The organism is Carnobacteriaceae bacterium zg-84, from assembly GCA_013874835.1.
Classification (GTDB): Bacteria; Bacillota; Bacilli; order Lactobacillales; family Aerococcaceae; genus WM01.
This window is the reverse complement of record CP059430.1, coordinates 1153428-1268770: the sequence shown is the minus strand read 5'-3', so window position 1 is coordinate 1268770 and position 115343 is coordinate 1153428. Positions and strand designations below refer to the sequence as shown.

100 protein-coding genes and 2 other annotated features (2 of these 102 cut by a window edge) are annotated in these 115343 nt (G+C 32.9%); of the genes, 83 read left to right on the top strand and 17 right to left on the bottom strand.

All coding sequences use genetic code 11. The features are described from left to right. The 10 genes from msrB to H1220_05905 all read left to right on the top strand — a co-directional run. A protein-coding gene (gene msrB, locus H1220_05950) for a peptide-methionine (R)-S-oxide reductase MsrB (GenBank protein QMI85267.1) crosses the window boundary here: on the top strand, positions 1-909 show its 3' portion. 207 nt of this gene lie to the left of the window's left edge; 909 of the gene's 1116 nt are visible here — the last part of the coding sequence; the start codon falls outside the window, past its left edge; it ends in the stop codon at positions 907-909. A 171-nt stretch (positions 910-1080) separates the two neighbouring features. After that, a complete protein-coding gene (locus H1220_05945) occupies positions 1081-1827 on the top strand; it encodes a response regulator (GenBank protein QMI85266.1) in 747 nt (248 codons plus the stop codon). Next, the gene (locus tag H1220_05940) at positions 1827-3527 is read left to right on the top strand and encodes a sensor histidine kinase (GenBank protein ID QMI85265.1); all 1701 of its coding nucleotides are present in this window, start codon (positions 1827-1829) and stop codon (positions 3525-3527) included. The genes H1220_05945 and H1220_05940 overlap by 1 nt, the downstream gene beginning before the upstream one ends. Before the next feature lie 479 nt (positions 3528-4006). Continuing rightward, a complete protein-coding gene (gene truB, locus H1220_05935) occupies positions 4007-4912 on the top strand; it encodes a tRNA pseudouridine(55) synthase TruB (GenBank protein ID QMI85264.1) in 906 nt (301 codons plus the stop codon). Then, positions 4912-5853, top strand: coding sequence for a riboflavin biosynthesis protein RibF (gene ribF / locus H1220_05930; GenBank protein QMI86672.1), 942 nt, complete (start codon positions 4912-4914; stop codon positions 5851-5853). The genes truB and ribF overlap by 1 nt, the downstream gene beginning before the upstream one ends. Continuing rightward, a complete protein-coding gene (locus H1220_05925; GenBank protein QMI85263.1) occupies positions 5850-6980 on the top strand; it encodes an oxygen-independent coproporphyrinogen III oxidase in 1131 nt (376 codons plus the stop codon). The genes ribF and H1220_05925 overlap by 4 nt, the downstream gene beginning before the upstream one ends. Positions 6981-6994: 14 nt before the next feature. Further along, positions 6995-7531, top strand: a complete 537-nt coding sequence (locus H1220_05920; GenBank protein QMI85262.1) for an NUDIX hydrolase — start codon at positions 6995-6997, stop codon at positions 7529-7531. Positions 7532-7541: 10 nt separating this feature from the next. Next, positions 7542-8234: a nicotinamide mononucleotide transporter gene (locus H1220_05915; protein ID QMI85261.1), complete on the top strand. Its 693-nt coding sequence runs from the start codon at positions 7542-7544 to the stop codon at positions 8232-8234. Positions 8235-8401: 167 nt separating this feature from the next. Beyond that, positions 8402-9079, top strand: coding sequence for an MgtC/SapB family protein (locus H1220_05910; GenBank protein ID QMI85260.1), 678 nt, complete (start codon positions 8402-8404; stop codon positions 9077-9079). Positions 9080-9153: 74 nt separating this feature from the next. Next, on the top strand, positions 9154-12228 hold the full coding sequence (locus H1220_05905) for an SNF2 helicase associated domain-containing protein (GenBank protein QMI85259.1): 3075 nt from the start codon (positions 9154-9156) through the stop codon (positions 12226-12228). Between the two features lie 219 nt (positions 12229-12447). Here the strand turns inward: H1220_05905 and H1220_05900 are convergent, their stop codons facing one another. Genes H1220_05900 through H1220_05885 form a run of 4 tightly spaced genes read right to left on the bottom strand, consistent with a single transcriptional unit; the run spans position 12448 to position 16279 of the window. Beyond that, complete coding sequence (locus tag H1220_05900) at positions 12448-13521, bottom strand: ABC transporter substrate-binding protein (protein QMI85258.1); 1074 nt, start codon at positions 13519-13521, stop codon at positions 12448-12450. Positions 13522-13545: 24 nt separating this feature from the next. Then, complete coding sequence (locus H1220_05895) at positions 13546-14337, bottom strand: ABC transporter permease (GenBank protein QMI85257.1); 792 nt, start codon at positions 14335-14337, stop codon at positions 13546-13548. Then, positions 14330-15145, bottom strand: coding sequence for an ABC transporter permease (locus H1220_05890; GenBank protein ID QMI85256.1), 816 nt, complete (start codon positions 15143-15145; stop codon positions 14330-14332). Before H1220_05890 ends, H1220_05895 begins: the two co-directional genes overlap by 8 nt. A 12-nt stretch (positions 15146-15157) precedes the next feature. After that, complete coding sequence (locus tag H1220_05885; protein QMI85255.1) at positions 15158-16279, bottom strand: ABC transporter ATP-binding protein; 1122 nt, start codon at positions 16277-16279, stop codon at positions 15158-15160. Between the two features lie 203 nt (positions 16280-16482). Here H1220_05885 and H1220_05880 point away from each other — a divergent pair, with 203 nt between their 5' ends. From H1220_05880 to H1220_05865, 4 genes are all read left to right on the top strand, one after another. Then, positions 16483-21168 (top strand): S8 family serine peptidase, encoded by a 4686-nt coding sequence (locus H1220_05880; protein QMI85254.1) that lies wholly within the window; start codon positions 16483-16485, stop codon positions 21166-21168. A 39-nt stretch (positions 21169-21207) separates the two neighbouring features. Then, positions 21208-21403: a binding site (T-box leader), on the top strand. A gap of 68 nt (positions 21404-21471) precedes the next feature. Beyond that, entirely contained in the window at positions 21472-22038 is a 567-nt protein-coding gene (locus tag H1220_05875) for a flavin reductase family protein (protein ID QMI85253.1), read from the top strand. Positions 22039-22047: 9 nt separating this feature from the next. Continuing rightward, the gene (locus tag H1220_05870; GenBank protein QMI85252.1) at positions 22048-22656 is read left to right on the top strand and encodes a GNAT family N-acetyltransferase; all 609 of its coding nucleotides are present in this window, start codon (positions 22048-22050) and stop codon (positions 22654-22656) included. 536 nt (positions 22657-23192) lie between these two features. Further along, positions 23193-25829 carry a valine--tRNA ligase gene (locus tag H1220_05865; protein ID QMI85251.1) on the top strand — a complete coding sequence of 879 codons (2637 nt, stop codon included), beginning with the start codon at positions 23193-23195 and terminating at the stop codon, positions 25827-25829. A gap of 151 nt (positions 25830-25980) precedes the next feature. On the opposite strand, the gene nrdG is transcribed toward H1220_05865, so the two are convergent. Beyond that, positions 25981-26499 carry an anaerobic ribonucleoside-triphosphate reductase activating protein gene (gene nrdG, locus H1220_05860; protein QMI85250.1) on the bottom strand — a complete coding sequence of 173 codons (519 nt, stop codon included), beginning with the start codon at positions 26497-26499 and terminating at the stop codon, positions 25981-25983. Then, positions 26480-28384 carry an anaerobic ribonucleoside-triphosphate reductase gene (gene nrdD, locus H1220_05855; GenBank protein ID QMI86671.1) on the bottom strand — a complete coding sequence of 635 codons (1905 nt, stop codon included), beginning with the start codon at positions 28382-28384 and terminating at the stop codon, positions 26480-26482. The genes nrdG and nrdD overlap by 20 nt, the downstream gene beginning before the upstream one ends. Before the next feature lie 226 nt (positions 28385-28610). On the opposite strand from nrdD, the gene H1220_05850 reads away from it, so the two are divergent. Together H1220_05850 and H1220_05845 are read left to right on the top strand one after the other, a co-directional pair. Beyond that, on the top strand, positions 28611-29705 hold the full coding sequence (locus H1220_05850) for a winged helix-turn-helix transcriptional regulator (GenBank protein ID QMI85249.1): 1095 nt from the start codon (positions 28611-28613) through the stop codon (positions 29703-29705). 1 nt (position 29706) lies between these two features. After that, on the top strand, positions 29707-30618 hold the full coding sequence (locus H1220_05845) for a pseudouridine-5'-phosphate glycosidase (protein QMI85248.1): 912 nt from the start codon (positions 29707-29709) through the stop codon (positions 30616-30618). Between the two features lie 138 nt (positions 30619-30756). Here H1220_05845 and H1220_05840 read toward each other — a convergent pair whose 3' ends face one another. Continuing rightward, positions 30757-31683 carry a peptidylprolyl isomerase gene (locus H1220_05840; GenBank protein ID QMI85247.1) on the bottom strand — a complete coding sequence of 309 codons (927 nt, stop codon included), beginning with the start codon at positions 31681-31683 and terminating at the stop codon, positions 30757-30759. Between the two features lie 63 nt (positions 31684-31746). Then, complete coding sequence (uvrC, locus tag H1220_05835) at positions 31747-33537, bottom strand: excinuclease ABC subunit UvrC (protein ID QMI85246.1); 1791 nt, start codon at positions 33535-33537, stop codon at positions 31747-31749. 76 nt (positions 33538-33613) lie between these two features. Here uvrC and H1220_05830 point away from each other — a divergent pair, with 76 nt between their 5' ends. The 9 genes from H1220_05830 (at position 33614) to H1220_05790 (ending at position 42532) form a co-directional block, all read left to right on the top strand. Then, entirely contained in the window at positions 33614-34252 is a 639-nt protein-coding gene (locus H1220_05830; protein ID QMI85245.1) for an NAD(P)H-dependent oxidoreductase, read from the top strand. Further along, positions 34252-34425 carry a hypothetical protein gene (locus H1220_05825; protein QMI85244.1) on the top strand — a complete coding sequence of 58 codons (174 nt, stop codon included), beginning with the start codon at positions 34252-34254 and terminating at the stop codon, positions 34423-34425. The genes H1220_05830 and H1220_05825 overlap by 1 nt, the downstream gene beginning before the upstream one ends. A 158-nt stretch (positions 34426-34583) precedes the next feature. Further along, entirely contained in the window at positions 34584-35621 is a 1038-nt protein-coding gene (locus tag H1220_05820) for a hypothetical protein (protein ID QMI85243.1), read from the top strand. Between the two features lie 31 nt (positions 35622-35652). Next, on the top strand, positions 35653-36660 hold the full coding sequence (gene gap, locus H1220_05815) for a type I glyceraldehyde-3-phosphate dehydrogenase (GenBank protein ID QMI85242.1): 1008 nt from the start codon (positions 35653-35655) through the stop codon (positions 36658-36660). 102 nt (positions 36661-36762) lie between these two features. Continuing rightward, positions 36763-37986, top strand: a complete 1224-nt coding sequence (locus tag H1220_05810; GenBank protein ID QMI85241.1) for a phosphoglycerate kinase — start codon at positions 36763-36765, stop codon at positions 37984-37986. Positions 37987-38003: 17 nt separating this feature from the next. After that, complete coding sequence (locus H1220_05805; GenBank protein QMI85240.1) at positions 38004-38759, top strand: triose-phosphate isomerase; 756 nt, start codon at positions 38004-38006, stop codon at positions 38757-38759. Continuing rightward, on the top strand, positions 38759-40294 hold the full coding sequence (locus H1220_05800; GenBank protein QMI85239.1) for a 2,3-bisphosphoglycerate-independent phosphoglycerate mutase: 1536 nt from the start codon (positions 38759-38761) through the stop codon (positions 40292-40294). Before H1220_05805 ends, H1220_05800 begins: the two co-directional genes overlap by 1 nt. Positions 40295-40390: 96 nt before the next feature. Then, positions 40391-41689: a phosphopyruvate hydratase gene (gene eno, locus H1220_05795; GenBank protein ID QMI85238.1), complete on the top strand. Its 1299-nt coding sequence runs from the start codon at positions 40391-40393 to the stop codon at positions 41687-41689. Between the two features lie 99 nt (positions 41690-41788). Further along, entirely contained in the window at positions 41789-42532 is a 744-nt protein-coding gene (locus H1220_05790; protein ID QMI85237.1) for a GNAT family N-acetyltransferase, read from the top strand. A 55-nt stretch (positions 42533-42587) separates the two neighbouring features. On the opposite strand, the gene H1220_05785 is transcribed toward H1220_05790, so the two are convergent. From H1220_05785 to H1220_05770, 4 genes are all read right to left on the bottom strand, one after another. Next, the gene (locus H1220_05785) at positions 42588-44114 is read right to left on the bottom strand and encodes a hypothetical protein (protein ID QMI85236.1); all 1527 of its coding nucleotides are present in this window, start codon (positions 44112-44114) and stop codon (positions 42588-42590) included. A 175-nt stretch (positions 44115-44289) separates the two neighbouring features. Beyond that, complete coding sequence (locus H1220_05780; GenBank protein QMI85235.1) at positions 44290-44544, bottom strand: 30S ribosomal protein S20; 255 nt, start codon at positions 44542-44544, stop codon at positions 44290-44292. A gap of 93 nt (positions 44545-44637) precedes the next feature. After that, positions 44638-45111: a hypothetical protein gene (locus H1220_05775; protein QMI85234.1), complete on the bottom strand. Its 474-nt coding sequence runs from the start codon at positions 45109-45111 to the stop codon at positions 44638-44640. A 12-nt stretch (positions 45112-45123) separates the two neighbouring features. Further along, a complete protein-coding gene (locus H1220_05770; protein ID QMI85233.1) occupies positions 45124-45498 on the bottom strand; it encodes a helix-turn-helix domain-containing protein in 375 nt (124 codons plus the stop codon). 141 nt (positions 45499-45639) lie between these two features. Between H1220_05770 and folD the strand changes: the two genes are divergently transcribed. The 20 genes from folD (at position 45640) to H1220_05670 (ending at position 66148) form a co-directional block, all read left to right on the top strand. Further along, on the top strand, positions 45640-46506 hold the full coding sequence (folD, locus tag H1220_05765; protein ID QMI85232.1) for a bifunctional methylenetetrahydrofolate dehydrogenase/methenyltetrahydrofolate cyclohydrolase FolD: 867 nt from the start codon (positions 45640-45642) through the stop codon (positions 46504-46506). Next, entirely contained in the window at positions 46469-47863 is a 1395-nt protein-coding gene (locus H1220_05760) for an exodeoxyribonuclease VII large subunit (protein ID QMI85231.1), read from the top strand. The genes folD and H1220_05760 overlap by 38 nt, the downstream gene beginning before the upstream one ends. A gap of 2 nt (positions 47864-47865) precedes the next feature. Next, the gene (locus tag H1220_05755) at positions 47866-48087 is read left to right on the top strand and encodes an exodeoxyribonuclease VII small subunit (protein QMI85230.1); all 222 of its coding nucleotides are present in this window, start codon (positions 47866-47868) and stop codon (positions 48085-48087) included. 5 nt (positions 48088-48092) lie between these two features. Continuing rightward, on the top strand, positions 48093-48965 hold the full coding sequence (locus H1220_05750) for a polyprenyl synthetase family protein (protein ID QMI85229.1): 873 nt from the start codon (positions 48093-48095) through the stop codon (positions 48963-48965). Between the two features lie 10 nt (positions 48966-48975). After that, entirely contained in the window at positions 48976-49794 is an 819-nt protein-coding gene (locus tag H1220_05745) for a TlyA family RNA methyltransferase (GenBank protein ID QMI85228.1), read from the top strand. A 12-nt stretch (positions 49795-49806) separates the two neighbouring features. Next, complete coding sequence (gene recN / locus H1220_05740) at positions 49807-51477, top strand: DNA repair protein RecN (GenBank protein QMI85227.1); 1671 nt, start codon at positions 49807-49809, stop codon at positions 51475-51477. Positions 51478-51640: 163 nt separating this feature from the next. Next, positions 51641-52120 (top strand): transcription elongation factor GreA, encoded by a 480-nt coding sequence (gene greA, locus H1220_05735; GenBank protein QMI85226.1) that lies wholly within the window; start codon positions 51641-51643, stop codon positions 52118-52120. A 184-nt stretch (positions 52121-52304) separates the two neighbouring features. Continuing rightward, positions 52305-53156: a rod shape-determining protein MreC gene (gene mreC / locus H1220_05730; protein ID QMI85225.1), complete on the top strand. Its 852-nt coding sequence runs from the start codon at positions 52305-52307 to the stop codon at positions 53154-53156. Next, positions 53153-53683 carry a rod shape-determining protein MreD gene (gene mreD / locus H1220_05725; GenBank protein ID QMI85224.1) on the top strand — a complete coding sequence of 177 codons (531 nt, stop codon included), beginning with the start codon at positions 53153-53155 and terminating at the stop codon, positions 53681-53683. The genes mreC and mreD overlap by 4 nt, the downstream gene beginning before the upstream one ends. Before the next feature lie 154 nt (positions 53684-53837). Further along, positions 53838-55217, top strand: coding sequence for a tRNA uridine-5-carboxymethylaminomethyl(34) synthesis GTPase MnmE (gene mnmE / locus H1220_05720; protein QMI85223.1), 1380 nt, complete (start codon positions 53838-53840; stop codon positions 55215-55217). 132 nt (positions 55218-55349) lie between these two features. Then, a complete protein-coding gene (gene mnmG / locus H1220_05715; GenBank protein ID QMI85222.1) occupies positions 55350-57239 on the top strand; it encodes a tRNA uridine-5-carboxymethylaminomethyl(34) synthesis enzyme MnmG in 1890 nt (629 codons plus the stop codon). Between the two features lie 27 nt (positions 57240-57266). After that, positions 57267-58619 (top strand): aspartate kinase, encoded by a 1353-nt coding sequence (locus tag H1220_05710; GenBank protein QMI85221.1) that lies wholly within the window; start codon positions 57267-57269, stop codon positions 58617-58619. 84 nt (positions 58620-58703) lie between these two features. Continuing rightward, positions 58704-59405 (top strand): response regulator transcription factor, encoded by a 702-nt coding sequence (locus H1220_05705; GenBank protein QMI85220.1) that lies wholly within the window; start codon positions 58704-58706, stop codon positions 59403-59405. Continuing rightward, positions 59402-60931 (top strand): HAMP domain-containing histidine kinase, encoded by a 1530-nt coding sequence (locus H1220_05700; GenBank protein ID QMI85219.1) that lies wholly within the window; start codon positions 59402-59404, stop codon positions 60929-60931. The genes H1220_05705 and H1220_05700 overlap by 4 nt, the downstream gene beginning before the upstream one ends. Then, positions 60921-61361, top strand: a complete 441-nt coding sequence (locus H1220_05695) for a DUF948 domain-containing protein (protein QMI85218.1) — start codon at positions 60921-60923, stop codon at positions 61359-61361. The genes H1220_05700 and H1220_05695 overlap by 11 nt, the downstream gene beginning before the upstream one ends. 20 nt (positions 61362-61381) lie before the next feature. Beyond that, positions 61382-61732, top strand: coding sequence for a YtxH domain-containing protein (locus H1220_05690; protein ID QMI85217.1), 351 nt, complete (start codon positions 61382-61384; stop codon positions 61730-61732). Positions 61733-62017: 285 nt separating this feature from the next. After that, positions 62018-62890, top strand: coding sequence for a ribosome small subunit-dependent GTPase A (gene rsgA / locus H1220_05685; GenBank protein QMI86670.1), 873 nt, complete (start codon positions 62018-62020; stop codon positions 62888-62890). A 37-nt stretch (positions 62891-62927) separates the two neighbouring features. After that, complete coding sequence (locus tag H1220_05680; protein ID QMI85216.1) at positions 62928-63575, top strand: ribulose-phosphate 3-epimerase; 648 nt, start codon at positions 62928-62930, stop codon at positions 63573-63575. 1 nt (position 63576) lies between these two features. Beyond that, a complete protein-coding gene (locus H1220_05675) occupies positions 63577-64215 on the top strand; it encodes a thiamine diphosphokinase (GenBank protein QMI85215.1) in 639 nt (212 codons plus the stop codon). A 286-nt stretch (positions 64216-64501) separates the two neighbouring features. Beyond that, complete coding sequence (locus H1220_05670) at positions 64502-66148, top strand: ABC transporter ATP-binding protein (GenBank protein ID QMI86669.1); 1647 nt, start codon at positions 64502-64504, stop codon at positions 66146-66148. Positions 66149-66291: 143 nt separating this feature from the next. On the opposite strand, the gene H1220_05665 is transcribed toward H1220_05670, so the two are convergent. After that, complete coding sequence (locus H1220_05665) at positions 66292-67398, bottom strand: aminopeptidase P family protein (GenBank protein QMI85214.1); 1107 nt, start codon at positions 67396-67398, stop codon at positions 66292-66294. Between the two features lie 230 nt (positions 67399-67628). Between H1220_05665 and H1220_05660 the strand changes: the two genes are divergently transcribed. From H1220_05660 to H1220_05565, 20 genes are all read left to right on the top strand, one after another. Further along, positions 67629-68060: an Rrf2 family transcriptional regulator gene (locus H1220_05660; GenBank protein ID QMI85213.1), complete on the top strand. Its 432-nt coding sequence runs from the start codon at positions 67629-67631 to the stop codon at positions 68058-68060. An 83-nt stretch (positions 68061-68143) separates the two neighbouring features. Beyond that, positions 68144-69142, top strand: coding sequence for an NADP-dependent oxidoreductase (locus H1220_05655; GenBank protein QMI85212.1), 999 nt, complete (start codon positions 68144-68146; stop codon positions 69140-69142). Between the two features lie 25 nt (positions 69143-69167). Continuing rightward, positions 69168-70004 carry an alpha/beta hydrolase gene (locus tag H1220_05650; protein ID QMI85211.1) on the top strand — a complete coding sequence of 279 codons (837 nt, stop codon included), beginning with the start codon at positions 69168-69170 and terminating at the stop codon, positions 70002-70004. A 165-nt stretch (positions 70005-70169) separates the two neighbouring features. Beyond that, a complete protein-coding gene (locus H1220_05645) occupies positions 70170-71219 on the top strand; it encodes a C40 family peptidase (protein ID QMI85210.1) in 1050 nt (349 codons plus the stop codon). Between the two features lie 64 nt (positions 71220-71283). Next, positions 71284-71506: a binding site (T-box leader), on the top strand. A 36-nt stretch (positions 71507-71542) separates the two neighbouring features. Beyond that, positions 71543-72559, top strand: a complete 1017-nt coding sequence (locus tag H1220_05640; GenBank protein QMI85209.1) for an ATP-binding cassette domain-containing protein — start codon at positions 71543-71545, stop codon at positions 72557-72559. A gap of 58 nt (positions 72560-72617) precedes the next feature. Further along, on the top strand, positions 72618-73214 hold the full coding sequence (locus tag H1220_05635) for an ABC transporter permease (protein QMI86668.1): 597 nt from the start codon (positions 72618-72620) through the stop codon (positions 73212-73214). A 10-nt stretch (positions 73215-73224) separates the two neighbouring features. After that, positions 73225-74067 (top strand): hypothetical protein, encoded by an 843-nt coding sequence (locus tag H1220_05630; protein ID QMI85208.1) that lies wholly within the window; start codon positions 73225-73227, stop codon positions 74065-74067. Between the two features lie 236 nt (positions 74068-74303). Beyond that, the gene (locus H1220_05625; GenBank protein ID QMI85207.1) at positions 74304-75305 is read left to right on the top strand and encodes a putative sulfate exporter family transporter; all 1002 of its coding nucleotides are present in this window, start codon (positions 74304-74306) and stop codon (positions 75303-75305) included. Positions 75306-75423: 118 nt separating this feature from the next. Continuing rightward, positions 75424-76485: a zinc-dependent alcohol dehydrogenase family protein gene (locus H1220_05620; GenBank protein ID QMI85206.1), complete on the top strand. Its 1062-nt coding sequence runs from the start codon at positions 75424-75426 to the stop codon at positions 76483-76485. Between the two features lie 263 nt (positions 76486-76748). After that, positions 76749-77663: a glycine--tRNA ligase subunit alpha gene (glyQ, locus tag H1220_05615; GenBank protein QMI85205.1), complete on the top strand. Its 915-nt coding sequence runs from the start codon at positions 76749-76751 to the stop codon at positions 77661-77663. Next, on the top strand, positions 77664-79697 hold the full coding sequence (locus H1220_05610; protein QMI85204.1) for a glycine--tRNA ligase subunit beta: 2034 nt from the start codon (positions 77664-77666) through the stop codon (positions 79695-79697). Then, complete coding sequence (ruvA, locus tag H1220_05605; GenBank protein ID QMI85203.1) at positions 79697-80296, top strand: Holliday junction branch migration protein RuvA; 600 nt, start codon at positions 79697-79699, stop codon at positions 80294-80296. Before H1220_05610 ends, ruvA begins: the two co-directional genes overlap by 1 nt. Positions 80297-80358: 62 nt before the next feature. Then, the gene (locus H1220_05600) at positions 80359-81057 is read left to right on the top strand and encodes an rRNA pseudouridine synthase (protein QMI86667.1); all 699 of its coding nucleotides are present in this window, start codon (positions 80359-80361) and stop codon (positions 81055-81057) included. Between the two features lie 128 nt (positions 81058-81185). Continuing rightward, a complete protein-coding gene (gene rny / locus H1220_05595; protein ID QMI85202.1) occupies positions 81186-82796 on the top strand; it encodes a ribonuclease Y in 1611 nt (536 codons plus the stop codon). A 249-nt stretch (positions 82797-83045) separates the two neighbouring features. After that, positions 83046-83849, top strand: coding sequence for a transposase (locus tag H1220_05590; protein QMI85201.1), 804 nt, complete (start codon positions 83046-83048; stop codon positions 83847-83849). A gap of 72 nt (positions 83850-83921) precedes the next feature. Continuing rightward, positions 83922-84446 carry a transposase gene (locus tag H1220_05585; protein ID QMI85200.1) on the top strand — a complete coding sequence of 175 codons (525 nt, stop codon included), beginning with the start codon at positions 83922-83924 and terminating at the stop codon, positions 84444-84446. 237 nt (positions 84447-84683) lie between these two features. Beyond that, positions 84684-85121 (top strand): helix-turn-helix domain-containing protein, encoded by a 438-nt coding sequence (locus tag H1220_05580; GenBank protein QMI85199.1) that lies wholly within the window; start codon positions 84684-84686, stop codon positions 85119-85121. A 36-nt stretch (positions 85122-85157) separates the two neighbouring features. Next, positions 85158-85424, top strand: coding sequence for an IS30 family transposase (locus H1220_05575; GenBank protein QMI85198.1), 267 nt, complete (start codon positions 85158-85160; stop codon positions 85422-85424). Continuing rightward, positions 85414-85782, top strand: coding sequence for an IS30 family transposase (locus tag H1220_05570; protein QMI86666.1), 369 nt, complete (start codon positions 85414-85416; stop codon positions 85780-85782). The genes H1220_05575 and H1220_05570 overlap by 11 nt, the downstream gene beginning before the upstream one ends. Positions 85783-86803: 1021 nt before the next feature. Next, complete coding sequence (locus tag H1220_05565) at positions 86804-91540, top strand: MucBP domain-containing protein (protein ID QMI85197.1); 4737 nt, start codon at positions 86804-86806, stop codon at positions 91538-91540. Between the two features lie 223 nt (positions 91541-91763). On the opposite strand, the gene H1220_05560 is transcribed toward H1220_05565, so the two are convergent. Then, entirely contained in the window at positions 91764-93068 is a 1305-nt protein-coding gene (locus H1220_05560) for an ISL3 family transposase (GenBank protein ID QMI85196.1), read from the bottom strand. Positions 93069-93865: 797 nt separating this feature from the next. Here H1220_05560 and H1220_05555 point away from each other — a divergent pair. From H1220_05555 to H1220_05545, 3 genes are all read left to right on the top strand, one after another. Then, positions 93866-94072 carry a hypothetical protein gene (locus tag H1220_05555; GenBank protein ID QMI85195.1) on the top strand — a complete coding sequence of 69 codons (207 nt, stop codon included), beginning with the start codon at positions 93866-93868 and terminating at the stop codon, positions 94070-94072. A gap of 51 nt (positions 94073-94123) precedes the next feature. Next, complete coding sequence (locus tag H1220_05550) at positions 94124-94873, top strand: class I SAM-dependent methyltransferase (GenBank protein QMI85194.1); 750 nt, start codon at positions 94124-94126, stop codon at positions 94871-94873. A gap of 96 nt (positions 94874-94969) precedes the next feature. Next, a complete protein-coding gene (locus tag H1220_05545) occupies positions 94970-95563 on the top strand; it encodes a hypothetical protein (protein QMI85193.1) in 594 nt (197 codons plus the stop codon). 311 nt (positions 95564-95874) lie between these two features. Here the strand turns inward: H1220_05545 and H1220_05540 are convergent, their stop codons facing one another. After that, positions 95875-96915: an IS30 family transposase gene (locus tag H1220_05540; protein QMI85192.1), complete on the bottom strand. Its 1041-nt coding sequence runs from the start codon at positions 96913-96915 to the stop codon at positions 95875-95877. A gap of 392 nt (positions 96916-97307) precedes the next feature. Between H1220_05540 and H1220_05535 the strand changes: the two genes are divergently transcribed. The 4 genes from H1220_05535 (at position 97308) to H1220_05520 (ending at position 103456) form a co-directional block, all read left to right on the top strand. Continuing rightward, positions 97308-99056, top strand: coding sequence for an ABC transporter ATP-binding protein (locus H1220_05535; GenBank protein QMI85191.1), 1749 nt, complete (start codon positions 97308-97310; stop codon positions 99054-99056). Then, on the top strand, positions 99031-100761 hold the full coding sequence (locus H1220_05530; protein QMI85190.1) for an ABC transporter ATP-binding protein: 1731 nt from the start codon (positions 99031-99033) through the stop codon (positions 100759-100761). The genes H1220_05535 and H1220_05530 overlap by 26 nt, the downstream gene beginning before the upstream one ends. A 297-nt stretch (positions 100762-101058) precedes the next feature. Further along, a complete protein-coding gene (locus tag H1220_05525) occupies positions 101059-101811 on the top strand; it encodes a copper homeostasis protein CutC (GenBank protein ID QMI85189.1) in 753 nt (250 codons plus the stop codon). Positions 101812-102052: 241 nt separating this feature from the next. Further along, complete coding sequence (locus H1220_05520) at positions 102053-103456, top strand: IS1182 family transposase (protein QMI85188.1); 1404 nt, start codon at positions 102053-102055, stop codon at positions 103454-103456. A 30-nt stretch (positions 103457-103486) separates the two neighbouring features. On the opposite strand, the gene H1220_05515 is transcribed toward H1220_05520, so the two are convergent. Together H1220_05515 and H1220_05510 are read right to left on the bottom strand one after the other, a co-directional pair. Beyond that, the gene (locus tag H1220_05515; GenBank protein QMI85187.1) at positions 103487-104107 is read right to left on the bottom strand and encodes a DsbA family protein; all 621 of its coding nucleotides are present in this window, start codon (positions 104105-104107) and stop codon (positions 103487-103489) included. An 89-nt stretch (positions 104108-104196) separates the two neighbouring features. Beyond that, positions 104197-104763: a CYTH domain-containing protein gene (locus H1220_05510; protein QMI85186.1), complete on the bottom strand. Its 567-nt coding sequence runs from the start codon at positions 104761-104763 to the stop codon at positions 104197-104199. Between the two features lie 111 nt (positions 104764-104874). Here H1220_05510 and H1220_05505 point away from each other — a divergent pair, with 111 nt between their 5' ends. From H1220_05505 to cobT, 11 genes are all read left to right on the top strand, one after another. Continuing rightward, positions 104875-105672 carry an NAD kinase gene (locus H1220_05505; protein QMI85185.1) on the top strand — a complete coding sequence of 266 codons (798 nt, stop codon included), beginning with the start codon at positions 104875-104877 and terminating at the stop codon, positions 105670-105672. Between the two features lie 15 nt (positions 105673-105687). Beyond that, positions 105688-106617 (top strand): RluA family pseudouridine synthase, encoded by a 930-nt coding sequence (locus H1220_05500; protein ID QMI85184.1) that lies wholly within the window; start codon positions 105688-105690, stop codon positions 106615-106617. Between the two features lie 191 nt (positions 106618-106808). Further along, entirely contained in the window at positions 106809-108086 is a 1278-nt protein-coding gene (locus H1220_05495; protein QMI85183.1) for a homoserine dehydrogenase, read from the top strand. Between the two features lie 16 nt (positions 108087-108102). Then, positions 108103-108972 (top strand): homoserine kinase, encoded by an 870-nt coding sequence (locus H1220_05490; protein QMI86665.1) that lies wholly within the window; start codon positions 108103-108105, stop codon positions 108970-108972. Between the two features lie 136 nt (positions 108973-109108). Beyond that, positions 109109-110641 carry an ABC transporter permease subunit gene (locus H1220_05485; protein QMI85182.1) on the top strand — a complete coding sequence of 511 codons (1533 nt, stop codon included), beginning with the start codon at positions 109109-109111 and terminating at the stop codon, positions 110639-110641. A gap of 1 nt (position 110642) precedes the next feature. Then, positions 110643-111365, top strand: a complete 723-nt coding sequence (locus H1220_05480; GenBank protein QMI85181.1) for an ABC transporter ATP-binding protein — start codon at positions 110643-110645, stop codon at positions 111363-111365. A 204-nt stretch (positions 111366-111569) separates the two neighbouring features. Beyond that, positions 111570-112871: a haloacid dehalogenase-like hydrolase gene (locus tag H1220_05475; protein QMI85180.1), complete on the top strand. Its 1302-nt coding sequence runs from the start codon at positions 111570-111572 to the stop codon at positions 112869-112871. 47 nt (positions 112872-112918) lie between these two features. Next, positions 112919-113359, top strand: coding sequence for a EutP/PduV family microcompartment system protein (locus H1220_05470; protein QMI85179.1), 441 nt, complete (start codon positions 112919-112921; stop codon positions 113357-113359). A 26-nt stretch (positions 113360-113385) separates the two neighbouring features. Continuing rightward, entirely contained in the window at positions 113386-114483 is a 1098-nt protein-coding gene (locus tag H1220_05465; protein ID QMI85178.1) for a threonine-phosphate decarboxylase, read from the top strand. Next, on the top strand, positions 114470-115315 hold the full coding sequence (locus tag H1220_05460; GenBank protein QMI85177.1) for a kinase: 846 nt from the start codon (positions 114470-114472) through the stop codon (positions 115313-115315). The genes H1220_05465 and H1220_05460 overlap by 14 nt, the downstream gene beginning before the upstream one ends. Positions 115316-115331: 16 nt before the next feature. Continuing rightward, a protein-coding gene (cobT, locus tag H1220_05455) for a nicotinate-nucleotide--dimethylbenzimidazole phosphoribosyltransferase (protein QMI86664.1) crosses the window boundary here: on the top strand, positions 115332-115343 show its beginning. It continues 1053 nt past the right edge of the window; only the first 12 of its 1065 coding nucleotides appear in the window; its start codon is at positions 115332-115334; its stop codon lies beyond the right edge, outside the window.

The window sequence follows — 115343 nt, the reverse complement described above, 5'->3', positions numbered from 1 at the left end:
TGTTTTTGGGGATTAGAAGAATATTTTTCTAGAATCAATGGTGTAATTGATGTGACATCTGGATACGCTAATGGAAAAAGTGATGTTACAAATTATCATTTGATTTCTCAAACAGATCATGCAGAAACGGTACATATTCAATATGATGCCTCTAAAGTAAGTTTAAGAGAATTACTCTTGTATTATTTCCGTGTGATTGATCCAACAAGTGTTGATAAACAAGGTAATGATAGAGGTAGACAATACCGTACAGGTATTTACTATCAAAATGACGATGATAAAAAAGTGATTGATGAAGCTATTGCTGAAAAAGAAAAAGAACTTGGACAAAAAACTGCGATTGAAATCGAACCATTGAGACACTATATTTTAGCAGAAGAGTACCATCAAGATTACTTGAAAAAAAATCCGGGTGGATATTGTCATATAGATGTATCAGAAGCGAACGTGCCTCTTGTTGATGTGACAAAATACCCAAAACCATCTCAAGAAGAATTAAAACAAACATTAACAAAAGACCAATATCAAGTCACTCAAGAAAATAAAACAGAACAAGCATTTTCAAATCAATATTGGGACTTTTTTGAAGAAGGTATTTATGTTGATGTTGCAACTGGAGAACCGCTATTCTTCTCAAAAGATAAGTTTCAATCAGGTTGTGGATGGCCTAGTTTTACAAAACCAATTAACACAGAAGTGGTAACATATCATAAAGATACAAGTTATAATATGACACGTATTGAAGTGAGAAGTCGTGCAGGTAATTCGCATTTAGGACATGTATTTGATGACGGTCCAAAAGATAAAGGTGGTTTACGTTTTTGTATCAACAGTTTATCTATTAAATTTATTTCAAAAATGGAAATGGCAGAAAAAGGATATGACTATCTATTACCGTATATGGAATAAAAAAGTAGACTACACCCATTGATTATTGTGGTGTAGTCTATTTTTGATTTTATAGTAAATAATATTGGTGATAAAATTTTTTAATAGTACAGAATCATAGCAGTTATCTAATATTGATTGATAAAAGGATCATTCAATTTGTGATATAATAAGAACAAAGAAGGTGAACAGATGTACACGATTTTAATTGTAGAAGATGAATCATTTATTCGAAAAGGATTAACGCAACTCGTAGATTATCAGTCATTAGGTATTACAACGATTCTTGAAGCGAGTTCAGGAGAAAAAGCATTAAATATTTTAGAAGAAAACCATGTAGATATTTTATTAACAGATATCAATATGCCCAATATGGATGGCATTACATTGGCAACAAAAACAAAAGAATATTATCCAGAAATACATATTGTTTTTTTAACAGGATACGACTATTTTGATTATGCTTTGGCTGCTTTGAAATTAGGGGCTGATGATTATATTTTAAAACCAGTATCTAAAAAAGATGTTGAAACTATTTTAAAAAAGGTTATTTTAAATATTCAAAAAGAGCAAAAAGATAAAATTCTTTTAGAAGTTGTGGATACACAAATAAATGATTCTAAACAAAATCAAATGCAACAAATCATTAATGAGCATTTTACAGAACCTGACTTTTCATTAGTGAAATTAGCAAATTGGTTGGGGTTTGCATCGACGTATACAAGCACACTCATCAAAAAGCAATTCGGTATGTCTTTTCAAGATTATGTAACAGAAAAACGTATTGCGTATGCCAAAATTTTATTGTTATCAAGTGAATTAAAAATTTATGAAGTGGCTCAAAAAGTCGGGTATGATGATGTGAATTATTTTTCTATTCGATTTAAACAAATTGTTGGTATGTCACCTAAGAAATTTCAAAAAGGAGATAGTGAGTGATGAAACGAAAATCTTTAGCTTACAAAGTTTCTTTGTATGTCTTTACGATAATGGTTATATTTCTTGTTGGAATAGGTGGTTTTTATTATGCCATGGCATCTCAAATTATTGTGGATATGACAGAAAAAAATACGAAACAAGTATTGGATAGAGTCAATCATGATTTATCTTCTTATTTAGAGAGATTACGGCAAAGTACGTATGCTTTATCAAATAATGAATCCATTCGGTCTTATATGTTGCATGAAACAACAGAAAATAAAAACATATCACTAGAAATTATTCATACTTTTTTAAAAACAGATAGTCAATTTTTATCCATTGTACTCATTACAAAAGACGGACGCGTTTTATCAAATTTAGATAGTATGGATATGTCTTTATCTAAAAATATGATGGAAGAAGAATGGTATACAGAAGCCATTAAACAAAAAGGCGTTGCGGTATTAACGTCTATGAAAAGAAAGCAAGATAATAAAGAGATACAAGTGATTTCCATGACACAAGATATTCACGATGAAAAAGGAGAAAACATAGGTGTCTTACGAATGGATGTTTCATCAGATAGTATTGATGATTATTTGCAACAATTAAATTTACAAGATAATGGTGAATTATTTATTGTAGACCAAACCAATCGTATTTTGTATCAATCCGCTAATCAAACAGAAGAAGTCCGTCATAATTTATCTGAAATCATGCGTATTAAAGAAACAGAAATGGGGTATATGAATGGGCAGTATACTTATGTGCAATCAAATAAACTAGGTAAATCCACATGGGAATTGGTTGCTGTTGTACCACTTTCTGAATTAAAAGATGTTCAATTACATTTGCTTGTTGCCTTTAGTTTGTCGGGGATTTTTATTTTTGTTGTAACGGGTGGTGTTCTGCTTATTCTGATTAGAAAGTGGACAAGACCATTAAAAGAATTACAACAAACAATGCATCAAATTGAACATGGGGATTATTCAGCAAGAGCGGTCATTCAAGGAAGTGAAGAAGTACAAGATTTATCCTTATATTTTAACCGTATGCTTGATGAAATCAATCGTTTACTAGAAGGAATTAAAGAAAAAGAAAGAGATATTCGTTATTTTGAATTACAGGCACTAACAAGTCAAATTAACCCACATTTTCTTTATAATACATTGGATACGATTATTTGGATGGCAGAATTTAATGATAGTCAAAAAGTGGTGAGTATGACAAAAGCGCTGGCACAATTTTTTAGATTATCTTTAAATGCAGGAAATGAATTGATGACTTTAGAAAATGAGTTTGACCACATTCGTCAATATTTATTTATTCAAAAACAACGTTATGAAGAACAATTAGAATATGAGATTACACTTTTAGAAAAATGTAAAGACATCAAAGTACCACGTCTTATTTTACAACCAATCGTTGAAAATGCGATTTATCATGGTATTAAAGGTTTAGATAGAAAAGGGATGATTCGTGTTTTTATGACAGAAACAGATACACATTATGGTATTAATATTGAGGATAATGGGCGTGGTATAAAACAAACCACAAAGGATATGACATCTCACAAACGATTAGGTGGTGTGGGATTGCAAAACGTTGATGAACGTTTAAGATTATATTATGGTCAGCCTTATAAAATGGATATAGTATCACAAGAAAATACATATACAGCAATCACATTATGGTTGCCAAAAAACCAAAACCTATAGAAATTGTGGGAGCAATTTCTATAGGTTTTTGGAATTAGGATGAGAGATAATTAGAAAAAGGAGATTGATTTTAAAGTCTTATAAACATTCTGCTATAAGATTGTGGTTTTAAGGTAATGCTACATACAGAAAAGTGAATAAAAATACATAGAAATGTTTATGTGATGAATGGATTAGTGGACTTTTTGATGATTCATCATTTTTTATTTACTCGTCTATAAGTCTTTTAAAATCAATCTTATTTTATATTATACGCTTTTTTTTTATGACTTTCAATAGGGTTAAAAATATCAGGAAAATGAAAAGTATAAAAATGATTTTAATTATATAAAAAAGTTTTAAAATGTATAAAATATCATTTTAGGAGATATGTACGCTTGTTTTTGTATACAAAAAATTTTTCTGTAAAAGAGGAAGAAACCTAGATAATGAAAAAATGAGTAAAAAGTGATATACTGTCTAAGAAATGAGGTAAGAAAATGAACGGGATATTACCATTGTGGAAAGAACGTGGCATGACCAGTCATGACTGCGTTTTTAAATTAAGAAAAATATTGAAAACAAAAAAAGTAGGACATACAGGGACATTGGATCCTAATGTTGATGGTGTATTACCAATTTGCATTGGTAGTGCAACGAAAATGGTAGAATTTATGTTGAATGCTGAAAAGCAATACGAGGGAGAAATCACATTAGGAATAGCAACAAGTACAGAAGATAGTGACGGCGATATTGTGGCTGTTAAAAATATTGATAAAATACCAACAACAGACGAGATTGATGCAATAATGGCATCAATGTTAGGTCGTATACAACAAATCCCGCCTATGTACTCAGCCGTAAAAGTAAATGGCAAAAAATTATATGAATATGCACGAAATCATGAAACGGTTGAACGACCAGTTCGTCAAGTCGTGATATATGACTTTAAGCGTATATCTGATGTAAGTGTACATGATAATCATACAGTGTCGTGGCGATTTTCTGTGACATGTAGTAAAGGGACGTATGTACGTACACTGGCTGTTGATTTAGGTGCGAAAATGGGATACCCTGCATTTATGAGTGATTTGACACGTACACAAAGTGCAGGATTTAAACAGGAACAATGTTTTACATTACATCAGCTTGAAGTATTGAGTGATGCTTCAATGGCACTTATTCCTGTTGAACAAGCTTTCTTAGATTATCCGCGATGTGAGATTGATGATGAGGTATATGCACGTGTACAAAATGGTGCTATTTTACAAGAAATGCCCCATGTTCAGTATCCTGTTTTTTTCGTTTATCGTGACAAAATTATAGCGTTATACGACAAACACCCTGAAAGAGCGGGGTATATCAAACCTAAAAAAATGTTATTAAGTAATGGAGAATCAACATGATGAATATTATAAAATTAACCTATCCATTTCAGCCTGTTGAGGTTGAAAAAGAAGGTATTGTTTTAGTACTTGGTTTTTTTGATGGTGTACATTTAGGGCATCAAAAAGTCATTGAAACAGGAAGAGATATTGCTAGGGAAAAAGGATATAAATTGGCTGTGTTAAGTTTTAATCAGCATCCGTCCGTTATATTTACAAAGCAAAAAGAAGTGTATTTAACAAGTGTGGAAGAAAAAGCTGTTTTATTGCAACAAATGGGTGTTGATATTTTCTATCTTGTTTCATTTACAGAGGCATTTGCATCGATTGAACCTCATCAATTTATTCAAGATTATGTTATCAATCTTAATACAAAATATGTTGTGGCAGGATTTGATTATCGTTATGGAAAAGGTGCAAATGGAACTATTGAAACATTAGCCGAACATAGTCAAGGAACATTTGACGTCATTATTGTGGAACAACAAACACAAGATTATGAGAAAGTAAGTTCTACAGCTATTCGTCAAGCGCTATCAACTGGAACTATTGAAAAAGCAAATGCATTATTAGGTAGAGTGTATGCGACTAGTGGTTATGTCATTCATGGTGATGCACGAGGACGACAAATAGGATTTCCAACGGTGAATATTAAAGTAGATGAAAAACAATACAGACTTGCTGAAGGGGTTTATATTGTGCGTATAAAAGTCAAAGACGTATGGTATAAAGGAATGGCGTCTATCGGACGTAATATAACGTTTGAACAAAATCGTGTCGTAAGTGTAGAAGTACATGTACTTGATTTTAGTGAAGATATTTATGACGAAGAAGTTACAATTGAATGGTTAAAATATGTACGAGAAGAAATTAAATTCCATAGCGTGAAGAGCTTAATCGCTCAATTACGAATGGATGAAATTTCAGCAAGAGAGTATTTTGAAAGTAGAGGACAAATATGACGTCAGTCTATATCCATATTCCGTTTTGTGAACATATTTGTTATTATTGTGATTTTAATAAAGTTTATATTGAAGGACAACCAGTTGATGAATATGTTCAGTTATTGATTGATGAGATAGCGTTAACGATGCAACAATATCCTAAAACAGAAATAAAAACGGTGTATATTGGTGGAGGCACACCTACAAGTTTAACAGCTAAACAACTGGATACACTATTAACAGGTATGCATAAATATTTATCTATTCATCCACAAGCAGAATTTAGTGTAGAAGCTAATCCAGGTGATGTTAATTTAGAAAAAATGGCTGTATTAAAAATGCATGGTGCTAATCGTTTGAGTATGGGTGTTCAATCTTTTGATAATCGTATTTTAGAAAAAATAGGACGTAGTCATCGTGTTGATGATGTGTATCAATCTGTATCAAATGCACGTAAAGCAGGGTTTGATAATATTAGTATTGATTTGATTTTTAGACTACCATATCAGACATTGTCTATTTTTAAAAATAGTTTAGAACAAGCACTAGCATTGGATTTACCACATTATGCAGTCTATTCTTTGATTTTAGAAAATAAAACGATTTTTTATCAGTTGATGAGAAAAGGAAAACTTCCTTTACCAAGCGAAGATGATGATGCAGACATGTATGAACTGGCTATGGAAATGTTAGACAAAGCAGGAAGAAAGCAATATGAAATTAGTAATTTTGCTTTGGACGGCTATCAATCCATCCATAATAAAACATATTGGAATAACGGACATTATTTTGGATTTGGAGCAGGAGCACATGGCTATATTCATCAAATACGTTATAAAAATAATGGACCCATTCAGCACTATTTAGAACCTTTACGACAAAAGCAACTTCCTATTTTTTCAAAAGAAACATTAACAAAAGAACAGATTATGGAAGAAGAATTGTTTTTAGGATTGCGAAAAATAGAAGGTGTTAACCGACAGCAGTTTCAAAAAAAATATGGTATTTCATTAGAAAGTGTCTATGGAAAGACAATCCAATATTTAATGAGTGTTGGATTATTGGAAATGAAACATGATTTTATTCGATTAACAAAAAGAGGTATTTTTTTAGGAGATACCGTATTTCAATCATTTTTAAAATAAGGAGAAGTATACGTATGAATGATTATATAGAAACAACCTTACAATCAAAAAATGTGTATCATGGTGCTATTTTTGATGTAGAAAGTCATGATGTTCGCTTACCAAATGGAAATATATCCAAAAGAGATATTATTAAACACCATGGTGCTGTATGTATTCTTGCTACAAAAGACAATAAAGTATTGCTTGTTAGACAATATAGAAAAGCGATTGAGCAATCACTTTTTGAAGTGCCTGCTGGAAAATTAGATTCTCCAAAAGAAGAACCATTAAGTGCAGCTAAACGAGAATTAGAAGAAGAAACAAACTATCAAGCAAGACACTGGAAAGAAGTTTACACTTTTGTTGTTTCTCCAGGATATTGTACAGAAAAAATTACGTTATTTGAAGCAACAGAATTAATAGAAGTTGAAAATCCACTTTCATTAGATGAAGATGAGTTTTTAGATATTGTATGGATAGAGATATCTAAAGCTTTAGAAATGGTTGAAGACGGTACGATTATTGATGCAAAAACAATTATGGCCTTACAATATTTAGCGTTACAATAGGAGGAAGAACATGGATGAGCCTAAATGGGTAAGTTATTTTGATAAAATTTGGTTTCTCGTGTTTTTACTACTTACATTTTATACAGTTTTTCAAGACTATCGTGGCATGAATTTTTTAGTAGTTGGGCTTATTTTAAATAATATTTTTGATGCGTATATGGGTGTTGTTTTTTCAAATGGATTAAAGCGTCATTATTATATTGTGACAATTATAGGATGTTTTGTGACTGCTTTTGTGAAATTTCAATATGATTTAGTAGGTGGCGTAATCAGTGCCTTAATTGGAGCTGTGTATGCGATTATTGGCTACATTGAATTTGAAGACACCATTACGTACACCGATAAACATGATTTAAAACCATTGATTTACAATGCTATTGGAGGATGTATTTTATTCTTTGTTTTATATACATATATTGTAGAAGACAAACAAAACATCGTGTTAATTATTGGTAATTTTTTAGTTTTTATACTAGGAATGTTGGCACGTTTTTTGTTAATTAGAGGAAAATCTGCATCGTATATTTTCTTTATTATTGTTGATATTGTTACGATTCTAGTAGAAATACAGACATATCTGATAAAACAAAATAATGATGTTATTGTTATTTTAATTAATACATTTATGCTATTAGTGATTGACTCAAAAGCATGTTATATATGGCAAAAAAAAGCATTTGAACATAAACAGCAACAACAATGAATGTAATCTATATGAAGGCTCTTCGCCAACCTCAGTTGGCGAAGAGCCTTATTTTTAAAGTACAACAATATGCTCTTGTCTAGATGTTTTCATAGATGATATTTTTTACCGTTTATGGTATACTAAAGTTTACGAAATTAAGCGTTATCATAAAGGAGGATATATAGATGACAACGCAAGATATTGCGATTCGATTAGTTTTAGCTATTATTTTTGCAGGTGTTATAGGCTATGACAGACAACGAAAAAGTAGACCGGCAGGACTTAGAACACATATTTTAGTATGTGTAGGTGCAACGACAGTTGCTCTTATTCAAAGTGCAGTTTTTTATGAGAAATTAAGTATTCATCCAGAAATAGATGTTGACCAAGTACGTTTATTAGCCCCTATTGTAAGTGGGATAGGTTTTTTAGGTGCGGGCACAATTGTTGTGACGAAACAAAGAGTAGCGGGGTTAACAACGGCGGCTTCTTTATGGACATCGGCAGGCATTGGTATTGCTTTAGGTATGGGATATTATAAAATTGCTTGTTTAAGTTTTCTAGCAGTTGTTTTTTCTTTAACAATCATCCGTTTTATTGTACATGTTCCGAATGTGAAAAGATTAGAAGTTCAATTTGTGCATAGACTAGAAACAAAAGCCTTTTTAAATGAATATTTTTCAAAATATTCTATTGAATTGAATGATGTTTTATTCGATGTACAAAATGTGGACGGTAGAAATGTGTATCGTAATATTTTTACAATTCATTTGCCAAAAGATATTTCTTTAGTCAATATTGTTGAGGATTTATCCTTACATAAAGATATTATGAAAATCAGGCTAGTGTCTATTGTTGAGTAAAAGAGTAGTTACTACTGTAATGGTCAAAAGTATGGTATGATAAAATTACAATTTAGTTGAGTGAGGAGGATACGATGAGCAATGGTATATCAAATAAAATGATAGATGAAGCAAAGCAATTAGTACAAGAAAATAGGGTCTTGAGTATTGTGAAGTATCCGACCTCAACGGTATGGTTCTCAGAAATTTTAGACCACAATCAATTATTTTCTGTTTACTTAGATGCAACAAGTACAGGAAAGGATATTTGTGATTGTCAATACTCTAAAGAACATGGCTATTGTAAACATATTTTAGCTGCTGAATTATATTTAAATATGCAAGGATATGAAAGAAGTGTATCTCATCAATTAAAGCATCAAGTTGTTGACACAGCAGCTCGATTAAATCGTTTAAGTAAGTCGTTATATACACAAACTAAAAAAATGGAAATTGATACGTCTTTTATCAAAGTAGAAGTAACATTGAATATGACAACACAATGGCGAGATAGACGATTATTGATTTCTTTAAAAATTGGGAAACAGAAATTATATGTCGTAAAAAGTATACCAGAGTTAATATATACGTATTTTGAGCGTAGGACGTATACATTAGGTAGTAAAGATGCGATTGATTGGCAAGATTATGCAGTCGATCAACAGACACATCACTTATTTGTTTTTTTGAAAAAAGTATTTTCGTATTCTGAACCTGATGTGTATGTACCTAGTTTAAAATATCTTCAAATTCATCCATTGGTAGTAGCAGAATGTTTGGAAATTACCTCTCATTTAAAAAATGTAATATTTGTATTAAATGACCATGTTGTTGAAACTTATCATTATTCTGAAGAAAAAGCGCCTCTTCATTTTTATGTGAATAAACATCGTTTAGGGTTAGAATGTTCTTTAGAACATCCTCATTTATTGGATATATTAGATGATTTTATGTTACTTAGAATAGAAACTCATTTCTATAAAATAGATAAAGATTTATTGCCGATTTATGAGTTATTATTAGATATTTTTGATAGTCGTAAAATAAAACCTATTCTGATAAAAACAGAAAATATTTCTGATTTTATAAATTATACAATACCTTTATTGGAACAAATTACACATATCCATTATGATGGTAGTTATATTGTGAAAAAACAAACATATAGGCCAGATCTTTATGTGACGAAAGAAGACGATACATTATGGATTGATATACAAACAAATACAGATGTATTCGATCAGTATAATGTAGAAGATGCTATTCGATTGGAAAATAAATTGTTAACATTAGGTTTTTCTAAAAAAGGAGAGCGATTTGAAAAGTATTTACATTCTACAGATACATTCTATGATTTTCTATCACGTGAAAAAACACAGTTGAATGATTTTAGTCATGTTATTTTGTCTGAAGATTTACAAGATAAAGCCTTTCAAGTTGATATACCAATGATACGATTTGATACACAAGGTTCTTTACTCGATATATCTTTTAATATTGATGGTATTTCTGATAAAGATATTTCTAAGATTTTACAGCATATTCAAGAAAATGATCACTATTATCAGTTGGATAATGGGCAATTTATTGATTTAAGAGATGATGTTTTTCAAGATGTTCATCATATTTTAAATCAGTTACGCTCAAAAGATGTGTTAAAAGACGGCCATATTCAATTACATCAAACACAAGCACTACACTTAGTATCTGATTTACACAAAAATATTAATATGGATGATTATTTTTCTAATTTAGTCTATGACTTAACGCATCCAGAGTTATTTCGTGCATCTATACCAAAGAGTTTAAAAACAACATTAAAAGATTATCAAGTTTATGGATTTAAATGGTTAAAAATGTTATCTGCACATCAATTTGGCGGTATTTTAGCAGATGACATGGGACTAGGTAAAACAATCCAAACGATAGCTTATTTATTAAGTGAGATAGAAGAACAGAAAACGAATAATCGGCCGAACTTAATTGTGTGTCCAGCTTCGTTAGTTTATAATTGGAAGCACGAATTTGATACATTTGCACCTAATCTATCAGTAGAAATTGTAAATGGGTTAAAACAAGATAGATTAGATAACTTGAAAAAAGATGTGCAAATATATATCACATCTTATCAAAGTTTTAGACAAGATGAACGTTCATATAAAGAAAAACAGTGGCATGCCATTGTATTAGATGAATCACAAATGGTTAAAAATTACACGACAAAACTACATCGTAGTTTACGCCATTTATCTGCGCATGTTATTTTTGCATTGAGTGGTACACCTATTGAAAATAGAAAAGAAGACTTTTGGTCTATTTTTTCACTTATTCTACCAGGTTTATTTCCACATGTTCGAGATTATAAAAAATTAGATACAAAAACAATCGCAAAAATGGCAAAACCATTTTTATTACGCCGATTAAAATCAGATGTATTAACAGAATTACCCGAAAAAATTGAAACAGTTTTGTATAATGAACTGAGTAAAGAACAAAAAGCATTATATTTAGGGTATTTGCAAAATATTCAAACAAGAGTAGCGCATTATTCTAGTGAAGAATTTACAAAAAATAAATTAGAAATTTTATCTGGATTAACACGCTTACGCCAAATTTGTTGTCATCCAAAATTGATTATGGATGATTATGTCGGTGATGTTGGTAAATTAGAACAATTTTTAACACTTGTTGAAACGGCTATTGCTGGAGGGCATCGTTTATTAGTTTTTTCTCAATTTACAAGTATGCTTGCTATCTTACAAGATGCTTTAAAAAACATGGGACACGATAGTTTTATGTTAACGGGGCAAACAAATACAAAACAACGAATGGATATGGTTAAAGCATTTAATGCTGGAAAACACGATGTCTTTTTTATCTCATTACGAGCTGGAGGAACAGGATTAAACTTAACGAGTGCCGATACCATTATTTTGTATGATTTATGGTGGAATCCTGCTGTTGAAGAACAGGCAATGGGACGCTCGCATCGTATTGGTCAGAAAAAAACGGTACAAGTATACCGATTGATTTCTCAAGGAACTATTGAAGATAAGATGAATGATATGCAACAACAAAAGAAAGCTATTTTTGATGAAGTTGTCAATGATGTGATGATGCGTCATGAGTTAACAAATGATGATATTAAAGATATTTTAGGTATTGAATAAAATAGACTTTTCATCAAATTGTATTGTATAAAGAAATAGTGAAAAAGGCAGTGAATGGCATTAGCCACTCGCTGCCTTTTTTACTATTGAGAATAATTAAAATACTGAAACTTAGTATTTTATTGCATGGTAACTAAACTTACACAATTTATTGTAGATAAAAGAGGTGAATTGACGTTTTTCAGCATCAATTTACCTCTTTTGTATTATAGAGTAAATCTATTTATTTTCAATTTTTATTTCTAAAAATAAATCATTAAACTGATTATTTTTTTCTCTGGATAATCCTTTATAGGCTTCTAATCGACTAATCAAATCATCATCTGGATAAAATGATTTGTTAGATGTGATTTCAGGATCTATCAGTTCTTTTGCATCTTTATTTGGTGTGGCATAACCAATGTATTCTGCATTACGTGCCGCAATATCTGGACGTAATAAGAAGTTGATGAGTGCGTAAGCACCGTCCAAGTTATCTGCTGTTTTTGGAATAACAATATTATCAAACCAAATATTTGATCCTTCTTTTGGAATAGTATAGGCTAAATCTTCATTTTCATCTAGAGCAGTAGATGCTTCTCCTGAAAAAGTAACCGCAATGGCTGCTTCATTTTTTGCCATATACATTTTAATTTCATCAGCAACGATTGCACGAATATTTGGCATAAGTTGCTTCATTTTTTGTGTAGCTTGTAATAAAGCATCTGTATTTGTTTCATTTAAGGAATATCCTTGAGATTGCAGACCTATACCTAACGTTTCTCTAGCACCATCATACATTAAAATATTATTTTTAAATTTTGGAGCCCACAAGTCATTCCATGTTTGAAGTTCTTCTTCATCAACAAATTTTGTATTATACAAAATTCCTAAAGTTCCCCAAAAATAAGGAATAGAGTAACGATTGTTTGGATCAAATGGCATGTTTAGAAATCGTTCATCAATATGACGTATATTATCTAATTTTGAGTAATCCAAGGTGTTTAACATGTTTTCATGAATCATTGTTTGAATCATATATTCACTTGGCACAGCAACATCATAAGATGTCCCACCTTGTTTAATTTTTGCCAGCATTGCTTCATTAGAATCAAAAGTTTCATAAACGACTTTATAGCCTGTTTCTTCTTCAAATTCCCCAATGAGTTCAGGGTTAATGTAATCTCCCCAGTTAAAAAAATGAATGACTTTATCTCCGGTTAATCCTTGTGTATGTTCTACTTGATATTTAATACCAAATAGTCCGATGCATATCACAAGAATAAGCAAAACACTCTGATATAATTTTTTCATATTGTACCCCGTTTCTATGTTATATTATCGTTTTTTTCGTCTTTGTTCTGTTGTTTGAATAATGTAATATCCAATAACTAGTACAAAGGATAATAAAAACATTAACGTACTTAAAGCGTTGATTTCTAAACTAATACCATGTCTAGCACGAGAATAAATTTCAACAGAAAGGGTACTGAATCCATTCCCTGTGACGAAGAATGTCACAGCGAAATCATCTAATGAGTAAGTAAATGCCATGAAAAATCCGGCAAAAATACCACTTGAAATACTTGGTAAAATAACGCGTCCCATGATTTGACGAGCGTTTGCCCCTAAATCTTGAGCGGCAGTAATCATTGTGTCATTCATATCGTATAATCTTGGTAGAACCATTAACACAACAATTGGAATATTGAAGGCAACATGGGCTATCAATACACTAAAGAATCCTAATTTTATAGGAAGCAAAAATGTAAATAGCATCAGTAAACTTGCCCCAATCATAACATCAGGTGTTACCATTAAAATATTATTTAAATTTAAAAAAGTTTGTCTTGTTGTATTCTTTTTAAAGTAATAAATCATAATTGCACCGAAGGTCCCAATTACAGTTGCAATCAATGCAGATAATAAAGCTAAAATAAACGTATTGATAATAAAAATCATCAAGCGGCTATCTTCAAAGACTTTTGTATAATGTTCTAATGTAAATTCGGTAAAACGGTTCATATCATTACCGGCATTAAATGAATAAAAAATCAAGTAGAAGATAGGTAAATAAAGTACAGCAAACATAAACCATAAATATATATTTTGCCATTTAAATTTATTCATCTCTTAGTCCTCCTGCTTCATTTTTATCACGTGTCAAGAACATAACAATAATCATGAGTACCATTAAAACAACGCCAATAGCAGATCCCATTCCCCAGTTTTGTGTGACAAGGAAATGTTGTTCAACGGCTGTTCCTAATGTAATGACACGATTTCCCCCAATTAAACGTGTTAACATGAATAAAGATAATGAGGGAATGAATACAGCTTGAATACCACTTCGAACGCCTGGTAAAGATAAAGGAAAAATAACCCGACGTAATGTTGTTAATCGAGAAGCTCCTAAATCTTCACTAGCTTCAATCATTGAATAAGGAATATCGTTAATAGAATTGAAAATAGGCATAATCATAAATGGCAATTCAATATACGCTGCAACAATTAAAAATGCAGCATCTGTAAATAATAATTGTTGAGGTCCAACACCAATAAATGTTAAAAATTCATTGATCGTACCTGTTTGACTAAATAAACCAATAAAGGCGTATGCTTTTAATAATAAATTGATCCATGTTGGTAAAATAATGAGTAGAATCCATAACTGTTTATGTTTTGTTCTACTTAATAAATAAGCCATAGGATAACTGAAAGCCAAGGTCACTAGTGTAACAAGAGATGCATACAAAAAAGAATTGATCGTCATTTTGACATAATTAGCCGAGGTAAAATAGTGAATATAATTATTTAAAGTAAATTGTCCATTGCTATCAAAAAAAGATTGATAAAGAACTAATACAAGTGGGGCAATGACAAATAACACAATCCATAATAAATAAGGAATAGCATAATTATAGTGTTTCTTTTTCAATTTTCAGCCTCCTCAGTCTTCGTATTGTTCAAGACGAGCATCAAAGTCTTCTTCAGATTCATTGAATCTCATAACATGAATATCGTCAGGTTCAAAATTTAATCCTACTTTCGCACCAGGTTTTACTTTATCGGTTGTGTGAATCATCCACTCATTGCCGTCTTCGTCATAAGCGATAATTTCATTAAATACACCTCTAAATAACATGGTATCTACAGTTGCAACTAATTTTCCTTTTTCTGGTGTTGTAATATCAATATCTTCAGGACGAATAACGATTTCAACGGCTTCTCCACTTGGAATACCAGCATCTTCACAATCGAAAATTTTACCAACAAATTCTACTTTGTAATCTTCAATCATCTTTGCATCAATAATATTACTCTCACCAATAAAATCAGCTACATAGCGATTGATTGGTTCGTCATAAATATCTACTGGAGTTCCTGATTGGACAATTTCTCCATTGTTCATGACAAAAATCCAATCAGACATTGCCAATGCTTCTTCTTGATCATGTGTGACAAAAACGAATGTGATACCTAAGCGACGTTGCAATTCACGTAATTCGTATTGCATATCTGTACGGAGCTTTAAGTCAAGCGCTGATAAGGGTTCGTCTAGTAATAGTACCTCTGGCTCATTCACAAGGGCACGAGCGATGGCAACACGTTGACGTTGTCCACCTGACATTTCTGATATTTTGCGTGTTTCATAACCACTTAGACGTACCATTTTTAAAGCGGTTGTTACTTTTTCTTTAATGGTTTCTTTATCTATTTTTTTAACAGATAGACCAAATGCAATATTATCAAAAACGTTCATATGTGGGAATAATGCATAATCTTGGAAAACGGTATTTACTTTTCGTTGATGAGCAGGAATTTTATTGACTTGTTCTCCGTCTAAATAAATTTCTCCACTCGTTGCAGAACTAAAACCAGCAATTAGCCTCAAAATTGTTGTTTTACCACAACCAGATGGACCTAGCAAGGTATAAAATTTACCTTTTTCTAATTCCATATCAATGGATTTTAATATATCTTGGTTATCATAAGATTTTGTAACGTGCTTTAAAACAACACTGTATTTTTCTGCCACTATACATTTCTCCTTTACAAATAAATTTGCCATTTCATTATGACAAGAACGATTATAACATATATAAATTGAAAAGCATTAAATAATATAGAAATGTTACTTTTTTTTTCATTTTTTATAAAAAATGAAAATTTTACCATAAAAAATGTTGACTTTTTTCATTTTAAGGTGTTTAATTTAATTTACCAGTAATCAAAATAACATTTTTGTTATTTATTTTTAATAAAGGAGTGGGAATGTTGAAATTTTCTAAAAAATTGACGGTAAGTATGATGACGTTGACTTTAGGGTTTGGCATTGTTCAACCATTGGTGTTACCAACAACGCAATACATTGCCTACGCACAAGAGGAATTGTCGAATATTACTGCTGGTGAAAAACCTTATCAAGATAATGATACTGTACAAGTTATCGTTAAATTAAAAGAAGCAGCAGTTGATCCAAATAGTTTAAAAACACCTGAAGGTCGTGCTAATCGTGAAGCGCAAACTAAACCAGCACGTGAAGCATTTTTGAAAACATTACAAGCAAAAGGAATTGAGTATAAAAAATTATTTGAATACGATCTATTATTTAATGGAGTTTCATTAGAAACAACTTATAAACAAGCAAAAGAAATTAAAGCCTTGAATGATGTTGAATCAGTAGATGTATCTGTTGATTACGAAGTGCCGACATTAAATGCAGATTCGAATGAATCTAATACGCCGGTCAACTATGGAAAAGCAATTGACAGTAATCAACTGATCAATGTTCAAGCACTATGGGATAAAAATATAAAAGGGCAAGGACAATTAGTATCTATTATAGACTCTGGTATTGATCCAGAACATGATGTCTTGCATCTTACAGATACATCAACGGCAAAATATAAATCTAAACAAGAATTAGAAGATGCAAAGCAAAAAGCCGGTATTACTTATGGAAAATGGTATAGTGATAAATTGGTTTATGCGTTTAACTATAATGATTGGAACGATGATATAAAAGAAGAAAAAGAAGACTCACACGGTATGCACGTAACGGGGACAGCCGTTGGGAATCCAACAAAACCAGCACCAAATGGCGATTACGTAGCAGGAGTTGCTCCTGAATCGCAACTGATGTTTATGCGTGTGTTCTCAGATAAAAGAGGGAAAGGAACAAGCTCCTTTATTTATGTGAAAGCCATTGAAGATTCAGTAAAATTAGGTGCTGACTCAATTAACATGAGTTTAGGGTCATCAGCAGGATCTACTTTAGAAATAGGACAAGCGGTATCTGGTGCTATTGATTTAGCTAGAAAAGCCGGTATCACTGTTGTTATTGCAGCAGGGAATAGTAATACATTTGGGTTTGGATATAGAGCACCTCTAGCAAGTAATCCAGATTATGGTTTAGTAGGGGATCCATCTATTGCGTATGATTCTATCTCTGTTGCAGCGATGAACAATTCAGTTTTAAATTCATCTGTTGTTAGTGTGCCACAATTAGCAAATGATGCAACAAAACATAATGGTATAGCACCGATCCGTACATATCAAAAATTATTCGATCCAACAAAAGAATATGAATATGTTTATGTAAATTTGGGTAAAGAAGAAGATTTTGAACAATTTGGCGAAAATGATTTAAAAGATAAAGTTGCACTAATTCAACGTGGAGAAATTCCATTTACTGAAAAAGTTATACGTGCAATGTTAAGAGAAGTTGCAGGAGTTGTTATCTTTAACCACGAAGTAGGTGGAGAAGACACAATGGGAATGATTTTAAATGATTTAGATAAAGAAATTCCAATTGTTTCTTTAGGGCATTCTTTTGGGAAAGAATTGTCAGAACATTCAGGTGATTATAAACTAGTCTTTAAAAAAGAATTAGCTAAAATTCCAAATGACAAAGCAAATACACTAACAGATTTCACAAGTTGGGGAATGTCATCTGATGGAGAGTTAAAACCAGACGTAACAGCACCAGGTGGTTCTATCTATTCTTCATTTAACAATGGTACATACGGAACAGAAAGTGGAACAAGTATGGCTTCTCCACACGTTGCCGGTGCCGTAGCATTAGTCAAACAAGTATTAAAACAACGTTTTTCAGAATTATCACCTGAGTCATTGCAAGCTTTATTGAAGCATTTAGTGATGAGTACCGCAAATCCTCATGTGAATACGGAAAAAGGAACATATACATCACCAAGACAACAAGGTGCAGGTATTATTGATGTAGATAAAGCTGCTTATGGCGATTTATATGTAACAGGTACAAATGATTATGGTAGTGTTGTTTTAGGAAATATTGATAATCAATTTGTGTTGAATTTAGTTGTACACAATGTATCTAATCAAGATAAAACATTACATTATAAAACGACTGTTAATACAGATGATGTTGAAAATGGGCTTGTGACGCTAAAACCAAGTTTATTGAAAACAGTTGAAGGACAAACAATTGTTGTTCCAGCAAATGGTACAGCGAGTGTTCAAATTCCTGTCGATATTTCTGAATTTAATGAAAAATTAAGCCAAACATTTGAAAATGGTACATATATCGAAGGCTTTGTTGTGTTCTCTGATCCACAAGCACAAGACCACGTGATTAGCTTACCTTATGTTGGGTTTAAAGGTCATTTTGAAAACTTACCAGTTTTAGAAAAACCAATCTATGCATTTAAAGAATCAGAAAAACCTTTCTACTTCTATGCAGATCCTAATGCTTCAGAAGAAGAAAAACAAAGAGATCCAGAAAATCATTTTACAGCCTTAGTAAGTAAATATGGTAAAAATGAAGTGGTTTTAGGAGAAACAGACACTGAACCTGAATTTGATGATTCAAAAATTGCCTTTTCTCCAAATGGCGATGGAAAACAAGATGCAGTAGCACTAAAAGCTGTGGTGCTTAGAAACTATGAAAACATGCACTTAGCAGTTTATAAAAAAGACGATGTGAAACGTGAACATCCTGTTTTTGAAACAGGAAATGGACAAGGTGCAAAAACATATTATGACGGTGGTCAAAATGTAAAATCAACTATTCTAAGTGAAACAGAATGGAACGGTAAAGACAATGATGATCGTGTTTTACCAGACGGCGATTATCAATATGTTGTAACATATCGTGCAGATGTTTCTGGCTCTGAAATGCAAGAAACAAGTTTTAATGTAAAAATTGATACAAAAGCACCAATGTATGATGGTGTCGGTGGAACATACGATAAAGAAACAAGAACATTTAAACCTTCTCGCATTACAGAAGACGGTAGTGGCATTAGTTATGAAGGATTAACTTATAAAAATGATAAAAATGAAGAAATAGAAGTTGAACCAAATGATGACGGTTCATACACATTACCAGAAAATGTTGATCCATCTAAATTCACATTTGAGATTATAGACTATGCAGGCAACACAACATCATTTAAATTATCAGATAAATTCCCTTCAGAAGAAAAAGGAACAATCGGATTATCATTTATATTAGACGGAGAAGCATTTGATTTACACGGTGTGATTTCACGTCATGTGATTAAAAATGATAAAGGCGAAATTGTGACAGATACATTTACAAGAAATGGTAAATCTGTTTATGCATTACCTTATGGCACATATACAGTGGAATTGGTTCTATTAACAGACGATGTGAAACTTGTTGGTAATAAAGTTGTGATAGTTCAGTTAACAAAAGAAAATCCAGACCAAGTCGCAACATTTGAAATGCAAGAAATCTTCCGTAATAAATTTGGTGTATTATTTGATAAGCCACTTCCAGAAGGTGCACGTGTTTTTGCAATAGATGCGAATGGTGAAAAAACAGAATTACCACAAAGTAAATATAATCCGTTCATTTTTGAAAGAAAATTACCAGTAGGGGATTATACAGTTCACATTGAATTACCAGAAGATTATGCAGCATCAGAAAATGATTTTACATTCACAGTAGAACATAAATCAAATCGTAAAGATGTATCATTGATTGTGCCAGAATATGTAAATATTGTTGGTACAAATGCGGATGATAAAGTAGCCGGTACTGTGACGTTAACAAATCCTGTTGTGAATACTGTAAAACTTGTTGTTGAAGAACAAACAGAAGACACTGTTGTAACCGACTTAACTACACAGTTTAATCAACAAGTAAATCCAAAAAATCAAACTGTAACATTCTATGATATTTACTTAACAAAAAATGGTAATAAAATAAAAGTAGATGGTAATCGTACAGTGACGTTATCAGGTACTTATCCAGAAGGAACAAAAGTGTATCACCAAAAAGAAGATGGTACATTTGAACAATTATTTACTAAAATTGAAGGTGGACAATTAAGTTTTGAAACATCAGGATTTAGTATTTTTGCGATTACTCAGCCAGAAAATAAACCAGTTGTTGATAAATCCGTTTTACAAGAAACGTATGATCAATATGATAAAGTGACAACAAGCGATGCTTATAAATATGATACAAAAGAAAAACAAGAAGCTTATAATCAAGCAGTAGCAAAAGCACAATCTGTATTGAAAAATGAATTAGCAACGCAAGAAGAAGTTAATGAAGCCTTAAATCAATTAAAAGCAGCACAAACAGCTTTAAATGGTGTTGCACCTAACCCAAAAAATGATGAACAAGCATCAGAGGGAGCAGCAGGAGAAACATCAACAGAAACATCAACAGAAAAAGTTGGTTTGCCTGTTGTTAGTCAACCAGTTACAATTGCTCGTGAGGTAACAACACAATATCATACTGGTAAAGGTTTATCACGTTATCATGTATCAAACAACACAGTAAGTACATCAGAAAATGCACAAGAAACACAACAAAAACAAGTAGAAAATAAAAATAGTTTACCAAAAACAGGTGAAACAAATATCACAACTGTTGGATTTATAGCCGTATTTATGAGTGGTTTGATTTATGTCAGAAAAAACCGTAAAAATCAAGAAAAGTAAATCTTTTTCATTCACATTTAATAAAGAGTATGTTAAAATTTACTTACGTTGATTAAGAGGAGTAGTTTTTGGATATGTTTTAGAGAGGACAGTCTTGGTGAAATCTGTCTACATAAAAAAAATGAAGGTAGCTTATGAGTTAACAAACTGAATATGAGTAAGTTTGTTCGGAGAGATACTTCGTTACTAATAAAAAGTATAACATTTAGGTGGTACCACGTTTTGCGTCCTAAACAGATAAACTATCTGTTTAGGACGTTTTTTTATAATCAACTTAGAGGAATAGGATAAAGGAGAATACATTTGAAAAAAGTACATATTGAAACAAATAAATTATTTTACGGGTCACCAGTCGTGTTGATTGGATATAAAGATGAATTGTATGGTTATAATGTGACAACAATTAACGCTGCTTATACAGTATCTAATACAGTAGCGATTGCATTATATAATGGTAATCATTCTTTTGAAGAAATCAAAAAAACAGGTCAGTTTACCTTAAATGTACCTGATAAAAATCAAATGGAATTGATTGAATTATTCGGATTTAATCGCGGAAAAGATAAATTAAACCAAGCGAACACACATTTTACGATAGGCGAAAAAGTAGATGCTCCAATTTTAACAGAGTGTTTTTATAATGTTGAATGCCAAGTTGTGAGCATGACAGAAGTTGGTGTGTATACGCATATTCTTGCGACGATTGAAGAGAGATGGATTGATGAAGAGTGTGTTGACGAAAATGGGCATTTAATACATGGAAAAGTCAATCCGGTTGAGTTTGTTGGAGATTCTAAAAAACGTGCCTATCGTTATTTGACATCGGATGTTCAAGAAGTAGGAGCATTTAAACGTTATTTAGATAAGTAGGAAAAGAGTATGAACATTATTGGAGAATATGACGGCTACCATTTACCTAAACTGGAAACGGATCGTTTAATATTAAGAACACGAACGTTCGATGATGTTGAGGATATGTTTTTGTATGCGAGTATTGAAGATGTTGCTGATAATTGTGGGTTTCCAGTTATAAAAACATTAGATGATGAAATAGAATTTATGAAAAATCTTCCAAAAAGTCATCAAGAGCACGATATTCCTGACGGATATGGTATTACGATTAAGGGAAGTGACCGAGTGATAGGTTCAGTTGATTTTAATCGCAGACATGGTGCCAATAGAGATATTTTAGAGATTGGCTATGTGTTACATCCAGATTTTTGGGGACGTGGCTATGTGCCAGAAGCAGCTAAAGCATTGATAGATATAGGCTTTACTTTGTTAAATGTTTCTAAAATGGAAATTGCGTGTCATTCATTGAATGAACGAAGTCAAAAAGTTGCAGAAAAATTAGGATTTACATTAGAAGCTCGCCTGCGTTTGCGTGATAAGTATGCCAATCAAATATGTGATGAATTACGCTATGGATTATTAAAATCAGAATGGCAAGAACAAAATACGAAAAACGAAGAAAAATATGATCAATAAAATTTTCATCTTTTTCTTAGGATATAAAGGTGACACAACGGGCATTGGTTTATTTAATGGTAATAAGAGTACAAAACAAATGAGTTTACATAAAGAATTTACGGGAATTTATCGAAGAAAGACATGATGCAGAAATTGAACGGGATAGATTTGACTTAATATCAAAAATCGAAAGCGATTGATGCTCTTGCTTGATATATCCATTGAATGTAAAGTTGTAGACATTGTAGAATGTGGTAATTATGTGAATTTTATTGCCTTAATTACAAAACATTTAGTATCGAATATGCTAATGGAAAACAATGTATTTTTAGGGGGAGTCTTTGAAACGATTTCTTATACGGGACGGTAAAAACGTTACTATCATTATCAATCAGATGCAGTAAAAACATGAAAAAATGTTTAAAAGAAGAAAGAGAATGGATTAAAAAATAACGTTTATTATAAAGTGGATAAAGTACGACATATAAAATGATAACTGTTTATTTAAGTGCTTTATAGAAAAAGTAATTTATAAAAGACAAAAGGAGAAACTAATGACAAAGGACTTATCAACAAAATATAATCCAAAAGAAGTAGAAGAAGGAAAATATACGACATGGGTAGAAAGTGGCGTTTTTAAACCAAATGCCAATCCTGATGCAAAACCCTACTCCATCGTTATTCCACCACCAAATGTGACAGGTAAATTGCATTTAGGGCATGCGTGGGATGTGACATTGCAAGATGCGATTATTCGTCAAAAACGTATGCAAGGATATGACACATTATGGTTACCGGGGATGGATCACGCCGGCATCGCGACACAAGCGAAGGTAGAAGAAAAATTACGTGGAGAAGGTGTTTCTCGATACGATTTAGGTCGTGAAAAATTCCTTGAAAAAACATGGGAATGGAAAGAGGAGTATGCTCAAACTATTCGTTCACAATGGGCAAAAATGGGGGTGTCTGTTGACTACGATCGTGAACGTTTTACATTAGATAGTGGTCTTTCAGAAGCTGTTCGTAAAGTATTCGTGGATTTGTATCATAAAGGTATTATTTATCGTGGTGAATATATTATTAACTGGGATCCAGCTGCAAAAACAGCTCTATCGGATATTGAAGTGATTCATAAAGATGTTGAAGGAGCTTTCTATCATATTCGTTATGATTTAGCAGACGGAAGTGGTTCAGTAGAATTGGCAACGACACGACCAGAAACAATGTTGGGAGATACAGCTGTTGTGGTACATCCAGAAGATGAACGTTATAAAGATTTCATCGGAAAAACAGTTATTTTACCACTTGTTAATAAAGAAATTCCGGTTATTGCAGATGACTATGTTGATAAAGAATTTGGTACGGGCGTTATGAAAGTAACACCTGCACATGATCCAAATGACTTTGAGCTAGGATTACGCCATCAATTACCAATGATTAACATCATGCACGATGATGCAACGATGAATGAATTGGCAGGTGAACGTTATCAAGGATTAACGAATGTTGAAGCACGTAAACGTGTAGTTGCAGATTTACAAGAACAAGGTTATCTTGTAAAAATCGAAAAAATGATACATAGTGTTGGACATTCAGAACGTACGGGAGTTGTTGTAGAGCCGAGATTATCTACACAATGGTTTGTGAGAATGAAAGACTTGGCTAAGCAGGCAATAAAAGCACAAGAAACAGCAGATAGAGTAGATTTTTATCCGCCACGTTTTGAACAGACGTATTTAACATGGATGGAAAATGTTCATGACTGGGTTATTTCTCGTCAATTATGGTGGGGGCATCAAATTCCAGCGTGGTATCACAAAGAAACAGGTGAATTATATGTAGGTATGCAAGCACCAGAAGATAGTCAACATTGGGTACAAGATGAAGATGTTTTAGATACATGGTTTAGTTCTGCTTTATGGCCATTTTCAACAATGGGCTGGCCTGATATACAAGCATCAGATTACCAACGTTATTTCCCAACAAATACATTAGTAACAGGTTATGATATTATTTTCTTCTGGGTAAGTCGTATGATTTTCCAAAGTTTAGAATTTACTGGACAAAAACCATTCCAAAATGTGTTGATTCACGGACTGATTCGTGATAAAGACGGTCGTAAAATGAGTAAATCACTTGGAAATGGAATTGATCCAATGGATGTGATTGAACAACATGGTGTTGACTCATTACGTTGGTTCTTATTAAATGGTTCTGCTCCAGGTCAAGATGTTCGCTATATGGAAGAGAAAGTCGAAGCTGCTTGGAACTTCATCAATAAAATTTGGAATGCAAGTCGTTACACATTGATGAACTTAGGAGGCTTAAAACCAGAAAATATTGACTTATCTGGTGAAAAAACATTAGCAGATCGCTGGATTTTAACACGATTTAATCAAATAGTAGAACGTGTGACAGATTTATTTGATAAATTTGAATTTGGTGAGGCGGGACGTCAACTATATAACTTTGTTTGGGATGATTTTTGTGATTGGTACATTGAAATGTCGAAAGAAACATTAAATGGTACCAATGAACAAGCAAAACATACAACACGCAGTATTTTACTCTATGTTTTAGACAATACATTACGTTTGTTGCACCCAATGATGCCATTTGTAACAGAAGAAATTTGGCAACAATTATATCCTGAGCAATCCATTGTTATTGCAAGCTATCCAGTTGTAAATGAAGCGCAAATAGACGCTGTGTCATTAGATAGTATGGAACGCTTAATCGAGTTAATTCGTACGGTACGCAATATTCGTAACGAAGTAAATACGCCATTGTCCAAAGCAGTACCAATATACATTAAAGCAAATACAAAAGAAATCAGTGATTTACTCATCGACAATAAAGATTACATCACACGTTTCTGCAATCCGTCTACACTAACGATTGATACAGAGATTTCCTTAGATGAGGAAGTGATGACAGCTGTTATCAGTGGTGCAGAAGTATTATTACCACTGGCTGGCTTAATCAATATTGAAGATGAAATCAAACGTCTTGAAAAAGAAAAAGAAAAATTAGAAAAAGAAGTGGCGCGTGTCGAAAATAAACTAGCAAATGAAGGTTTTGTAGCGAAAGCACCCGCACATGTCATTGAATCCGAAAAACAAAAAGGCGATGATTACAAACAACAATTAGAAACTGTAATCAAACGTATTTCTGATTTGAAACAAATGTAGTCTGCCATACTTTAAAAATCAAAAACGCTTGACGTCCTTTTTTGACGTCAAGCGTTTTTGTGTTCTATAATAAATTGTGGTGGTATTTTGAGTTAATCTCATTTGATTTATAGTGTTATATGTCCATTTTCGTTATTCTTAGTGTCAGTCTTTATTTTTTTAAATGTTCCCATAATTTGATCGTTTGTGATGTTAAGGATTGCTGCACATCAATAATACGTTGGTTTCTGCTACCTCTAAATTGTAATGTTAAATCTAATTGTGACAGTACAAAGCGACCGTCTACTAAAATATCAAGATAAGATAGTAATTCTTGTTTATCTGTAGTTTCTTCTTGTAGTTCCTCCCATGTATAGCCACTCCAAAGCCAAATATCTTTTGAATGACCGTATAATGATCGTATGTCACGACATAAATCAGTTAAAACTGACGTATGTAAAAATGGTTCACCACCTAGTAAAGATAAGCCTTGACAATAACTTTGTCCAATGTCTTGTAAAATTTGTGATTTTAAAGTATCAGAATAATCGGTCCCATATTGAAAGTCTTGTGCACATTTATTGTAGCATCCTTTGCAATTAAATAAGCAACCACTCACATATAAACTACAACGAACACCTTCGCCGTCTACAAAATTAAATGGTTTATAATCAGCAATCTTTGTTTTCATAAATATGTATCTCCAAATGCTTTTGTCGTGCCACAATTTCTTTGTGTCGACCGGCAATCATTGGACGAGCTTGAGGATTTCCTAAATACCCACATGTTCGTTTGACAACATCACATGTCTCGGGATTTCTATTTCTACAGCTTGGGCATTCAAATCCATGTTCTGTCGGTTTGAAATCTCCAGTAAATGCGCACTCATAACATTTATCAATAGGTGTATTCGTCCCTAAATAGCCCACTTTATCGTATGCAAAATCCCATACGGCTTCTAAAGCTTTCGGATTTTGTATCATATTAGGGTATTCACAATAATGAATAAAACCACCAGGTGAATATTTAGGATACTCACTTTCAAATAAAATTTTCTCAAACGGAGTTGGCTTTTTACGCACATCATAATGGAAACTGTTCATGTAGTATCCCTTGTCTGTAATATTAGGAACATCTCCAAACATCTCTTTATCCAATCGACAAAAACGATCCGTTAAACTTTCGCTAGGAGTTGCATACACGCTAAAATGATATCCGTATTGTTTACTCCATTCTTTTGTTTTTGTATCAAGTGCTTTTAAAATATCAATGGTGAACGCTTTAGCAGAAGTGTTAGATTCCCAGTTTTCACCAAAAAATTTTGTTGCCACTTCATATAAACCAATATAACCTAAAGAAATAGTTGCTCTATCTTGATTGAAAAGTGTATCAACTTTATCGTTTTGATTTAGCTTTACACCAAATGCACCATGTTGATATAAAATAGGTGCATTTGTTGGACGGGCTTGCTTTACACGTTCGATACGATAAACAAGTGCATCGTGACAAATGGTTAATTTATCCATTAAAAGTGTCCAAAATTCCTCTAAAGACTTACTTTCTAAAGCAATACGAGGTAAATTTAAAGTCACAACACCTAAATTCATACGACCCGAATTGATAGAAATACCGTCTTTATTTTGCCAGCCATGTAAAAAAGAGCGACAACCCATTGGTGCTTTAAAACTACCAGTAATATCAATAATTTTGTCGTACATTAAGACATCAGGGTACATACGATGTGTCGCACATTCAATAGCTAATTGTTTTAAATCATAGTTAGGGTCTTTTGGTTTTAAGTTTGTTCCGTCTTTTAATGTGAAAACTAATTTAGGGAAAATAGCCGTCCGTTTTTCTTTTCCTAAACCAATTAAACGTACCGTTAAAATTGCTTTTTGGATAGCACGTTCTATCCAGTTTGTACCAAGTCCGAATCCTAATGTTGTGAAAGGTGTTTGACCTTGGGATGTATAGAGTGTATTGATTTCATATTCTAAACTTTGCATTGCATCATAAATATCTTTTTCTGTTTTTTCACGTGCATAAGCATGATGTTTAGATGTATCATCAATCCATTTTTCAGCTGTTTTTAAATGCTTATTGTAATTTAATTGTGCGTAGGGAGCCAACACTTCATCAATTCGATTAGCACTACAACCTCCATATTGACTAGAGGCAACATTGGCAATGATTTGTGCCATTTGAGCAGTCGCTGTTTGAATAGATTTTGGAGAATCAACTTGTGCATTCCCAATTTGAAATCCTTGTGCAAACATTGTTTTAAAATCAATTAAGCAACAATTTGTCATTGGTTGATAGGGATGATAGTCTAAATCGTGGTAATGAATATCTCCATTTAAATGGGCATGAGCAACATGTTTTGGTAACATTTTTAACCCCAATGTTTTTCCGACAATGCCCGCCGTTAAATCTCTTTCAGTATTATAAACTCTACTGTCTTTATTTGCGTTTTCATTCACGATTGTCACATCATTATTTCGTAATTTATCAATAGCCTGTTCAATATTAGTTGCTCTTTCTAGTAAATCAGTCATTGCTTTCACCTCATCTATCATTTTAAACAAAAAAATAAAAAAATCAACTAAAAACACAATATATAGTATCTTGTCTAAAGTTATGTACGTATATATAGATTGTGAAAAAAGAGAAGAATATTGTCAGAAAATGAATAAAACCGTCTTTTATCTTGTGAAAAAGTATTGACTTTTTTTAAAATAAAGCGTATTATTTAAACATAAGTTTTTAAAACTGAACATTTGTTTGAAGAGAGGAGGCGGGAATATGAAAGAAAATGAGAAAATTATCTTTCGTTTAATTGAACAAAATCCCTATATTTCTCAACAAGAAATTGCAGACATCGTAGGCTTATCTAGACCGGCTGTTGCCAATATTATTTCATCTTTAGTAAAGAAAAAATATTTATTAGGGAAAGCCTATATTGTCAATGAACGCAATGGTATTGTTTGTATCGGAGCAGCCAATGTCGATAAGAAGATTAAAACTACAGAAAAACTCATTAGCTATACGTCTAATCCCGTAACATCCATGGCATCAGTAGGTGGTGTTGCTAGAAATGTCGCAGAAAATTTAGGAAGATTAGGTAATGAAGTGTCGTTATTATCTGTTTCTGGGAATGATGCAGAATGGGCACGTATTCGTGAAATGTCTAGTCCGTTCATGAATACGAATAGTGTTGTCACGATTGAAGGGCAGTCTACTGGAACGTATACCGCTTTATTAGATGCAGACGGAGAAATGTATTTAGGTTTGGCAGATATGTCGATTTATGATTATTTAACGCCTGAATTATTGATGAAACAAACAGCGATTTTACAACACGCTAGTTGTATTATTATGGATTTAAATTGTCCTAAAGAATCTATTGAGTTTATATGTTCTTTTTCTGCAAAAAATAATATAAAACTCGTATTAATAACCGTATCTGAGCCAAAAATGGAAAGATTACCACAAAATTTGCAAGCTGTTGATTGTTTAATTGTGAATAAAGGTGAAACACAAGCCTTTTTTAATGAACAATACAACACAAAACAGGACTTAGAAAAAGCGGGAGAGAAGTGGTTATCTCTTGGTGTCAAAAGAGTTGTTTTAACACAAGGTTCAAATGATTTACTTGTGATGTCACCAAACCCTAAATGGTATCCTATTAAAGCATTAAATGCAGAAAATATCATTGATGTGACTGGTGCAGGAGATTCATTTACTGCGGCGTATATTGATGCATGGCTCTTAGATGAAGATGATGATACGTGTGCATTGGCGGGAAGAACAAATTCTTATCACACGATTCAATCTATTCAAACTGTTAGACCACAATTAACAAAAAATCGTTTATTAAAAGAAATGAAGGAGTATTAATATGGAAAAATATTTAGTGTTTTCAAAAGAAGTACAAGAAGGGATGCAAAAAGGTTTACCAATTGTTGCATTAGAATCAACAATTATTTCACATGGTATGCCATATCCACAAAACGTTGCAATGGCTCGTGAAGTAGAACAAATCGTTCGTGATAATGGGGGTGTTCCAGCAACGATTGCGATTGTAGATGGTAAAATTAAAATCGGCTTATCCGATGAAGAATTAGAAATGTTTGGTAGTAGTAAAGGCATTGCTAAAGTATCAAGACGTGATTTAGCAGATGTTGTGGCAAGCAAACGTTTAGGTGCAACAACTGTTGCTTCAACAATGATTTGTGCAGCTTTAGCAGGTATCAAATTCTTCGTTACAGGAGGATTAGGTGGTGTGCATCGTGGCTGGGAAACAACATTGGATATTTCAGCTGATATGGACGAATTAGCACAAACAAGCGTTACTGTTATTTGTGCAGGTGCTAAATCTATTTTAGATTTACCAGCAACATTAGAATATTTAGAAACAAAAGGTGTACCAGTTGTAGGGTATGGTGTGAAAAACTTACCGGCATTCTTTACACGTGATAGTGGATTACCATTAGCTTTATCACATGATAAATTAGAAAATATTGCTGATATGATTCGCACAAAATGGGCATTAGGTTTAGAAGGTGGCGTTGTCGTAGCAAATCCAATTCGTGAAGAAGATGCAATGGATCCAGAATACATCAATGGTATTATCGCATCTGCTGTAAAAGAAGCAGAAGAAAAAGGTATTGTTGGAAAAGATATTACACCATTCTTATTAGGAAAAATCGTTGAATTAACAGACGGAAAAAGCTTAGAAGCAAATATTAAATTAGTGAAAAACAATGCGAAAATCGGTACACAATTAGCGGTACATTATTTTAATCATTAAAAACTAACTTTATAGAAAATTGTGTTGTGAATAAATTTTGAATAGTGTCCCCAAAAAGTTAGATAGAAAATCTAACTTTTTGGGGACACTAATAAAACACCGGACAGTCGTAAAAACGACTGTCCGGTGTTTTGAGTTTTATTTTTTACTTTCAGTTGTTGTTCCTTGTTGTGATACAGATTGTTCATTAGCTGTTGGTTTTTGTAAAAGTGAGCTTAATGCTTCATTTAAAAAGACATCAGAGATTTTAATATCAGCATCTTTTAACAATTCTTCAATGACATTTTGTTGTGTTGTTTTATCAGATGCTTGGTCATCAATATATTCTGTTTTAAATTTTTCTTTATCAGCATCAAATGTTGTTTTAGCTGGTTTTGATTCCATTTTAATAATGTGGTAACCAAATGTTGTTTTAACAGGTGTAGAAGATGTTTCGCCTTCTTTCATATCTCTCACAGCTGTTGCAAATTCAGCAACCATAGCGCTCGGTTTAAATGAACCTAAAGAACCACCTTTTTCACTATTGCTTTTATCGGTTGAGTATTGTTTCGCTAAAGCGTTCCAATCGCCACCATTGTTTAATTCTTCAAGTACTTTTTTAGCTGTTTCTTCATCTTTTACTAAAATATGAGATGCTGTTACTTTTGGTTCCCATGATTCATATGCTTTTTCTAATTCTTCATCTGTTGGTGTAACATGTTCTTTTACAACTTGTAAAACAGCGTAGTTTGCATAGATAGTTTGTTTAAATGCTTCTTCTGAATCATAGCCATTTTGTAATAATACTTTTTTAAATGCTGCATCCCCACCAGCAGTTTGTTTACGAGTAGCGATAAGCTCATCTGTTTGTTTTGTGACAGCGGCTTTATCTTTTACTGAATTAACAGCGATTTTTTGAACAAGCAAACTATATAGTGCTTGTTTACCAGCTGTTGTACGCATTGAATCGTATAATTCATTTTTTGTAATATTACCTGCTTTTGTTGTTGCAATATTCTCGTTTGAACATGCAGATAATGTAACAACTGCTGCGGCAGTTGTTAAAACTAACCATTTTTTCTTCATATAAGACTCCTATTCTAAAAATTGTTATTGCCCTTTAGATATTATATCACATGTTGTCAAGGTTTATCCATTATCAATAGATTTAAAATAATGATAAAGATTATTCGCTACATTTTTTGATATACCAAGATGTTTGAAATCTTCAAGAGAAGCTTCTTTTAACTCTTTTAATGTTCTAAAATGCACTAGTAATTTTTTCTTTGTTTTTGGTCCAACTCCCTCAATATTGTCTAATTGTGATGAAAGAGAGTGTTTACTTCGTAATTGTCTATGGAATGTAATGGCAAAACGATGGACTTCTTCTTGTATACGTTGGATTAGTCTAAATGCTGGGCTTTGAATAGGTAAATCAACGACGTGTAAATCATCTCCAAAAATTAAAGATGCTGTCTGATGTTTATCGTTTTTTACCATTCCAGCAATAGCAATCTGTAAGCCTAATTCGTCTTCTAAAACTTCTTTAGCGGCATTTACTTGAATAGCACCACCGTCCATTAAAATTAAATCAGGCATAGGTTTATTTTCTTTTAGTAAACGAGAGTATCGTCTTCTAATGACTTCTTGTGTTGTGGCAAATTCATGACTTCCTACTACGGTTTTAATTTTAAACTTACGATAAGCTTTTTTGTCAGGGATACCATTTTTATAAACGACCATGGCTGATACAGGATTTGTTCCTTGAGTATTAGAATGGTCAAATGATTCAATCGTATTTGCACTTTGGATACCTAAATAATGCGCTAGTTCATCTACGGCTTTAATACTTCTAGTGTCTTTCAATGTTTCTAAATGAATGCGTTCATTAACAGCAATTTCACTATTTTTAATCGTTAAATCGAGTAAACTACGTTTTTTATTTCGTTTTGGTGTGATGACTTTGACACCGAGTGTATCAGCTAATAAGTCTTTATCAAGAGTGTCTGGAACAATAATTTCTTTTGGTAAAATATGTCCTTTATCGAGATAAAATTGTAAGATATAAGATAATACCTCGTCTTCTGGGTTACCATAGCACTCAAAAATGGTAGCTTCACGTTTAATAATACTTGATTGTCTTAATAAAAAGACTTGAATTGATAAAAGACCATTTTTGATGAAATACCCAAAAACATCATGGTTTGAATAGTCTTTTGACAAAATAATTTGTTTTTCAACAGTTGTTTCAATATAGTGAATTTGATCTCGGTAATCTCCAGCACGTTCAAAGGCAAGTTCTTCAGCAGCTTCTTGCATTTTCATGCGTAATTCTTTTTTGATTTGTGATACATCCCCGTTTAGAAAGCGTTGGATAAGTTTAATGCGTTTATCGTATTCTTCTTTTGGGACAGGGTGGTCACAACAACCAATACATTGATGGATGTGGTAATAAAAACAGGCTCTTTTTTCTTGTTTGGAGCATCTTCTCAACGGATAGCTCTTTTGTAGTAATTGTAAAGTCTGATTTGCTGCTCCTACATTTGGATAAGGTCCAAAATATAAACCGCCGTCTTTTTCGACATGATTTGTAATCATCATCTGGGGGTCTTTTTCCTTTGTGATTTTTAAATAAGGATACATCGTTGTTTCTTTTAACTTAATATTATATTTTGGTTGGTATTTCTGAATTAAATTTATTTCGAGTAAAAGAGCTTCTTTATTTGTCCGTGTTACAATAGTTTCAAATGTGCGAATATCATTGACTAAAAGCAATGTTTTTCCGTCGTGAGCACCTCTAAAATAACTATTGACACGATTTTTTAAATTTTTTGCTTTACCAATATAAATAATCTCTCCGAATGCATCTTTCATCATATAGCATCCAGGTAAATCTGGTAGTAACGATAGTTTTTCTTTAATGTGTTTTTTATAGTCCATATTATCACCTAAAAAATGTTTTCATGTTTAAGTATATGCTATAATCAATAAAAAGCAATAAAGGAGGTGCTGATAATTGAAAACACTAGTGGTTATTGGACATCCAAAACCAAATGAATCACACGTAAATGTTTTTTTGAAAGAAAGTGTGGCACAGATTGAAGAGGTTATATGGCATGTGTTAGCCAATCGTCAGATTGATGTTGAACAAGAAAGAGCGTTATTAAAAAGTGTAGATAGAATTATTTTACAGTTTCCTATATATTGGTATAGTTGTCCTTCCCTATTAAAAGAATGGATAGATACTGTTTTTTCGTTTCAAATGCACGAACTAGAAGGGAAAGAATTTGGAATTGTTGCTTTAATGGGTGGGGCACAAAAACAATATCAAGCCGGTGGAAAAGAAATGTATACTGTCTCAGAAATGCTAAGACCGTTTGAAATGCTAGCAAGACATTTAAAAATGACGTATTTACCACCATTATCCATACATCAATTTTCTTATATGAGTGAACAGGAAAAGCAAGCGTTATTAGTAGAGTATATGCATTATACGAGTGCAATATATCCAATGACGTTTCAAGAACAAGGAAAATGGTATGTGCATACGTTGAAAAAAATAGTACATGAAGAGATACAGACCGTTATTGATGTGATTGAACATAATCAAGAAGAATTGGAAGAATTACAAGAATTGTTAAAGGAAATGATGTAATGGAACAGCAATGGATTTACCGTGTATTAGAAGATATGATACAAAAAGAGTTGCAATATGAAAATAGGGCAATACTAAAACAAGTACAGCGATATATTGAAAAACAATACGAACGTATTGAACAATCTAAAGGGGTGTTAGAAGGGAATATGTGGAGTCCAAGCAAATGGTAAGGGTCGTTTTTTGTCCCTGATATATTGTTTTTTAAAATCACATTAAAACTGTTGAATAAAGAAAATATGAATGGTATAATAATGGTGTGCTTGATAAGAGGTAAGTATTACTTGTGTCAAGAGGGTCGATAAAAGACCCAAAGAACAGAGGTGTAAAAATGGAACAGACAATATCTTTATTAGAAAGTTTGGTTCCTGAATTTATTGGTCATGTGGCCAAGCGTATGAAAATTTTAGATACAATTTCATTATATGAGCCAATAGGCAGACGTTTGTTGGCATCAGAAGTAGGATTATCTGAAAGAACGCTTCGTACAGAAATAGAACAATTAAGAGAAGTTGACTTAGTCATTGTATCAAAAAGTGGTATTTCTTTAACGAATAAATCAAAACAGCTATTGGATACATTAAGACCTATTTTTCAGTTGGAAGAATATTTACGTCAAAAAGAGTATGACATTCAACAAAAATTTGGCATCAAACAATGTCGCATTGTTTCTGGAAATGCTAATAAAGATGAAATGTTTTTTAAACGATTAGGGAAAGCTATATCAGATATTTTAAATGATATTTTACCACTAGAGTTGAATGTTTTAGCCGTTACAGGTGGCACAACTTTATCAAAAACAGTTGAATATGTAAATAGTGATTTATCACAAGATCGTTATTTTACAGTTGTTCCTGCAAGAGGTGGAGGCAATGCTTCGTTAACGATTGAAGCGAATATGGTTTCTTATATGTTGGCACAAAAATTAAAAGGTAATAGTGTGTCATTGTTTGTGCCAGATATACTGACAGCTGAATTACATCAAGCTCTATTAAATGATTCTGCTATTTCTGAAACAATTTCTTTATTAAAAAAGACAAATTGTTTGATTTATAGTATTGGAAATGCCAAAATAATGGCAGGTAGACGTGGCGTATCCAAACAGGATATTGAACGTATATTAACAAAAGGTGCCGTTGGTGAAGCGCTAGGTGTTTTCTTTGATGAAAAAGGACGCATCGTGCACCGGTTGGCAAGAATTGGATTAGTCTTAGAAGATTTACATCACTTGCCAAATGAAATTTTAGTCGTGGTAGGTAGTCAAAAAGCAAAAGCATTGAATGCCTATATGACACTCGCCCCAAAAAATACCATTTTAGTATTAGATGAGGCATTAGCAAATATGGTTTTGAAAGAGGAAACTCTTTAAAAAATAAAAACATCCTTAGGAGGAAAAGAATATGACAGTTAAAGTTGGTATCAATGGATTCGGACGTATCGGACGTTTAGCATTCCGCCGTATCCAAGAAGTAGAAGGAATTGAAGTGGTTGCAATCAACGACTTAACAGATGCTAAAACATTAGCACATTTGTTAAAATATGATTCAACACAAGGTCGTTTCAATGCCGAAGTAGAAGTATTAGATGGAGCATTCCGTGTAAATGGTAAAGAGGTTAAAGTTTTAGCAAACCGCAACCCTGAAGAATTACCATGGGGTGAATTAGGTGTTGACATCGTGTTAGAATGTACTGGTTTCTTCACATCTAAAGTAAAAGCTGAATTACACTTACAAGCAGGTGCAAAACGTGTTGTTATTTCTGCTCCTGGTGGTAATGATGTACCAACAGTTGTATTCAACGTTAACCATGACATTTTAACAGGTGAAGAAACAGTTATTTCTGGTGCTTCATGTACAACTAACTGTTTAGCGCCAATGGCTAAAGTGTTACAAGATAAATTTGGTGTTGTTGAAGGATTGATGACAACAATTCACGCTTATACAGGTGACCAAAACACATTAGATGCTCCACATGGTAAAGGTGACTTACGTCGTGCTCGTGCAGCAGCAGCAAACATTGTACCTAATACAACAGGTGCTGCTAAAGCAATCGGTTTAGTTATTCCAGAATTAAATGGTAAATTAGACGGTGCGGCTCAACGTGTTCCAGTGCCAACAGGATCATTAACAGAATTAGTAACAGTTTTAGAAAAAACTGTAACAGCTGAAGAAATCAACGCAGCGATGAAAGAATCAGCAAATGAATCTTATGGATACACAGAAGACCCAATCGTATCAACTGATATTGTTGGTATTACTTATGGTTCATTATTCGATGCAACACAAACTAAAGTTATGACAGTTGGTGACAAACAATTAGTAAAAACTGTTGCTTGGTATGACAACGAAATGTCTTATACAGCTCAATTAGTACGTACTTTAGAATACTTTGCAAACTTAGGTAAATAATAACGTCGCATGTCGCGATAGAGTATAGTGGAGAGGTGGCATGCTTCTCCGCTATTTTCATGTATAAAATAAAAGTCATTTTGACAAAATTTGGAGGATTTTATGGCAAAAACAATCGTATCAGATTTGCATGTAGCAGGTAAAAAAGTATTGGTTCGTGCAGACTTTAACGTTCCAATGAAAGACGGTGTTATCACAAATGATAACCGTATCGTTCAAGCATTACCAACTATTCAATATTTAATTGAAAAAGGTGCAAAAGTTATTCTATTTTCTCACTTAGGTAAAGTGAAGACAGAAGAAGACAAAGCAACAAAATCTTTACGTCCAGTAGCAACACGTTTATCAGAATTATTAAATAAAGATGTTACATTTGTTCCTGAAACAAGAGGAGAAGTTTTAGAAAATGCTATCAATGCTTTACAAGACGGAGAAGTTTTAGTATTTGAAAACACTCGTTTTGAAGATATTGACGGTAAAAAAGAATCTAAAAATGATTCTGAGTTAGGTCAATACTGGGCAAGTTTAGGTGACGTATTTGTTAACGATGCTTTTGGTACAGCACATCGTTCACATGCATCAAACGTTGGTATTTCAACACACTTGAAAACAGCAGCAGGTTTCTTAATGGAAAAAGAAATCAAATTTATTGGAGGTGCGGTAGATACACCAGAGCGTCCATTTGTGGCAATTTTAGGTGGTGCAAAAGTATCTGATAAAATTGGTGTTATTGAAAACTTGTTAGATAAAGCAGATAAAGTGCTTATCGGTGGCGGTATGGCTTATACATTCTTCAAAGCACAAGGTAGAGAAATTGGTAAATCTTTATTAGAAGAAGATCGTATTGAATTGGCAAAATCTATTTTAGAAAAAGCAGGTGACAAATTAGTGTTACCAGTTGACACAACAGTTGCACCAGACTTTAGCAATGATGCACCAGCAACCATTGTTGCATCTACTGAAATTCCAGCAGATCAAGAAGGGTTAGATATTGGACCGAAAACAGTTGAATTATTCGCTTCTTATTTAAAAGATGCAAAAACAGTTGTATGGAATGGACCTATGGGTGTATTCGAGTTCCCTAATTTTGCTAAAGGAACAGTTGGTGTGTGTCAAGCTATTGCTGAATTAGACAATGCAACAACCATTATCGGTGGAGGAGATTCAGCAGCTGCAGCTATTCAATTAGGTTTTGCTGATAAATTCACTCATATTTCAACAGGTGGCGGTGCCTCTCTTGAATACTTAGAAGGTAAGGAATTACCAGGTGTTGCTGCAATTACAGAGAAAAAATCAAGCTGTGGTTGTGGTAAAAAGAAAGCATAATAAAGGAGAAAAAACAGATGCGTAAACCAATTATTGCAGGAAACTGGAAAATGAACAAAACAGTGGATGAAGCGGTTCGTTTTGTTGAAGCTGTAAAAGATAAATTGCCTTCATCAGACATCGTTGAGTCTGTTGTTGGTGCACCAGCTTTATTATTAAATGGTGTGAAATTCTTTAGTGCAGACAGTCCATTAAAAGTAGCAGCTCAAAACTGTTTTTGGAAAGACGAAGGTGCGTATACAGGCGAAACAAGTCCAAAGGCATTATCAGCAATGGGCGTTGACTATGTCATTATTGGGCATTCTGAACGTCGTGAATATTTCCATGAAACAGATGAAGAAATTAACTTAAAAGCACATGCTATTTTTAATAATGGTATGGTACCAATTATTTGCTGTGGTGAAACATTAGAACAATATGAAGCAAACCAAGCTGAAGAAGTTGTATCTCGTCAAGTAAGTGCAGCTTTAAATGGTTTAACACAAGAACAAGTAAAACAAACAGTGATTGCTTATGAACCAATTTGGGCAATTGGAACTGGAAAATCTGCCACACAAGATGATGCACAAAAAATGTGTAAAGCTGTTCGTTCTGTTGTTGAAAAATTATTTGGTCAAGATGCAGCAGAAGCTGTTCGTGTCCAATATGGTGGTTCTGTAAAACCTGAAAATATTGCAGAATACATGGCATGTCCAGATGTTGACGGCGCATTAGTTGGTGGAGCATCGTTAGTTCCTGAATCATTTTTAGCGTTATTAGAAGGAGTAAAATAATGACAAAATCTCCAGTAGCTTTAATTATTTTAGATGGTTTTGCAAACCGTGAAGAAGAATTTGGAAATGCTGTAAAAGCAGCACATAAACCTAATTTTGATCGTTACTACGCTCAATTTCCACATAATCAATTAGCTGCAAGTGGAGAAGATGTAGGTTTACCTGACGGACAAATGGGAAATTCTGAAGTAGGACATTTGAATATTGGTGCAGGACGTATTGTTTATCAGTCTTTAACACGTATCAATATTTCAATTCGTGAAGGTGCTTTTTACGATATTCCTGAACTCGTAAAAGCTGTTAAAACGGCAAAAGAAAAAGGAACAGCATTACATTTAATGGGATTAGTGTCAGACGGTGGTGTGCATTCTCATTATGAACATTTATTTGCATTATTACGTTTAGCTAAACAGTACGAATTAGAAAAAGTATATGTTCATGGATTTTTAGACGGTCGTGATGTAGCTCCTTCTTCAGCATTAGATTTTGTAAAACATACACAAACCGTTTTTGAAGAAGTTGGTGTTGGACAATTCTCAACGATTTCTGGACGTTATTACGCAATGGATCGTGATAAACGTTGGGAACGTGTTGAATTAGCATACGATGCTATGGTTCGTGGAAAAGGTCCTAAATTTTCAAGTGCTGTTGAAGGTATTGAAGCTTCTTATCATTCAGAAGTATACGATGAATTTGTTGTTCCATTTGTCGTTGTAGATAAAGAAGATAATCCTGTTGCAACAATCCAATCAGAAGATTCAGTGATTTTCTTTAACTTTAGACCAGATAGAGCTATTCAATTAGGAACAGCTTTAACAAATCCTACATTTAATGGATTTGATAGAGGAGATAATGCTCCAACACATTTAAACTTTGTAACATTTACACTTTATAGTGATGATGTTCTAGCAGAGATTGCATTCAAAAAAGAAGATTTAAAAAATACAATCGGTGAAGTATTATCTAATGCAGGAAAAAAACAATTACGTATTGCTGAAACAGAGAAATATCCACACGTTACATTCTTTATGAGTGGTGGACGTCACGAGGAGTTTGAGGGAGAAAGTCGTATTTTGATTCCTTCTCCAAAGGTTGCGACGTATGACTTGAAACCAGAAATGAGTGCCTATGAAGTGAAAGATGCATTAGTTGAAGCAATCAACAAAGATGAATTAGATGCGATTATTTTAAACTTTGCGAATCCAGATATGGTTGGGCATTCAGGTATGTTAGAACCAACAGTCAAAGCCATTGAAGCAGTAGATGAGTGCTTAGGTGAAGTGGTTGATTTGATTTTATCTAAAGGTGGTTATGCGATTATTACAGCAGACCATGGAAACTCTGATGAAGTATTAACATTAGATGGAAAACCAATGACAGCACATACGACAAATCCTGTTCCTGTTATTGTGACAAAACAAGGTGTAACATTACGTGACGGTGGTCGTTTAGCCGATTTAGCGCCAACAATGTTAGACTTATTAAACATTGAAAAACCTGTGGAAATGACAGGTGAAAGTTTAATTAAAAAATAATCACTTAGATAGATATTAGTTGCATAATAAAACTAAATTCAATACAATAAGCATGTAAATAAAATGAAAAATTTACAATATAAAGGAGATATAAAAATGCCATTTATTACAGATATTTTAGCAAGAGAAGTGTTAGATTCACGTGGTAACCCAACAGTAGAGGTTGAAGTGTACACAGAAAGTGGAGCATTTGGTCGTGGTATGGTTCCATCTGGAGCATCAACAGGTGAATACGAAGCTATTGAATTACGTGACGGAGATAAATCTCGTTACTTAGGTAAAGGTGTTCAAAAAGCTGTTGATAATGTAAACAATGTCATTGCTGAAGCTTTATTAGGTTTTGACGTTCGTGATCAATTAGCTATTGATAAAACAATGATTGAATTAGACGGCACACCAAACAAAGAAAAATTAGGTGCTAACGCTATTTTAGGTGTATCTATTGCTGTTGCTCGTGCAGCTGCTGATTACTTAGATGTACCATTATACCAATACTTAGGCGGATTCAATGCAAAAGTATTGCCAACACCAATGATGAACATTGTAAATGGTGGTTCTCACTCAGATGCACCAATCGCTTTCCAAGAATTTATGATTTTACCAGTAGGGGCTCCATCATTTAAAGAAGGATTACGCTGGGGAGCAGAAATTTTCCATAACTTAGCTAAAATTTTAAAATCTCGTGGTTTAGTAACAGCTGTTGGTGATGAAGGTGGTTTCGCTCCTAAATTTGAAGGAACAGAAGATGCTGTTGAAACAATTTTAGAAGCAATTAAAGCTGTTGGTTTAGAACCAGGTAAAGATGTATTCTTAGGATTTGACTGTGCATCATCTGAATTCTATGAAAATGGTGTTTATGATTATTCTAAATTTGAAGGTTCAACAGGTGCAAAACGTACTTCTGAACAACAAGTTGACTACTTAGAAGAATTAGTAAACAAATACCCAATTATCACAATCGAAGACGGTATGGATGAAAACGACTGGGACGGTTGGAAATTATTAACAGAACGTTTAGGCAAACGTGTTCAATTAGTTGGGGATGATTTATTCGTAACAAATACGAAAAAATTATCTGAAGGTATCGAAAAAGGTATTGCTAACTCTATCTTAATCAAAGTAAATCAAATTGGTTCATTAACAGAAACATTTGAAGCAATTGAAATGGCTAAAAAAGCTGGCTATACAGCTGTTATCTCACATCGTTCAGGTGAAACTGAAGATTCAACAATCGCAGACATCTCAGTTGCTGTAAATGCAGGACAAATTAAAACAGGTTCATTAAGCCGTACAGACCGTATTGCAAAATACAACCAATTATTACGTATTGAAGATCAATTAGGCGATTTAGCTGTTTATGAAGGTCTAAAAGCATTTTATAATTTAAAAAAATAGTATTTGAAAAACAGGGTTGATGTTATCAATCCTGTTTTTTTATTGGTAAACATTTTTATTTATGATATTATTTAAGAATAAATCGAAAGAGGTGATAACATGCACAAACATATATTCATGCACCTATCTGAAAATAGTGTAGAAACAAGTCGATATATTTATGAACAAAATGAACGTTATTCAGAAAGATACGATAGTAATGTACTTTATTATAAAGTGATGCCTACTTTAGAAGAATTAAAAGAAGATATAGCTTTTGTAAAGGAAAAGCAAGCAAATTATCAATCGGAGTATGTTCATTTAAGTTTTCCTGAAAATGAATGTTTACCAGAAGATATAGAGAAAGTCTTGAAAGAGTGGTCATTTGATCTATCTACCGAAGTGTTGATGTGCTTAAATGAAGAAAAAGCTAATTTTACAAAATCGTGCACGTTTAATGTAACGATTGAAAAATTAACAGAAAAGTGGTTAGAGATATATTTTAAAAAATATGATGAAGAAACAATCCAGTATGGAAACTTATATCGTGAACAAGCAAAACAATATATTCAAGATATTTTACAAAAAGGAGATATATTACTAGCTGTTGATAAAGATACTATTATTGGTGATGTAATTTTGCACTATCAAAAAGATTTTATTGAAATTGATAATTTTCAAGTTGATGAAGCGTATCAACGTCAAGGGGTAGGTACTTTGTTACAAAAAGCGGTGTTACATAAAAAATTATCTAATCAAAAATTAGTTTTGATTGCAGAGCAGGGAAGTGATGCTCATATGATGTATCAACATCAAGGGTATGAAGAAATAGGTTTTTATATTGAAGGTTATTTTATAGCATAGAGCATAAAAAGCATAGGCGGATAGGTTACACCGTCTATGCTTTTTGTGTTTCTATTTAATTAAAGATTTGAATAGCGTAATTTTGTCCATTTACAACGAATACAGCGATGCTGACACTTGTCCAATTAGGATTTAGCATATTTGCATTGTGATTGTATGAATGTTGCCACCAGCCCATTAAACCTTGAGCAGTTGGGTACTGCATCACTAAATTTTCTCCAATATTCGTAGTAGAAAATGCAGATGAATATGCTAATCCGTTTGGACGTGTATGGTAGTTTGTATCGCCTTTAATGGCGTTGTATGCAAATTCTCTTGCACGTAGTAATGTACCTTCGGATAAATGAGTGTTAATGCTTAGTGGTTTACGTCCTTGTTTTTCACGATGTTGATTTAATAAAGTGATGAGTTCTTGTGTTAAGTTTGAATCGTAATAACCTGTCACAGTGCCTGTTTTTCCTTTACCTAAATCAATGGTATATGTTTTTGGAGACGATAAATCACTTGTAGGGTTTACCGTTGGTGTTGTGTGAATAGGTGTCACAACCGGTGATGTATCTGGCGTATGGCTTGTCGGTTCAGTATTTGGTTTTGGCTGAACTGGTTCTTCAGCAGGTTTATTTGGAGTTGTCTCCGTATTATTTTCAACTGGTTGAGTGGATACATCTTCTTTGTCCGTCGGTTTATTTGTATCTACGTCTGGAGTTGTATTTGTATCGCGATTATTTGCTGGTGTATTTGGTTGAACAACACCAATTGTATTATTTTCAGAGTTGTTTGGTTTATTTGTTTCAGTGTTTGGTTGAGTTGCCTCTTTATCCGTATTGGCAGGTTCATCTGGTTTCATAGATCCTGTACTAATAGTTACTGGAGCAACAGGTGGTGCTATCTCATTTGATGTTGCGTGATTAGAGATAGTTTCATCTTTTTTATTAGAATTTTCGCTTTCTACTATTTCATTAGAAGTCGTGTTTTCTGTTGGTTCATTAGAATTGCTAGAATTGCTGTTTTCTGCTTCTGTCTCCGTATTTGTTACTTTACTGTCTTGTTCTTCTGTTTTTAGTTTATCTTCGTTAGTAGCAGATGGGTTTGGTGTCACTGGCTCATTTACAGTTGATGATAAAGTATTGTCTGTCATATGTGTATTTGTACTTTCTAATACCTCATTATTTTCTAGAACCTCATATCTAATAGACACTAAAACATTTATATGATTGATTTTTCCTTCAAAAATCAATGTTTCTTTGACACTACTTGTTTTTGGTAACATAGTCATGGATTCTTTTGGTGTCAATGTAATTTTAAAACGTTGTGTTTCATTTGCATCTAATTTATTTAATTTGATTGTTTGTGTTTCATAATCACTTGATGATACAGATACAGCAATATTTTCTAAATTTTGAGTTGCAGATAGAACTAAAAATGTTTGATTGTTTTCAGTTTCTAATTTTGCGTGTAAATTTTTATTTGAATGTTCAAAAGTCATCGCTTCTGCAAAAGCTGCTGTACTTTGTGGATGATGTGTTAACAGTAATGTACTAAAGAGTACACCACCTACTAGCTTCGAGAATTTCTTGTTCATATTCTAAGCACCTCTTCATGTAATAATACCGTATAGTCTATGGCATACTATATTATAAAAAAAGAATATGTTGAATGCGTGACAGTAATATATCAGTTTCTTTACAAAATAAAAATCTAGAGAGGGGTTCTCTAGATACAAAAAAATAAAGCACTGTAGAGTGCTTTATTGATGATTATTTAGCTAATTTTTTTGCTAAACGTGATTTATCGCGATTAGCTTTGTTTTTGTGGATCAAACCTTTTGTTGCAGCTTCGTCAATTGCTTTTTGAGCAACTTTTAATAATTCAGCAGCATTTTCAGCACCTTCAGCAGCAGCAGTTTCAAATTTTTTGATTGCTGTACGCATTGCGCTCTTTTGTGTGTTGTTTAAGAAATTAGCTTTTTCAGCAGTACGAACACGTTTGATTGCAGATTCAATATTTGGCATTGTAGTCACCTCTTTCAAAAATTCTAATTCTGGTATCTATATACCAACTATCCCATTATACAAAAATAGAAACTTTATTGCAATAAATATTTGTTAATTTCCAGGATATGTTGTTAGTATATCACTTAATTTTTCAAAGCTTAATCCTTTTGAGATTTTAAACTTACCAGTTTGAATGATTGTTGATAAGTTTTTTTCATATAAATATTTGATAAAGTCATCAGCATTATCAATTAGTCCTGCTTTTTTCAAATTTTCAGCGATATCATGTGATGTATCGTCTTCTTTTACAATAAACTCAACATCGCTACCTGATGTTGCAGCAGATGTAGACGTAGATGAAGATGTTGTCGTTGTTGTCGATACTTGACTTTGTTGCGTTGTCGAAGATGATGTTGTAGATGTCATCTGACTTGATGTTGACATTGTCGCAGTTGTCGTCATTTGGCTTGTTCCAACTGGGGTAGGTTTAGTTGAAGCTGTTAGCATACCTGCATATTGTAAACCGAATAATAATAAACCGGACAATAGAAAGCCAATTCCTAAAAAACGAAATGCTTGTTTCATTGTTGACCTCCTTTATTTCGTTGATTCATCAATATAGCGGTCAATTAAAATTTGTACTGTTTCAACAGGAATATTTGCAAAAATAGAAATATCTTCTGGTGAACGACCTTCTGAATAAAGATGAATAATATTTTCTTTTGTTAATTCACTTAGATTACGCAACTCACCTGTAAAAGATAAAGGTTGAGATAGTGAAAATCCTGTAAATGTTTCTAAAGAACTGATACGTTCTCTTAGTTTATATAACTCTTGAGATTGTTCAAAAGAGTAGTCTTTTAATTCGTTTATTTCTCGTTTGTATGAGTTTTTTGTAAATAAGGATAGAAATAAAAAGAATGCTGATAATCCGAATAATATGAGAATAACCATATTGATATCAAATGTCATTGTGACACCTCCATAAAATAATATATCTCTATTTTAAAGCAAAAGTGAATGTTTTTCAATATTTAGCTTTTTTTAAGAGATGAAAACAAGTATCTGATATGTTAAAATGTTGTATATCAATAATTGGAAGTAGGAGAAAAGATGGTTGCAATTAAGATGGATGGAAAATCCTTGGCAGAAAAAATGCAAATGAATTTAAAAGAAAGAGTCGCACAGTTTAAAGAAGAAAAGGGTGTTGTGCCAGAATTAGTTGTCCTTCTTGTTGGGGAAAATGAAGCAAGTAAATTATATGTTAGAAATAAAGAAGCAGCTGTAAATAAAGTTGGTATGAAATCGGTGATTGAACATCTTCCAATAGATATTACAGAAGAAGCATTATTAGAAAAAATTGATTTTTATAATCACAAAGAAGAATGTCATGGCATTCTTGTTCAATTACCATTGCCAGCCCATTTAGATGAACAAAAAATGTTAAGAGCAATTGATTATCATAAAGATGTCGACGGTTTTCATCCAATGAATGTTGGTAATTTCTTTTTGGGAAATAAAACGACGTTACCATGTACACCTTATGGTATTATGACTTTACTAAAAGAATATAATATTGATTTTGATGGAAAATTAGCTGTTGTTGTTGGGCGTAGTAATATTGTTGGAAAACCGATGACACAAATGCTTTTAAATGAACATGCAACTGTTACAACAGCACATTCACGTACACCAAATTTACAAGAGTTGACCAAACAAGCGGACATACTTGTCGTTGCTGTGGGGCAGCCTCATTTCATTACGAAAGATTTTGTCAAAGAAGGTGCAATCGTTGTTGATGTTGGAACGAATCGTAATGATATGGGTAAATTGATTGGAGATGTTAGTGAAGAAGTTAGTGAGATTGCTTCGTATATAACACCAGTACCAGGTGGTGTTGGGCCAATGACGGTTACAATGCTTTTAGAACAAACATTTGACCATGCTGTTGAAAATACGAAAAACAATAATAGAAAGTAGTGATACAGTGTCAGAAGAAAAATACTTAACGGTCACAGCTTTAACCAAATATTTAAAAAGAAAATTTGATGTTGATCCACATTTATCAAAAGTACATTTAGTTGCAGAAGTGTCAAATTTCCGTTTAAGACCGACACACCAATATTTTAGTTTAAAAGATGACGGTGCTAAAATTAAAGCCATTTGTTTTCAAAATGTTTTTAAAAAAGCAGGGTTTATGTTAGAAGAAGGGATGAAAGTACTTGTTATAGGGCGTATTAGTTTATATGAAAGTACAGGAGAATATCAAATTTATATTGAACATTTGGAAATGGCGGGTGCGGGTGCACTTTTTCAAGCATATAAACAATTAAAAGAAAAGTTAACAAAAGAAGGATTGTTTTCTGCACCTAAAAAAGCCATTCCTAGATTCCCTAAACGAATTGCTATTGTAACTAGTCAAAGTGGCGCAGTGATTCACGATATACAACAAACAATTTTAAGACGGTATCCGATTGTTGCGTTAGATGTGTATCCAACGGTTGTTCAAGGAAAAGAGTCAGCGAGTAGTATTGTAAATAGTTTACGACGTATTATGATGTCTACATATACATACGACACGGTCATTATTGCACGAGGTGGTGGCTCTATTGAAGATTTATGGTCATTCAATGAAGAAGAAGTAGTACGTGCCATTTATGAATGTTCCATTCCCGTTATTTCATCTGTTGGGCATGAAACGGATACAACGCTAACAGACTATGTAGCAGATTTGCGTGTGCCAACACCAACTGCTGCGGCAGAATGTGCTGTTCCAGTACTAAGAGATGTCTTGTATACATTGGATACATGGTTTCATCGACTAACACTTGCGATGAATAATGAGTTAGATAGTTTAAAGAAAAAATTATATCAATTAGACCAGTCTTATGTGTTTACACAACCGGAACGTTTGTACGATAGTTATGTACAAAAATTAGACTACATGCATCAAACACTCAGCAATCGTATGACACAATTACTGCTACAAAAAAAAGGGCAATTTGATAAGCTTGATTGGCAGTTTGAACATGTTAGTCCCACGTATAAAATAGACGAATATAAACAAACAGTAGATGCATTGCGTACACAGTTGCTTCAATATTATAAGCAGATAAATCAAGAAAAAGAAAAGAAAGCGGATTTGTTAATACAAAAATTAGATTTATTAAGTCCATTAAAAAGTATGTCTAGAGGTTATAGTTATGTGACCAAAGAAAATAAGGTAGTATCCAGTGTGCACGATTTAAAAGTAGATGAACACATTACGATTACATTAGTCGACGGGCAAGCGAATGCAGTTATTCAGTCTGTTGAAGAAATAGAAAGAAGAGGTTAAAAATGGCTAAAGGAAAGAGTTTTGAAGAAGCGTTAAAAGAATTAGAAGTCATTGTACAACAATTAGAAAGAGCAGATGTCCCTTTAGAAGAGGCATTAAAACAATTTCAAAAAGGTATTGAATTAAGTCAATATTGCAAACAAACATTAGAAAATGCAGAAAAAACAGTCACAAAACTAGTTCTTGAAAATGGAGAAGAAACTATTTTGGATACGAATGGATAATATTTATGAATATACACACATTTAAAACAACAATAACAGATTTTGAACAATATTTAGAAAATTCTCTTACAACTATAAATGATATTCGTTTAAAAGAGGCAATGCACTATTCATTAACAAATGGTGGGAAAAGAGTACGTCCAATGCTTTTACTAGCTACTATACAAGCATTAGGAAAAGATGTATCAAAAGGCTATCCTATAGCACTTGCATTAGAGTATATACATACTTATTCTTTAATTCATGATGATTTGCCGGCAATGGATAATGATGATTATAGACGTGGAAAGTTAACTAACCACAAACAATTTGACGAGGCAACTGCCATTCTTGCTGGCGATGCATTCAATACAAAAGCATTTGAATTGATTTGTCAAAGTGATGTCCCTGATATTCAAAAAGTTCTTTTAGTATCACAATTAGCTATTTGTGCGGGACCAAATGGTATGATTGGTGGTCAAATGGGCGATATTCAAGCCGAGAATCAACACGTTTCTTTAGATACGCTAAAATCTATTCATGCTCGCAAAACAGGCGATTTGATTCGATATGCTACTTTTGCTGGTGCGGTATTATCAAATGCTTGTGAAAAAGTACAAGTATTATTAGAGGCGTTTTCTCGTTCTTTCGGGCTAGCTTTTCAAATACACAATGATTTAAAAGATGTAGAGTGCTCTTTTGATATAGAGGGAAAAATTCAAGGGAAAGATGCTATATTGCAAAAAAGTACGTATACGTCTTTATTAGGCATTAGTGGTGCAAGAGAAAGTTTATTTCAAGAAATTAGCCGTGCAGAAAAAGCAATAGATAATTTGAAAAAAGTATATCCGACTTTGGATAGTGAATTATTACTGGATTTTTTAAATTATGTGAAATAATGGGAGATATATGGAAAAAGAAAGAGCAGATTTACTAGTCGTCCAGCAAGGTTTAACGGATACTCGAGAAAAAGCCAAACGAATGATTATGGCTGGACAGATTTATGATGAAAATAATGAACGAATTGATAAAGCTGGAGAAAAACTATCGATAACAAAACAACTTCATATTAAAGGAGAAACACTGAAGTATGTCAGTCGAGGTGGATTGAAATTAGAAAAAGCAATCGAGTTATTTCATCTTGACTTAACCGGTAAGCGTGTGTTAGATATTGGTGCGTCAACAGGTGGTTTTACGGATGTGTCTTTACAAAATGGAGCAGCGTTATGCTATGCTCTAGATGTAGGATACAATCAGTTGCATTGGAAATTACGACAAGATGAGCGTGTAGATGTTATGGAACGTGTGAATTTTCGATATGCTCAATTAGGTGATTTTAAGAGAGGGCAACCTAATTTTGCAACAATTGATGTATCGTTTATTTCTTTAAGATTGATTTTACCTACTTTAGCCAATATATTAGAAAAGAATAGTTATGTTGTTGTATTGATTAAACCTCAATTTGAAGCAGGTAGAGAAAAAGTAGGGAAAAAAGGTATTGTTAAAGATACACATGTTCATGAAGAAGTGATACATGATATTTTACATTTTGCCACGAGCATTGGATATGATGTAATTGGTTTAACATTTTCGCCAATAACAGGTGGTTCGGGTAATATTGAATTTTTAGCATGTTTAAAATTGACGCATGATCTAAACAAAAATGATGTGTGTGTGGATATACATGATATTGTCATGCAAGCTGCAGAAACATTAGTGAAAAAGTAAGGAGGTGACGTGATGTTACAAACATTGTCTATTCAAAATTTTGCGATTATTGAGGCATTAACAGTTGATTTTTCTTCTGGTATGACGGTATTGACTGGAGAAACTGGAGCAGGGAAATCCATTATTATTGATGCGGTGTCATTGATTGTTGGAGCAAGAGGTTCAAGTGAGTACATTCGCTTCGGGCAAGATAAAGCTATTCTTCAAGGTTTATTTGATATTGATAATTTGATTGAAACACAAAAAATGCTTGAAAAGCATCATATTCCTTATGAGGATAATCAGTTAATGGTTTATCGAGAATTACATAAAACGGGTAAGAATACGATTCGTATCAATGGTATTTTGGTGACAGTATCAATTTTAAAAGAAATAGGTTCTTCTTTAATTGATATTCATGGTCAACATGAGCATCAACATTTAATGGACGATACGCAACATTTGTTCATGTTAGATGTGTTTGGAGGGCAAGAGATATCCAAGGAAATGGATCGTTATCGTCAACTATATCAAGCGTATACGTCATCAAGAAAAACATTGAAAGAATTGATGGTATCGGATAAGCAAGACACAAACAGAATTTCTTTATTGGAATCCCAGATTAAAAAGATTGAAAAAGTAAATCCAAAAGAGCATGAAGATGTACAAGTGGAACAAACGTTAAAACAGATACAAGAAGATGTGACAAGACTAAGAGCATTGACAAATGTCGATATGCTTTTGTCAGATGATAATATTAGTGTGAAAGAATTATTGTCTAAAGCTATATCTGAATTGTCCCTTTTAGGAGATGCGTATCATCATGTTGATACTGTATTAAATGATGTCTATGAACAAGTACAAACAGTATCTAAAGATATTGCTAAAGCATTGGAAATAATTGAATACGATGAAGAAACGGTAAAAGCTTTTGATGACCGTTTAAATGAATTGGATCAGTTAAAACAATCTTTTGGTAAGCAGACGATTGATGAGGTGCGTGCTTATTATGATGCTATTAAATTGGAACTAGATACATTATTAAATAAAGACAGTTATTTGCAAAAAGCACAACAAACCTTTTTAAAAGATAGAGAGTTATTACTTGAAAGTGCTACAGTATTATCAACATTAAGAAAAGAAAAAGCAATGATTTTAGAACAAAGTATTCATACACAATTGTCTGATTTATATATGGATAAAGTGATGTTTAAAGTACATTTTAAAGAACATCAAGATAAAGTGAAATTTAAGGCCAATGGTATTGATGATATTGAATTTTTAATTGCGACAAATATTGGTGAGCCTTTAAAACCTTTAGCTAAAGTAGCTAGTGGCGGGGAGTTATCACGTATGATGCTTGCTTTAAAAACAATTTTCACAAAAACACAAGGTATTTCAACCGTCATTTTCGATGAGATTGATACAGGAGTAAGTGGACGTGTTTCTCAAGCGATTGCAAATAAAATGTCTTTGATTGCTCATGATACACAAGTATTATGTATTTCACATTTACCTCAAGTAGCAGCAATTGCTGATCATCATTTAGTTGTGAAAAAAGAAATTGTTGAGGATAGAACAAAAACATATGTATCACTATTAACAATAGAGGAAAGAATAGTTGAAATTGCACGTATGATAGCTGGTGATGATATTACAGATACTGCATTATTACACGCTAAAGACTTATTGCATAAAAAGTAAATAACACTATCAATAATGTACAAACATACGAAAATTTTTAGTGATAATTTATAAGTTTTTGATATAAGCAATATATTTTTTAATTTTGAATTGATTTTCTAATCAGTTCATGGTATCTTATTGCTACTACTTTGAATTATGAATGAAAGGTTGTGTAAACAACATGGAAGAAAAAACATATCCAATGACGCTTGAGGGGAAACAAAAATTAGAAGCTGAATTGGAAGAGTTAAAATTAGTGAAAAGACCAGAAATTATTGATCGTATAAAAGTAGCTCGTAGTTATGGTGATTTATCTGAGAACTCTGAATATGATTCAGCAAAAGATGAACAAGCATTTGTAGAAGGTCGTATTACAACGATTGAAAAAATGTTACGTTTCTCAGAAATTATTGATGATCATAATATTGCTAAAGATGAAGTATCTTTAGGACGTACAGTCACTTTTATTGAGTTACCAGACGGGGAAGAAGAAACATATACGATTGTAGGTGGAGCAGAAGCAAGTCCGTTAGAAGGTAAAATTTCTAATGATTCTCCAATTGCTCGTGCGTTGATTGGTAAAAAATTAAATGATGAAGTAGCTATCGACACTCCTGGGGGTGTGATGAAAGTTAAAATCATCAAAATTGAATTAGCATAAATGTTTTAGAAAAATAATGGGAACTATTCGGTAAAAACAAAAAATAATGTTTGTTTTTTTCTCGAATAGTTTTTTTGTTTTTTTCGTTTATAAAAAATTTTCAAAAAATAGTAAATTTGTAATGAAAAAATTTGTATGTGGTGGTATGATTGTATCATGTGAAAGACGACAAGGAGGAAAAAGATTGAATAAATTTTTTAATAATAGAAAGTTACTTTTTTTTGTCGTCACAATGGTAGTGTTTATTGCTTTAGCAGTACTATCTACATTTAATGGAGGTCAAAATACGATTTTGTCAACAGGGAATGAATCTATTAGTTTAGTTAATCGTATTTTTGGTAAACCTGTTGAATGGGTAAATGGACTCGGAGAGTCTATTTCTCGATTATTCAGTACTTATGAAGAGAATAAAGTATTGAAATCTCATATTGATCACTTATTTGAATTACAATCTAAAAATGAAACATTAGAAAAAGAAAATGAACAACTAAAAAAAGCACTTGAATTAAAAGGGAATTTATCAGATTACACAACTGTTGTGAGTGCTGTTATTGCACGAACACCAGATATGTGGAATGAACAATTAATTATTGACAAAGGAACAGATGCACAATTACAGGTTGGTATGCTTGTTATGGGAAATAATGGATTAATTGGTCGTATTATTTCTGTAAATGCGACGAGTGCAAAAGTCGGATTATTAACAAGTGTACAATCTACCAATATTTCTGTTTCTGCAATGATACAAATTGGAGATAAAACAGAATATGGTGTCATTAACAAATATGATAGTAAGTCAAAAATGTATGTGATGTCTAATGTACGTTTAGACGCAGATATAAAAGAAGGGCAAAATGTGATGACATCAGGTATGAACGGTGTAGGCCCTAGCTCTTTAGCGATTGGAAAAGTTTCTTCGGTAGCAGTCGATAATACGGGATTATTTAAAGAAGTCATGGTGACACCAACGAGTGATCATTATGATATTAAATATGTCACTGTCATTAAACGTGGAAGTGAGAGTGTTAGCCAATGAAACGTTATATCGTAGATTATCTCTTTATTCCGATTTTGTTATTGGCAGCTATTATTTTTGACGGTGTAATATCTGTATATACAAAAAATATGTTTTTTACACCTGATTTTATTATGGTGACACAACTCTTTTTAACCATGCTTATCATGATAAATTTTTGGATACCAAGAAGTCATGGTGTTTTATTAGCTATTGTATTTGGTTTGATTTATGATGCGTATTATGCTTCAGTATTGTCTTTTTATACAGTCACATTTGTGGCTATTCTGTATATGATTAAACAGATTGAGCCAAAATTAGAAAAAACCTTTTTAACATTAGTTTTAGTTGTTGCTTTTAGTAATTTTTTGTGTAATCTATTACAGTTTTTTGTTGCTTTAGCGATAGGGAGTGTAGATATGAGTTTTTTCGGCTATCTTGTGAACAAAGTAATCCCAACAATGCTTTTAAATATCATTTATTTATTTATAGTATATAAACCGCTTAAAGCAGTATTTGTTTTTTTCAATCGTATTGAAGATATTTAGTGCTAAAAGATATGAATTTGTTATGAATGACTTGCATTTTTACAATGTTTTGTTATGATATAACTGTTAATATGAAGAGCAGTGAAAGTGCATCTTCGTCTTAGTTTTACTAGGCGTCGTTTGCACTTTTATTTTATATAGAAAAGGTGAAAACATGTTTGAATTTGATACAATTGCAGCAATTTCAACAGCATTAGGTGAGGGAGCTATTGGTATTGTGCGTCTATCGGGAGAAAAGGCTATTGATATTGCGAATACATTATTTAAAGAAAAAGATTTAACAAAAGTACCGTCACATACCATTCATTATGGACATATTCAACATCCAACGTCATTACAACAGATTGATGAAGTTATGGTTAGTGTGATGAAAGCACCAAAGACGTTTACAAAAGAGGATGTTGTTGAAATAAATTGCCACGGTGGGATTGTTGTTGTCAACAAAGTGTTACAAACGGTTTTGGAGCAAGGTGCGAGATTAGCAGAACCAGGCGAATTTACAAAACGTGCTTTTTTAAATGGGCGAATCGATTTATCTCAAGCTGAAGCGGTTATGGATTTAATTCGTGCAAAAACAGATACATCTATGTCTGTCGCATTAAAACAAGTAGACGGTCATTTATCATCATTGATTCGCCAGTTACGTCAAGACATTTTAAATACATTGGCGCAAGTTGAAGTGAATATTGATTATCCCGAATATGACGAAGTTGAAGAAATGACTCTGGCACTATTAAAAGAAAAATCAATAGATGTCAAAGAAAAATTAGAGTATCTATTACAGACAGCACAGCAAGGTAAAATTTTGCGTGACGGTTTACAAACAGCAATTATTGGGCGTCCAAATGTTGGGAAATCAAGTTTATTAAATCGCTTATTAAGAGAAGATAAGGCGATTGTAACAGATATTGCTGGTACAACAAGAGATACGATTGAAGAATATGTAAATGTGCGAGGTGTTCCACTAAAATTAGTTGATACAGCAGGTATTCGTGATACGGATGATGTGGTCGAACAAATTGGTGTGAAACGTAGTAAGAAAGCTATTCTTGATGCCGATTTTATTATATTGATTTTAAATCAATCTGAACAATTATCAGATGAAGATAAATCATTATTAGAGATGACAAAAGGTATGAAACGTTTAATTTTACTAAACAAAATAGATTTGCCTAGTCAGTTATATATGGAGGAGTTATTGCCATATACTGATATGGATAATGTGATTCCTTTATCCGTATTAAATAATCAAGGTATTGATAAATTAGAAGAAAAAATTGCAGAGTGGTTTTTTGCTGGACAAGTAAATGATAAAGATGCGACGTATGTATCGAATGTGCGACATATTACGCTCATTCAACAAGCCATTGAAAAATTGAAAGATGTTTTACAAGCTATTGATTTAGAAGTGCCAGTCGATTTAATTCAAATTGATTTTACAAGAGCTTGGGAACTGTTAGGTGAAATTACAGGAGATACGGTTCAAGATGAATTATTGACAGAGCTATTTAGTCAATTTTGTTTAGGAAAATAAAATTAATCAGCTTTAAAGTTTGTGTTAAGTAAGCAATAAGAGTATATATAACAAAGAAAAAATAGTATGCGTTCAAATGATTTGAAATGAATACGAAAAGAATAAAAAATCAATAGAGTTAAGGAGATATATATGGTTGAAATGTATGAAGCAGGACATTATGATGTCATTATTGTTGGAGCAGGACATGCCGGTTCGGAGGCAGCTCTTGCCTCAGCACGTATGGGACAAGACACATTATTATTAACAATCAATTTAGATATGGTTGCGTTTATGCCGTGCAATCCTTCCATTGGAGGACCAGCAAAAGGTGTTGTGGTACGTGAGATTGATGCTCTTGGTGGAGAAATGGGAAAAAATATTGATAAAACGTATATTCAGATGCGTTTATTAAATACTGGTAAAGGGCCTGCGGTACAAGCATTACGTGCTCAAGCTGATAAACATTTATATGCACAAGAAATGAAACATACCATTGAAAAACAAGAACATTTAACGCTACGTCAAGGCACAGTAGAACGTTTGATTGTTGAAAATAATACATGTTGTGGTGTCATGACACATACAGGTGCTGTATACCGTGCAAAAGCTGTTGTGTTAACAGCAGGAACAAGTTCACGTGGGAAAATTATAATTGGAGAAGTTGTTTATTCGTCTGGTCCAAATAATTCACAGCCGTCTATTAAATTATCAGAGCATTTAGAGGAATTAGGTTTTGAATTAGCAAGGTTTAAAACTGGAACGCCAGCACGTGTTTTATCTTCAACGATTGATTATACAAAAACAGAAATTCAACCGGGTGATGATACGCCAAATCATTTTAGTTTTGAAACAAAAGATAGTGAGTATCGTTACGATCAAATTCCTTGTTGGTTAACGTATACGAATGAAAAAACACATGAGATTATTCGTGGCAATTTACATCGTGCACCGATGTTTACAGGTATTGTAGAAGGTGTTGGTGCGAGATATTGTCCGTCCATTGAAGATAAAATTGTTCGTTTTAGTGATAAACCTCGTCATCAACTATTTTTAGAACCAGAAGGAGAACATACAGAAGAGGTATACGTACAAGGTTTGTCATCTTCTTTGCCTGAAGAGGTACAAGAAGATATGTTGCATTCTATTGAGGGATTGGAACATGCGAAAATGATGCGTACAGGATATGCGATTGAGTACGATGTGATTAAACCACATCAACTTCGTCCGTCTTTAGAAACAAAGTTAATTAAGCATTTATTTACAGCAGGACAAATGAACGGGACATCTGGATATGAGGAAGCAGCAGGTCAAGGGTTGATTGCTGGTATCAATGCTGCTCTTAGCGTACAAGGAAAAGAGCCCCTTGTTTTAAAACGTAGTGATGCATATATTGGTGTGATGATTGATGATTTGGTGACAAAAGGAACGATTGAGCCGTATCGTTTATTAACATCACGTGCGGAATATCGCTTGTTATTACGTCACGATAATGCCGATTTACGTTTAACGGATATTGGACATCAAATTGGATTAGTCACAGATACACGTTATCAAGCCTTTTTACACAAAAAAGAATCTGTTAAAGAAGAGATTGAACGTTTAAGAACGACACGTTTGAAACCAACAGAGGCACTACAAACCTTTTTACAAGAAAAACAATCTGCAGAGTTAAAAGACGGTGTATTAGCATCAGATTTATTAAAACGCCCTGAATTAACTTATTCAGATATTTTACAGTTTGCACCGTTGGAAAATACATTGCCACGAGATATTCACGAACAAGTGCAACTTCAAATAAAATATGAAGGATATATTGCTAAAGCGATTGAGAAAGTAGAACGATTGAAAAAAATGGAAGAGAAAAAAATTCCAGCATTTATTGATTATGATACAATCAATGGTCTAGCAACAGAAGCAAGACAACGTTTGAAACTCATTCAACCAGAAACATTAGGGCAAGCTAGCCGTATTAGTGGTGTAAATCCAGCGGATATTTCTATTTTAACGATTTATATGACACAAGGTCAAAAACAAGTTTAAACATCAGCATATTATGGAGGAAATAAAATGAAAGTTGTTAAATTTGGTGGGAGTTCATTAGCCTCGGCAGAACAAATAAAAAAAGTATTTCAAATTATAAAATCTGATGCAGATCGCCGTTTAGTTGTTGTATCTGCACCTGGAAAAAGATTTAAAGATGATGAGAAAGTAACGGATATGCTCATTGCATTAGGAGAACAAGCATTAAATAATCAAGATTATTCCGCACAGTTTCAACATGTATTAGAACGTTATGCACAAATGGTTACTGATTTACAAATAGAAGAACCTGTTTTAGAGGATATAAAAGAAAATTTACATACTTTAATAACAAGTGATATGTCACAACCATCGTATTTTATGGACGCTTTAAAAGCAAGCGGAGAAGATAATAATGCAAAGCTCATTGCTGCCTATTTTAGAAAAGAGGGTTTACCTGCTGTTTATGTCAATCCAAAAGATGCAGGATTATTCGTGAGTGACGAACCAGGAAATGCCAATGTATTACCTATTTCGTATGAAAATTTAAAAAAATTAAGAAATTATAAAGAAATCGTTGTTTTTCCAGGCTTTTTTGGGTATACACTAGATGGAAAACTGGTGACATTCTCAAGAGGTGGCTCAGATATTACAGGAGCGATTGTTGCCAAAGGGGTACGTGCTTTATTATATGAAAACTTTACAGATGTTGACGGTATTTGTGTAGCTAATCCAAATATTGTAAAAAATGCTATTCAATTAGAACATTTAACATATCGTGAAATGCGTGAATTGTCTTATGCTGGTTTTAGTGTAGTGCATGATGAAGCTTTACAACCTGCCTTTTCAGAGGGGATTCCAGTTCGTGTAAAGAATACGAATAATCCAACAGCAGCGGGAACATTAATCACGAAAAGTGTTCCAAAATCAGTGCATACAGTATCTGGTATTGCAAGTATGCCTAGCTTTACAACAGTCTATATTGAAAAATATTTGATGAATAGAGAAGTTGGTTTTTGGAGTAGAGCATTAAAAATTTGTGATGAATTAGATATTAGTTATGAGTATATGCCATCAGGAATTGACGATATTACCATTTTAATTCGTGATAATCAATTATCTCCTGAGAAAAGTGCTATTTTATTACAACGATTAAAATATGAATTAAATGCTGATGAAGTTCGCTTCAAAGATCCAATTTGTTTAGTTATGATTGTAGGGGAAGGAATGGTTGAATCAGTAGGGACGCTTGCACGTGCGGCAAACGCTTTTGCCAATGCAAATGTCAACGTTCAAATGGTTAACCAAGGGTCATCAGAAGTAAGTATTATTTTTGGTATTGCACCCCAAGACGAACATAGAGCGGTTCGTGCACTATATAAAGAGTTTTTTGAACAATAAAAAGTAATTTTAATGGTAAATTTATCCGTTTTAATGTATGATATTATTAAGTAATATCGAACTTTTTATGAAAGGAAGAAAAGCATGGAACACACAGATAAAAAGCGTGTCTTGATTATTGAAGATGAAAAGAATTTAGCACGTTTTGTAGAGTTAGAATTAAAACATGAGGGGTACGAAACGGAAATCTATCATGACGGACGCAGCGGTTTAGACGCAGCATTAAATAAAGAGTGGGATGTTATTTTATTAGATTTAATGTTACCTGAATTGAATGGGTTAGAAGTTTGTCGTCGTATACGACCAACGAAAGAAACGCCTATTATCATTATGACAGCGAGAGATTCTGTTTTAGATAGAGTATCTGGATTAGATCAAGGGGCAGATGATTATATCGTAAAACCTTTTGCCATAGAAGAATTATTGGCACGTTTACGCTCTCTATTTAGACGTATTGATTTAGCAGATGATGCTAAAAATCAAAAACAAACGGTTGTAACGTATAAAGATTTAATGATTGAAAAAGAAAATCGTATTGTAAAACGTGACGGTGAAGTGATTGATTTAACAAAACGTGAATATGAATTGTTGTTAACCTTAATGGAAAATATCAATGTTGTCTTATCTCGTGATGTGCTATTAGAACGTGTTTGGGGATATAAACCAGAAGTTGAAACAAATGTTGTAGATGTATATGTTCGTTATTTGAGAAATAAAATTGATAGACCTAATCAAAAAAGTTATGTGCAAACTGTACGTGGTACAGGATATGTTATGAGGTCATGATAAAAAAGTTATTTTCCAATAACTTGTCATTACGTTGGAAATGGGCAGGTATGTTAAGTATTATTTTTTCTTTATTATACTTATCTATTTCTTATGTCATGGTTCTCTTTTTAAAGGATCAGGTTTTTTCATCAGAGATAAATTTAATTACGCAATATTCTCAAACAATGGTCCGTATTTTATCTCAATCATCTGAACCTTTAAACGAACAAAATCTTCATGATTTCTTTACAACATCTACACGTCAAACAGAATTTTCAACGACGGCTGCTATACCTTATCATTTTACAAATGATAATATTGAAGTGAGAATTTTTAATACGGAAAATAGACTAATTTATGAAAGTTTGCCTTTTCCTAAAATAGTATTTAGTCCAAAAAATGATGAATTATCTGTTATAAAAAATAATAAAAAAGACGTTGTTATTACAACCCATGCCATTATTGATGAAAAAACGCAAGAATCAAAAGGATATATGCAACTGATATTTGGATTGAATCACTATTATCAACATGTTAACAATATTTATAAAACATATGGTTTTATTACTTTGATTGCGATTGTTATTTGTATGATTGCAGGAAATATTGTTGCTTATATTTTCTTTAAACCAATTAAGCACATGACAGATATTATGGCAGAGTTAAAAGAAGATGCACTTTCTGATAAACGTATGGATTTATCAAGAAGAAAAAGCGATGAGCTAACAGATCTATCCATTGGTTTTAATGATTTATTGGATACAATGGCTATGTATATCACACATCAAAAAAGATTTGTGGAGGACGTTTCTCATGAATTAAGAACGCCGGTTGCCATTGTTGAAGGGCATTTGCAATTATTAAATCGTTGGGGAAAAGATGATCCTAAAGTTTTAGAAGAATCATTGACAGCTTCTTTATCAGAGATAGGAAGAATGAAAACATTAGTACAAGAAATGTTAGATTTATCTCGAGCTGAACAAGTTGGTATTCACTACAAAAATGAAATGACAGAAGTCGTTGGTTTAGTCAACCAAGTTCATCATAATTTTGAGCTTATTCATCCGAAATTTAAGTTTCAACTTGAGAATGATTATCCTAAAGATGAAACAGAAATTTGGGTATCTATTTCTCGTCATCACTTAGAACAAGTTTTGATTATTTTATTGGATAATGCTGTGAAATATTCAACGGATATTCCTCAAATACATTTGTCTTTATCTAAAACATTGAATAATGTACAAATTTCTGTTCAAGATTTTGGAGAAGGTATTTCTGAAAAAGACATGAAGGAAGTATTTGCGAGATTTTACAGAGTTGATAAAGCTAGATCTCGTCATAAAGGCGGAAATGGTTTAGGCTTATCCATTGCAAAAGAATTGATTGAAGGGTACAAAGGAAGTATTAGTGTTGAAAGTGTTGTAGGTAGTGGTTCTACTTTTAGAATTGAGTTACCAGTGATTACTGATTTATCACGTATCATTCAAGAAAAGAGAAAAAGAAAACAGAAAAACATAGAACAAGGAGAACATTATGGGCTTTAATAATATTTTATTATCTTTGTTGTTAGTTGCTTGCATTGTGTTAGTGATTGTATTAGTATTATTTATACAACGATTGATGGGTGTTGTTAAAACAACAAATCAATTATTGAATGAAGTAAAAAATAGTCTTGATATTGTCACAAAAGATGTTGATAGTTTATCAATCGAAGTTGAAGGCTTATTAAATAAAGCGAATTATTTAGTCAATGACATCAATGGTAAATTAGAACAAACAGATCCTGTTTTTAAAGCATTGGGTGAATTAGGTGTATCTGTTTCAAATGTGAATACATCTGCGAACAATTTATCAAAATCATTTGTTTTAAGAAAAAAACAAGCAAGTAAGTCTGTTGTGAAAATGGGAAGTGCAGTCAGCAAAATTTTCAAATCGACAACAAAGAAAAAACCAACAACAATCAAAAAATTTTAATGAGATAAGGAGAGAATAACATGAAATTAAAATATGTATTTACAACTGTTTTAGCAGCGGCAACAGGAGCTGTTGTAGCATTATTATACGCACCTAAAAAAGGTGAAGAATTACGTGAAGATATTGCTGATAAAGCAGAAGATTTAAAAGCTGTTGCTTTAGATTATGTTGAACTAGCAAGCATTAAAGGTCAAGAATTAAAAGAAGCGGCTTTACAATCAACAGAAGAATTACGTGGCACATTAAAAGAAAATGTTGAAGGTTTGAAATCTCAACTATCATTTAAAGCAGAAAAAGTAAAAGATACAGCTGAAGAAGTTGTAGAAGATGTAAAAGAATCTGTTGAAGACATTAAAGAAGACGTTGAATAGTCATACGAGAAGCACCTTAGGGTGCTTTTTGTGTTTTTATGGTACTTCGTAAAACCGTGTTGGTGGCTGAAAGCCACCAACACGGTTTGGTATAAAGACAAGTATAGTCGATCGTTCGTATTGTTCTGTTAATATGGTATAATCAATATAAGATTAAATGTATATTCAAAAATACTAATAGATGAGTGAAGATTATCTTATCATATTTTTTAAATAGAAAATGATTTATCTGTTCCGAGTAGGTACTTTATGATAGAATTGTAGTAAATAAATGAGGTGATAGGCATAAAAGGACAAATTATTAAAGCGTTAAGTGGTTTTTATTATGTGGAAGCTAATCAAAAAGTGTATCAAACACGAGGGAGAGGAAATTTCCGTGCAAGCAATCAAAAACCTTTGGTTGGAGATTTTGTTGAGTTTGAAAGTACTAATGACAAAGAAGGTGTATTATTAAAGCTATTTCCAAGAAAAAATGAACTCGTTCGACCGCCTATTTGCAATGTGGATAAAGGCATTATCGTGATGTCGGCTATTGAACCGGATTTTTCTAGTTTTTTATTAGATCGGTTTATTGTGACATTGGAACAGCTGATGATACAACCTGTTATTTATGTAAGCAAATGTGATTTAATAGAAGATAGGACGTCTATACATCAAATGTGTCAGTATTATGAGCAATTAGGATATACAGTCTTTTATTCACACCAAGAAAATGTATTATCAACATTAAAAAATGTTTTACAAGGTAAGCTTTCGGTTTTAATGGGACAATCGGGAGCAGGTAAATCAACACTTTTAAATGAGCTATTACCTGAATTAGATTTGAAAACAGGAGATATTTCAACACATTTGGGACGTGGTCGTCATACAACAAGGCATGTAGAAGTACATGATGTGGAGGGGTGCTTTATCGCAGACACACCCGGGTTTAGTGCCATTGATTTTTTTGATATGTCATTACAAGAACTAGAACAATGTTTTGTTGACTTTTTTACATTTAAGCAGGACTGTCAATTCCGTGGTTGTTTACACACGCACGAACCGCATTGTGCTGTGAAGAAACAACTCGATACGAATGTAGGTTTAAATCAACGTTATCAGCATTATGTACAATTTCATGATGAAATAAAAAACAAAAAAATAATTTATAAAAAATAGTTAAAAAGAATAAACTAAAAAGAAATGAGGAATATAGATGCAAGTAGCACCGTCTATTTTAAGTGCAGATTTTGCCAATTTAGAAAGAGATGTTAAATTAGTTGAACACTATGGAGTTGATTTGATTCATATTGATGCAATGGACGGACATTTTGTACCTAATTTAACATTAGGACCAAATATTGTTGAAGCACTTCGCAAAGTTACCAATTTACCATTGGATTGTCATTTAATGATTTCAAATCCTGATCAGTATATTGACGCTTTTGCTAAAGCGGGTGCGGATATTATTTCCGTTCATTATGAAGCGTGTACACATTTACACCGTGTTTTACAACAAATTAAACAGGCTGGTGTAAAATCTGGAGTTGTTATCAATCCTGCGACACCAGTAAGTGCAATTGAACCTATTTTAGCAGATGTAGATTTAGTGCTTGTCATGACAGTAAATCCCGGTTTTGGTGGTCAGGCGTTTATCACGTCAACATTAGATAAAATTAGACAATTAGATACATTGCGTAAAGAAAGAAAGTATACCTATGTCATTGAGGTAGACGGAGGTATCAATGATAAAACTGCTCAATTATGTCACGAAGCAGGTGTGGATATTGTTGTCGCAGGCTCTTATATTTACAATGCACCAAATATAGAGCAAGCTATTTTAAGTTTGAAAGCCGTGCAGTAATATGGGTAAAAAAATTGTTTTTTGTGCTGGAGCACCAGACCCTGATTTAGCATATTTAAAAACAATCTCGTATGATATGTTAATTGGTGTTGATGCTGGTGCCAAACGCTTAGTAGATGCTGGGTATGTGCTGGACTGGGCTATTGGAGATTTTGATTCGGTTGAGAAACCGGATAGTAAAGAGAGTATTGTGTTGCCTTGTGAAAAGGATGATACTGATTTGCAGTATGCTCTTATGCATGTGTTAAGCCAAGAAAATGACGATGATATTGAAGAAATTATCATTTTGGGTTCTTTAAGTGGTGGACGTATTGACCACTTGATTTGTAATCTGTGGTTTGTGTACCAATCACGTTTTCAAAAGTGGTTGACAAAATTTCGTTTGATTGAAAAGGGCAATACGATACGTTTTTATGAACCGGGAGAGTATACGTTAACACACGACAAAACGAAAAAATATTTGTCCTTTATTGGTATGACCCCCTTAAAAGCATTGAGTTTAATTAATGCGAAATATCCTTTGAACAAAGCCAATTATGAGTATCCTGTTTCTTTAATCAGCAATGAGTTTTTAACAGACACGATGACGTTTTCTTTTGAAAAAGGTTTAATGTGTGTGATGCAAACAGCTGATAAATAAGCTCTATATTGATGGAGAATTTTAAATATTTGCCAATATATATAATATTGTTTAAAAGGATTTTTATTTCAATTATTTGAGGAGAAGGAACAAGCAATTAAAAAATTTCAGTTTTATATGAATTATCAGTCGGTATTTGTTGTATCTATTGATAAAATTTATTAGGAGAATTTAGCTTCTGTTTGTATACTTTATTACTTGTTTTTTTAATAGGACCTATTAATTGTAAGATATTGAAAGGAGTTACTATATGAAAAAAAATAAATTGTGGGTGTGGACACATAAAATGTCTCTCGGAGTTATTTTGGTTATTGCATCATCTTTAACAAATTTAATCATTCCTCTTTTTTTAAGAAAAGTGGTTGATTCAGATACTTCTTTGGATATAAATAGTTTAGGTATTCTCATAGGTATGTTACTACTTCAAGCATTAATTTTGTCATTTGGTAATTACGTATTTGCTGTGGCAGGTGAGAATCAAGTTGCTTCACTTAGAAAGCATTTAATCAGTCAATTTTATAGTAAGAAAATGAGTTTTTTTCATTATCGAAAAAGTGGAGAGTTAGCTTCTAGAATTGTGAATGATACACTTGTTATTAGAGATTTTTTGATAAAAAGTATACCACAATTAGTGGCAAGTATTATCATTCTAATTGGAACAGTGAGTGTATTATTGTATTTGGATTGGAAACTTTCTCTCGTTTTGATTATTACATTACCTATTATGGCGTTGTTGATTATACCAATTTCTAATATTAGTGAAAAAGCAAATAAATCACTTCAAGAAGAAACAAGTTTACTAAGTGGGAATATTGCTGAATCTTTTCAGGAGATAGAAATGATTAAAGCAAATGTTGCAGAGAAAAGTATCGCAACTAAACAAGAAAAAAGAGTAGATTCTATCCGAAAACACGCTTTAAAAACAGATTTAGTACTATCGTTTGAATCACCATTTGCACTACTTTTTATTTTTGGTGTTATAGCTATTGTATTTTTATATGGTGGTCAGAGAGTAGCGTTAGGAGATTTAAGTGTTGGTACATTAGTTTCCTTTATTATTTATTTGTTGCAACTTTTAAATCCAATAGGTACATTATCGTCTGTTTCTGCAGAATTTGCGAAACAAAAGGGTGCTACAACAGAAATAATGAATTTATTAGAAATACCTAGTGAGGAGTATGAAGGAACAGAAATTTCTATGAATGTTGAAACCATTCAATTTAAAGATGTATCGTTTAGTTATTCTTCTGATAAGCCTGTATTAGATAAAGTGAATCTAATCATTAAACCTTATCAAAAAATTGCGATTGTTGGTCCGTCTGGTGCTGGTAAATCAACTATTATCAATCTCCTTTTAAGATTTTATGATATTACAGGAGGAAGTATTGAAATCGGTGAAAAAGATATTTATCAATATGATTTACGAAATTGGCGACAATTATTTGCTTTAGTGGCACAATCCAATGCTGTTCTTTCTGGTACCATTCGTGAAAATCTTTGCTTTGGGATAGACAAACTAGTGACAGACAAAGACTTAGACGAAGCATTGTCCATGGTATCTCTTACAGATGAAATAAAACAATTATCCGAAGGGTTGAATAGTCAAGTTGGAGAAAATGGCAAATTACTTTCTGGAGGACAAAAGCAAAGATTGCAAATAGCAAGAGCTTATTTGAAAGATTCTCCTTATATTCTGTTTGATGAAGCAACAGCAAATTTAGATGCTGATGCAGAGTATAAAATCAATCAAAGTTTAAAGAAATTAAAAGAGTATCGTACGATTGTTGTCATAGCTCATAGATTATCAACAGTTGTAGATGCCGACCAAATTTATTTCTTAGAAAATAATTGTGTTACTGGACAAGGTAGACATGAAGAACTTTTACAAACACATGAAACATACGCACGTTTTGTGTCTGAACAAATGATATAAAAGTATTGAAAAATACGAATTGACCTAAAATAAAAAGAGCCGAATTTATTTCAAAAAACTTTCTTCATTTAATGTTAAAAATATTTAGAATGATAAAACAGAGATAATCGAACTGGTAAGCATGTCGATTATCTCTGTTTTCATTAAATATAATCTTTCCAATTTAGAGAGTACGGGCTAAAAGTAAAGGATTGTGCACCTGTTGGTGTTAGGTAGAAGCAGTCTTCAATACGAACACCGATTTTTCCAGGAATATAAATACCTGGTTCAATAGAGAAGCACATATTTTCTTGAAGTACAAAATCATTGCCAGAGGCAATAGACGGAAATTCATGAACGGTTTGTCCAATACCATGGCCTAGGCGATGTGTGAAATAATCGCCATATCCGTATTTTGTAATAATATTTCTGGCAATAGCATCTAATTCGCTAGCAGTCATACCAATTTTTGCCATATCTCTTGCTGTGTGATGTGCTTCAAGAACAATGTTATAAATTTTTTCTTGTTCACTGGATAGGTTATCACCAAAGAATAGTGTACGTGTCATGTCGCTAGCGTACCCTTGGTGCATTGTACCTAAGTCAACGAGTACAAATTCATTAAAATGAATTTTATTTAAGCCTGGGTTACCATGTGGATTTGCTGCGTTTGCTTGAGAAAGTACCATTGTGTCGAAACTCATTTTGGATACGTTTTGTTTTTTTAGTTGGTATTCAATTTCTGCAATAACAGCACTTTCTGTAATGCCTTCTTGTAATGTTTGAGCGGCAATTTTAGTAGCTAAGTCGGCTGTTTTTCCTGCTTCTTTTAATAAAGTGATTTCTTCTGGTGTTTTGATTAGTTTTAATTGTTCAATCGTACTTGAAACATCGTGCGTAAATTGAATGGTTGGTAAGATACGTGTTAAATGTTCTAATGTTTGCATTGTGACAAAGTTTTTCTCAATAGATACTTTTTTTGCTTGAGAAATATATGGGCGTAATGTTTGTGCCAATTTTTCCCAAACATTTTCACTGTCAAAGTGGGGTAAAAATTGTAATCCTGTTGTACTTTCTTTAGCTAATTCATAATCTAAAGCAGGTAAGACTAGTAATGGTTTATCATTTGGTACAAGGATAAGCATAAACACTCGTTCGTGTGGTTCGCTATGAAATCCTGTTAAATAACCAATAGTACTTGGATTTTGTATAAAGCATAAATCAACTTGTTGATGTGCTAAAGTTTGTTGTAATGTGTGTAAAGTAGACATTATGTTTTGTCCTTTCTAGTTCATTTGTTATAAATTATATTAGCACATATTTTGTTTATCGCAACTATTTAAAATAAAGACGGGATATATTGTCTTATTTTCTTAGAAAGATGATAGATATTTATAAAAAGTCATTTTTATTTTATTTTTGTTATCAAAAAAGCTTGTCAAAAAAATATTTTTATGTTAAAGTTGTTCTTGTATCAGATACAACTACGAAAGGAGCCGTTATGGATACAAAATTTTCTGTTGCTCTTCATATTTTGACGATGATTAGCGAAAGTAAGGAAGTATTAAGTTCTCAGTCATTGGCAATAAGTGTGGGAACAAATGCAAGTTATATTCGTAAGGTGATTGCACTATTGAAAAATGCAGGTCTTTTAACATCTCGACAAGGAAAATCAGGCTATGAACTTAGTAAGACTGCCAAAGAAATTTCTTTATTAGAAATTTATTATGCAACACAAGAAGTTAACACTATTAGTCTTTTTCAAATTCACCAACATGCCAATAGGGAATGTATTGTTGGAAAACATATTGAAAAAGCTATGTTTCCTATTTTTTCAGATGCTGAACGTCTATTAGAAAACCAGCTATCAAAACAAACATTAGATGATGTCATTCATAATCTTTATCAAGAAGTAGGACAAAATCGTATCTGACTAATATAATAGTCAGATTTTATTAAACATAAAGATAGACTTGAATCAGATACAAGTACACAAAAAGAAAGAGAGAATACAAAATGAAAGTAGCACAACATACAACTTATCATAAAGAAAATATTACCTTAACTTTAACAGAAATGGATATACCTGAAATTAAACCGCATCAAGTGTTAGTGAAAGTCGTTTCAGCTGGTGTAAATCCTGTTGACAATATGATTTCTCGTGGTGAAGTAAAGATGATTGTTCCATATAAATTACCACAAACGGCAGGTAATGAAGTAGTCGGTTTTGTTGAAAAAATAGGATCAAATGTCAAAACATTTCATGTAGGAGATCGTGTTTTTGCTCGTTTACCATTAAATAGCATTGGAGCCTTTGCAGAATTTGTTGCTGTTGATGCATCAGCATTAGCCAAAGTCCCTGAATATTTAACAGATATTGAGGCAGCGGCTATTCCTCTTACAGCATTAACTATTATGCAGTCTTTGGCATTGATGGATGCAAAAGCGGGAAAAACTATTTTCATCTCTGGAGGCACAGGCGGCGTTGGAGGCATGGCAATTCCTATTGCAAAAGCTAAAGGTCTAACCGTTATTACGAATGGAGATGGTGTCAATGAAGACCGTGTGTTAGCTTTAGGTGCTGACCGTTTTATTGACTACAAAAAAGAAGATTATACAAATTTATTAAAGGAAGTTGATTATGTTTTAGATACCCTTGGTGGAGAAGAAACAGAGAAACAAATGTCTATTATGAAAAAAGGTGGACATCTCGTTTCTTTACGTGCCATGCCAAATGGTGATTTTGCCAAACGAATGCATTTACCAAAGTGGAAACAATTTTTATTTGGATTGGCAGGCCGCAAATTTGATAAAATGGCAAGTCAATATGGTGTACACTATCATTTTATTTTTGTAGAAAGTAATGGAGAACAATTACAAGAAGTTGCTGATATTTTTAGTGAACGTATGATTAAACCGTCTATTGATACAGTTTATCCATTTGAACAAGTGAATGAAGCTTTAGATAAAGTAGCGAATGGACGTTCTAAAGGTAAGACAGTATTAACATTTTAGAGTGATTTAGTATAAAGGAGAAAATATGTCGTATATTACAACAAAAAATGAGTATATTATGGTTTCGGGTAACCGAATTGCGTATAGAGAACTTGGGAAAGGGAAGTCAGCACTACCTTTGGTAATGCTTATTCATTTAGCAGCTACTTTGGATAATTGGGATCCAAAATTACTTGATTTACTTTCAGAAAAACAACATATCATTGTTTTAGACTTACCTGGTGTTGGTGCAAGTGAGGGGAAAGTAGCCGGTACTATTCCAGGAATGGCAGAGCAGGCTATTACCATTATTCAAGAACTTGGGTATGAAAAAATCAATCTTCTGGGTTTATCTATGGGTGGTATGATTGCACAAGAAATCGTTCGATTAAACAACGAATTGGTCAATCAGTTAATTTTAGCTGGAACAGCTTCTCGTGGAGGTAAAGAAGTAGATAAGGTGACTGGTAAGACTTTTCGCTATATGTTAAAAGCGAGTTTGGAGCGTGTCGATCCAAAACGCTATATTTTCTATAATCATGATGAACAAGGAAAACTTGAGGCAGAAAAAGTGTTAAATCGCATGAACATAAGACAAGATAGCTATGCAGATAAAGCGATGAAAGTGTCTGCTTTCTTAACACAATTAAAAGCAATCAAACGTTGGGGGAAATCACAAAGTGATGATTTACGTTTTATTACGCAACCAACGCTCATTGTCAATGGCGACAATGATATGCAAGTGCCAACCGAAAATTCTTATGATATGCACGAAAAAATTTCGGGTAGTCAACTGATTATTTATTCTAATGCAGGACATGGTTCTATTTTTCAAAATGCAGATACATTTTCAAAAGATGTGTTCACCTTTTTAGAAGTATAAAAAAGACGACGACATTCATAAATATGATATGGTGAACCGACAACTCAACATTGTCGGTTCATTTTTAGCATTCAAAAATATTGACGTTATCTAGGTTGTAAGTGTAAGATTGATAAAAAGACAAATCGTATTATGTCACAAAATTAGAATGTTAATGGTGAGAGAATGAAAAGAACTGAAAAACACGTAAAGAAAAAAGAAACACATTTAATAGGTATGGGTGTAGTCTTACTGTTGATGATATTTTCTATTTTCATTTATTTATTGATGAAACAGAATCAAACACAATCTGTTGTTCAAGAAACAGATACAAATCAAGTATCTAATCAATGGACGGCAGAGAAACAATTAAAAGTAGTCAATCGTTTTTCGACTTTTTTATTTAAGGCACCTACATCACATCCTGTAAAAGATATTTTATACGAGCAAGCATTGAAAAAAGAACCTTATGTGTTAAATCATGAACAGCGTGTTCAATTATTGCATGACCAGTTAGTCGATTCAGAATTGCTGTATGCCGATACGGTAAGGGTACTTGAAACAAGTGGTGATTATACAAAAGTTGTTGCACTCCAACAGCCTAATGGTAAAGATGTGGATGGGTATATCGGGTGGGTCTTTACTCAAGATTTATCTGATATTCCAGAAACGTTTAAAAGAGCTGAAAAACAAATTGTTGTGAGTAAAGCAACGACCAAAGGACGATTAGAGAATAGTGATATAACATTATCAATCGGTTCTTATTTACCATTAGTAGATGAAACAGCAACGGATTTTATTGTGGAAACCTTAAATGGAAAAGCGACCATTCAAAAATCAGATGCAATCGTGAGAGGATCTATGACTTCATTAGAAGAGATGATGACGATTGGAAAATCATTGATTGGGATAGACTATACATGGGCTGGGACAAGTGGTAATGGCTTTGATTGTAGTGGTTTGGTACATACTTTGTATCGTTTATTAGATATTCAAGTATCCAGAGATACAACGAAGCAAGTGCTTGATGGTATAGAGATACCAAAAGATAAAGCGTCTTTAGGTGATTTACTATTATTTGAAAATGAGCAAGGTATACATCATGTAGGTATTTACGTCGATAAAGGTGTCATGCTACACGCTCCAAATGAAAATGCCTCTTTAGAAATGATGTCCATTTTAGGAACACCCTATGAAAAAGAATTAAAATATGTGCGTCGAATTGTTCAACCATAATTTTGTGTAGATTATAATAAAAAAATATTGACAAAATGATGAGTCAATATTATAATTTCTCTCATAAAACGCAGTGAAAAGAAGAACATTAGTGGATAATTGTAGAGAGTTTGTGCGTGGTGAAAGCAAATATAATCGCTAATGGAAATGGTCTTAGAGTGGTTATTCTAACTTATTAGGAATAAACGGAGCACCCGTTATCGTGTCACAGTTTTAAACTGTATGAGGCTTATTTAGTGATGAATAAGTAAACAAAGGTGGTACCACGGGTGAAACTCGTCCTTCATGAAGGACGAGTTTTTTTGTGCAGAAAGGAGATTGATATGATAAAAATTGATGATGTTAGTGTACTGTTTAAACAGAAAAAACAGGAAATACAAGCCGTACATCAAGTCAACTTGCATATCGAAAAAGGTGATATATTTGGTATTATTGGATATAGTGGAGCAGGAAAAAGTACTTTGCTTCGATGTATCAATTTTTTAGAACAGCCAACATCTGGGAAAATAGAAGTTGACGGTGTGGATTTATCAACGCTAAATAAAAACGAATTAAGACGTGCTAGAGCAAGCATTGGTATGATTTTTCAGCAATTTAATTTGATTGCCTCTAAGACGGTTTATGAAAATATTGTTTTTAATTTAGTAGCGGCAAATGTACCAAAAGAAGAACATGCTACTCGTGTCAATGAATTGTTAACGCTTGTAGGGCTATCCGATAAAGCAACGAGTTATCCAAAAGAATTATCGGGGGGACAAAAGCAACGTGTCGGTATTGCAAGAGCATTGGCAAATAATCCAAAGATTTTATTATGCGATGAAGCAACGAGTGCATTAGATCCGGAAACAACAAAACAAATTTTATCTTTATTAAAAAAAATCAATGAATCATTAGGTATTACGATTGTACTGGTAACACATGAAATGGAAGTGATTAAATCCATTTGTCATAAAGTTGCTGTTATGGAGAAAGGACGCATTGTTGAGAGCAATCGTGTGTATGACTTGTTTGCACATCCACAATCAGATTTGATGAAACAATTTGTTGCGAGTTTATATGATGATGCTCTACCAAGTCAAGTGTTTAATCATAATGAAAAAGACACTCTTTTAACGTTAGTGTTTCATTCCAATAATGCCGAAGAACCGGTTATTGATAAACTAAAAGATTTATTTGAGGTATCTGTGTCAATTTTGCAAGGAAAAATTGAGTATATTCAAGATGAGCCATTGGGGCATTTAACGATTGCTTTATCCGGAAAAGATGAAGAAAAGGAAAAGGCACTAAGTTATTTAAGAAGTGTCGTATCACAGGTAAAGGTGGTGACGTCTTGTGATTGAAACATTTATTCAAGAAATTGGACCAGAATTTGTGAAAGCAATACAGGAATCAAGCATTATGGTAGGTTTATCGCTTATCATTGCGATTGTATTAGGGATTCCGTTAGGTATTTTACTTTATATTACAAGTCAAGGGCTAATATGGAAAAATCATGTAGTGAGAGCCATTTCTAATATGATTATTAACATGATACGTTCCATTCCATTTATTATTTTAATGGTTGCTCTGATTCCTGTTACAAAATTACTTGTTGGAAAATCAACAGGTGCTATGGGAGCCGTGGTACCGCTTAGTGTAGCGGCAGTGCCATTATTGGCACGTTTAGTTGAAACGGCTTTGCGAAATATAGACAAAGGTGTTTTGGAGTCGAGTGTGGCTTCTGGAGCTTCAACATGGCAAATCATTACCTCTGTCTTACTACCTGAAGCAACTTATGGCATTATACAAGGCATTACGTTAACACTTATTAACATTATTGCTTATAGTGCTACTGTTGGAGCAATTGGAGGAGGGGGGATTGGTGATTTAGCTATTCGATATGGTTATTATCGTTATGATAATATGACACTTATTGTGACGATTGTCTTTTTAGTATTAGTTGTCCAAATTATTCAAATATCGGGCGACAAATTAGCAGAATTAACGAAGAAATAGGAGAATGTATATGAAAAAATCATTTAAAAAATTACTATTATTAGGCTTAACAACTTTATCAGCTGTTACATTAGTGGCATGTGGTGCACAAACAGAAAAAGCAGCGGACAAAGAGAAACCACAAGAAAAGAAAAATTTAGTTATTGGTGCAACATCAGGACCTTATGCGGATATGGTGAAAAAAGCTATTAAACCAGGTCTAGAGAAAAAAGGTTATACAGTAGAAGTAAAAGAATTTACAGATTATGTACAGCCAAATAATGCTTTAGCAGCTGGAGAATTAGATGCTAATTTATTCCAACATATCATTTATATGAAAAACTTTGCTCAAAAAAATAATTTACAATTATCTGATTTAATTCAAGTACCAACAGCACCAATGGGTATTTACTCATCTAAATATAAATCATTATCTGAATTACCAGAAAAAGCAGAGTTATCATTACCAGGAGATGCAACAAATGCTGCACGTGCATATAATATTTTAAGTCAACAAGGTTTATTAAAATTAAATGCGGATGTAGATGTATTGAAAATTTCTCAAAAAGATATTGCTGAAAATCCAAAAAACTTAGTCTTTAACGAAATTGAAGCTGCTGGTTTACCAAGAGCTATCGAATCTTCTGATATTTCAGCTGTACCAGGTAACTTCGCTTTAGCATCTGGATTAGATTTAACAACAGCACTTGTTCTTGAAAAAATGGATGACAATTATCGTAACCGTGTTGTTGTCAATACAAAAGACAAAGATGCACAATTTGCAAAAGACATTATCGACGTTGTGAAATCAGATGATTTCAACAAAGTGATTGATGAACAATTCAAAGGTTTCGACAAACCGTCTTATAAATAAAGAGTTAACGAAAAAGCTTGAAATTAACACGTTTATGTGTTGATTTCAAGCTTTTTTACTATTAAATAATAGAAAGTAATCGAAATTAGTACATCTAATAAAAAATTAAATTAACAGATAAATTTCAGTCGTAGTGTATATTTCATAATTGATTGTTAGAATTTAGTAAAATACCTATTCAAAAGGGAGCATATTGTGTAAGATAAACATAAAAGATTAGAAAGAAGTGTCAGTATATGAAAATATCAATAAAACCTCTTTTACCAGGTGTAATAGCTGCTTTTTTTGTCACGGTTATGGCAAAAATGGTATCAAGCTATATTGCCATAGGAGGACCAGCAACATTAGCTATTTTGTTAGGCATTTTATTTGGTAATACTGTTTTAAAGCATCAAATATTTAATAAAGGAACAAAATTTTCTGAAAGTAAGCTTCTTGAGTGTTCTGTTGTTTTATTAGGATTTACTGTAACTTTTCAAACGATTAGTCAAATGGGCATCAATGGTGTCGGATATATTTTCCTCAATATGTCTATTGTGTTAATAGGAACTTATTTTTTAGGAAGACGTATTGGGTTTAATGATGAGATGAGTTTGATGATGGCGGGAGGAAATGCTGTATGTGGATCATCAGCTATCGGTGCTATTGCACCGGCAATACATGCTAAAGATGATGAGAAAGGTCAAATTGTCACATTAGTCAATTTATTAGGGACTGTGATGATGTTAACATTACCATTTTTAGCGACTGCACTGTTTCAAGATGCTTTGATGTCCAAAAGTGCCTTGTTAGGTGGTACATTGCAATCGGTAGGTCAAGTAGTGGCAGGAGCAAGCTTAGTCAGCGAAGAAACCGTTAAATTTGCGATGCTATACAAGATGACACGTATTATGTGTTTAGTATTTGTTGTATATGCTTGTAAAAAAGTAGTGTTTAAAAAACATCATTCGCCAATAGTTGTCCAAAAAAGACAAACATTCCCTATTCCGTGGTATGTGTGCTTATTTTTATTGATTTGCCTTATCAATAGTACCATAGGGATACTACCAGTTTTTGTATCCAGTGCAAAATTTGTAAGCAGTTGGTTTGAAACCATTGCTTTAGCCGCTATTGGATTACGACTGGATATAAAAAAATTCCTAAAAGAAGGTCCTAAATTTGCTATTTATGGATTGAGTGTGGGGCTTTTTCAAGTTGTGATAGCTTTGTTCATTATATTTCTTTTTCACATTCGTTAGTGCATCTTATTTTTGTGCCGAATAAACAATAAATTCGATGATTTTTGTATTTAAAAGTTATGTATTTTTTGTAAAAAATGTGGCATAATATAATCATATAGAAGAAAGGTGGTTAATTATGAAAGCCTATACATATGTTAAACCAGGAGAAGCAAAATTTGTAGAAAAAGACAAACCGGTTATTTTAAAACCAACAGATGCTATTGTTCGCATGGTAAAAACAACAATCTGTGGTACCGATTTACACATCATTAAAGGAGATGTTCCTGCTGTTAAAAGTGGCACTATTTTAGGACACGAAGGTATTGGTGTTGTGGAAGAAGTTGGTGAAGCAGTAACAAACTTTAAAAAAGGGGATAAAGTACTTATTTCATGTGTATGTTCATGTAGTAAATGTTATTACTGTAAAAAAGGAATTTATGCACACTGTGAAGACGAAGGTGGTTGGATTTTCGGTCACTTAATCGACGGAACACAAGCAGAATTTTTACGTGTACCACATGCAGATGCAACTTTATATCATACACCAGAAGAATTATCTGACGAAGCATTAGTAATGTTATCAGATATTTTACCAACAGGATATGAAATTGGGGTTCTTAAAGGTAAAGTAACACCAGGATGTACCGTAGCAATCGTTGGTTCTGGACCAGTTGGATTGGCATCTTTATTAACAGCTCAATTCTTCTCACCAGCAAAAATCATTATGATTGACCTTGATGACAACCGTTTAGAAAGAGCATTGTCATTTGGTGCAACACACGCAATCAATTCTTCTAATGTTGACGAAGCAATTCAAAAAGTATTTGAATTAACAGATAACCGTGGTGTCGATGTAGCCATTGAGGCTGTTGGTATTCCTGCAACATTTGACTTCTGTCAAAAAGTTATTGCGATTGATGGAACAATCGCAAATGCGGGTGTACATGGAAAACCTGTTTTATTCGATATTGAAAGATTATGGATTCACAACATCAATATTACAACAGGTTTAGTATCCACAAATACAACACCTCAATTATTACAAGCATTAGCAGCAAACAAAATTCAACCAGAAAAATTAGTAACACACTACTTCAAATTAAGTGAAATTGAAGAAGCATATGAAATTTTTGGTAAAGCAAGTGAACATAATGCGATTAAAGTTATTATCGAAAATGATATTACACCAGTTGAATAAAAATCACTCTAAGCCTAAACTAGCCAATGCTAGTTTAGGCTTTTTATATTATTTTGGCTCTATAATAAATCGTGTTGTACCAACAGATTTGACGGAGATTCAATATTTTTTGTAAAAAAACAATAAAAATGTTTATATATACATTATTTTAATAGCTTAGTATATCGTATTGTATCGTTGTGAATTGATTAAAAATATGGTAAAATGTGGCATGATTATGCCATTCTTTTATAAGAACGAGAAGATAGGAAAGGATATAAAATATGAAAAAAGGATTGACCTTACAAGAAATTATTTTAACATTACAAAATTATTGGTCTAAACAAGGTTGTTTATTGATGCAAGCGTACGATACGGAAAAAGGGGCAGGAACAATGAGCCCTTATACGTTTTTAAGAGCTATTGGACCAGAGCCTTGGAATGCAGCGTATGTTGAGCCATCTCGTCGTCCAGCAGATGGAAGATATGGTGAAAATCCAAACCGACTGTTCCAGCATCATCAATTTCAAGTCATTATGAAACCTTCTCCAGATAATATTCAAGAATTATATTTGGATAGTCTAAAAGCATTGGGGATTGATCCTTTAGAGCATGATATTCGCTTCGTAGAAGATAACTGGGAAAATCCGTCTTTAGGATGTGCTGGTTTAGGTTGGGAAGTTTGGTTAGACGGTATGGAAGTGACACAGTTTACATATTTCCAACAAGTTGGTGGTTTAGAATGTAAACCTGTTACAGCAGAATTGACATACGGTTTAGAGCGTTTAGCTTCTTATATTCAAGAAGTAGAAAGCGTGTATGATTTACAATGGACCGATACAGTAAAATATGGTGAGATTTTTATTCAACCAGAGTTTGAACATTCTACATACGCATTTGAAACAAGTGATGCTCCATTATTAAAAGAATTATTTGATAAATATGAAGTAGAAGCTTTGAAGCAAATGGAGAAAAATTTAGTTCACCCAGCTTATGATTATATTTTAAAATGTAGTCATACATTTAACTTAATGGATGCAAGAGGTATTATTTCTGTAACAGATAGAGCAGGATATTTGGCACGTATTCGTAATATGGCTAGAGAAGTCGCAAAAGCTTTTGTACAAGCAAGACGTGATTTAGGTTTTCCGTTGTTAAGTCGTGAAGAAGCACGAAAATTATTAGAGGAGGATAAATAAATGACAAAAGATGTCTTATTAGAAATTGGACTAGAAGAAGTACCTGCTAAATATGTACGTTCTAGTAGTGAACAATTAAAAGAACGTGTAGAACAATTTTTAACAGAAAATCGTTTGGCATTCAAAGAAGTGGTTGCGTATGCCACACCTCGTCGTTTGGCAGTTATTGTTAAAGAAGTTGTTGAAAAACAAGAAGATATAGAAGAAGTTGCCAAAGGTCCGGCAAAAAAAATTGCTTTAGATGAACAAGGTCAATGGACAAAAGCCGCTATTGGTTTTGTCAACGGGCAAGGATTATCAACAGATGATATTTTCTTTGAGGATATTAAAGGTGTTGAGTATGTTCATGTTAAAAAATCAATTAAAGGACAAGATACATTATCTATTTTGTCTGGTTTAAAAGATGTAATCTTAAAAATGACTTTTCCGATTTCAATGACATGGGGCAATCATACGTTGAAATATATTCGTCCTATTCATTGGTTAATCGCTCTTTACGGAGATACTATCATTCCATTTGATATTTTGGGTGTAGAAACAGGTACAACAACAAGAGGCCACCGCTTCTTAGGACAAGAAACGACAGTTTTGACACCAAGCGACTATGTTTCACAGTTAGAAAAAGAATATGTGTTAGTTAATCAAGAAGATAGAAAATCATTGATTGTGTCACAAATTGATGCGTTAGCACAAGAAAATGATTGGGTTGTGGAATTAGATGAAGAGTTGCTTGAAGAAGTAACAAGCATTGTGGAGTATCCAACTGCATTTTTTGGAACATTTGACAAAAAATATTTGGTTGTACCTGATGAAGTGCTTATCACCACAATGAAAGAGCACCAACGCTATTTCTATGTTAAAAATAAAGAAGGTCAATTATTACCATTCTTTATTTCTGTTAGAAATGGGAATGATCAACATTTAGATAATGTGGTTAAAGGAAATGAAAAAGTGTTGGTAGCACGTTTAGAAGATGCGCTATTCTTTACAAAAGAAGATGCTAAAATTCAGATTGCACAAGCAGTTGAGAAACTAAAACATGTTAACTTCCATGTGAAAATTGGATCTGTCTATGACAAAATGTCAAATACAAGAGCCATTTTAACAGTTCTTTCAAACTTGTTACAAATTGATGTGACACATGCTGTAAGAGCAGGAGAAATTTATAAATTTGATTTAGTGACAAATATGGTTGGTGAATTCCCAGAATTACAAGGAATTATGGGTGAAAAATATGCTTTAGATAAAGGTGAAAGTATAGAAGTGGCACAAGCCATTAGAGAGCATTATTTGCCTTTATCAAGTGACGGTGCTTTACCAGAAAGTATATCTGGAGCATTGTTGGCTGTTGCTGATAAACTAGATACATTGATTAGTTTCTTCTTAAAAGGAATGATACCAAGTGGTTCGAATGATCCGTACGCATTGCGTCGTCAAGCCATTGGTATTGTGTCTATTTTTGAAAAAGAAAATTGGCAAATCGATATGGTTTCTTTATTTGAAACTATTTTAAAAACAGTATACCACGTTGAAAATAGTGACGTTGTAGAGTTATTACGACAATTTATTTTGGCACGTTTACAACAAAAATTACAAAGTTATGATATTCGTTATGATGTGATTGAATCTGTTTTAGCGAGTCAAACATTAAATATTCCATTGCTTATCCATAATGCCAAAGATTTGCAAGAGCATACGCAAGAAATTGATTTTAAAGTAACAATCGAGGCTGTATCTCGTGTGTTAAACCTTGCTAAAAAATCGCATGATATAGAAAACTTCGGAAAAATAAACATCGTATCAGATTTATTTGAAACGGATAGTGAAAAAGTACTGGCACAAGTGATGCAACAAGTAGAGCATGTTTCTTATGATAGTTTAAAAATGTTGACACAACCTATTACAGCTTTCTTTAATGATAATATGGTGTTGGTTGAAAACGAAGAAGTTCGGAACAATCGTTTAAGTATATTGGTGCAATGTGCAACAAAAATATTAAACTATGCAGATACAACGAAATTAGTGGTGAAATAATGTTTGAGTATGTAAAAGGACAGTTAGTGTCGATTTATCCAACGTATGTAGTTGTAGAGGTGCATGGTGTTGGTTATCAGATTTTTATGCCGAATGCATTCGGTTTGCAAGAAATGCTCAAACAAGATATAACGGTGTATGTGTATCAAGCTGTTCGAGAAGATGCCATTACGTTATATGGATTTAAGTCATTAGAAGAAAAACAATTATTTTTGAAATTGATTAGCGTATCGGGGATTGGTCCAAAAAGTGCGTTGTCCATTTTGGCGAGTGATAATAGTGAGGGATTGATACAGGCTATTGAAACGAATGATGTTACTTATTTGACGAAGTTTCCAGGTGTTGGGAAAAAGACGGCAGCTCAAATAGTGTTAGATTTAAAAGGGAAGTTTACTGATATATCGAAACCTGTTTTGGAAAATCATATTCCTGTTTTAGAAATATCACCAATTTTAGCAGAAACGAAAGAAGCGTTATTAGGATTAGGATATTCGGAACGTGAAATTAAAAAAGTCTTACCTCAACTTGAAAAAGAACATTGTCAATCGACAGATCAAGCGTTGAGAATTGCATTTAAACTTTTATTAGGAAGTAAATAAATCAATAAAATCACAGTGGGTTACCAGTGTGATTTTATTGTGTTAGTAGGTAGAAAAAGATGATTAGATTAGATAAATTTTTAGTAGACATGGGTGTTGGCTCACGAAAAGATGTTAGAGAGTTAATCAAAAAGAAACAAGTCCAAGTAAATGGAGAAATTGCTAAAAAAGCAGATGATAAAATAGATGGAAAACAAGATGAAGTTATGTGCCAAGGGGTAGTATATCACTATACAGAATACGACTATATTATGTTAAATAAACCACAAGGTGTGGTAAGTGCAACAGAAGATAAGATACATCAAACAGTTTTAGATTTGTTGGATAAAAGGTATCATCGAGTAGCACCTGTTGGTAGATTGGATAAGGATACACAAGGTCTATTATTATTGACAAATGACGGTGCTTTAGCACATGATTTATTATCTCCTAAAAAGCATGTTGATAAACGATATGAAGTACATCTAAAATATCCAATTCAAGAAGATTTAGTACTTTCTTTTGAAGAAGGCATCATATTAGAAGACGGCTATAAATGTTTGCCTGCTAAGCTCACGATAAAAGATTCGTATTGTGTATTCGTGACGATTCAAGAAGGAAAATTTCATCAAGTAAAACGTATGTTTCAAGCATTGAATAATAAAGTTGTTTTTTTAAAACGATTGAGTATGGGAAGTTTACAATTAGATGAAACACTTCCAATTGGAGCATATCGAGAGTTAACAATTGAAGAATTGGAGCATTTAAAAAAGGGTAGATAAATGACCATATAATATTTGACAAGGGACTATATTATCTATAAAATGTAAGGGTGTACGGCTAAGTTGTCGTATGTCATTATGTATTATTTAGTAAAAATAAAAAAATAAATATGATAGGAGGTGTCGATATGGGACCTAGTGGTTTAATCCCACAAGGAGATGCAACCTCTACTATCATTGTTATTTTAGTAGCTGCTATCCTTGGTATAGGGGCAGGATATATTTTTAGAAAATTATCTTATGAAAAAAAATTGGCAAGTACACGTGGTACAGTCGAATTTTTATTAGAAGATGCTAAAAAGAATGCGGATTTGACATTAAAAGATGCGGAATCTGAGAAAAAAGCTTTATTATTAGGTGCAAAAGAAGAAATTCAACAATATCGTACAAGTATAGATCAAGAGTTAAAAGAACGTCGAAACGATGTCATTGAACAAGAAAAAAGACTTGTTCAGCGTGAAACAAATTTAGATAGAAAAGATGAGAACTTATCTCGTCGTGAGCAAACGATTGATGATAAGGAAAAGGTACTATCTCAACGTTCTGAAGTATTGTCACAAGAGCAATTAAAAATAGAATCATTGATTGCACAACAACAACAAGAATTGGAAAATATTGCATCTTTAACATCTGATGAAGCAAAAGAAATCATTTTAACAAAACTAACAGAAGAATTAAAACATGAACGTGCCGTTTTGGTAAAAGAGTCACAACGTCAAGCAGAAGAAACAGCCGATCGTCAAGCAAAAAATATTATTTTACAAGCTATTCAACGTACGGCATCAGATTTAGTTTCTGAAAATACTGTATCAGTTATTTCTTTACCAAATGAAGAAATGAAAGGTCGCATTATTGGGCGTGAAGGACGAAATATTCGTACATTAGAAACGTTAACAGGGATTGATGTTATTATAGATGATACACCAGAAGCTGTTGTATTAAGTGGTTTTGATCCAGTACGTCGTGAAATTGCTAAAATGACATTAGAAAAACTCATGAAAGATGGACGTATTCATCCGGCTCGTATTGAAGAAATGGTTGAAAAATCTAGAAAAGAAATGGATGAACGCATTCGAGATATTGGGGAAAAAGCAGTCTTTGATGTAGGTGTGCATACATTACATCCTGATTTAATTAAAATATTGGGACGTTTATATTTCAGAACAAGTTATGGACAAAATGTCTTAAATCATAGTATTGAAGTGGCTCGTTTATCTGGTATCATTGCTGGAGAATTAGGAGAAAACGTTAATTTGGCAAAACGTGCAGGATTGCTACATGACTTAGGAAAAGCCTTAGACCATGAAGTAGAAGGATCACACGTGGAAATTGGTGCTGAATTTGCTCAAAAATATAAAGAAAATCCTATTGTTGTCAATGCCATTGCTTCCCATCATGGTGATGTTGAAGCTACCTCAGTCATTGCAGTGATTGTTGCCATTGCAGATGCGTTATCTGCTGCAAGACCAGGTGCTAGAAGTGATTCATTAGAAAACTATATTAAACGCTTAGAAAAACTTGAAGAAATTTCAAATAGTTTTGAAGGTATTGATAAAAGTTTTGCCATACAAGCAGGTCGTGAAGTACGTGTCATGGTTAAACCTGATGTATTGGACGATGATCAAACAGCTTTATTGGCACGTGATATTAAAGAGAAAATTGAATCTGAGTTAGAATATCCAGGGCATATTAAAGTAACAGTGATACGCGAATTGCGTTCAGTGGAGTATGCTAAATAAAACACATAACAAATCATCCTAGTGCAAGAAGCACTAGGATGATTTGTTATTTCAGACTGTTGACAAATTAAAATGTCGACAGTCTTTTTTCGTATCAGACGTTAAGTTGTCCGGCTTACCACGATGTACACGATACATCGCTCGCTCTCTACTACGTGCGAGAACGAAGCCATTCGTACCACAACGTCTGATACGATAATAACGCTTAAAAGTGGTATAATAGAGATAAGAAAAAGGAGGGAAAAATCGATGTTTTATAAAGAAACTCACCCAAATGATGAAATCATATTAAACACATTGTCCGAATTAGTACCAAAAGACCATTTACTACGTAAAATTGATAAATCAATTGATTTCAACTTTATTTATGAAATTACTTCTCCTTATTATAGTCATACGAATGGTCGCAATAGTTTAGACCCTGTTGTTTTATTTAAATTGGTCTTTTTAAAAGATATTTATGGCATTAAATCCATGCGAGAAACCATTAAACGTGTCGAAACGGATGTAGCGTTTAGATGGTTTTTAAACCTCCCTTTCTCTAAACCTACCCCACATTATTCTACTTTCTCTCAAAATTATATTCGCCGTTTTCAAGGGACGTCTGTGTTTGAAGATATATTTAATACTATTGTACACCAAGCTATCTCACATCATTTAATTAGTGGGACAGCTTTATTCACAGATTCCACACACATTAAAGCAAACGCCAATAAAAATAAATTTAGAAACGCTGTTATTGAAGTGGTTCAAGAACGTAAACGAGATTTAGAAAACGAAATCAACGCCGAACGAGAAGCTATTGGAAAAAAGCCTTTTAGCTACACAGATAAAATCATCTCTAAAAACATAAAAGAAAGTACGACTGATAAAGAAAGCGGCTATTACCATCGGGATAATAAAGAAAAAGGATTTATGTACTTAGACCATCGTAGTGTCGATGGTAAACACAATTTTATTGTAGACTGCTTTATTACACCGGGGAACGTGCATGATAGTGTACCGTATGTGTCACGATTAACACATATAATGAAACATTTCATTTTAATGTGAATTGTGTCGCGTTAGATAGCGGATATTATAAAAAACATTTTAAAATTTTTAGAAGAGCAAAAGATATTTTCTGTGATTGGGTATAGACGTTTTCATCGCAATCCTGACCATAAGTTTTTTCGATATGATTCATCTAGAGATTGTTTTACGGATACACGTACGGGAGAAATTTACACCTACAGAAACATTGATAGACAAGGATATAAGCAGTATCGTATAAGCGATAACAGTAATAAACGGATACTACGTCGAGCGATAGATGCTGATGTATACGATAGATGTCGTGAACGTCGATTATCTACGTTTGGGAAAGCACTATATAAACGACGGAAAGAAACGATTGAGCGTAGCTTTGCAGACTCTAAACAAAATCATGGGTATCGGTTTGCACAATATAGAGGAGTAGCCAAGATGCAGCAGTACACTTGGTTATCTTGTGCTGCCCAAAACATGAAAAAAATGGCAATCCTACTCACGAGAGATAGCCATTTTTTACAATATAGTTCTTTATTTATCATTTTTAAATGCAAAATCCAACGTATTTTTCAAAACTGGAGAAATACGTTGGATTTTTTATCGCTATTGTCAACAGTCTGACATAACAAATCATCCTAGTGCAAGAAGCACTAGGATGATTTGTTATTTTCGGCTGTATAATTTTTAGGGTTGCTGGCATAAGCCAGCAACCCTAATTTTATGGGCTCTATAATAAATCGTGTGGGTGGGAATAATCCACCAACACGATTTTGTATAAACTTTATATATAAAAGTAGACAAAAAAAGACAGATAATTAACTTACTAAAATCCACTACAACATTAGAAAGGTCATTATCATGTCTGAAATAAATTATAACACAAAAAAACAATATACACAGCTATCATTGGTTGAACATACAAAAATTGAAACGTTATTAAACGAAAAGAAGTCAATACGATATATCGCTGAACGACTCGGAAGAAATGTATCCACAATCTATAGAGAAATCAAACGAGGAAGCGTTAATCAAATGGTTCATCGAAATGGTATTCAACGTGACGAACTAAAATATTACGCTGAAACAAGCCATCATATTTATAAAGCTAAGCAACAAAATAAATATCATCATGATTTAACTGAAAAATTTAGTCAGCAATTTTTCAAAGACTTACAACAGGCAGTCACTGAAACATACAGAATACACAGTATTGATACCTTTGTACATTGGTATCGCCTAAATCACCCTAATGAAAAAGTCCCTTGTACGAAAACGGTTTATACGTTTGTCCATTAAGGTATTATCCCTATCAAACCAATTGCTTTACCCAAAATGGTAAGCATTAGAAAACGACCGAAAAAAGAGCCCACCAAAACATACAAGAAAAACATGGGAACCTCTATCGAAAATCGACCAGCCGTAGCGAATAATCGTACAGAATTTGGACATTGGGAAATTGATTTGGTCTTATTTAAGAAAACGAAAAATGAAGTTCTATTATTAACGTTAGTAGAACGACAAACACGTTATACAATTATATGTAAAATGAATGGTAAAACAGCACAATGTGTTTTACGGACATTAAAGAATATTTTTTAAACAATATGGGAAATCAACCTTCAAGAGTATAACATCTGATAATGGTTCAGAATTCGCATCGTTATCTGAATTAGAATCAAAACATTTAAATATTTACTACGCACACCCTTATTCATCTTATGAGCGTGGTACTAATGAAAATCATAATGGACAGATACGGGAGTTTTTACCTAAGGGTAAATCTATCAACACCGTTAAAAAGTCAACTATTCGTAAAATAGAATCCTGCTTGAGTCATAAAATACGACGTAAATTAGGTTATCGTGCACCTGCAGAGTTATTTTTATTGCGGGTAGGTTCATCGTTTAATAAAAACAGGTTTCCCGTCAAGGCACACTTTGTTTTTCGCCTTGACTAGAAAACCTTGGTTTTTATTATTGGGTTATTAACCCCGCAAAAAAGAAAGTGATTATCGTTTTTTGCACTTTACTTTACAATTGAAGATATGAAATGAATATTTAGTTGATTATTGTATTTTTTGTTTGATACCTCGTATTAATTTTGACTAGGACAAAATATAAGCAATATTTTATTTGGTTATTAGGTTAGTGTAATCATGTATTTTTCCTGATTTATTAAATTTTAGAAGAGATTTTCTTTATTTTTATTCATTTTCAATATTTGCTTGTCTTTTTAAATAAAAGTTTTTTTAGTATTTGAGTAAAAAGTTGATTTTTTACTTATAAATAAGTTCTTTTTTAGAAAAAAGTGGGTAATAAATATAAAATGATTGCCTAAAAACCTAGACATTTGCGGACAAATGTTTATAATAATAGGTAGAAAGGGGGAGGGTGGAAATGTTTGATAGTTCCTCTCTACATCATACAGTTTTTTTGAAATGATATTTGAAAACAATTTCTTTATTTTCGGAAATTTATAGATATAATTTGTCCGAAAATGTCTAGGTAAAAGGACAGTGTATGTGTCAAGAAATATGGAAGGAGGACTTGATAATAAGATAATAAGGCAGACGATGAAAAAGAAAATATATGCCTGCTATCAACTATCATATAAAAAGGGATGTATTAAGAGAAAGACAACAGAATCTAATTTATACAAAAGCAGAACATTTACTTGTAGAAGATGTGAGAAAGTAGTCATAACAAAAGAGGGAGAACTTGATAGACGCACAACTTTTTGTAGTCGACAATGTTCAAGAAGATATTGGAGACATAGGTCTAGGAAAATGATAATAATAGAATAGGTTTATTGATAAAGAAGATGAAACAAAGAAGAAAAAATGAATAGAGGTAAACAGGTTAAGTTTTAAAAAAAGAATAGATAACTATTTTCTTAACGTAAAAGGGATTGGAAGATAATGTATAAATAAAAAATATAATATAAGGTATGGAAATAAAACTTAGGAGGAAATAAAAGAAATGTTTAATAGAAAAAAAGATCGTTTTTCTATACGTAAGTTTACAACAGGTGTGGGTTCTGTTCTTTTAGGGACGCTATTATTATCTGCGCCTATTATGAATGTTGTAGCAACAGAAACAACAGCAAGTGCAGTGGCAGCTAGTGATTCTGGAACAAAATATGAAGGAAAAGAAGTAACACCAACAGTTACAGTTACACCAAATTTATCAGCAACTGGTCAACCACCAACTGCTTACAACAGATCAAAAGTAGCCTTTGATTTTGGTGATCAAAAATTACATAAAGGTGATTATTTTGTTGTAGAATCAGAAAATAATGCAATTGAAATGCCGTCTGCTTTTATTATTAAAGATACATCTGGAAAACAATATACTATTGCAACTGTTGAAAAAATGGGCTATGAAACAGACATTATGAAAGCAACAAATGCTACAGACGCTACACGTTTTAACATGGCACATAGTAACGATATCTTATCTTCTAGAAGAAAATATAAAGTGACTTTTACAGATGATGTTGAAGGCTTATTAAATGTAAAAGCAGAAATGTCATTTAGTGTTTCAAAAGAAGTGATTTTTTCAACAGATGATAGACAATCAACATTTAAAATATCTGTAAACGGTAATCCAGTTTTTGCAAAAGAATTTACAATTCCAGCATTTGATGAAAAAAATGGTACAGCAAAACAACATGAGTTAAATAGTAGTGCAGATAGAACTTATCGTTCATTTGACCTTACAATTTGGGATTATCGTCCACAAGGTGCTAATAAAACAGACGAAAATCTTAAAAATATTGGATTCTTTAAAGATTTAACGGCTGAAGGATTTGCTGTTATCAACGGACAAGTTAGTGGATTTCCTCAAGGGTTTAAAATGAGCTTTACGTCAACAAAAAATCCGGGTGAACCAGGTGCATTTACTTTCCCAGCGGATAAAATGCGTATCAACGAAAAGCTTCCAGTTAAATGGGCACCGTATTCTGTAGATGGTAAAAGACAAGCTAACTCAAATGATGGAAAATTATATGTAACACCAGATAATATGTATTATATTATTGATAGTATTACAGATAATGGACGCACTATTAATTTAAGTTTCTTTGGTGACTATAGTAAACCAGGTTATTTAACTTTAGGTGCATTGAATTTAGATGATGACGTAGCACTTGGTAAATCGTCTCGTATTGTTACAAACTTTTCAGACCCAAATCCAGCACCTGCTGGCACTACAGATATTTTCAGTTACAAATTTGTAGATTCTGCTACTAATGAAGAATCTGAGGTACAAGGTGGTGTAACTGGAAAATATTTATATTATGACTTTACAGCAGCAGCATCAGGTGTTCCTGCAAGTTCTCCAAACGCAGATGAAGTTTTAGGAAAAGGTTCAGTTATTGTGAATTATGTAGACGTAGATGGCAATTTACTGAAAGATAAAGATAGTGTTGTAGCAAAATCAAATGAACCTGTTGGATCAGAATATGATACAACTGATAGTACATTGAAACCAGAACTAATTGAAAAAGATAATATCACTTATCGCTTAGTACAAAAAGAAGGACCTTATACTGTTGGAACTGTAGGTGCAGATAATAACTTAGTAGCAGATAGTTCAGAAAATGATTTAGTGTCTTTAACCGATGCAACGGGTGTAAATCCAAAAGGAACAGTTGCACAAGGAACACGTTATGTTACTTACGTTTATGAGGCAATTAAAGGAAATGTAGTAGTAAATTACAAAACTGTTGACGGATTACCTCTTTCATTTGAAAAAGACGGAGCTGTTGTTTCTCAACGAGATGCGGCAAAAGACCGTCCAATTAACGAAGCGTATAATACGTTAACACCTGAATTAAGACCAGAAACAATTACAACACCTGCAGGCAAAACATATCGTTTAGTCGTTAAAGCAGACACTTATCCAGTTGGTCAAGTAGATAAAAATGGTCATTTAACATCTAGTGATGCAATCGATGGTACCGTTACAGAAAATACACAAACCATTACATATGTCTACGAGGAAGTTACAGGTAATGTTGTTGTTCAATACAAAACAGTTGACGGGGAAGAAATTGCTCCACAAGCTGATGATACAGTTAAAGGTGCCATTGAGAGCAAATATAATACAGTTGACTTAAGACCTGAAACTATTACAAAAGAAGGTAAAACGTATAAACTAGTTAAAAAAGCAGGTCCATACACAGTAGGTCAAGTAGATAAAAATGGTCATTTAACATCTAGTGCTGCAGAAGAGGGAACTGTTATCGAAGGAACACAAACAGTTATTTATGTTTATGAAGAAGTTAAAGGTGATGTTGTTGTTCACTATAAACGATTGGATGATAGTGTAACTATAAAAGGCGATTATGTAGATACAAACCCAGTTTCTGTAGGAACAGGATATGATGCTACTCAAACAACAGAAGATGGAGAACAAGAAAGACCTACTAAAATTACTTTTGATAGTAAAGAATATGAATTAGTTGAAGCGATGACACAAGGTAGCCCAGTGGGTAACGTGGTGGAGGGAACGACACATATTACATACTATTATAGAGAAGTTGTAAAACCTAATGGTTCAGTAATTGTTCATTATGTTGAAGAAGGTACAGATAAAATTATTTCAAAAGAAGTAATTGATACTCCAAGCGAACCTGTAGGAACAGAATATAATACAGATGATTATAAACCTACAAGAATCTACACGGATGACAAAAAAATCTATGAATTAGTAAGATTACAAGAAGGTAAGCCAGGAAATTCTCCTGAAACAGGAACCGTAACAGAAGAACCAACACATGTGACTTATGAGTACCGTGAAGTAAAAGGTAAAGTTATTGTTCACTATGTGGATATGGACGGAAACGAATTAAAAGAAGATAGAGAAGATACACCATCCTCATCAGTAGGCACACCATACAATACCGGTACAGATGACGTTGAAAAACCAAAAGAAATCGAAAAAGATGGTAAAATATATGAATTGGTACCAAGTTTAACAAAAGGTCATGAAGAAGGTAATGTTGTTGAAGGTATAACAGAAGTAACATATGTGTATAAACTCAAAGAAGACAAAACAGGGCATGTTGTTGTACACTATGTCAATACAAACGGAGATGTAATTCATTCTATTTATAACGATACAACAAATGCTAAAGTAGGTGAACCTTATAATACGAATGAAGACACATTAGAAAAACCAGTGTTTATTCGAAATGGTGATAAAACATATAAATATAAAGAAATATCAAAGGGTAATGTAGTAAATAATAAAGTGATTGTTCAAAAATCTGATACTGATCACGTTGTACCTGATGAAACAGGAACAGTTCTAGAAGGTACAACACATGTTATTTATGTGTATGAAGAAGTCATACCAGAAGAAGTGAAAAAAGGTAAAGTGACTGTTAAATACGAAGATACAAGCGGTAAAGAAATTAAAAAACCTGTTGAAGATACACCAGAATCTCCAATGGGAACATATTATGAAACACCGGATAAAAAAGAACCTAAAATAACAGCAGAAGATGGCACAGTTTACTATCCAATAGAAAAACCAGTAAAAGAGGGTTCAGATCCTGAAAAAGGAACCATTCAAAAACCTGAAACAACGGTAACGTATGTGTATGAAAAAGCAGGTTCTGTTATTGTAAAATATGTAGATGAAAACGGCGTTGAAATCAAAACATCAAAAGATGCAGAAAGAAATGAAAAACCTGGTAAACATTACGACACAACAACTACAACACTTCGTCCAAACAAAATCGAAAAGGATGGTAAAACGTATGTATTGGTTTCTAAAGGTTTAGATTATAAAGTTGGAGAAGTAGATGAAAACGGTCGTTTAGTTAAAGGAGACTTGGCAGCAGGATCAGTTGAATCAGATGTGGAAAAAGTGGTAACGTATGTGTATAAATTAGAAAATACAACACCTACTGAAAAACTAGGTAAATATGTCCCATATATTCCAAAAGATCCAAAAAAACCAACAGATCCAAATGATCCATTAAGTCCGACAAATCCAACAACAGGTAAGGATATTGACCCAGTACCATATGATGCTACACCAAAAAATCCAAAAGATAATCCACCATTACGAGATGTAGAGGGCTATGTGCCGGTTAATCCAAAAGATCCAAAAACGCCGTTAACACCAGTTGATCCAAAAAATCCAACTAAAGGTTATATACCACCTGAAATTAAAAATCCGGATGATTCAACAGTGGATACACCAGTACCATATGTGCCAGCAGGTACGGTTAAAGTGCATTATGTAGATGAGTCAGGTAAAGTGATTCAAGATCCAACAGTAGATACACCTAAATCTCCAGTTGGTACAGGATATAATACAAATGAAGATGAGAAAGAAATTCCTGAAGTGATTACAGGAAAAGACGGTAAACAGTATATTCTTGTGAAAGTAAAAGATGAAGACAAGGATAAACAAAAAGGTGAAGTGATTCAAGGAAATATTGATGTCACATATATTTATAAATTAGTAGAAACAGGAAAACCAGGTATACCACCAGTTATACCTACTCCAGAACAACCAAAATCTGATAAACCATTGACACCGACAAAACCAAGTGAACAACCTTCTGGTAAAGTGACAAGTCCAGTATTGCCACATACAGGTGAAACAGGACAACATGCCATGTTCTATGGAGCGACTGCTCTTGGGTTAGGTTTAATGGTTGCAGCATTAAGAAAACGATTGGAAGAAGAAGCCGAATAAATCGTATTCAAACATCTTAAATCGTATCGTACAAAAAAGGCTCTATGTCAAATAGGGTTGATGACTCATAAAAAGTAGTGATGTCACAAATGTTACGTCACTATCTTTTTATTTTAAGTCACAAAGTGATGTACGGCTCACCGAAATGTACACGATACATTTTTCTCTTCCCCTACGTTGTGCGGGGAAGGAGCTATTCGTACATCACTTTTGACTTAAACTATTAAGCAACTAGTGAAGTAGATGGTACGGTATATGGTACATATAACTTACAGATTAATAAAATACGATTTCTAAAATGTGAAAAGTTACGATAACCATAGGCATTTCTCTTAAGTACTTTAATTTTATGATTGATTCCTTCAAGTGCACCGTTAGTCAAATGATGGTAGATAAAGGTGTTTTTAATATAGGGTAAATACCCTTTGAAAGTTCTTAATACTCTACGTAAACCAGGAGAAATAGCTTCCTGTTTAGCCCATATGAGTATTTCTTCAAATCGGTCAAAATCTCTATTATGTAAAGCATCTCTTAATTGATGAACGACATCGTATGTGGCTCTTAGTTCGGGGACTTGTTCCAATAAATAATCGACTATCCCTTGTGTATGCGTCATCCAATCAAACAGTGGAAAACGGTGATAAGGATAACTACTTAGTGTATCTGTGTTACTTAAAAACAACTTCCAATAACGTTTCATTTTGTTGTATAAACGGCGATTGTTCTGATGTAAAGCTTTCATTACATGCACTCTGTGTTTTGTTAACTCACGATTTAATGCTTGTACAATATGAAAAGGGTCGATAATGATATGTGCGTTAGGAAATACTTGCTTGGATATCTGAATATAGGGGCGAAACATATCAATCGTAATTGTTTTAACAGCTTTTCTTGTCTGGGTATCGTATCTAGCAAAGTAGTCTAATAGCGTGCTGGATTTACGGTCGTGTACAACGTCAATCAGTTGATGAGTCAGTGCATCACAATAGATAAAACTCATGGCACTATCAGAAGATTTTACTGACTTGAATTCATCAAAGCACAGATGATGAGGTAATTGTGTGTTGTGATTTACTTTTAAAGTAGAGGCGACCTTATCAACAATACGTCTGACCGTATGTACAGATACATTGTGTTGTTTAGCGATGTACGTTTCTGAAATGGTTTCTGTTAAAGTGTCCATTATCTTTTGTTTTAAACGGTTTGTGATAAAACAATGCTTATCCACAATAGGTGTTTCCGCTGTAAATGATGATTGACAGGATTTACAATAAAAACGTTGTTTAGTGAGTGATAAATAGGCGTTTAGTCCTGAAATTTGGCATAAAGACAGTTGCGATTGACGTGTCCCATTTTTTACAATGCCATTGGTTGCGTGACAATTTGGGCAACAATCTGGTGTATAGGTTAATTTACCGTATAAGACCAATGATTTTTTATGTCGAATGTCACACTCTGATATGTTTTCATGATCAAATGTGATGTTTTTATCCTTTAATTGTAGTAAGATTTCTGTTATATTAGACATAGGCAATTTCTCCTTATTATTTGGTCGTACTTTTAATTTAAGAGAAAATTGCCTTTTTGTCTACATAAAATTAGGGTTGCTGGCTTATGCCATCAACCCTAAAAATTATACAGCCACAAAAAAACTCTCGTAAGATTTTCTTACGAGGGTTTTTGCTTCTGGGTGAAATAACGGTCTATGTCAAACCTGAATTGTCGAATAGATATGCCTATGAGTGAAAAAAGTGTATTTTATAGTTTCTTTTCAAATGGTGTTGGTGGAGAGAAATAGTGAGTATGTTGGTAGTGAATGGCATTAACCATTCACTACCTTTTTCACATTCTTTTTCTGCCATTGGGAATGGTGTTGTATGATAAACATAAGATAATATTTTTTATTTAAAAGTAGAATTTTTTTATTGTTTATTCATTTTTACACATTTGTTTTCTAATGGTTTTATATTGACTTTCTAATGTTATAGAATATAATAAAAGCATAGTAGATAAGTGATTTTTAAAAATTTAGTGCAGAAAAGATTGCATATAAGGCTATTTGTCAATGAATAAGTTATGGGAGAAAAAGAGTAAATATTTGATAAGTAGTAATATTTTTTGTAGTTAGTATAGTTATTTATTGTGTGTGCTGAATGATAGAAAGGGGTGTTGTCAAATGATGTGACGAAATATATTGTTTGGTAAATGATAACATTACATCAATTAAAATCGTAATGAATTTGATGGTTTTATGTGTTGGAGATTTATTTTGAAAAATAAGCAGTTATACTATGTCAATATTGTAGTATTTGATTAAGATAGATATTGTATGAAGTAGATGATGTGGTGAAAGCAAAACAATTTTTAAATATGTATGGCTTGCCTTTTGAAGAAAATTCATACAAAATAATTGTAAAAGGAGAGTTAGCTGACTATATTTCATGTTTTCAAAAGCATTTTATTGCTATTCATAAATGTTATGTGTTGCATCAATCATTAGAGGCAGAGTTTGAAAAATTATATATGACATAGAAAACAGCACTTTCCATAAAAACAGTTAAAGAATGTATGGAGGGAAAAGATATGATTCAATCATTTTGGAATAAGCATGCACAGGGGTATAGTCAACTCATTCGGTCAGATTTACAAAGTAATAAAGTAGAGAAGTGGCAACACTTTATTTTTGATGAAATAGATAATACTGTTTCTTTAAATATTTTGGATATTGGAACAGGACCTGGATTTTTTCCTGCTATTTTAACTAGCGATACGAGAAAAGTAACAGGAATTGATTTGTCAGACGAAATGATAAAAGTAGCCAAGGAAAATTTAAAAAAACTAGGTATTGATGCTACTATTATCAAACAAGATTGCCAAGAAACTGATTTTCAAGAGGCTAGTTTTGATGTGTTAATTTGTCGAAATTTAGTATGGACAGTACCAAATCCTGAAAAGGCTTACCGTGAATGGTATCGTTTGTTAAAACCAAATGGACAATTATTGATTTTTGATGGGTCTTGGTATAGTCATCATTTTCATGAAGATGCCAAAAAACGCTTTGACGAAAAGGCAAAAGAGTTACAAGAAAAGTATAATCTTATTGCACACAATTATGGTGATAAGACAACAGACCCAGAGGATTTTGATATGATGAATGCCTTGTATTTAAGTGATAAAAGAAGACCAGAGTGGGATAAAACATGTTTGGAAAACATAGGCTTTACAGTCACAAAAATTGAAGAGAATTATTTAGATAGAATACTTGATGAACAAGAAAAACAATATCGTACCGATATTGCGCCAGTATTTTTCATTAAGGCTATAAAAAAATAAGCTAGTATATGTATTTCTAATAAGGGAGTAGAAAGAAAAAAAGGAGGGTAGTATTTGAAATAATATGGCTAAATAATATATCAAGAGGGTATGAATATGATAAAAAAATTTTATTTCTTTGTATGCATTTGCTTAGGGCTAGTTATTTTTCAGTCCTGTGCCAATAAACCAGTTGATCAAACAGTGACATTAGATACTTTTTCAAATGGACAATTTGATAGTGCATCCAAAGAGACATTTATTAGAAAAATTTTCTTTGAATCGAATCGTATGATTGTAAGTATTGATTTTCAAAAAACAGAAAATTTAGATAAGATGACTAAATATTTGGGTTCAAAATATGGTTTGCTGTTTTTAGGAAAAGAAGGAGCTGAAATTCCAGATTTTTATCAAAAGGAATTAACAGATAAAACCTTTTTAAAAGAAAATGTATGTATAAGAGGATACGAACAAGGGGTTCCAGGATACAATTCAATGTATGGAAAAACATATATTGTCTTTTACAATCCAACAATAGAAGTACCCAATAACACAAGAACATCATGGCGTGTCCGCATGGAATGGGATAGGGACAAAGATAAAAACAAGCATAAGCATTATGAACCATCCGAAGATATCTTCTTGTTTACTGTTGATAAAGATGCAGGAATAAAAGATGACACGGGAATGACATATCGGAAAGTAAAATAAGATATGTGTATTTTTATATATTGACTCTTCGTCAAATCGTATTGATGAAGACATATTGGTGGTGAATGGCAATGCCATTCACTACCTTTTTTATCTTCTTTTTCTGTCAATTAGAAAAGGCTGTATGGTGAAATAAATATGAAAGTAAAATTTAAAACAAATATTTCCTCCAATTGTAAAGTAAAGTGCAAAAAAACAGATAATTACTTTCTCTTTTGCGGGGTTAATAACCAAACAATAAAAACAAAGGTTTTCTAGTCAAGGCGAAAAACAAAGTGTGCCTTGACGGGAAACCTGTTTTTATTAAACTATTAATCTACCCGCAATAAAAATAACTCTGCAGGTGTACGATAACCTAATTTACGCCGTATTTTCTGATTTAAGCAGGATTCTATTTTACGAATAGTTGACTTTTTAACGGTATTGATAGATTTACCCTTAGGTAAAAACTCCCGTATCTGTCCGTTATGATTTTCGTTAGTACCACGCTCATAAGATGAATAAGGGTGTGCATAGTAAATGCTTAAATATGTCGATTCTAATTCAGATAACGAGGCGAATTCTGACCCATTATCAGATGTAATACTCTTGAAGGTTGATTTCCTATATTGTTTAAAAATATTCTTTAATGTCCGTAAGACACATTGTGCTGTTTTATCATTCATTTTACGTATAATTGTATAACGTGTTTGTCGTTCTACTAACGTTAATAATAGTGCTTCATTTTTTGTCTTCTTAAATAAGACTAAATCAATTTCCCAATGTCCAAATTCTGTACGATTATTCGCTACGTCTGGTCGATTTTCGATAGATGTACCCATATTTTTCTTGTATGTTTTGGTGTTCTCTTTTTTCGGTCGTTTTCTAATGCTTACCATTTTGGGTAAATCAATTGGTTTGATAGGGATAATACCTTGATGAACAAACGTATAAACCGTTTTCGTACAAGGGACTTTTTCATTAGGATGATTTTGCCGATACCAATGTACAAAGGTATCAATACTATGGGTTCTATATTTTTCAGTAACTACCTGTTGTAAGTCTTTGAAAAATTGTTGACTAAATTTTTCAGTTAAATCATGATGATATTTATTTTGTTGCTTAGCTTTATAGATGTAATGGCTTGTTTCAGCGTAATATTTTAATTCGTCACGTTGGATACCATTTCGATTAACAATTTGATTAACGCTTCCTCGTTTAATTTCTCTATAAATTGTGGATACATTTCTTCCGAGTCGTTCAGCGATATATCGTATTGGCTTTTTTTCGTTTAATAACGTTTCAATTTTTGTACGTTCAACCAATGATAGCTGTTTATATTGTTTTTTTGTGTTATAATTTGTTTTAGACATGATAATGACCTTTCTAATTTTGTGGTGAATCTTAGTAAGTTAATTATCTGTCTTTTTTTGTTTTTATAACACTATTTTGCTTTTGCACTTTATTTTACAACTCGGCAAACAAATATTTCCTCACTATTTTTTCATTTTCTGTTGATTGGTAGTGAATAATATGTTAAAATAATAGCATATTTTTGAGGAAAGGAGTTGCCAAACATGGTAAAACAAATCGTTATACGTTTCGTAAATTGCATAGTATGTCCAACAACTCCTTTTGGTTTTTTGATATAAAATAAGTTTGTATTTTTATGAACTCTGTATCAAATATAGTTTTGGTGTGCTATGCCACGTATTACTATGTTTGATATGGAGTTTTTTTGTATGTTAAAAAAGGAGAGGATAATATGATACAAGCACTTTGGCAGTATGTCAAAAAGAAGAAATTAAGTTATATCATCATGCTTGTGACAATTTTTATTGAGTATTTTATTGTACTTGTACCGACGAATATTACACAGCATTTAATTGATAAGATGACAAATAATGTATTGACCTCGCAGGAATTATTGATACAACTCATTATTTTGTTCAGTGCTACCATAATTGCATACATTTCTTTTTATATTTGGGCAAAAATTTTATTTGGGAATCAAATCGAATTTCAAGCAAATTTAAGACAACGTATGTTTGGGAAATTGCTAAGTATGAGAGCACAGTTTTATGAAAAGTTTCGTTCTGGAGATATGTTAACTCGTTTTACAAATGATACGGAAGCTTTCTCAGAATTTATGGGATATGGCATGATGAGTGTACTCTATTCTTTAGCTGTTTTTCTTTTTATTGTGCCGGCAATGAGTTTAATTTCATGGGAAATTATGCTGGTATCTGCTACCCCATTTGTCTTTTTAGGGGCGATTTTAATTTGGTTCCAAAAGAAACAAGAAGTAGCAGTTGAAAAATCAAGAGAGGCTGTGTCTAATTTAAGTGATGAAGTATTAGAGGTCGTTGAAGGTATTCGTGTGGCAAGAGCATACGGTAAAAAAGAATTAGGAACAAAACGTTTTAGACAAAAAACATCACAATTAAAACAAAAAGCAAATGGTATTATGCGTTATCAAGCTATGTACGGAAGATTAGGGATGATTTTTGTATCACTTAGTACGATGATTGTTGTCGGTATGGGTGCGTTATATATGAAAGACGGACGTTTAACACTTGGGCAAGTTGTTGCTTTACAATTATATGCTTTATATTTCATGGACCCTATTTGGATGTTAACAGACTTTATTTTCATTTATCAATCAGGAAAAGTATCTTTTGCTAAATTGATGGAATTATTAAACAGTAGTGATGACTTACAAGAAGATGGCACAACAGAACTTGATATGATACACTCCATTTCCTTTAATCAGTATTCGTTTAAATATATGTCAGCACAAGAAGAAAGTTTAAAAAATATAGCAGTGACACTTCATAAAGGACAAACACTCGGTGTGGTTGGAAAAACAGGAAGTGGGAAAACAACATTTGTTAGACAATTATTATTACAATATCCAATTGGAACAGGAAAATTTTCTATCAATGAAGAACCTGTTACGCAGTTTGTGAGAAAAAGTATCGAGCGGCAAATTGGATATGTGCCACAAGAGCATGTCCTTTTTTCAAAAAGTGTCAAAGAAAATATTTTAGTAGGAAATCCAAATGCCGATATATTGGATATAGCTACAGCTATCGAAACAGCAGCTTTTACAGAAGATGCAGAGCGTATGTCTGACGGGATTGACACACTTGTTGGTGAAAAAGGTGTTTCCATTTCTGGAGGACAAAAACAACGTATTTCAATTGCTCGAGCGTTTATTAAACAACCAGAATTATTGATTTTGGATGATTCATTATCGGCAGTTGATGCAAAAACGGAAAGAAAAATTATTGAACACATTCAAGCAATAAGGCAAGATAAAACGAATATTATTGTATCGCATCGTTTATCAAGTGTGATGCATGCCGATTGGATTATTGTATTGGATAATGGTGTCATTTCAGAGGAAGGAACACCACAAACATTACTAGAACAAAAAGGATGGTATTACGAACAATATCAAAGACAGCAGTTGGAGGTGGAAGAAGATGAAGACTCTCATTCGATTGATTAAACAAGTTCGTGTTACATGGAAATTATTTTCCATTGGTCTTATTTTCCTTGTTATATCCACTCTAGGTACACAGCTTGCTCCGTTATTGATAAAAAATGTACTTGATCAGTATTTAGCCGTTGGAAATTTTGATATGGCAAATATTATGTTAAACCTTGTATTGTTTATTACGATGACAGTCATAAGTAGTGCTATCGGCTATGTTGCAACGTATGTGATGATGTCATGTGCCAATACCATTGCCGAACATTTAAGAAATACCGCATACGATGTAATGCAATCTTTACCCATTTCTTATTTTGACAACAAGCCAGCAGGAAAAATTTCCAGTCGTATTGTGAATGATACTGAAACATTACGTTCGCAATTTTATGGTACACTTTTAGCACAAGTTTTAGTACAAGGTTTCCCACTATTTGTTATTTATGGTATTTTATTTTCCTTAAATTTTACACTAGGGTTTGTTTTATTGTGGCTGGTGCCGATTTTCTTCGTTTGGCAACGCATTTATAGCAAATACACAACAAAACAAATGGATCGTTTTTATGAAGCGAGAAGTGATGTCAATACTTCTGTAAACGAAGTGATGAATGGGAGTAGCATTTTACAACTATTCGACCAAGAAAAACGTGTGATGAAACAATTTCAAGACGTATCAGATGTGATGGTTGCGTCTGAAAAAAGTATATTGAATGCAGAGTCGACGATTTCGTGGAGCTTGGTTGACGTCTTTAAAAGACTTGTTATTTTGATGATTTTATCCTTTGTTGGTTATCAATGGATAGGTGGTACATTAGGAGTATCTGTTGGACTTATTTTTTCATACATCAACTATACAGAACGCTTATTTAATATTTTAGGATTACTTGTACGTCTATTTCCAGGAATGCAGCGTTCGTTTGCGACTGGTAAGCGTGTGTTTGAATTATTAGATGAAAAACCCGAAGAAGATAGTGATCTTTTATTACATGTGACAAATGGAGAAGTTGTCTTTGAAGATATTTGTTTTGGATATAAAGAAGATGTACCTGTTTTAAAACATATTTCATTACACGCTCATAAAGGAGAAACAGTGGCATTAGTTGGGCATACCGGTTCAGGAAAAAGTTCCATTATCAATTTACTATTTCGTTTTTATGACGCGCAATCAGGACGTATTTTAATAGACGGACAAAATATTAGAGAGTATAACCGTGAGAGTGTTCGTTCGGATATGGGTATAGTGCTACAAGATCCATATTTATTTACAGGAACGATTGCAAGTAATGTTGCCATGGATAATGAAGATATAGCAGAAGACGTTATTTTAGATGCGCTAATCAAAGTTGGTGCTAAACCTATGCTTGATAAACTTGAAAAAGGTATTTATGAACCTATTGTTGAAAAAGGAAATGCTTTTTCAAGTGGGGAGCGTCAGTTGATTACATTTGCCAGAACATTGGCTTCTAATCCTAAAATTTTAATTTTAGATGAAGCAACCTCACATATTGACACAGAAACAGAAGAAATTATTCAACATGCGATGAATGTGTTAAAAAAAGGCAGAACAACGTTTATCATTGCTCATCGTTTGTCAACTATTCAAAATGCAGATCAAATTCTTGTGCTACATGAAGGTGAAATTGTGGAAAGAGGGACACATCAAGAACTCGTTTCTCAAAATGGAAAATATGCTGAAATGTATCGCATGCAACAAAACGTATAAAAACTGAGGCTATTATATAATTTATTATCATTTAAGTAAAATAGTAAAAAGCTTGAAATCAACCTGTTTAACAAGTTGATTTCAAGCTTTTTTGAGTAGCATTAAATTTGTTGTTTGAAATAGATATTGACTGTTAGGTCAACTTTTTGTTTATGTTACTATATAATATGTAAGATTGCTGTTATTGTGCGGTAATAAAACATGCTTTTTATATGGATATATTGCAATTTAAGAGGACACGTATTACAATTTACAGTAGCGGTTAAAGATGAAAAATACATAATAGGAGGAACAAATATGAAAGACTATGTATTGGAAGTATGTGTCGATAGTGTGACGTCTGCAATCAATGCACAAAAAGGAGGCGCTACTCGTTTAGAATTGTGTGGACCTTTATTATTAGGAGGTATTACACCAACACAAGGTTTAGTAAAAATGGTAAAGGAACATACGAATATTCCGGTATTTGCTATGCTACGACCACGAATAGGGGATTTTTGTTATACAGATAGTGAATTTGAATGGTTACTGGATGAATTGGATTGCTTGTTGGCACAAGATGTGGACGGTATTGTTTGTGGTGTCCTTACACCGCATGGTGAATTAGATTTACAAAAAATGAAAGTTATTATTGATAAAGTACATGCTCATGACAAACATTTTACACTACATAGAGCATTTGATATGACGGTTGATGCACAGAAATCATTGAAAGATGCTATCTCACTAGGCGTGGATACTATTTTAACGGCGGGACATCAAGACAAAGCACCTTTAGGCGTAGATTGTTTAGAAGCGTTGATACAACAAGCCAATCGAAAAGTCGATATTTTAATTGGGAGTGGCGTTACAGTGGATAATGTGACATATTTACACCAAACAACAGGTGCAACAAGTTTCCATTTATCTGGAGCAACGGTACATGCGGGTGATATGTTGTATAAAAAAGAGCATATTCACATGGGGTTAAAAGAATTTAGTGAGTACGATATTCGTGAAACGGATGAAAAAATAATTAAACAGATGACGGATATATTATCTGTACTTTAGAATATAAAAAAGAAAAGCTCTTCGTCAACTAATGACGGAGAGCTCAGACTGTTGACAAATTAAAATGTCGACAGTCTTTTTTCGTATCAGACGTTAAGTTGTACTTCTTACCGCGATGTACACGATACATCGCTCGTTCTCTACCATGTGCGAGAACGAAGCCATTCGTACCACAACGTCTGATACGATAATAACGCTTAAAAGTGGTATAATAGAGATAAGAAAAAGGAGGGAAAAATCTATGTTTTATAAAGAAACTCACCCAAATGATGAAATCATATTAAACACATTGTCCGAATTAGTACCAAAAGACCATTTACTACGTAAAATTGATAAATCAATTGATTTCAATTTTATTTATGAGATTACTTCTCCTTATTATAGCCATACGAATGGTCGCAATAGTTTAGACCCTGTTGTTTTATTTAAATTGGTCTTTTTAAAAGATATTTATGGCATTAAATCCATGCGAGAAACCATTAAACGTGTCGAAACGGATGTAGCATTTAGATGGTTTTTAAACCTCCCTTTCTCTAAACCTACCCCACATTATTCTACTTTCTCTCAAAATTATAGTCGCCGTTTTCAAGGGACTTCTGTGTTTGAAGATATATTTAATACTATTGTACACCAAGCTATCTCACATCATTTAATTAGCGGCACAGCATTATTCACAGATTCCACACACATTAAAGCAAACGCCAATAAAAATAAATTTAGAAACACCGTTATTGAAGTGGTTCAAGAACGTAAGCGAGATTTAGAAAACGAAATCAACGCCGAACGAGAAGCTATTGGAAAAAAGCCTTTTAGCTACACAGATAAAATCATCTCTAAAAACATAAAAGAAAGTACGACTGATAAAGAAAGCGGCTATTACCATCGGGATAATAAAGAAAAAGGATTTATGTACTTAGACCATCGTAGTGTAGATGGTAAACACAATTTTATTGTAGACTGCTTTATTACGCCAGGAAATGTTCATGATAGTGTACCGTATGTGTCACGATTAACGTATGTGATGGAAAAATTTAAATTTGATGTTAATTGTGTCGCGTTAGATAGCGGATATTATAAAAAAGACATTTTAAAATTTTTAGAAGAGAAAAAGATATTTTCTGTGATTGGGTATAGACGTTTTCATCGCAATCCTGACCATAAGTTTTTTCGATATGATTCATCTAGAGATTGTTTTACGGATACACGTACGGGAGAAATTTACACCTACAGAAACATTGATAGACAAGGATATAAGCAGTATCGTATAAGCGATAACAGTAATAAACGGATACTACGTCGAGCGATAGATGCTGATGTATACGATAGATGTCGTGAACGTCGATTATCTACGTTTGGGAAAGTACTATATAAACGACGGAAAGAAACGATTGAGCGTAGCTTTGCAGACTCTAAACAAAATCATGGGTATCGGTTTGCACAATATAGAGGAGTAGCCAAGATGCAGCAGTACACTTGGTTATCTTGTGCTGCCCAAAATATGAAAAAAATGGCAATTCTACTCACGAGAGATAGCCATTTTTTGAGATATTATTCTTCATTTAGTATTTTAAAATTCAAAATCCAACATATTTTTCAATTTTTAAAAAATATGTTGGATTTTTTATCGCTATTGTCAACAATCTGAGCTCTTCGTCAACTAATGACGGAGAGCTTGTTATTTTGCTTTTAAACAATCCATACTTGTTTCGATAACATGTTGTATATGAGATACTGTAATATCTTCTTCAATCAAAATACCATTAGGTCTACAAGAGTCAAAGACAATGATAGACGGCACTTTAGAAATTGAAAATTTATGTGCAATTTCTAAATCTTTTTGATATAAGTATTTTGCATTTTCTGATTGTCTATCTTCTAATAACATGGATAAGTCTAAATTGGATAATTCAGCAATACCTAAAATATCTTCATCGGTTAAGTTATGACGATAAGTATCGGTTAGGACTTTTAATTGCGCTAAAAATTGGCGTGCTTTACGTTTTCCTTGGAAAGTCGCCGCTTTATAAGTTAATCCAATTAAATAATCTGTTTCATATATCTTATTACGTAATGTTAAATCTGTTGTTGGTAATTGATATTTTTTGATATACTCATCAATCGTTTTTAAATTAAAGTACGGAATAAAATGAGTATATACTTTCATATTTAATGTGTTTAAAAAGTCCAGTATTTCTGTTGCACATTGATGACAAGACGTGTCGATCGGATCAATAAATAAGTAAATATCTAAAACGTGTGCAGGTTCTTTTTTCTGATTTAAAGGCATATCTAACATATTAAAAGTTCCTTCGCATAATGTTTTGTTACAAAATTGTCATATATTTGTATCTGTATTATAACATTTATTAAATACATTTGCCAAAATTATGCTTGACGATTGACAGCACGTGCTAATTTTGACGGTAATGCCTTAAATAGAATACCGTGTTTTTCTAAAAAATCATAAAATGGTTTCGTATTTGTTTCATATTCAAACTCTAGTTCGTATGTTATACCATTTTGAAAATAACTTTTATCCAAAACCCACAACCCATCTAATGTTTCTATTTCATATCGTTCGTTTTTGAGTGTACCAATTTGAATAAGATTTGTGCTTGATATATTGTAATGACGTAGTTCTTGTACAACATGACCATTTGGGAAGGTATTTGATTGTAGATAAGCTCTTCCTAAGTCAAGAGAGAATATATCGGTTATTTCCATTTTTTCATGCTCTGCTACGGGTACTTTTAATGTGAATTCTCCATGTGTATCGTCTAAGCGAATGCGTAATCCAAGTTTATGATTGAGTAATTGATTATCGAATGTATCAAAATAATAATTTTCTTGTGAGATAAGTGGTCGCTTGTCACATTGTAGAAATGTATATAAATGATGATATTCGCTTTCTGTTAAGCCTGTTTTCAATTCTTTTTCTAGTTCTTTGCTCATAGTTTGTGTCCTTTTTAGTAATGTTGTTGTCATTCTAAAGATATTTTTCCGAATATGCAAGTAATATGGTATAATGATAGGAAATATGTCGAAATAGACAGGGGTTAACATATGAAAATCGCATTAGTAGTAAGTCGTTCAAATAAATCACAAGAAGTGAAACAAGCATTATTAACACGTCTTGAACAAGAATCAGTAGAAATTGATGAAAAACATCCAGAAATTGTTATTTCCATAGGTGGAGATGGTACTTTATTAAAAGCATTTCATCAGTATACACATCGCCTAAGTAATGTTCATTTTTTGGCAATTCATACTGGGAATTTAGGATTTTATACCGATTTTTTAGATGAAGAACTAGAAGATGTTGTGGCATGTTTAAAAGAAAAAACACATCAAACGTATCAATATCCTTTATTAAGAGTGAATATTGTACAATCTGATAAATGTATCTCGCACATGGTTTTGAACGAAGTGACGGTGAAAACATTGACGGGCACTTTGGTATGTGAAGTGAGTATTGATGATGCATTATTTGAAATTTTTAGAGGAGATGGTTTGTGTGTGTGCACTCCTACGGGATCAACAGGGTTAAACAAGTCTTTAGGAGGAGCATTATTGCATCCGAAAATGGAAGCCATGCAGTTAACAGAAATTGCTGCATTAAATAATCGGGTCTATAAAACGATAGGCTCCCCTTTAATTTTACCGAAAGGGGAAAGTGTGCGTTTAATCGTGAAAGATGCGGTTTCTCCTTTTGTCGTGATTGATAATATTGATCCAATTCATTTTGAAACCCAAGACAATGTTGAAATAACGGTATCCATTAGTGAGGAACATATTCATTTTATCAATTATAAAAATATTGATTTTTGGATGCGTACGAAAAATTCATTTATTGGAAAGTAGGAAAGAAGACAGAAAATGTATTTTGAGTGGACATACGAAAAAGAAGTAGAAATATCCTTGAAAGCTTTTTTGAAAGCACACGATATTTCAAGACGTTTATTGGCAAAAGTAAAATTCCACGGTGGACAATTATTGGTAAACGGAAAAGAAGAAACGGTACGATATGTCTTAAAAAATGGGGATTGCATTCGTATGGTCATTCCAAAGGAAGAGGCACAGCCAAATGTGATACCTGTTTTTTTACCGATTGATATATTGTATGAAGATGAGCATGTTTTAGCTGTCAATAAACCAGCAGGTGTTGCCTCGATTCCGTCTTACTTACATCCAAAGTATTCTATGGCAAATCGAGTGAAAGGTTATTTTGTCCAAAATAATAATGAGCATCAAGTGATTCATATTGTGACACGCTTGGATAAAGATACCTCGGGTGTGATGTTATTTGCTAAACACCAGTTTGCACATGGACAATTAGATAAACAATTACGTGCTGGACAAGTTGACAAGCAATACATAGCCATAGCACAGCAATCTGATGAATTATTTGAGTATGGTGTGATTGATGCTCCTATTGGGCGTGTACCGGATTCAATAATGACAAGACAAGTCATAGCAGACGGTTCTGGAAAAGAGGCACGAACAGAATATTGGCTCTATGCGCGTGGTTATAATATGAGTGTGTATAAAATTAAATTACATACAGGACGAACACATCAAATTAGAGTACATTTTACACATAAAAAGGCAACGCTTATTGGAGATGATTTATACGGTGGACGTATGGACACGTCTTTACAAAGACAAGCTTTACACTGTGAAAAATTGGCGTTTAAGCATCCGTTTTCTGATGAAATAATTACGTGTCATGCGCCAATGCCAAAAGATATGCAAGTACTTGTAGAAAAATGTCAAATTTTTGATAGAAATGGCATAGAAAGAAACTGAAGTAGCGATATTATGTTACTTCAGTTTTATCTGTTTTAAGTGGATATTAAAGCATTTGATTTATAGAACATATTGTCAATCACATGAGTACAATAGAGTATTTACAAAAAAATGAGAAAACTTGTGAGAAAGTATAGACTTTTTAATAGAATCTTTTATACTATAAGGATAATTGGCTTGGAGGTATATGTATGCAAGAATATTTATCAGTAGGAATATTAGGGTTTGGAACAGTTGGAAGTGGTGTTTTTGACATCATTCAAAATCATCAAGAAAAAATGAGCCAAGTATTAGGTAAAAACGTACGTGTGACAAAAGTATTGGTGCGTGAGTTAGAGCCTTATCAAGAAATTATCAATAGTTGTGATACTTTTTTTACAACTGATATTAACGATTTGTTAACACCAGATATGGATATTATTGTTGAAGTGATTGGTGGAACAACGGTCGCTTATGAGTATGTGAAACGTGCTTTGCAAGCGAACAAACATGTTGTGACAGCAAATAAAGATTTAATTGCACTTTATGGAACAGAACTGTTTGACCTTGCTAAAACACAAGGTGTTGATTTTTATTATGAAGCAAGTGTTGGTGGCGGTATTCCTATTTTACGTGCGTTAACTATAAGTATGGCCTCAGATGAGGTGACAGAAATTGTTGGTATTTTGAATGGTACAACGAACTATATGCTGACACAAATGATTCAAAACGGTTTAAGTTATGACGAAGCACTTAAACAAGCACAAGCACTTGGGTTTGCCGAGGCAGACCCAACAAGTGATGTGGATGGCTTAGACGCAGCACGTAAAGTTGTTATCTTAACGCGTTTAGGATTTGGAATGGCTATTCAATTAAACGATATGGATATAAGTGGTATTCGTCATTTAAATAAACACGATATGGCATTTGCGGATAATCAAGGTTATGTGATCAAATTATTGGGAATGACGAAGTGTGAGAATGGACAAGTGTACGCACAAGTAGGTGCGAGTTTTGTGAAAAAAGAACATCCATTATCGACTGTTCACCAAGAAAATAATGCGGTTTATGTTACAGGGAAAGCACTGGGTGAAACGATGTTTTACGGAGCAGGTGCGGGTAAATTACCAACGGCTAATTCAGTTGTAAGTGATATTATGGCGATTGGTGTGAATATACTTTCTGGAAAAACAGGTAGACCATTTTCAACGTATCAACAACCAACAGCCTTTTTATCGACCGATAAAGTGTTCTTTGACTATTATTATCGTATTTATTTACAACAAGGTTTTGATGACAGTGCAATGATTGAACAAGTTTTTGCAAAGCATGGTGTAAATGTTTCTAAAGTAGAAATTCTAAAAGAAGAAAATCATGTCACAATGTTTGTCATGACCGAATTAGAAAAGGTTGCAACACATAAAGTTGTGATAGACGCATTACAAAAAGAACAATCTGTTGTTGATGTTGTGTCTTTAACTATTTTTTAAAGGAGGAGAATAGATGATAACCATTAAAGTGCCAGCAACATCGGCAAATATGGGAGTGGGATTTGATTCGATAGGTATAGCTGTTCAGTTATATTTAGAATTAGATGTTTTGGAAGAAACAAATGAATGGATAATCGAGCATGATATTCCTTATTTACCAAATAATGACCGTAATTTAATCATTCAAATTGCTAAGAGAACATGTCATAAATTAAAACCACATCGTTTACGCATGAGAACGAATATACCAACAACCAGAGGTCTAGGAAGTTCATCATCTGCCATTATTGCAGGAATAGAATTAGCAAACTATTTAGGTAATTTAAATTTATCAATAGATGATAAAATACAACTAGCAACAAAGTATGAGGGACATCCAGATAATGTTGCTCCTGCTTTGATTGGAAACTTGGTTATTAGTGCTGCCATGAATAAACGTGTCTTTTGGTCAAAAGTTTATGTTAATCATGTTGTGGGCGTGGCTTGTATTCCTGCAAAACCATTGTCAACAAAAGAGAGTAGAGGCGTTTTACCGGATATGCTCTCTTTAAAAGAAGCCGCAAAAGGTAGTGCAATTAGTAATGTTTTTGTATCTCAAATCGCGAGAGGTTATTTGAAATATATTCGTCATATTATTGAAAGTGACGTCTTTCATGAACCGTATCGTAAACATTTAGTACCAGAATTGGTTCAAATTCGTGAATTATTAAAAAAAGAATATACATACGGTACATATTTAAGTGGGGCGGGACCGACGGTCATGACTTTAGTACCCCCTCAACAAGTAAAAAAAATTACCCATTTATTAACAGAAGCCTTTCCAGAGCATGATATTGTTCCTTTGGAAATTGACCGAACAGGTGTACAAATTATTTATCACGACTAATCTCTCTTCGTCAACTCGTGTTGGGCAATCACGAGTTGACGAAGAGCTTTTTGTTTACTTCGTAAAACAAATCATTTTATACAAATGAGAAAAATATAGTATAATAAATAAAAGCGTTTTAAAGGATGAGAGTAACATGAAAAGTATTATTGATTTATTTTTAAATGAGTATCCATTTTTTATGGATTTACTTAAACAACATATTATTGTATCGTTTATATCCATTATACTTGCCATTATTTTCGGTATAGGTATCGGTATTTATATGACAAAAAAACCTAAATTAGCAACAATCTTATTAAGTATAGTGAATGTGTTATATACCATTCCTGCGATTGCTTTATTAGGTTTTTTAATTGGAATTACAGGTGTTGGTAATACAACAGCTGTTGTTGCCTTGACATTGTATGCTTTATTACCTGTCGTCAAAAGTACTTATGTTGGATTGATGTCTGTGGATAGTTTAATTATCGAAGCTGCCGAAGGCATGGGGAGTACGCCCAATCAAATTTTGTATAAAATCATGTTTCCTCTGTCTTTACCAATTTTGATGTCGGGTATTCGAAATATGGTAACTATGACGATTGCTTTAGCAGGGATAGCTTCTTTTGTTGGTGCAGGTGGATTAGGTGTTGCTATTTATCGCGGTATTACAACGAATAATTTGAATATGACAGTTGTTGGTAGTTTACTTATTGCTATATTAGCGTTAGTTGCAGATTTCTTATTGGCAAATATTGAAAAAAGAATCCAAGTACATCATGGATTATCCAAGCATATTAAAAAATGGGTGATGTCGATTGCTGTTTTATTTACAGTCATCATAGGTGCTTTTTATTTAGTTCCTATGGAAAAACCCATTCACATTGCGACTAAGCCAACGACTGAGGGTTATGTTTTAGGAGAAATGTTAAAGCAACTCATAGAGGAAAAAACAGATTTAAACGTAAAAATAACACACGGTGTAGGTGGAGGAACAGCGAATATTCATCCGGCAGTTTTAAAAGGTGAATTTGATATGTATCCAGAATATACAGGAACTGCATGGCAAGTAGTGTTAAAACATACGGAACCTTATTATGAAGGAAAATTTGATGTATTAATGAAAGATTATCACGACATGTTCCATCTTGAGTGGGGGAATAATTTTGGCTTTAATGACACATATGGTATTGCTGTGAGAAAAGAAATAGCCGATCAATATCAATTAAAAACATATAGCGATTTAGTGGCTATTGCCAATCAACTTACTTTTGGTGCAGAATATGATTTTTATGAAAGAGAAGATGGTTATAAAGCATTGCAGAAAGTATATGATTTGTCTTTTAAAAAAACGGTGGATATGGATAATGGATTAAAATATCAAGCCATTCATGATGGTAAGATAGATGTCATGACTATTTTTACAACAGATGGGCAGTTATCTTCTGCAAATATTGTTGTATTGGAAGATGATAAAAAATTATATCCATCTTATGTCGCCGGTACAGTTGTTCGAGAGGACGTTTTAATGCAACATCCAGAATTAAGAAAAGTATTAGCATTGCTAAATCATACTTTAGATGATAAAACGATGTCTGAACTGAATGATAAGGTAGAAAGTAAAGGCGAGAAACCGAGTGATGTTGCAAAAAACTATTTAAAAACATTGGGATTGATTGGAGAATAATATGATTGAGTTTAGACAAGTATGTAAAAAATATGAAGATACAATCATTATTGAGAATTTAGATTTAACGATTCCAACAGGTGAATTTTTAACAGTCATTGGATCATCTGGTTCAGGAAAAACGACTCTTATGAAAATGATCAATGGTTTAGTGAGTATTGATAGCGGAGATGTGTTAATTGACGGAAAAAGTATTGCGGATGAAGATTTAATTGAATTAAGACGGCGTATTGGATATGCTATTCAAGGAAATATTTTATTTCCGCATTTAACCGTTTTTGAAAATATTGCTTATGTGTTGCGATTAAAACAATATCCTCAAGAAGATATTGACAGAATTGTCTATGAAAAATTAGATATGATTGGATTATCTCATGAGATTGCAACGATGTTTCCCAATGCATTGTCTGGAGGGCAACAGCAACGTGTAGGGATTGCTCGAGCATTAGCATCTAATCCAGATATTTTGTTAATGGATGAACCTTTTGGTGCAGTGGATGCTATTACAAGATACCAAGTGCAAAATGAGTTAAAACAACTTCATAGACAACTAAAAAATACGATTGTCTTTATCACACATGATATAGCAGAAGCATTGAAATTAGGGACACGAGTCATGGTATTAGACGAAGGAAAAATTCAACAAATTGGAACACCTGATGAGATTCGTTTGCATCCAAAAAACGAATTTGTTGAACGTTTAATTGTATTATCTGGTGTATAGATTTATAAATTTTATTAAAAAAATATAAAACTTTCGTGTGATGTTCGATTATATATTGACGAAATGATATTTGCAAGGTATACTGAAAACAGTTTCATACAGATTGGCAAAGAAGCCGTTTAGTCGCAATGGTGCGCAACCAGAACAACTAACGGTCTTTCTTTGCCCTTTTTTATGGAGCAAAAATTTTTTGGAGGTAAAAACATGAAAAAACGTGTTATTTTTATGTGTGGAGCAACATTGCTATTAGCAGCATGTCAAGCACCACAAACAACAAAAATGGAGCAAACAACAACGCAACAAGCTCAAAGTGTTAAAACACTCGAAAAAGGTGTATGGGAAGATAAATTATATGCTCGCTTGTCAAAATTAGTTGCTGATAATGGTAAAACAAATGCAAACTATAAAGCAGATGCAAAACCTTATGCTGTATTTGATTGGGATAACACAACAATTATTAACGATATTGGTGAAGCAACATTCACTTATCAAATCATGAATTTAGAATTCAAAATGACACCAGAAAAATTTGGTGAAGCCATTCGTAAAAACTTACCAAGTGATGATTTTAAAGAAGATTGGAATAATAAAGACGGTGGCCGTGTAAATATTGATAAAATTGCAAAAGATTTAGAATCAGACTATACATTCTTATACAATAATTATAGTGGCATGAAAGGGACAAAATCATTAGATGAATTAAAATCAACTGATGAATATAAAGACTTTAGTGCTAAATTACGTTATTTATATGAAGCTGTTGGCTCAACATTTAGTTCAGACATTAGCTATCCATGGGTAACATATTTATATGCAGGCATGACATCTGAAGAAGTACAAGCATTAACTGAAAAATCTATTGACTATGCTTTAAAAGATGAATTAAAAGAAGAAACATGGGAAAGTCCAGCAACATTAAAAGGTGAAGCAGGACAAGTTAGTGTATCTTTCAAAACAGGTGTACGTTCTGTTAAAGAAATGCAAGACTTATACGCAACTTTAATGGAAAATGGTATTGACGTATATATTTGTTCAGCATCTTATATTGATGTTATTATTCCTTATGCAACAAATAGTAAATATGGATATAATATTCCTAAAGAAAATATCTATGCTATGATGCTATCTAAAGATAGCAATGGTGTTATTCAAGCTGAATTAAATCCAGAATATGCACAAACACAAGGTGCAGGTAAAACAGAAACGATTAAAAAATATATGGCAGCAACTCACAAAGATAAAGAACCTATCTTGATTGCAGGTGACAGCAATGGGGACTATGCAATGTTAACTGACTTTAAAGATTTACAAGTAGGTATTATCTTTAACCGTATCAGACCAACTGAAAAAGGTATCGGTAAATTGTCTAAAGAAGCGGCAGACACATATGATAAAGATGATGCAAGATACTTCTTACAAGGTCGTGACGAAAATAAAGGTATATTATTACACGGACGTGAAACAATTTTATTAGGTAAAACAGAAGCAGAATTATTGAAAAAATAAATTTGGATATTCGCAAAATCTTGTGTATAATGGAAACGAGGTGACGTATGAAAAAAATTATGTTTGTTGGATCAGTTGGTGTTGGAAAAACAACATTAACACAAAGATTAAAAGGATTAGATATTAGTTATTATAAAACGCAAGCCATTCAGTTTTATGATGCTATTATTGACACACCAGGAGAATTTTTACAACATAGACAATATTATAATGCGTTGACAGTAACTGCTGCGGAAGCAGATGTGATAGGTTTATTGATTTCATCTGCGGAAACGATGCAGACATTTCCACAAGGTTTTGCATCCCTTTTTACAAAACCTGTTATAGGTGTTGTCACAAAAATTGATATGGCAAAAGATCCATCTTTAATTGAGCGAGCAAGACTACAATTAAAATTAGCAGGAGCAATTAGAATTTTTGAAATTTCTTCTGTTGAAAATATTGGTATTGATGATTTGCGTGAATATTTAATGGACGATGACAAATAAATAAAGACATGAAAGGATTGATAGGCATGAAAATAGAGCATGGAGGAAATGTAGATGCTTTAGCAATGCAACTTGGTTATAACCGAGAGGATTGCATTGATTTCAGTGCAAATATCAATCCTTTTGGTGTGTCTAAAGCATTAAGACAAGTCATTATAGAGAGTATAGATGCTTTAGTACATTACCCAGACATCCATTATCGAGCAGCAAAAAATGCGATTGCTACTTATCATCAGCTCCCTGCAGAAACCGTATTATTATCAAATGGAGCCGTTGAAATTTTTTATGAATTAGCACGCTTTTTTAAACCAAAACAAGTGCTTACATTAAGCCCTACTTTCATGGAATATGAAAAAGCATTTTCTCAAGTTGGTGCTAAAATTAAACTTTGTCCACTTGATTCTTCTTATCAATGGACATTTGATAGTATGATGCCGTATTTATCAATGTTAACAAGTGGTGATGTGGTATTGATTTGTAATCCGAATAATCCAACAGGCACATTAGTGACAAGTGAGGAACTTAAAAAAGTTGCAAATTATTTAAGTGATAAAAATATTTATTTAGTGATTGATGAAGCTTTTGTTGATTTTTTAATGGATGAAGTACAATATACATTTGTACCATTTTTAAAAGAGTATCCACATGTGATTGTCGTGAAATCTTTAACAAAGTTTTATGCTATTCCAGGATTACGTCTAGGATATGCTCTTACTTTTTTAACATCGTGTTTAACAGATATTGATAATAAAAGAGCACCTTGGAGTATTAACACATTAGCAGATAGAGCAGTGCCAGTTATTTTAAAAGATATAAATTATCAAAAACAAACGAAGCAGTGGTTACATCAAGAAAAAGAGTTCTTATATAATGCTCTTGTTAGTTTTCATCAGCTTGATGTTGTCAAACCAACAGTGAATTATATTTTCTTTACATACTTGGGCGAACTTGATTTAAGGAAAGCCTTATGGGAGAAGAAAGTCTTTATTCGCTCGTGTCAAAACTATCATGGATTGACAACACAGCATTATCGTGTTGCAGTGCGTACACGAAAGGAAAATGAGCAGTTGATTAAAGCAATACAAGAGATTTTTGATAATGAGGTGATACATGAAAAGTGTTAGTGTGTCTTGTGCTGGGTCTTGCGGGGAACTTTTTCAAGGTGTGTATGATGATGAAGAATACTTATTGTCCTACAATATTGATAAAAAAAGTATTGTTACAGTTTCATCTAGTACAACCACTTCTATAATTTTGCCTAAAATTCAAGAAATAAAAGATTTGGTATATCCTAAGGACATGTTTCATATAACGAGAAAGACGTCGCTTCCCGTTGGAAAAGGCTGTTCAAGTAGTACAGCAGATATGATTAGCGCTTTATATGGTATGTCTTTGTTGAAACAGGAAAAATTATCTATGGAAACATTGTCGTCTTTATGCTCGAAAGTAGAACCGACTGATTCGGTAGCGTTTAAACATTGGACAGTGATTAATCCTTTAACAGCAAAGCCTTTGTTTGAAACGCATTGGAAACCTGAGTTGTATGTATACATGTTAGAACCAATTGAAACGGTCAATACGGTGGGATTGATTCGTATGAGCCAATCGAATGTATATGATAAACAGCACTCGAAAGAATTATTTACATTGTTTCAAAAAGCGTGTCAAGAAAAATCGTTAAGTTTACTGTCACATGTTGCATTAGAGAGTGCTTTATTGAATGATAGACGTTTACCAAAACCTTATTTAAAGGACATCATTGCTTTTGTCAAAAATTATCAATTATTGGGTATTAACATCGCGCATAGTGGCACTGTTGTGGGTATTTTATTAACAAAGGAACAAGTTGCTTTTTTAGAGCAAATAGAAGAAGCTCTATCTAAACAATTATTTGCAAAGTATTATCAAAAAAGAACATTGTGCACCATTATTTATGAAGGTGTCAAGCAGTTGTGAGGTTTGTATGGAAGAATTGGTACGATTA

Excerpts from the sequence above, each read along its gene's own strand:
- nrdG (QMI85250.1), bottom strand. The coding sequence starts at position 26,499 with ATGAAAACAAAGATTGCTGATTATAAACCATTTAATTTTGTAGACGGC.
- H1220_05515 (QMI85187.1), bottom strand. The coding sequence starts at position 104,107 with ATGTTAGATATGCCTTTAAATCAGAAAAAAGAACCTGCACACGTTTTA.
- H1220_05475 (QMI85180.1), top strand. The coding sequence starts at position 111,570 with ATGAAAAAACGTGTTATTTTTATGTGTGGAGCAACATTGCTATTAGCA.
- H1220_05680 (QMI85216.1), top strand. The coding sequence starts at position 62,928 with ATGCAAGTAGCACCGTCTATTTTAAGTGCAGATTTTGCCAATTTAGAA.
- H1220_05670 (QMI86669.1), top strand. The coding sequence starts at position 64,502 with ATGTCTCTCGGAGTTATTTTGGTTATTGCATCATCTTTAACAAATTTA.
- mnmG (QMI85222.1), top strand. The coding sequence starts at position 55,350 with ATGGTTGAAATGTATGAAGCAGGACATTATGATGTCATTATTGTTGGA.
- H1220_05665 (QMI85214.1), bottom strand. The coding sequence starts at position 67,398 with ATGTCTACTTTACACACATTACAACAAACTTTAGCACATCAACAAGTT.
- H1220_05850 (QMI85249.1), top strand. The coding sequence starts at position 28,611 with ATGAAAGAAAATGAGAAAATTATCTTTCGTTTAATTGAACAAAATCCC.
- H1220_05535 (QMI85191.1), top strand. The coding sequence starts at position 97,308 with ATGATACAAGCACTTTGGCAGTATGTCAAAAAGAAGAAATTAAGTTAT.
- H1220_05525 (QMI85189.1), top strand. The coding sequence starts at position 101,059 with ATGAAAGACTATGTATTGGAAGTATGTGTCGATAGTGTGACGTCTGCA.
- H1220_05590 (QMI85201.1), top strand. The coding sequence starts at position 83,046 with ATGTTTTATAAAGAAACTCACCCAAATGATGAAATCATATTAAACACA.
- recN (QMI85227.1), top strand. The coding sequence starts at position 49,807 with ATGTTACAAACATTGTCTATTCAAAATTTTGCGATTATTGAGGCATTA.
- H1220_05620 (QMI85206.1), top strand. The coding sequence starts at position 75,424 with ATGAAAGCCTATACATATGTTAAACCAGGAGAAGCAAAATTTGTAGAA.
- H1220_05825 (QMI85244.1), top strand. The coding sequence starts at position 34,252 with ATGGAACAGCAATGGATTTACCGTGTATTAGAAGATATGATACAAAAA.
- H1220_05460 (QMI85177.1), top strand. The coding sequence starts at position 114,470 with ATGAAAAGTGTTAGTGTGTCTTGTGCTGGGTCTTGCGGGGAACTTTTT.
- H1220_05690 (QMI85217.1), top strand. The coding sequence starts at position 61,382 with ATGAAATTAAAATATGTATTTACAACTGTTTTAGCAGCGGCAACAGGA.
- H1220_05520 (QMI85188.1), top strand. The coding sequence starts at position 102,053 with ATGTTTTATAAAGAAACTCACCCAAATGATGAAATCATATTAAACACA.
- H1220_05635 (QMI86668.1), top strand. The coding sequence starts at position 72,618 with ATGGTAGGTTTATCGCTTATCATTGCGATTGTATTAGGGATTCCGTTA.
- greA (QMI85226.1), top strand. The coding sequence starts at position 51,641 with ATGGAAGAAAAAACATATCCAATGACGCTTGAGGGGAAACAAAAATTA.
- H1220_05895 (QMI85257.1), bottom strand. The coding sequence starts at position 14,337 with ATGAATAAATTTAAATGGCAAAATATATATTTATGGTTTATGTTTGCT.
- mreD (QMI85224.1), top strand. The coding sequence starts at position 53,153 with ATGAAACGTTATATCGTAGATTATCTCTTTATTCCGATTTTGTTATTG.
- H1220_05870 (QMI85252.1), top strand. The coding sequence starts at position 22,048 with ATGAACATTATTGGAGAATATGACGGCTACCATTTACCTAAACTGGAA.
- H1220_05510 (QMI85186.1), bottom strand. The coding sequence starts at position 104,763 with ATGAGCAAAGAACTAGAAAAAGAATTGAAAACAGGCTTAACAGAAAGC.
- glyQ (QMI85205.1), top strand. The coding sequence starts at position 76,749 with ATGAAAAAAGGATTGACCTTACAAGAAATTATTTTAACATTACAAAAT.
- H1220_05470 (QMI85179.1), top strand. The coding sequence starts at position 112,919 with ATGAAAAAAATTATGTTTGTTGGATCAGTTGGTGTTGGAAAAACAACA.
- H1220_05580 (QMI85199.1), top strand. The coding sequence starts at position 84,684 with ATGTCTGAAATAAATTATAACACAAAAAAACAATATACACAGCTATCA.
- H1220_05800 (QMI85239.1), top strand. The coding sequence starts at position 38,759 with ATGACAAAATCTCCAGTAGCTTTAATTATTTTAGATGGTTTTGCAAAC.
- H1220_05760 (QMI85231.1), top strand. The coding sequence starts at position 46,469 with ATGCTGTTGAAAATACGAAAAACAATAATAGAAAGTAGTGATACAGTG.
- H1220_05880 (QMI85254.1), top strand. The coding sequence starts at position 16,483 with ATGTTGAAATTTTCTAAAAAATTGACGGTAAGTATGATGACGTTGACT.
- H1220_05610 (QMI85204.1), top strand. The coding sequence starts at position 77,664 with ATGACAAAAGATGTCTTATTAGAAATTGGACTAGAAGAAGTACCTGCT.
- H1220_05925 (QMI85263.1), top strand. The coding sequence starts at position 5,850 with ATGACGTCAGTCTATATCCATATTCCGTTTTGTGAACATATTTGTTAT.
- H1220_05840 (QMI85247.1), bottom strand. The coding sequence starts at position 31,683 with ATGAAGAAAAAATGGTTAGTTTTAACAACTGCCGCAGCAGTTGTTACA.
- H1220_05755 (QMI85230.1), top strand. The coding sequence starts at position 47,866 with ATGGCTAAAGGAAAGAGTTTTGAAGAAGCGTTAAAAGAATTAGAAGTC.
- nrdD (QMI86671.1), bottom strand. The coding sequence starts at position 28,384 with ATGATAGATGAGGTGAAAGCAATGACTGATTTACTAGAAAGAGCAACT.
- H1220_05905 (QMI85259.1), top strand. The coding sequence starts at position 9,154 with ATGAGCAATGGTATATCAAATAAAATGATAGATGAAGCAAAGCAATTA.
- H1220_05910 (QMI85260.1), top strand. The coding sequence starts at position 8,402 with ATGACAACGCAAGATATTGCGATTCGATTAGTTTTAGCTATTATTTTT.
- H1220_05655 (QMI85212.1), top strand. The coding sequence starts at position 68,144 with ATGAAAGTAGCACAACATACAACTTATCATAAAGAAAATATTACCTTA.
- H1220_05465 (QMI85178.1), top strand. The coding sequence starts at position 113,386 with ATGAAAATAGAGCATGGAGGAAATGTAGATGCTTTAGCAATGCAACTT.
- H1220_05810 (QMI85241.1), top strand. The coding sequence starts at position 36,763 with ATGGCAAAAACAATCGTATCAGATTTGCATGTAGCAGGTAAAAAAGTA.
- H1220_05745 (QMI85228.1), top strand. The coding sequence starts at position 48,976 with ATGGAAAAAGAAAGAGCAGATTTACTAGTCGTCCAGCAAGGTTTAACG.
- mnmE (QMI85223.1), top strand. The coding sequence starts at position 53,838 with ATGTTTGAATTTGATACAATTGCAGCAATTTCAACAGCATTAGGTGAG.
- H1220_05650 (QMI85211.1), top strand. The coding sequence starts at position 69,168 with ATGTCGTATATTACAACAAAAAATGAGTATATTATGGTTTCGGGTAAC.
- H1220_05790 (QMI85237.1), top strand. The coding sequence starts at position 41,789 with ATGCACAAACATATATTCATGCACCTATCTGAAAATAGTGTAGAAACA.
- H1220_05645 (QMI85210.1), top strand. The coding sequence starts at position 70,170 with ATGAAAAGAACTGAAAAACACGTAAAGAAAAAAGAAACACATTTAATA.
- H1220_05630 (QMI85208.1), top strand. The coding sequence starts at position 73,225 with ATGAAAAAATCATTTAAAAAATTACTATTATTAGGCTTAACAACTTTA.
- H1220_05920 (QMI85262.1), top strand. The coding sequence starts at position 6,995 with ATGAATGATTATATAGAAACAACCTTACAATCAAAAAATGTGTATCAT.
- H1220_05575 (QMI85198.1), top strand. The coding sequence starts at position 85,158 with ATGGTAAGCATTAGAAAACGACCGAAAAAAGAGCCCACCAAAACATAC.
- H1220_05705 (QMI85220.1), top strand. The coding sequence starts at position 58,704 with ATGGAACACACAGATAAAAAGCGTGTCTTGATTATTGAAGATGAAAAG.
- H1220_05505 (QMI85185.1), top strand. The coding sequence starts at position 104,875 with ATGAAAATCGCATTAGTAGTAAGTCGTTCAAATAAATCACAAGAAGTG.
- H1220_05545 (QMI85193.1), top strand. The coding sequence starts at position 94,970 with ATGATAAAAAAATTTTATTTCTTTGTATGCATTTGCTTAGGGCTAGTT.
- H1220_05625 (QMI85207.1), top strand. The coding sequence starts at position 74,304 with ATGAAAATATCAATAAAACCTCTTTTACCAGGTGTAATAGCTGCTTTT.
- H1220_05695 (QMI85218.1), top strand. The coding sequence starts at position 60,921 with ATGGGCTTTAATAATATTTTATTATCTTTGTTGTTAGTTGCTTGCATT.
- H1220_05845 (QMI85248.1), top strand. The coding sequence starts at position 29,707 with ATGGAAAAATATTTAGTGTTTTCAAAAGAAGTACAAGAAGGGATGCAA.
- H1220_05660 (QMI85213.1), top strand. The coding sequence starts at position 67,629 with ATGGATACAAAATTTTCTGTTGCTCTTCATATTTTGACGATGATTAGC.
- ruvA (QMI85203.1), top strand. The coding sequence starts at position 79,697 with ATGTTTGAGTATGTAAAAGGACAGTTAGTGTCGATTTATCCAACGTAT.
- H1220_05565 (QMI85197.1), top strand. The coding sequence starts at position 86,804 with ATGTTTAATAGAAAAAAAGATCGTTTTTCTATACGTAAGTTTACAACA.
- H1220_05640 (QMI85209.1), top strand. The coding sequence starts at position 71,543 with ATGATAAAAATTGATGATGTTAGTGTACTGTTTAAACAGAAAAAACAG.
- H1220_05780 (QMI85235.1), bottom strand. The coding sequence starts at position 44,544 with ATGCCAAATATTGAATCTGCAATCAAACGTGTTCGTACTGCTGAAAAA.
- H1220_05820 (QMI85243.1), top strand. The coding sequence starts at position 34,584 with ATGGAACAGACAATATCTTTATTAGAAAGTTTGGTTCCTGAATTTATT.
- H1220_05485 (QMI85182.1), top strand. The coding sequence starts at position 109,109 with ATGAAAAGTATTATTGATTTATTTTTAAATGAGTATCCATTTTTTATG.
- uvrC (QMI85246.1), bottom strand. The coding sequence starts at position 33,537 with ATGGACTATAAAAAACACATTAAAGAAAAACTATCGTTACTACCAGAT.
- H1220_05775 (QMI85234.1), bottom strand. The coding sequence starts at position 45,111 with ATGAAACAAGCATTTCGTTTTTTAGGAATTGGCTTTCTATTGTCCGGT.
- H1220_05540 (QMI85192.1), bottom strand. The coding sequence starts at position 96,915 with ATGTCTAAAACAAATTATAACACAAAAAAACAATATAAACAGCTATCA.
- H1220_05500 (QMI85184.1), top strand. The coding sequence starts at position 105,688 with ATGTATTTTGAGTGGACATACGAAAAAGAAGTAGAAATATCCTTGAAA.
- H1220_05770 (QMI85233.1), bottom strand. The coding sequence starts at position 45,498 with ATGACATTTGATATCAATATGGTTATTCTCATATTATTCGGATTATCA.
- H1220_05550 (QMI85194.1), top strand. The coding sequence starts at position 94,124 with ATGATTCAATCATTTTGGAATAAGCATGCACAGGGGTATAGTCAACTC.
- H1220_05530 (QMI85190.1), top strand. The coding sequence starts at position 99,031 with ATGAAGACTCTCATTCGATTGATTAAACAAGTTCGTGTTACATGGAAA.
- H1220_05675 (QMI85215.1), top strand. The coding sequence starts at position 63,577 with ATGGGTAAAAAAATTGTTTTTTGTGCTGGAGCACCAGACCCTGATTTA.
- H1220_05940 (QMI85265.1), top strand. The coding sequence starts at position 1,827 with ATGAAACGAAAATCTTTAGCTTACAAAGTTTCTTTGTATGTCTTTACG.
- H1220_05700 (QMI85219.1), top strand. The coding sequence starts at position 59,402 with ATGATAAAAAAGTTATTTTCCAATAACTTGTCATTACGTTGGAAATGG.
- H1220_05750 (QMI85229.1), top strand. The coding sequence starts at position 48,093 with ATGAATATACACACATTTAAAACAACAATAACAGATTTTGAACAATAT.
- rny (QMI85202.1), top strand. The coding sequence starts at position 81,186 with ATGGGACCTAGTGGTTTAATCCCACAAGGAGATGCAACCTCTACTATC.
- H1220_05915 (QMI85261.1), top strand. The coding sequence starts at position 7,542 with ATGGATGAGCCTAAATGGGTAAGTTATTTTGATAAAATTTGGTTTCTC.
- ribF (QMI86672.1), top strand. The coding sequence starts at position 4,912 with ATGAATATTATAAAATTAACCTATCCATTTCAGCCTGTTGAGGTTGAA.
- gap (QMI85242.1), top strand. The coding sequence starts at position 35,653 with ATGACAGTTAAAGTTGGTATCAATGGATTCGGACGTATCGGACGTTTA.
- folD (QMI85232.1), top strand. The coding sequence starts at position 45,640 with ATGGTTGCAATTAAGATGGATGGAAAATCCTTGGCAGAAAAAATGCAA.
- H1220_05945 (QMI85266.1), top strand. The coding sequence starts at position 1,081 with ATGTACACGATTTTAATTGTAGAAGATGAATCATTTATTCGAAAAGGA.
- H1220_05885 (QMI85255.1), bottom strand. The coding sequence starts at position 16,279 with ATGGCAAATTTATTTGTAAAGGAGAAATGTATAGTGGCAGAAAAATAC.
- H1220_05480 (QMI85181.1), top strand. The coding sequence starts at position 110,643 with ATGATTGAGTTTAGACAAGTATGTAAAAAATATGAAGATACAATCATT.
- H1220_05710 (QMI85221.1), top strand. The coding sequence starts at position 57,267 with ATGAAAGTTGTTAAATTTGGTGGGAGTTCATTAGCCTCGGCAGAACAA.
- H1220_05495 (QMI85183.1), top strand. The coding sequence starts at position 106,809 with ATGCAAGAATATTTATCAGTAGGAATATTAGGGTTTGGAACAGTTGGA.
- truB (QMI85264.1), top strand. The coding sequence starts at position 4,007 with ATGAACGGGATATTACCATTGTGGAAAGAACGTGGCATGACCAGTCAT.
- H1220_05785 (QMI85236.1), bottom strand. The coding sequence starts at position 44,114 with ATGAACAAGAAATTCTCGAAGCTAGTAGGTGGTGTACTCTTTAGTACA.
- H1220_05865 (QMI85251.1), top strand. The coding sequence starts at position 23,193 with ATGACAAAGGACTTATCAACAAAATATAATCCAAAAGAAGTAGAAGAA.
- H1220_05900 (QMI85258.1), bottom strand. The coding sequence starts at position 13,521 with ATGAAAAAATTATATCAGAGTGTTTTGCTTATTCTTGTGATATGCATC.
- eno (QMI85238.1), top strand. The coding sequence starts at position 40,391 with ATGCCATTTATTACAGATATTTTAGCAAGAGAAGTGTTAGATTCACGT.
- H1220_05805 (QMI85240.1), top strand. The coding sequence starts at position 38,004 with ATGCGTAAACCAATTATTGCAGGAAACTGGAAAATGAACAAAACAGTG.
- H1220_05560 (QMI85196.1), bottom strand. The coding sequence starts at position 93,068 with ATGTCTAATATAACAGAAATCTTACTACAATTAAAGGATAAAAACATC.